This window comes from Vitiosangium sp. GDMCC 1.1324 (assembly GCF_003044305.1).
Lineage (GTDB): Bacteria > Myxococcota > Myxococcia > Myxococcales > Myxococcaceae > Archangium.
On record NZ_PZOX01000006.1, the window covers coordinates 113,362 to 228,704 of the forward strand.

The 115,343-nt window shown below is 68.5% G+C and carries 93 protein-coding genes and 1 pseudogene (2 of these 94 only partly in view); 57 read left to right on the forward strand and 37 right to left on the reverse strand.

From position 1 onward, the window contains the following. Positions 1–190 carry the 3' end of a pyridoxamine 5'-phosphate oxidase gene (pdxH, locus tag DAT35_RS19395; RefSeq protein ID WP_233261575.1) on the forward strand. It extends 395 nt beyond the left edge of the window, so the window shows 190 of its 585 coding nt (coding positions 396–585); its start codon lies off the left edge, out of view; it ends in the stop codon at positions 188–190. Positions 191–213: 23 nt separating this feature from the next. Here the strand turns inward: pdxH and DAT35_RS19400 are convergent, their stop codons facing one another. Beyond that, entirely contained in the window at positions 214–1,224 is a 1,011-nt protein-coding gene (locus DAT35_RS19400; protein WP_108068553.1) for an Rpn family recombination-promoting nuclease/putative transposase, read from the reverse strand. A 130-nt stretch (positions 1,225–1,354) separates the two neighbouring features. After that, complete coding sequence (locus DAT35_RS19405; protein WP_108068893.1) at positions 1,355–2,047, reverse strand: SDR family oxidoreductase; 693 nt, start codon at positions 2,045–2,047, stop codon at positions 1,355–1,357. 108 nt (positions 2,048–2,155) lie between these two features. Here DAT35_RS19405 and hemG point away from each other — a divergent pair, with 108 nt between their 5' ends. From hemG to DAT35_RS19415, 3 genes are all read left to right on the forward strand, one after another. Beyond that, positions 2,156–3,520, forward strand: coding sequence for a protoporphyrinogen oxidase (gene hemG, locus DAT35_RS19410; RefSeq protein ID WP_108068554.1), 1,365 nt, complete (start codon positions 2,156–2,158; stop codon positions 3,518–3,520). 89 nt (positions 3,521–3,609) lie between these two features. After that, the gene (locus DAT35_RS59015) at positions 3,610–3,750 is read left to right on the forward strand and encodes a hypothetical protein (RefSeq protein WP_158501785.1); all 141 of its coding nucleotides are present in this window, start codon (positions 3,610–3,612) and stop codon (positions 3,748–3,750) included. A 50-nt stretch (positions 3,751–3,800) separates the two neighbouring features. Next, positions 3,801–4,847 (forward strand): sensor histidine kinase, encoded by a 1,047-nt coding sequence (locus DAT35_RS19415; RefSeq protein ID WP_108068555.1) that lies wholly within the window; start codon positions 3,801–3,803, stop codon positions 4,845–4,847. A gap of 37 nt (positions 4,848–4,884) precedes the next feature. On the opposite strand, the gene DAT35_RS19420 is transcribed toward DAT35_RS19415, so the two are convergent. The 3 genes from DAT35_RS19420 to DAT35_RS19430 all read right to left on the reverse strand — a co-directional run bounded on the left by DAT35_RS19420 (position 4,885) and on the right by DAT35_RS19430 (position 6,830). Continuing rightward, the gene (locus DAT35_RS19420; protein WP_108068556.1) at positions 4,885–5,145 is read right to left on the reverse strand and encodes a hypothetical protein; all 261 of its coding nucleotides are present in this window, start codon (positions 5,143–5,145) and stop codon (positions 4,885–4,887) included. Positions 5,146–5,225: 80 nt separating this feature from the next. Next, positions 5,226–5,627: a large conductance mechanosensitive channel protein MscL gene (gene mscL / locus DAT35_RS19425; protein ID WP_108068557.1), complete on the reverse strand. Its 402-nt coding sequence runs from the start codon at positions 5,625–5,627 to the stop codon at positions 5,226–5,228. 147 nt (positions 5,628–5,774) lie between these two features. Continuing rightward, on the reverse strand, positions 5,775–6,830 hold the full coding sequence (locus DAT35_RS19430; protein WP_158501786.1) for a type II secretion system F family protein: 1,056 nt from the start codon (positions 6,828–6,830) through the stop codon (positions 5,775–5,777). 241 nt (positions 6,831–7,071) lie between these two features. Between DAT35_RS19430 and DAT35_RS19435 the strand changes: the two genes are divergently transcribed. The 5 genes from DAT35_RS19435 to DAT35_RS19455 all read left to right on the forward strand — a co-directional run bounded on the left by DAT35_RS19435 (position 7,072) and on the right by DAT35_RS19455 (position 13,235). Further along, positions 7,072–7,659, forward strand: a complete 588-nt coding sequence (locus DAT35_RS19435; protein ID WP_108068559.1) for a DUF2378 family protein — start codon at positions 7,072–7,074, stop codon at positions 7,657–7,659. A 129-nt stretch (positions 7,660–7,788) separates the two neighbouring features. Next, positions 7,789–8,562 carry an ROK family protein gene (locus tag DAT35_RS19440; protein ID WP_108068560.1) on the forward strand — a complete coding sequence of 258 codons (774 nt, stop codon included), beginning with the start codon at positions 7,789–7,791 and terminating at the stop codon, positions 8,560–8,562. 345 nt (positions 8,563–8,907) lie between these two features. Beyond that, a complete protein-coding gene (locus DAT35_RS19445) occupies positions 8,908–10,635 on the forward strand; it encodes a hypothetical protein (RefSeq protein ID WP_233261576.1) in 1,728 nt (575 codons plus the stop codon). Between the two features lies 1 nt (position 10,636). Further along, entirely contained in the window at positions 10,637–11,632 is a 996-nt protein-coding gene (locus DAT35_RS19450; RefSeq protein ID WP_108068561.1) for a hypothetical protein, read from the forward strand. A 10-nt stretch (positions 11,633–11,642) separates the two neighbouring features. Beyond that, a complete protein-coding gene (locus tag DAT35_RS19455) occupies positions 11,643–13,235 on the forward strand; it encodes a DUF1501 domain-containing protein (protein ID WP_108068562.1) in 1,593 nt (530 codons plus the stop codon). A 23-nt stretch (positions 13,236–13,258) separates the two neighbouring features. On the opposite strand, the gene DAT35_RS19460 is transcribed toward DAT35_RS19455, so the two are convergent. Next, positions 13,259–13,798 carry an AAA family ATPase gene (locus DAT35_RS19460; RefSeq protein ID WP_108068563.1) on the reverse strand — a complete coding sequence of 180 codons (540 nt, stop codon included), beginning with the start codon at positions 13,796–13,798 and terminating at the stop codon, positions 13,259–13,261. A gap of 142 nt (positions 13,799–13,940) precedes the next feature. On the opposite strand from DAT35_RS19460, the gene DAT35_RS19465 reads away from it, so the two are divergent. Further along, positions 13,941–14,447, forward strand: a complete 507-nt coding sequence (locus tag DAT35_RS19465) for a GNAT family N-acetyltransferase (protein ID WP_108068564.1) — start codon at positions 13,941–13,943, stop codon at positions 14,445–14,447. Positions 14,448–14,486: 39 nt separating this feature from the next. On the opposite strand, the gene DAT35_RS19470 is transcribed toward DAT35_RS19465, so the two are convergent. Further along, on the reverse strand, positions 14,487–16,268 hold the full coding sequence (locus DAT35_RS19470; RefSeq protein WP_146209783.1) for a hypothetical protein: 1,782 nt from the start codon (positions 16,266–16,268) through the stop codon (positions 14,487–14,489). A 353-nt stretch (positions 16,269–16,621) separates the two neighbouring features. On the opposite strand from DAT35_RS19470, the gene DAT35_RS19475 reads away from it, so the two are divergent. The 4 genes from DAT35_RS19475 to DAT35_RS19485 all read left to right on the forward strand — a co-directional run bounded on the left by DAT35_RS19475 (position 16,622) and on the right by DAT35_RS19485 (position 19,453). Continuing rightward, entirely contained in the window at positions 16,622–17,680 is a 1,059-nt protein-coding gene (locus tag DAT35_RS19475) for a hypothetical protein (protein WP_108068566.1), read from the forward strand. Between the two features lie 209 nt (positions 17,681–17,889). Then, a complete protein-coding gene (locus DAT35_RS59940) occupies positions 17,890–18,150 on the forward strand; it encodes a hypothetical protein (RefSeq protein ID WP_199242945.1) in 261 nt (86 codons plus the stop codon). A gap of 263 nt (positions 18,151–18,413) precedes the next feature. Next, positions 18,414–18,818: a hypothetical protein gene (locus DAT35_RS58215; protein ID WP_146209784.1), complete on the forward strand. Its 405-nt coding sequence runs from the start codon at positions 18,414–18,416 to the stop codon at positions 18,816–18,818. Between the two features lie 89 nt (positions 18,819–18,907). Then, positions 18,908–19,453 (forward strand): hypothetical protein, encoded by a 546-nt coding sequence (locus DAT35_RS19485; RefSeq protein WP_108068567.1) that lies wholly within the window; start codon positions 18,908–18,910, stop codon positions 19,451–19,453. 109 nt (positions 19,454–19,562) lie between these two features. Here the strand turns inward: DAT35_RS19485 and DAT35_RS19490 are convergent, their stop codons facing one another. From DAT35_RS19490 to DAT35_RS19505, 4 genes are all read right to left on the reverse strand, one after another. After that, positions 19,563–23,699, reverse strand: coding sequence for a protein kinase (locus DAT35_RS19490; protein ID WP_108068568.1), 4,137 nt, complete (start codon positions 23,697–23,699; stop codon positions 19,563–19,565). An 87-nt stretch (positions 23,700–23,786) separates the two neighbouring features. Beyond that, positions 23,787–24,383: a hypothetical protein gene (locus DAT35_RS19495; protein WP_108068569.1), complete on the reverse strand. Its 597-nt coding sequence runs from the start codon at positions 24,381–24,383 to the stop codon at positions 23,787–23,789. A gap of 217 nt (positions 24,384–24,600) precedes the next feature. After that, a complete protein-coding gene (locus tag DAT35_RS19500; protein WP_146209785.1) occupies positions 24,601–25,446 on the reverse strand; it encodes a hypothetical protein in 846 nt (281 codons plus the stop codon). A gap of 490 nt (positions 25,447–25,936) precedes the next feature. Beyond that, the gene (locus DAT35_RS19505) at positions 25,937–26,125 is read right to left on the reverse strand and encodes a hypothetical protein (protein ID WP_108068571.1); all 189 of its coding nucleotides are present in this window, start codon (positions 26,123–26,125) and stop codon (positions 25,937–25,939) included. Positions 26,126–26,152: 27 nt separating this feature from the next. On the opposite strand from DAT35_RS19505, the gene DAT35_RS19510 reads away from it, so the two are divergent. Together DAT35_RS19510 and DAT35_RS19515 are read left to right on the forward strand one after the other, a co-directional pair. Beyond that, positions 26,153–26,401 carry a hypothetical protein gene (locus DAT35_RS19510; RefSeq protein WP_108068572.1) on the forward strand — a complete coding sequence of 83 codons (249 nt, stop codon included), beginning with the start codon at positions 26,153–26,155 and terminating at the stop codon, positions 26,399–26,401. 307 nt (positions 26,402–26,708) lie between these two features. After that, complete coding sequence (locus DAT35_RS19515) at positions 26,709–27,122, forward strand: PaaI family thioesterase (protein WP_108068573.1); 414 nt, start codon at positions 26,709–26,711, stop codon at positions 27,120–27,122. 46 nt (positions 27,123–27,168) lie between these two features. Here DAT35_RS19515 and DAT35_RS19520 read toward each other — a convergent pair whose 3' ends face one another. Continuing rightward, positions 27,169–28,098: an AraC family transcriptional regulator gene (locus tag DAT35_RS19520; RefSeq protein ID WP_108068894.1), complete on the reverse strand. Its 930-nt coding sequence runs from the start codon at positions 28,096–28,098 to the stop codon at positions 27,169–27,171. 145 nt (positions 28,099–28,243) lie between these two features. Between DAT35_RS19520 and DAT35_RS19525 the strand changes: the two genes are divergently transcribed. Further along, positions 28,244–28,672, forward strand: a complete 429-nt coding sequence (locus DAT35_RS19525; RefSeq protein ID WP_108068895.1) for a DUF4267 domain-containing protein — start codon at positions 28,244–28,246, stop codon at positions 28,670–28,672. A 58-nt stretch (positions 28,673–28,730) separates the two neighbouring features. Here DAT35_RS19525 and DAT35_RS19530 read toward each other — a convergent pair whose 3' ends face one another. The 3 genes from DAT35_RS19530 to DAT35_RS19540 all read right to left on the reverse strand — a co-directional run bounded on the left by DAT35_RS19530 (position 28,731) and on the right by DAT35_RS19540 (position 33,300). Beyond that, positions 28,731–32,348 (reverse strand): Dyp-type peroxidase, encoded by a 3,618-nt coding sequence (locus DAT35_RS19530; RefSeq protein WP_158501787.1) that lies wholly within the window; start codon positions 32,346–32,348, stop codon positions 28,731–28,733. 110 nt (positions 32,349–32,458) lie between these two features. Further along, entirely contained in the window at positions 32,459–32,797 is a 339-nt protein-coding gene (locus DAT35_RS19535) for a helix-turn-helix transcriptional regulator (protein ID WP_108068575.1), read from the reverse strand. A 5-nt stretch (positions 32,798–32,802) separates the two neighbouring features. Continuing rightward, positions 32,803–33,300 (reverse strand): SRPBCC family protein, encoded by a 498-nt coding sequence (locus DAT35_RS19540; protein WP_108068576.1) that lies wholly within the window; start codon positions 33,298–33,300, stop codon positions 32,803–32,805. A gap of 79 nt (positions 33,301–33,379) precedes the next feature. On the opposite strand from DAT35_RS19540, the gene DAT35_RS59020 reads away from it, so the two are divergent. The 5 genes from DAT35_RS59020 (at position 33,380) to DAT35_RS19560 (ending at position 36,665) form a co-directional block, all read left to right on the forward strand. Continuing rightward, positions 33,380–33,547: a hypothetical protein gene (locus DAT35_RS59020; protein ID WP_158501788.1), complete on the forward strand. Its 168-nt coding sequence runs from the start codon at positions 33,380–33,382 to the stop codon at positions 33,545–33,547. A gap of 290 nt (positions 33,548–33,837) precedes the next feature. Beyond that, positions 33,838–34,338: a hypothetical protein gene (locus tag DAT35_RS19545; RefSeq protein ID WP_108068577.1), complete on the forward strand. Its 501-nt coding sequence runs from the start codon at positions 33,838–33,840 to the stop codon at positions 34,336–34,338. After that, the gene (locus tag DAT35_RS19550; RefSeq protein ID WP_108068578.1) at positions 34,335–34,982 is read left to right on the forward strand and encodes a hypothetical protein; all 648 of its coding nucleotides are present in this window, start codon (positions 34,335–34,337) and stop codon (positions 34,980–34,982) included. The genes DAT35_RS19545 and DAT35_RS19550 overlap by 4 nt, the downstream gene beginning before the upstream one ends. 91 nt (positions 34,983–35,073) lie before the next feature. Continuing rightward, on the forward strand, positions 35,074–35,349 hold the full coding sequence (locus tag DAT35_RS19555) for a hypothetical protein (protein ID WP_108068579.1): 276 nt from the start codon (positions 35,074–35,076) through the stop codon (positions 35,347–35,349). Positions 35,350–35,561: 212 nt separating this feature from the next. Next, entirely contained in the window at positions 35,562–36,665 is a 1,104-nt protein-coding gene (locus tag DAT35_RS19560) for a kelch repeat-containing protein (protein ID WP_158501789.1), read from the forward strand. A gap of 63 nt (positions 36,666–36,728) precedes the next feature. Here DAT35_RS19560 and DAT35_RS19565 read toward each other — a convergent pair whose 3' ends face one another. Together DAT35_RS19565 and DAT35_RS19570 are read right to left on the reverse strand one after the other, a co-directional pair. Then, positions 36,729–38,279, reverse strand: a complete 1,551-nt coding sequence (locus tag DAT35_RS19565) for a DUF6178 family protein (protein WP_108068581.1) — start codon at positions 38,277–38,279, stop codon at positions 36,729–36,731. Positions 38,280–38,360: 81 nt separating this feature from the next. Next, positions 38,361–38,963: a TetR/AcrR family transcriptional regulator gene (locus DAT35_RS19570; protein ID WP_108068582.1), complete on the reverse strand. Its 603-nt coding sequence runs from the start codon at positions 38,961–38,963 to the stop codon at positions 38,361–38,363. Between the two features lie 233 nt (positions 38,964–39,196). Between DAT35_RS19570 and DAT35_RS19575 the strand changes: the two genes are divergently transcribed. Then, positions 39,197–40,390: a hydroxymethylglutaryl-CoA reductase gene (locus DAT35_RS19575; protein ID WP_108068583.1), complete on the forward strand. Its 1,194-nt coding sequence runs from the start codon at positions 39,197–39,199 to the stop codon at positions 40,388–40,390. Positions 40,391–40,413: 23 nt separating this feature from the next. On the opposite strand, the gene DAT35_RS19580 is transcribed toward DAT35_RS19575, so the two are convergent. The 3 genes from DAT35_RS19580 to DAT35_RS19590 all read right to left on the reverse strand — a co-directional run bounded on the left by DAT35_RS19580 (position 40,414) and on the right by DAT35_RS19590 (position 43,944). After that, a complete protein-coding gene (locus DAT35_RS19580; protein WP_108068584.1) occupies positions 40,414–41,580 on the reverse strand; it encodes a class I SAM-dependent methyltransferase in 1,167 nt (388 codons plus the stop codon). A gap of 106 nt (positions 41,581–41,686) precedes the next feature. Continuing rightward, entirely contained in the window at positions 41,687–42,934 is a 1,248-nt protein-coding gene (locus DAT35_RS19585; protein WP_108068585.1) for a metal-dependent hydrolase, read from the reverse strand. 32 nt (positions 42,935–42,966) lie between these two features. Then, entirely contained in the window at positions 42,967–43,944 is a 978-nt protein-coding gene (locus tag DAT35_RS19590; RefSeq protein WP_108068586.1) for a DUF2804 domain-containing protein, read from the reverse strand. Positions 43,945–43,980: 36 nt separating this feature from the next. On the opposite strand from DAT35_RS19590, the pseudogene DAT35_RS19595 reads away from it, so the two are divergent. From DAT35_RS19595 to DAT35_RS19605, 3 genes and pseudogenes are all read left to right on the forward strand, one after another. After that, positions 43,981–44,181: pseudogene (locus tag DAT35_RS19595) on the forward strand (sensor histidine kinase); the annotation flags it as partial. 6 nt (positions 44,182–44,187) lie between these two features. Then, the gene (locus tag DAT35_RS19600; RefSeq protein ID WP_233261577.1) at positions 44,188–44,877 is read left to right on the forward strand and encodes a glutathione S-transferase family protein; all 690 of its coding nucleotides are present in this window, start codon (positions 44,188–44,190) and stop codon (positions 44,875–44,877) included. Between the two features lie 14 nt (positions 44,878–44,891). Next, entirely contained in the window at positions 44,892–46,814 is a 1,923-nt protein-coding gene (locus tag DAT35_RS19605; RefSeq protein ID WP_108068588.1) for a hypothetical protein, read from the forward strand. A 22-nt stretch (positions 46,815–46,836) separates the two neighbouring features. Here the strand turns inward: DAT35_RS19605 and DAT35_RS19610 are convergent, their stop codons facing one another. After that, on the reverse strand, positions 46,837–47,565 hold the full coding sequence (locus DAT35_RS19610) for a histidine phosphatase family protein (protein WP_108068589.1): 729 nt from the start codon (positions 47,563–47,565) through the stop codon (positions 46,837–46,839). A 205-nt stretch (positions 47,566–47,770) separates the two neighbouring features. Between DAT35_RS19610 and DAT35_RS19615 the strand changes: the two genes are divergently transcribed. From DAT35_RS19615 to DAT35_RS19625, 3 genes are all read left to right on the forward strand, one after another. Then, positions 47,771–48,202: a MarR family winged helix-turn-helix transcriptional regulator gene (locus DAT35_RS19615; protein ID WP_108068590.1), complete on the forward strand. Its 432-nt coding sequence runs from the start codon at positions 47,771–47,773 to the stop codon at positions 48,200–48,202. Between the two features lie 74 nt (positions 48,203–48,276). Then, a complete protein-coding gene (locus tag DAT35_RS19620) occupies positions 48,277–49,008 on the forward strand; it encodes an SDR family NAD(P)-dependent oxidoreductase (RefSeq protein WP_108068591.1) in 732 nt (243 codons plus the stop codon). A 156-nt stretch (positions 49,009–49,164) separates the two neighbouring features. Continuing rightward, entirely contained in the window at positions 49,165–50,055 is an 891-nt protein-coding gene (locus DAT35_RS19625) for an aldo/keto reductase (RefSeq protein WP_108068592.1), read from the forward strand. A gap of 130 nt (positions 50,056–50,185) precedes the next feature. On the opposite strand, the gene DAT35_RS59025 is transcribed toward DAT35_RS19625, so the two are convergent. Further along, complete coding sequence (locus DAT35_RS59025) at positions 50,186–50,860, reverse strand: lectin-like protein (RefSeq protein ID WP_158501790.1); 675 nt, start codon at positions 50,858–50,860, stop codon at positions 50,186–50,188. 428 nt (positions 50,861–51,288) lie between these two features. Between DAT35_RS59025 and DAT35_RS19635 the strand changes: the two genes are divergently transcribed. After that, on the forward strand, positions 51,289–52,314 hold the full coding sequence (locus tag DAT35_RS19635; protein ID WP_108068594.1) for a hypothetical protein: 1,026 nt from the start codon (positions 51,289–51,291) through the stop codon (positions 52,312–52,314). A 39-nt stretch (positions 52,315–52,353) separates the two neighbouring features. On the opposite strand, the gene DAT35_RS19640 is transcribed toward DAT35_RS19635, so the two are convergent. Continuing rightward, positions 52,354–52,719, reverse strand: coding sequence for a helix-turn-helix domain-containing protein (locus DAT35_RS19640; protein ID WP_108068595.1), 366 nt, complete (start codon positions 52,717–52,719; stop codon positions 52,354–52,356). Positions 52,720–52,843: 124 nt separating this feature from the next. On the opposite strand from DAT35_RS19640, the gene DAT35_RS19645 reads away from it, so the two are divergent. Next, positions 52,844–53,269, forward strand: coding sequence for a DoxX family protein (locus tag DAT35_RS19645; protein ID WP_108068596.1), 426 nt, complete (start codon positions 52,844–52,846; stop codon positions 53,267–53,269). A 25-nt stretch (positions 53,270–53,294) separates the two neighbouring features. On the opposite strand, the gene DAT35_RS19650 is transcribed toward DAT35_RS19645, so the two are convergent. Beyond that, the gene (locus tag DAT35_RS19650; RefSeq protein ID WP_233261578.1) at positions 53,295–54,362 is read right to left on the reverse strand and encodes a M35 family metallo-endopeptidase; all 1,068 of its coding nucleotides are present in this window, start codon (positions 54,360–54,362) and stop codon (positions 53,295–53,297) included. Positions 54,363–54,614: 252 nt separating this feature from the next. Here DAT35_RS19650 and DAT35_RS19655 point away from each other — a divergent pair, with 252 nt between their 5' ends. The 7 genes from DAT35_RS19655 (at position 54,615) to pdeM (ending at position 62,186) form a co-directional block, all read left to right on the forward strand. After that, positions 54,615–54,809, forward strand: coding sequence for a hypothetical protein (locus DAT35_RS19655; protein ID WP_108068598.1), 195 nt, complete (start codon positions 54,615–54,617; stop codon positions 54,807–54,809). Next, the gene (locus tag DAT35_RS19660; protein ID WP_233261579.1) at positions 54,796–55,764 is read left to right on the forward strand and encodes an Ig-like domain-containing protein; all 969 of its coding nucleotides are present in this window, start codon (positions 54,796–54,798) and stop codon (positions 55,762–55,764) included. The genes DAT35_RS19655 and DAT35_RS19660 overlap by 14 nt, the downstream gene beginning before the upstream one ends. Positions 55,765–55,835: 71 nt before the next feature. Then, complete coding sequence (locus DAT35_RS19665; RefSeq protein ID WP_108068897.1) at positions 55,836–56,387, forward strand: alpha/beta hydrolase; 552 nt, start codon at positions 55,836–55,838, stop codon at positions 56,385–56,387. Positions 56,388–56,492: 105 nt separating this feature from the next. After that, on the forward strand, positions 56,493–57,518 hold the full coding sequence (locus tag DAT35_RS19670) for a ligase-associated DNA damage response exonuclease (protein ID WP_108068599.1): 1,026 nt from the start codon (positions 56,493–56,495) through the stop codon (positions 57,516–57,518). Positions 57,519–57,521: 3 nt separating this feature from the next. Beyond that, a complete protein-coding gene (locus DAT35_RS19675) occupies positions 57,522–59,117 on the forward strand; it encodes an ATP-dependent DNA ligase (protein WP_108068600.1) in 1,596 nt (531 codons plus the stop codon). Next, positions 59,104–61,533, forward strand: coding sequence for a ligase-associated DNA damage response DEXH box helicase (locus DAT35_RS19680; protein WP_108068601.1), 2,430 nt, complete (start codon positions 59,104–59,106; stop codon positions 61,531–61,533). The genes DAT35_RS19675 and DAT35_RS19680 overlap by 14 nt, the downstream gene beginning before the upstream one ends. Further along, positions 61,503–62,186, forward strand: coding sequence for a ligase-associated DNA damage response endonuclease PdeM (pdeM, locus tag DAT35_RS19685; protein ID WP_108068602.1), 684 nt, complete (start codon positions 61,503–61,505; stop codon positions 62,184–62,186). The genes DAT35_RS19680 and pdeM overlap by 31 nt, the downstream gene beginning before the upstream one ends. Before the next feature lie 25 nt (positions 62,187–62,211). Here the strand turns inward: pdeM and DAT35_RS19690 are convergent, their stop codons facing one another. Both DAT35_RS19690 and DAT35_RS19695 read right to left on the reverse strand, forming a co-directional pair. Continuing rightward, a complete protein-coding gene (locus tag DAT35_RS19690; protein ID WP_108068603.1) occupies positions 62,212–63,594 on the reverse strand; it encodes a cytochrome P450 in 1,383 nt (460 codons plus the stop codon). 33 nt (positions 63,595–63,627) lie between these two features. Beyond that, positions 63,628–65,286 carry a methyl-accepting chemotaxis protein gene (locus tag DAT35_RS19695; protein ID WP_108068604.1) on the reverse strand — a complete coding sequence of 553 codons (1,659 nt, stop codon included), beginning with the start codon at positions 65,284–65,286 and terminating at the stop codon, positions 63,628–63,630. A gap of 111 nt (positions 65,287–65,397) precedes the next feature. Here DAT35_RS19695 and DAT35_RS19700 point away from each other — a divergent pair, with 111 nt between their 5' ends. Further along, positions 65,398–66,174 carry a LytTR family DNA-binding domain-containing protein gene (locus DAT35_RS19700; protein WP_108068605.1) on the forward strand — a complete coding sequence of 259 codons (777 nt, stop codon included), beginning with the start codon at positions 65,398–65,400 and terminating at the stop codon, positions 66,172–66,174. Positions 66,175–66,215: 41 nt separating this feature from the next. Next, entirely contained in the window at positions 66,216–66,824 is a 609-nt protein-coding gene (locus DAT35_RS19705) for an RDD family protein (RefSeq protein WP_233261581.1), read from the forward strand. 108 nt (positions 66,825–66,932) lie between these two features. Here DAT35_RS19705 and DAT35_RS19710 read toward each other — a convergent pair whose 3' ends face one another. From DAT35_RS19710 to DAT35_RS19720, 3 genes are all read right to left on the reverse strand, one after another. Then, positions 66,933–68,024, reverse strand: a complete 1,092-nt coding sequence (locus DAT35_RS19710) for a diguanylate cyclase domain-containing protein (RefSeq protein ID WP_146209787.1) — start codon at positions 68,022–68,024, stop codon at positions 66,933–66,935. Between the two features lie 96 nt (positions 68,025–68,120). Further along, positions 68,121–69,605 (reverse strand): glutamate--cysteine ligase, encoded by a 1,485-nt coding sequence (locus DAT35_RS19715; protein ID WP_108068607.1) that lies wholly within the window; start codon positions 69,603–69,605, stop codon positions 68,121–68,123. A 12-nt stretch (positions 69,606–69,617) separates the two neighbouring features. Continuing rightward, entirely contained in the window at positions 69,618–71,042 is a 1,425-nt protein-coding gene (locus tag DAT35_RS19720; RefSeq protein ID WP_108068608.1) for an FAD/NAD(P)-binding protein, read from the reverse strand. Between the two features lie 245 nt (positions 71,043–71,287). Between DAT35_RS19720 and rlmN the strand changes: the two genes are divergently transcribed. The 8 genes from rlmN to DAT35_RS19765 all read left to right on the forward strand — a co-directional run bounded on the left by rlmN (position 71,288) and on the right by DAT35_RS19765 (position 85,780). Then, positions 71,288–72,376: a 23S rRNA (adenine(2503)-C(2))-methyltransferase RlmN gene (gene rlmN, locus DAT35_RS19725; protein WP_108068899.1), complete on the forward strand. Its 1,089-nt coding sequence runs from the start codon at positions 71,288–71,290 to the stop codon at positions 72,374–72,376. A 117-nt stretch (positions 72,377–72,493) separates the two neighbouring features. Further along, the gene (locus DAT35_RS19730) at positions 72,494–73,459 is read left to right on the forward strand and encodes an ABC transporter substrate-binding protein (RefSeq protein WP_108068900.1); all 966 of its coding nucleotides are present in this window, start codon (positions 72,494–72,496) and stop codon (positions 73,457–73,459) included. Continuing rightward, positions 73,459–75,984 (forward strand): ATP-binding protein, encoded by a 2,526-nt coding sequence (locus DAT35_RS19735; RefSeq protein WP_158501792.1) that lies wholly within the window; start codon positions 73,459–73,461, stop codon positions 75,982–75,984. The genes DAT35_RS19730 and DAT35_RS19735 overlap by 1 nt, the downstream gene beginning before the upstream one ends. 94 nt (positions 75,985–76,078) lie before the next feature. Next, positions 76,079–78,133, forward strand: a complete 2,055-nt coding sequence (locus DAT35_RS19740; protein WP_108068610.1) for a serine/threonine-protein kinase — start codon at positions 76,079–76,081, stop codon at positions 78,131–78,133. Positions 78,134–78,237: 104 nt separating this feature from the next. Then, positions 78,238–79,176, forward strand: a complete 939-nt coding sequence (locus tag DAT35_RS19745; RefSeq protein ID WP_158501793.1) for a DUF2381 family protein — start codon at positions 78,238–78,240, stop codon at positions 79,174–79,176. Positions 79,177–82,648: 3,472 nt separating this feature from the next. Further along, entirely contained in the window at positions 82,649–83,800 is a 1,152-nt protein-coding gene (locus DAT35_RS19755; protein ID WP_108068613.1) for a protein kinase, read from the forward strand. 89 nt (positions 83,801–83,889) lie between these two features. Beyond that, entirely contained in the window at positions 83,890–85,122 is a 1,233-nt protein-coding gene (locus DAT35_RS19760) for an NAD(P)/FAD-dependent oxidoreductase (protein WP_108068614.1), read from the forward strand. A gap of 274 nt (positions 85,123–85,396) precedes the next feature. Continuing rightward, the gene (locus DAT35_RS19765; protein ID WP_108068615.1) at positions 85,397–85,780 is read left to right on the forward strand and encodes a hypothetical protein; all 384 of its coding nucleotides are present in this window, start codon (positions 85,397–85,399) and stop codon (positions 85,778–85,780) included. On the opposite strand, the gene DAT35_RS19770 is transcribed toward DAT35_RS19765, so the two are convergent. Then, positions 85,771–86,652, reverse strand: a complete 882-nt coding sequence (locus DAT35_RS19770) for a metallophosphoesterase (RefSeq protein ID WP_108068616.1) — start codon at positions 86,650–86,652, stop codon at positions 85,771–85,773. The genes DAT35_RS19765 and DAT35_RS19770 overlap by 10 nt on opposite strands. Positions 86,653–86,777: 125 nt before the next feature. On the opposite strand from DAT35_RS19770, the gene gluQRS reads away from it, so the two are divergent. The 4 genes from gluQRS to DAT35_RS19790 are packed head-to-tail and all read left to right on the forward strand — an operon-like array spanning position 86,778 to position 89,890. Next, positions 86,778–87,722 (forward strand): tRNA glutamyl-Q(34) synthetase GluQRS, encoded by a 945-nt coding sequence (gluQRS, locus tag DAT35_RS19775; RefSeq protein WP_108068617.1) that lies wholly within the window; start codon positions 86,778–86,780, stop codon positions 87,720–87,722. A gap of 56 nt (positions 87,723–87,778) precedes the next feature. Beyond that, complete coding sequence (locus DAT35_RS19780; protein ID WP_146209790.1) at positions 87,779–88,327, forward strand: AgmX/PglI C-terminal domain-containing protein; 549 nt, start codon at positions 87,779–87,781, stop codon at positions 88,325–88,327. Between the two features lie 57 nt (positions 88,328–88,384). Further along, positions 88,385–89,221, forward strand: a complete 837-nt coding sequence (locus DAT35_RS19785; protein WP_108068901.1) for a GNAT family N-acetyltransferase — start codon at positions 88,385–88,387, stop codon at positions 89,219–89,221. Between the two features lie 45 nt (positions 89,222–89,266). Beyond that, positions 89,267–89,890: a tRNA-(ms[2]io[6]A)-hydroxylase gene (locus tag DAT35_RS19790; RefSeq protein ID WP_108068619.1), complete on the forward strand. Its 624-nt coding sequence runs from the start codon at positions 89,267–89,269 to the stop codon at positions 89,888–89,890. Positions 89,891–89,892: 2 nt separating this feature from the next. On the opposite strand, the gene DAT35_RS19795 is transcribed toward DAT35_RS19790, so the two are convergent. Further along, positions 89,893–92,157 (reverse strand): sensor histidine kinase, encoded by a 2,265-nt coding sequence (locus DAT35_RS19795; protein ID WP_233261611.1) that lies wholly within the window; start codon positions 92,155–92,157, stop codon positions 89,893–89,895. Positions 92,158–92,175: 18 nt separating this feature from the next. Next, positions 92,176–94,968 (reverse strand): YncE family protein, encoded by a 2,793-nt coding sequence (locus DAT35_RS19800; protein ID WP_108068620.1) that lies wholly within the window; start codon positions 94,966–94,968, stop codon positions 92,176–92,178. 325 nt (positions 94,969–95,293) lie between these two features. Here DAT35_RS19800 and DAT35_RS19805 point away from each other — a divergent pair, with 325 nt between their 5' ends. Then, positions 95,294–97,306, forward strand: coding sequence for a membrane dipeptidase (locus DAT35_RS19805; RefSeq protein ID WP_108068621.1), 2,013 nt, complete (start codon positions 95,294–95,296; stop codon positions 97,304–97,306). A 176-nt stretch (positions 97,307–97,482) separates the two neighbouring features. Here DAT35_RS19805 and DAT35_RS19810 read toward each other — a convergent pair whose 3' ends face one another. From DAT35_RS19810 to DAT35_RS19820, 3 genes are all read right to left on the reverse strand, one after another. Further along, on the reverse strand, positions 97,483–98,265 hold the full coding sequence (locus DAT35_RS19810) for a hypothetical protein (protein WP_108068622.1): 783 nt from the start codon (positions 98,263–98,265) through the stop codon (positions 97,483–97,485). Continuing rightward, entirely contained in the window at positions 98,262–102,002 is a 3,741-nt protein-coding gene (locus DAT35_RS19815; protein ID WP_158501794.1) for a hypothetical protein, read from the reverse strand. Before DAT35_RS19815 ends, DAT35_RS19810 begins: the two co-directional genes overlap by 4 nt. Positions 102,003–102,523: 521 nt before the next feature. After that, positions 102,524–104,380, reverse strand: coding sequence for an SLC13 family permease (locus tag DAT35_RS19820; RefSeq protein ID WP_108068624.1), 1,857 nt, complete (start codon positions 104,378–104,380; stop codon positions 102,524–102,526). A 202-nt stretch (positions 104,381–104,582) separates the two neighbouring features. Here DAT35_RS19820 and DAT35_RS19825 point away from each other — a divergent pair, with 202 nt between their 5' ends. The 3 genes from DAT35_RS19825 to DAT35_RS19835 all read left to right on the forward strand — a co-directional run bounded on the left by DAT35_RS19825 (position 104,583) and on the right by DAT35_RS19835 (position 108,736). Next, positions 104,583–106,376, forward strand: a complete 1,794-nt coding sequence (locus DAT35_RS19825; protein ID WP_108068625.1) for a phosphoenolpyruvate carboxykinase (GTP) — start codon at positions 104,583–104,585, stop codon at positions 106,374–106,376. Between the two features lie 129 nt (positions 106,377–106,505). Further along, positions 106,506–107,324 (forward strand): hypothetical protein, encoded by an 819-nt coding sequence (locus DAT35_RS19830; RefSeq protein WP_108068626.1) that lies wholly within the window; start codon positions 106,506–106,508, stop codon positions 107,322–107,324. Continuing rightward, complete coding sequence (locus tag DAT35_RS19835; protein WP_108068627.1) at positions 107,324–108,736, forward strand: ABC transporter substrate-binding protein; 1,413 nt, start codon at positions 107,324–107,326, stop codon at positions 108,734–108,736. Before DAT35_RS19830 ends, DAT35_RS19835 begins: the two co-directional genes overlap by 1 nt. 60 nt (positions 108,737–108,796) lie before the next feature. Here the strand turns inward: DAT35_RS19835 and DAT35_RS19840 are convergent, their stop codons facing one another. Further along, complete coding sequence (locus tag DAT35_RS19840; protein ID WP_108068628.1) at positions 108,797–109,195, reverse strand: DUF5335 family protein; 399 nt, start codon at positions 109,193–109,195, stop codon at positions 108,797–108,799. 168 nt (positions 109,196–109,363) lie between these two features. After that, on the reverse strand, positions 109,364–109,795 hold the full coding sequence (gene gspG / locus DAT35_RS19845; RefSeq protein ID WP_108068629.1) for a type II secretion system major pseudopilin GspG: 432 nt from the start codon (positions 109,793–109,795) through the stop codon (positions 109,364–109,366). A gap of 391 nt (positions 109,796–110,186) precedes the next feature. Between gspG and DAT35_RS19850 the strand changes: the two genes are divergently transcribed. Next, positions 110,187–115,343 carry the 5' portion of a type I polyketide synthase gene (locus DAT35_RS19850; protein WP_108068630.1) on the forward strand. The gene runs 156 nt beyond the window's last position, so 5,157 of the gene's 5,313 nt are visible here — the first part of the coding sequence; it begins with the start codon at positions 110,187–110,189; the stop codon falls past the right edge of the window.

Below are 115,343 nucleotides of genomic sequence, written 5' to 3' on the forward strand. Positions count from 1 at the left end.
CGAGAAGCGCGTGGCGGAGCTCACGCGCGAGTACGAGGGAAAGACGATTCCCCGGCCCCCGCACTGGTCGGGCCTGCGGGTGGTGCCCGACCGCATCGAGTTCTGGCACGCGCGTCCGAGCCGGCTCCACGACCGGCTCGTCTACCTGCGCGAGGGCAACGGCTGGAAGACGCAAGCCCTCTACCCGTGAGCCGACCCGCTCCGGGGGGGCGCCTAGCGCAGGGCCTCGGTGAGGCTCGCGGCGGTGAGGGCCTGGACGAGCCAGCGCTGAAGCGTCCCCAGGTCCTCACACCCCTCCAGACGGGCCCGCTCCTGGGGGCCCGGCGTCAACCCACGCTGCCGCAGCAACTCGTCCAGCGCGGCGCGCATGGCCCTCAGGCCCTCCTGTCTCCCCTCCTGTCTCCCCTCCTGTCTCCCCTCCTGCCGTCCCTCCTGTCTCCCCTCCTGCCGTCCCCGCCGCAGTCCTTGCTGCAGTCCTCGCTGCTCGCCCTCCCTGGTCGCGAGGGACAGGGCGCCACGCTCATCCTGGATGGCCATGCCCGCGCGGATGTAGGCGTCCCACTCTTCCTCGGTGAAGCCCGCGGCACGCGCCGCCTCCAGCGCGTCCACGAACGGCCGCTCGGCCAGCACCTCCGGCACCATCTCCAGGTTGTCCGCCTCCCGGAAGAAGTAGGCCCACTTTTCCACGGGCGTGCGCGGAGGCCGGGTGGTGTCATACTTGGGCAGCTCGAGGAAGATGAACTGCAGCTGCCCCAGGCCACGCGCCCCGCTGTGCTGCTCCTGCATGCACCAGCGGCTGAGCATGGGCACGTGGGGCGACTCGGGCCGGGGCCACAGCTCGAAGTCGCAGATGGTCACGCCAATCACGTCATCCAGGTCCGGGTAGTGCTGCCCCCGCTGAAGCTGGGTGGTGTAGGCCTTGGCCACGTTGTACACCACGCGCTTCTCGAAGCCCTCGACGTTGAGCACCTGCATCTCCACGACGTAGCGGGTGCCGCGTGCGTCCACGCACTTCACGTCGACGATGGAGCTCCTGAGCTCCTGCACGACGGGCCGCTGCTCGGGCGAGAGCAGCTCCACCTCCACCACGCGATGCGCCTCGTCCAGCTCCAGCAGGCCATTGAGCAGGGCCATCAACAGGGGCTTGTGCTCCTCGGTACCGAAGAGCTTCTTGAAGACGAAGTCGGTTTTCGGGTCCGCGAACAGGGGGCGCATGGCTCTCATGTAGCGCGCCTCGTGCCGGTTGTCGCCCCGGCTGGCCGGGCAGCGGGCGGGCCGCCGTACCGCCCCCGAGGCCTGGCACTCGCTAGCGGCCCCCTACCTCTACAGTGGGACGAGGTGGGATGACCTCAGACTACCAGGGCAGCTCCTGGCCCTCGTGGCTGAAGAAGCGCCCGCCATCCTCCGCCTTGAGCCGGTCGATGACGTTGATCATCCCGCGCACGGACTCCTCGGGGCGCAGCGGCGCCTGCGGGCCGCCCATGTCCGTCTGCACCCAGCCCGGGTGCAGGGAGATGGTGACGAAGCCCTCGGCGCGCAGCTCCAGGTGCATGTTGCGCATGGCCATGTTCATGGCCGCCTTGGAGATGCGGTAGCCGTAGGAGCCTCCCATGCCGTTTTCGCCGATGGAGCCCATCTGCGAGGAGATGTGGATGATGCGCCGCGCCGAGCCGCGCCGCAGGGCTGGCAGCAGCGCGGCGGTGAGGCGCAGGGGTCCCAGCGTGTTGACGGCGAAGGTGTCGGCCATCGACGCGTAGTCGAGCCCGGTCAGCGTCCCGTCCTTCCCGTAGACACCCGCGTTGTTGATGAGCACGTCCAGGGGCTCGCCCTGCTCCACGGCGGCGGCGAAGGCGTCCACACTCTTCGGGTCGGAGACGTTCAGCCCGTGCACCCGGAGCCGGCCTCCCGCCTCCCGGACGAGACCCTGGAGCTGCTGGGCCTCGGCAGGTGAGCGGACTCCGGCATCGATGGAGTCACCCCGGTTGAGCAGCTGACGAACGAACTCGAGACCCAGACCCCGGCTGGCACCAGTGATGGCATAGCGCATGGCCTCCATTAAACGCGGCCTCCACACGGAAAGACATGACGCTCCGCGGCACTTGACCGGGAGTAACAGGCGGAGGAAACCCGGATTGCACCGGGAGTGGAACCAAGCATGAGCGTCGTAATCATTGGAGGCGGAATCAGCGGTCTGGCGCTGGCGCATGGACTGCGCTCGCGGGGAACCGGGGTGACGCTGCTGGAGGCGGGCCCGAGGTTCGGGGGCTACATCCAGACGCACAGCCGGGACGGTTTCCTCACCGAGGCGGGGCCCAACAGCTTCGTGGACCGCGAGCCCACGCTGCGCCAGCTCGCGGCGAGCCTGGGCATCGAGGGCCGCATCCGAGCGGCGGACCCCGCGGCGAAGCGGCGCTACGTCTACACGCGGGGCAGGCTGCGGCAGTTGCCCATGTCGCCCCCGGCCTTCCTGAAGTCGGACGTGGTGCCGCTGGGGGCGAAGCTGCGGATGATGGGCGAGCCCCTCACCCGGCGCGCACCCGAGCGGGACGAGTCGCTGGCGGACTTCGGGCGGCGGCACGTGGGGCGCACGGCGACGTCGGTGCTGGTGGATGCGATGCAGACGGGCATCTACGCGGGCGACGTGGAGGCGCTGAGCGTGGGCGCCGCCTTCCCCAAGGTGCTGGAGCTGGAGAAGCAGCACTGCAGCCTCGTGCTCGGCATGGCGCGCACGCAGGCGGCGGCTCGCAAGGCTCCTCCGCCTGGCGAGGGCACGCCCAGGACCTCGGGAGCGGTCTCCTCGTTCGATGGAGGCCTCCAGGTGCTGGTGGACGCCCTGGCCCAGGCGCTCGGACCGGCGGCGCGCACGGGGGCCCGGGTGGTGGGGCTGCGGCGCGAGGGGAACGGCTGGAAGCTCGCGGTGGAGGAGCGCGGGCAGCAGGCGGAGCTCGCCGCGGACCAGGTGGTGCTGGCGGTGCCGGCGTACGCGGCGGCGGAGCTGCTGCGGCCCCTGGACGAGAAGCTCGCCACGCAGGTGGAGGGCATCCCCTACGCCCCCGTCGCGGTCGTGCACCTGGGCTTCGCACCGGGCGCCCTGCCACCTCCGGACGGCTTCGGCTTCCTGGTGCCCGCGGTGGAGCGACGGCGGGTCCTGGGCGTCATCTACGCCTCGTCGACCTTCCCCTGGCGTGCCGAGGGCGGACGCATCCTCTTCACGTGCATGATAGGCGGGGCGAGGAGGCCGGACCTGGTGGAGCTGGACGACGCGGCGCTGGTGACACTCGCCCGCGAGGAGCTACGGGAGCTGGCCGGAGTCTCGGCCGAGCCCTCCTTCACCGAGGTCTTCCACTGGAAGCGGGGCATCCCCCAGTACAATGTGGGCCACCTGGAGCGGGTGTCGGCCATCGACGCGGGCGTGGCCCGCTGGCCCGGGCTGTACCTCACCGGCAACGCCTACAAGGGCGTGGGCGTCACCGACTGCATCCGCAACGCCAACGCGCTGGTGGACACGCTGGCGCGCTGAGCGAGGGGCCTCGGAGACCGCTCACCCACGGTTTGCGACCGCTCGGCCACCCGGTCTCCCATGTCAGAGGCGGACGAGACACTCTGGGGATGACCCCCACCACCCCGGAGCACACCATGGCCTCGCCCCGCCGTGCCCTGCTCGTCCCCCTGGCCGTCCTCCTCTTCCCGCTCGTCCTGTTGGGTGCACTGGCGCTCGGCGTCACGGAGACCCGAGCCGCCCGCTCGTGAGCCCCACCGCCTGGGCCCGGCCCGGGTGGTATGCTTCCTCCCCGTCCGCCATGAACGAAGGCTCCATCGTCCGCGCCACCCTCAAGGCGCTCTTCGTGCCCAGGCGGCTGCTCCCCATCGTCCTCATCAGCCTGCCGCTGGTGGCCGCCCAGGTCCGCTTCAGCTACGACCCGATGGCCGCACCGCTGGGGATTCTCCTGTGTGCCCTCTGCGTAGCCGTGGCGCCGGTGTCCTACCGCGTCATCTTCCCCGAGGGCCTCGACTTCAGCCACGGCGGCGTCCGCCTGCTGCTGTACGCCACCGTGGGCGTGGGCGTCGTCCTGTCCGTGGGCGTCGTGGTGCCCAAGCTGCTCGACATGGGGCCCACCTTCCTCACCGACCGGTACAGCCTCGCCGTCTGCGCGGCCCTCTTCCTCGTGGGCGGCTGGGGCCTGGGCCGGGACATCGGCTTCGAGGAGAGCCTCGCGCACGAGCGCGCCCGCGCCGCCCGGCTCGAGCTGGAGGCCGAGCAGGCCCAACTGCTCGCCCTGCGCAGCCACCTGGACCCGCACTTCCTCTTCAACACGCTCAACGCCATCGCCGAGTGGTGTCAGACGGATGGGGCCGTGGCCGAGGCCGCGGTGCTGCGGCTGTCCGCCATGCTGCGCAGCGTGCTCGCCGGGGTGCGCGCCGCCACCTGGCCCCTGGAGCGAGAGCTGGAGCTGGTGCGCACCCTCTTCGAGCTGCACCTGCTGCGCGACCCGGACCTCTTCCAGCTCTCCGTCGAGGTGGCTCCCGGCCTGGAGTCCTTCCCCGTGCCGCCGCTCGTCCTGCTGCCGCTGGCGGAGAACGCGGTGAAGCATGGGCCCGCAGCCGGCCACCGCGGGCTCATCTCCCTGTCCGTCCAGGCGCGGCAGGACGCGCTCGTCTTCACCCTGGAGAACCCCGGCGCCTCCAAGGGACCTCGCGAGGGCAGCAGCGGCCTGCCTACCGTGGAGCGCCGGCTCGCCCTGGCCTACGCCGGTGGCGCGAACCTCGCGCTCAGCAGCCAGGACGCGCGCACCCGCCTCACCGTCACCCTGCCCCGCGGCGGCCCCATCCCCGGCGTCGTCACCTGAACCGACACCGGGAGGGAGCATCTCACCGCGCGTGGCCCTACCAGGTGTCCTGGGGCTCCGACCCGAAGCGCGCCGAGCCACCGTAGGGGTAACAGAAGTTGTAGGCGTACGACTGGCACGCCGACACGCTGCCGATGTTGTTGTTTTCGATGGAGCGCCCGTCGTCACACCACACGTAGCAGGGCCCCTCGGACGCGGTCACCTCGCGCTCGGCCGGCTCACCCTCCACACCGCCACCACAACCCGCGAGACCCATCGACAGCGCGGACACCACGGCAATCAAGGACATCGTCTTCATCAGGACTCCTCACTCTGGTTGGAGAAGCCCTTCACTCTAAGTGAACCGCACCCCTTGATTCCACTCCTTGAAGAGAGACTTCAAACGGTGCGGCGCTGGGCCAGGGCATCGCGAATCTGACGCAGCAGCTCCACCTCGGTCTCCTGGGGCGCCTGGGCCTTCTGGGCGGCCTCCTCCTTCTTGCGGCGCAGCCCCTGCAACTGATTGATGCCCTTGACCACGACGAAGAGGGCCAGAGCGACGATCAGGAAGCTCACCACGGCGGTGAGGAAGTTGCCGTAGCGAATCTCCGCGCCGTTGAGGGTGAAGCTCAGATTGCTGAAGTCCGGCTTGCCCCCGATGGCGGCGATGAGCTGCATGAGGATGTCGTTGGTGAAGGAGGCGACGACGATTCCGAATGCCCCGCCCAGCACCACGGCCACGGCCAGACCGATGACGTTGCCCTGGGAGATGAACTCCTTGAACTCCTTCCAGATGGACATCGCTTTTCCCTCCAGACGGGCGTAGCCCCGCCACGGAAGGTAGGCAGCGCCCCACTCGCGGGGCCGGGGTCTCGAAGGATTTCTTTCTCCCGGAGCACGGCTGGCCAGCCCCAGGAGGAGGGGCGGACAGCCAGGCACCGTACCGACCTACCCGCGTTCCAGCTGCTCGCTCAGGTCGCCCAGCTGGCGCTGGTAGCCGCCCTGGAGCTGAACCACCTTGCCGATGTTGGTGGCGAAGAGGAACACCGACAGCAGGGCGATGACCACGAACATCAACGTCCGCAGCCAGCGCATCGCGCTGTCCGAGTGCTCCCGCGACAGCTGGGCGAGGGTCGGCTCCAGCTCTCCGGTGCGCTCTCCCGTGGAGAGGCGCTGGAGCGACTCCCCATCGAACACGTCGAGCCACTCCACCACATCCGTCAGGCTGGCGCCGGAGCGCAGGCGGTGGACCGCGAGGTGGGCGCGGGCTCGGAGCAGCGTGCTGCCCGTGGCCTCGAGTGCCATCTGCAGGCTCCTGCCCGCCTCCAGCCCCGCCCCGAGCGCCACGCCCAGCACGAGGCTGAAGCGGCTGGCCTGGAGCTCCCGGTGCACGCGTCCCAGCAAAGGGACGCGCATGCGAAAGCCCTCCCAAAGGGGCTCGATGGCCGGAACCGCCAGCACCAGGGGCGCCAGGAAGAGCGCCAGTCCCGCGGAGGACACCTGCAACACGTGGTGGATGAAGTGCGAGACGAACACGCCGAGGATGTCGTCCGCCTTCCCAGAGGCCATGAGGCTCGCCGCGGTGTCCAGGAGGGAGCCGCCGAAGATGAACGCAACCAGCAGGTAGCCCGGATAGGCGCAGAGCATGACGGCGCGCCAGCGCATGCGCTGAGCCTCTTCCATCTGCTCGACGATGCGCGCCAGGGCCGACTCGAGCGTCCCCGTGGCCTCCGCCGCCCCCAGCAACTCCACCGTCTGCGGCTCGAACCAGCGCGGCTGCCGCCGCATCGCCTCGGCCAGTCCGGAGCCCGCGGCCACGGCCTCGCCCACCTGGGCCACGGCGCGGCGGAAGGGGTCCCTCGCCGCTCCCCGAGACAGCTCCGAGAAGGCGATGGGCAAAGCCAACCCCGCCCGGATCATGCTGTGGAGCCCCTGGAAGAAGGTGAGGCGCGGCCGGTGCCGCACCATCGCCACGAGCGGGTGCCGGGCCCAGGCTCGCGCCAACCACTCACTCCCCTCTGGAGCCGGAGCGGGACTCCGGGCCGTACGGACTGCGTTGCGGACCGGAGCTCCGGCCTGGGACCTGGCCGCGGAGACGGGAGACTCCGTCCGAGGGGGCCTCGGCTTGTTCATCGGATTGCCATCTCGCTCGGTCACGCCTCCAGGTTAGGAGGAATCGGCACTTCGTCGCCAACTCAACAGGGGCAGATGCCCGAACCCACGCCCTGAGTAAAATGAGGGCGCCATGGACACGAGAGACGCGCTGTTACGCCGTGTCGCGCTGTCAGCCCCGGAAGCGCGCACCCACGGGCAGCACTACGAGGACGTCCTGCTCGGCGTCTCCGAGCTGTTTGGCGCCAGCGTGAGCGAGGAGGTCCGAAGCCTCGTCCCGGAAGCCGTGAGCCCGGGCTCCTTCAACTATCCCGTGGCGGACCTGCTCCACCTGTGCGACGCGGCGGCGAGCACCGCCGAGCTGCGCACCGGCAGCCCCTACGGCGAGAGTCTCGAACAACTCGGCACCTTCATCATCCGCAGGTTCTTCAACTCCCCGCTCGGCAAGGCCCTGTGGATGAGGGTGCCCCGCGAGATGCACGAGTCGCTGCGGTGGTCGGTGGTCTCCGTCCGCTCCGCGTTCATGCATGGACAGCGGAGATACGAGAAGCTGGGCCCCCTCACCGCCCGGATCTTCTTCCGGGGAGAGTTGCTGGGGCCCTCGTGGATGCGCGGCATCTTCCTGGGTGGCATCCAGATGCACTCCCAGCAACCCCTGTCCGCCTCCATCGAGCACATGAGCGCGTCGGGCATGGAGTTCACCCTGCGCTTCACCTGGTAGACACGCTCGCCGGAGCGTCCGTCCCATCGCACATGTCCGCTCGCATACGGGCGCGGCCTCCCGAGCGAACAGACCCGTTGCCGTCCGAGCGGCGCCTCATACACTGACGCTCCACCGCTGGAGGTCTGGATGCCCCGCGCAGCCGCTGCCCCACGCCCGTCCCCGCGCAAGAAGACACCTCGGGAGGCCGCCGCTCCCGGGCCCCGGACGTTGGCCATCGACATTGGCGGGACGGGCATCAAGGCGCTCGTCCTCGGTCCGGATGGGAAACCCCTCACCGAACGCCAACGCGTCGACACCCCAAAGCCCGCCACTCCCCGGGCGGTGATGCGCGCGCTGGCGAAGCTCATCAAGCCGCTCGGAGCGTTCGAGCGCGTGTCCGTGGGCTTCCCGGGCGTGGTGGAGGACGGGGTGACGAAGACGGCCCACAACCTCCACAAGAGCTGGGAGGGATTCCATCTCGCCCAGGCGCTGACCAAGCAGACGGACCGTCCGGTCCGCGTGCTCAATGATGCCGGCGTGCAGGGTTTCGGAGTCATCGACGGGCGCGGGGTGGAGATGGTCCTCACCCTGGGCACCGGCATGGGCACCGCGCTGTATGTCGATGGCAAGTACGTGCCCAACCTGGAGCTCGCCCACCACCCGTTCCGGGGCGGGAAGACCTATGAGGAGTACGTGGGCAGCGCCGCGCTGACGAGGGTTGGCAAGAAGAAGTGGAACAAGCGCGTGCAGCACGTGCTGGAGCAGATCCAACCCATCTGGAACCCGCGGAAGATCTACCTGGGCGGCGGCAACTCCAAGCTCATCGACCTTCCCCTGCCCAAGAACGCGAAGATCACCGAGAACGTCGCCGGGCTGCTGGGAGGGTTCGCGCTCTGGAAGGACGAGCCACCTCCTCGCTGAACACGGACGATCCACCAGGCAGCGCTGGCCGTTGGGGGGTGTCTCTGGGGGGCACGGACCCCACTGTGTTGGGTGGACTCCCCAGCAGACAGGGTTTCCCGTACGGCGCCTCCCCACGGCATCCCGAGGGAGCGGCGGTGCGCGAACACGTCCCGTGCACGTGGCACAGGCATTGCCTTCCCGCGGCGGATGAATTCGCGCCTCTCGACTCTTCCTCGCGCCCGCCTGGAGCCCCCCGCGCCCTGGCTGGGGCCCACGCGCCTGTTGCGCACTCTCTGCTGGGTGCTGCCCGTCATCGTCTGGATGGGCTGCCCCGGTGGAGGGGCCGGGCCTGGCGACCCACCCGTGGATCCGACGGAAACGCCGGACTCCGGCTGTCCCGACCCCGTTGCCTCGGGGGGCGAGGACGGAGGCGAAAGGCCAGACACCCTCTCCCCCAGCCGTGTGCTGCGGCGGGCGGCGCTCGCGCTGCGAGGCACCCCACCGACGGATGAGGAGTACGCCGCGCTCGAGGCCGCGGGCAACGAAGCCGCGCAGCGAGCCTTCGTCGACACCTTCGTGGACGAGACGCTGCGGCAGCCCGTCTTCTACCGGACGATGTTCGAGCAGGCCCGGGACTGGTTCAACATCCCGCTCGTGCCGAGCACCGCCGATGCTCCGGAGTACGGGGTGCAGCAGCAGCGGGCCCTCACGAGGTGCGCGGCGGGCACGGCCAAGGCCGGCGCATGGAGGTACTACCGGGGTGACACGACGGCGTGCGACGGCACGAAGGCCGATGGCTCGCCCGTCGATGTGCTCACCCTCGAGCCGTGGTGGGCGCCCGGTACGACGGCGACGCTGGTGGGCTACGCCGCCAGCACCGCGGAAACGGGCACCGCCTATGTCAACGGCAACCCCGTGACCGTCTCCTGCACGACCTCGGGGCCGGCGGGCACCTGCGGCTGCGGCCCCAACGCCACGCTCTGCTTCGCCGACTTCCAGACGTACACGGGCTTTGAGAACTACCTGCCCTACAGCGCGCAGGGACAGCGACGGCTCGTGTCCGAGGAACCCGCCCGCCTCTTCGCCCACATCGCGTGGCACGACCGGCCCGCGACGGACCTCATCCTCGGCAGCTACTCCGTCGCACCGACCAACCTCCAGGCCGCGTATGTGATGCAAGGCTTCAAGGGGGGCGTGACGAGCCTGCGCACCGATGACAGCTGGTGGCGCCCATCGCGGTTCTCCGGCGAGCCGGTGGACCCGGACCACACGCAGGGAGATCCGCTCGCCTGGCGCGAGTACCAGATGCCCGCGCGCAACCCCTTCTTCCTCGCCGAGCGCGACTACCACTACGACCCCCGCACCCAGACCGGCCCGTCCCGAGGGATTCCGGCCGCGGGCATGCTCACCAGCCTGGGCTTCCTCAACGGCTATCCGCGCGAGCGCGTGCGAGGCGCCCGTGCACTGGAGACGCTGGCCTGCGAGGTGCTCGCCCCGCCCCTGGGACAGAAGTTCAACGAGTACAGGAGGGATCCGGGGTCCGAGGGGCCGTGCCAGCACTGCCACCGGCGGCTCGACCCCGCGGCGATCCACTTCAAGCGTTACGCGAAGCGCGGCACGGGCACCGAGGGCTACGGCGCGGACTACCTGATGCCTGGCGTGGGCACCGCGTGGCACTGGCCCGCGGCGTGGCGCAGGGGCGAGTACCCCTACGGGAGCGATCCGTTCAGTCACTGGAACCGCTGGTACCAGGCCGACACGAAGCTCACGCCCATCACCCCGGCGCAGGAACAGGCGAACCCCGAGGCGGTCTTCCTGGACTTCCTCCCGCCAGATCAGACGCTGCTGGGACAGGTGAGTGATGGGACGGTGGGCCCGCTCGGCTTCGCCAAGCTCATCGTCGCGGCGGGCGCCTTCGACCGGTGTGTCGTGCGGCACCTCCATGCCCAGGTGCTCGGACGGGACATCGACCCAACGACGGAGGCGGGCTACCTGGATGCCCAGGTGGCGCGCTTCGTCGAGGGGGGACGGAAGATCCGGCCCTTCGTCAAATCACTCACCCAGTCGAGCCTGTTCCAGAGGGGGCGCTGACATGAACCGCTTTGCATTCCTCCTCGTCCTCCCCGTGGTGCTCTCCTGCGGCCAGGAGGGCACCTCGCCCGAGCCCCAGACCCAGTCCACCTGTGGCACACCGGCCTCCACCGAAACCCTGCGCATCATGCAGGGCCTCAAGCCTCACTGTGAGGGCTGCCACGCGCAGGGTGCGCGCGGCTACTTCGCCTCGGCGGATGCGTTCCAGAGCCTCCTGGTGGCCGACCCCCGGCTGGTGAAGGCGGGCAGTCCCGATGACAGCGAGCTGGTGCGGCTGCTGGAGGGCCGCGGCTCCGGCGCCTTCAAGCAGATGCCCATCGGAGAGAAGTCCTACTCCCAGCTCGTCTCGGAAGGTGCGGCGACGCTGCCCGTGGCCGATGTCCGCGCGTGGATCCAGAACCTCGGGGCACAGCAACGGGACGCCCGTCCCGCCGCGAACGCGCCGCGTATCACCCGCATGAGCGCCACCCAGATACAGCGGGCGCTGTACCAGCAACTGGGCCTCGCCCACGAGGACTTCTTCATCTCGGCGGCGGAGTACGGCATCCCCATGGCGGAGTCCCGTAATGACGACTTCTATCCCATGCAGTCACCGGATGCCCTGCCCGCCCCCAGGCAGACCCCCACCGCCGAGCGCTTCTATGGCCTGGGCGGCGGCTCGGTCATGACCCAGACGTCGCACGACCGGTCCGTGAGCCCCACGTTCGCGCTCACGCTGACGCAGGTCTCCCAGCGGTGGTGCCGCCTGGGGCTGGCCAAGAGCGGAAACGTGGCGCTCTTCCCGCCGGGCACCAAGCGCACCGCCAACCCCGAGGACGTGAAGGCCACGCTGCGCCGCTGGTCCATGCACTTCCTGGGGGAGCGCCTCTCCGACGCGCAGGTGGAGACGCTCTACACCCGCGTCTTCGTGCCGCTCGCGACCCCCACTGACACAGAGCCTGCCTACGTGGGCGTGTGCTCGTACTTCATCCGCCACCCCCACTGGATTTTCTACTGAAGAGGCAATCATGAAGCTCTCTCGTCGCAGGTTGTTCGAGCTGGCCCTTGGGGCCGCCCAGGTCGGGCTGATGGCGCGCTTCGGGCTGTCGACGTCCAGGGCCGCGGTGCCGTCGGGACGGCCCACCAAGATCCTGGGCATCTGGATGGATGGAGGCCTCCACTGGGAGACCTTCTTCACCCCGCTGTCGCGTGCAGGCATCAACAAATACATTCCCTCGCCACAGGGAGGCATCATTCCCTTCGGCTACCTGCCCGAACAGGTGGAGAACTTCGACCGCTCTCCGGCGGACCTGGATGCTCCCGGGCCGGTGCGGAAGATTCGCGGGCCGGTCTTCTGGAACTGGGCGAACCCGGCGGACACGACCGGGACGAATCCCGTCTCGCAGAACAAACAGAACTACCGTCCGTGGGGCTACGCGTGGGCGGACCCCAAATACAAGCTCTACGAGAAGGCCGCGGTGCTCGTGGGGGCGGACCAGAACACGGCCGCGCACGCGAGCGGAATCGTCGCGAGCATGTGTGGCGTTGCGGGCGCGACCTTCCGGGCCCCGGCGGTGCAGGCCGTCATTGCCAACGCGATGGCCAACCGTTTCCCCGACCGGCCCATCCCCAACGTCAGCCTCGGCGGCATGCTGCCGGCGGCGCTGGGGCTGCCCTCGTTGGCGAACCCGATGTCGGTGAGATCCGCGTCGTCGGTGGAGCCGACGCTGTCCGACAAGCGCGACAGCGCCTGGAAGGGACTCCGTGCGCGGCAGGACGTCCCGGACCTGGCCTTCGACGGCTCGGCGCTCCCGGGTACGGTGCCCGCGAGCGCGGTGGACGCGGCGCTGCTCGAGGTGCTGCGCGCGGAGCGCAACATCTCCAGCAGCGGCACCGACGCCATGCTCGAGCAACTGTATGACATGTACAAGGGCGAGAGCCGGACCATCCGCCGCGATATCCTGTCGACCCTCGCCAGCACGCCGACCTGGGAGAAGCTCAAGAACGACCCGGCCTACCCGGTGAACTGGACGGCGTGCATCGGCTACGCCGACTCGTGTGGAACAGGCGCGGCGATGGGCTCCTATGAGCTGGCGTTGCAGTTGCTGAAGTCCGACCTGGTGACGTCGGTGAACCTGAGGGCCACGAGCTTCGCCAACTTCTCCTTCGACACCCACAGCGCGAACGGCGTGCAGATGCACACCAACCACCTGCGCATCGCGCTGGAGATGGTGGGGCGGATGTGCATCGAGATGAGCCTGACGCCCAGCAAGTCCGACCCCAGCCGCTCGCTGCTGGATGAGACGCTGGTCTACATCTACAGCGACTTCGGGCGGACGTTCCCCAAGCAGGGGAGCGACCATCACCCGGCGACCTGCGCCATCCTCGTGGGCGGCGGCATCCAGGGCAACCAGATGCTGGGCGGGTACGACGAGACGATGGGCGGCTCACCCATGGGGGCGCCGGTGACGCTGGTGGAGGAGTCCGGGCAGACAGTGACGCGCGCGCCGCGCTCGCAGGACATGGCGGCGACGGTCATGCGCGCCTTCGGGCTCGAGCCGGGCAAGGACTTCTTCATCCCTGGCGGCTACGGCGTCTTCGACGGGGTGGTGAAAACCTGAACGCCTACAAAACCAAGACGGCGCTATCCTCGCCCAAGGCGCTCGAGGACCTGGGAGACCCGCGCGGTCGTAGACCCGTGAACGGGTAGAACTTCCACTCCCAACTCAAAAGGGTCGTCGAGAAGCAACCAGGCGAGCTTCTCGTCGACCTCCGCCCTCAGCTCGGGATCTTCGTGTGCGGGGAGCTGGATGCGATCTCGCTCCTCGATGGGCACGAGAACGACGAAATCCAGGGTCTGAAGGGTGGAACGAACCCGGGCGAGCCACTCCTCCGGATCGAACGAATCGGATTCCTCGTGCGTCAGGAGGTATCCAAGAAAATCGAGGGGGCAGCGATCAAATAGAACGTTTCGCGCGCCCTCCTCGTCCTCGAGCAGCTCCATCGAGCAACGGAGCTGTTCGAGGAAATCTTCCAAGCTCGGTGGAGAAGCGAACTCGTAACCTTCCTCTTCGAGCAGGTGGTACGGCTCGTCGACGACCCGGTACTCCGCGAGTCGCTCCTCGAGCGCTTCAATGAGCGTCGACTTTCCCACCCGGTGCGTGCCAGTCACTGCGATGCGCATGCGTGTTCGTACCGCAGATCTTCAGGGGGCACCAATCGAAGCGTGACTCGAGGTTTCACCTTCTGGCGCGCGAGTCGAACCTGCCGAGGATGCGAGCACGGATGGCCTGTCAGAATGTCTGTGAGATGCCAGAGTAGACCGTATGCTCATTCGACCCGCGCGCCCCGAAGATGCCGACGCCGTCGCCAGGGTTCACGTGCGCACCTGGCAGGCCGCTTATCGAGGGCTGCTGCCCGATGACTACCTGGCCAGCCTTCGACCGGAAGACCGGGCCAGGCGCTACACGTTCGGCTCGAGCGATCCCCTCCAGCCGACGACCCTGGTGGCGGTCGAGGGAACCGAGATCATCGGGTTCGCGACCACCGCACCCGCGCGCGACCCCGACTGCCTCGGTCAAGGTGAGCTCGCCGCGCTCCATGTCGATCCGGGTGCGTGGAGCCGTGGGGCCGGCCGAGCGCTGATTGCAGCCGCCCGCGCCCAGCTCGTGGACAGGGGCTACACCGCCGCGATCCTCTGGGTGCTGGCCGGCAACTCCCGCGCGGAGCAGTTCTACCTCGAGGATGGGTGGCTGCCGGATGGCGCGCGACGTACCGACCAGGTATGGGGCGCCACCGTCGACGAGGTACGCTTTCGCCGTCGACTGCCCTGATGGCGCACCCTCGACCCTTCCACGCGGCCCATCCAGGGCTCAGTAACACCAGGTGCCGATATAGGCCCAGGTGTTCGAGGTCTTGCACTCGTAGACGCGGTTGTCATTGCCGCACACGCGGTAGCCACAGTAGGTGCCATTGGGATCGATGGCAATCCTGCCCAGGTGATCTCCGTGCGCGCAGCGGCAGGGACTGTTGTAGCGGGTGCAGATGCCCGTCCCTAACTTCAGATTGTCGCACCCGATGGGATCGATGTTGCTACACCAGTCATTGACGATGTTGTCCCGGTTCCCACAGCTGGTGTTTTGATAGTTGGCCAGGATTCCCGGATTGGCGTTCAGGATGCACTGGGTGAGGGCGGAGCCGCACCAGGCTTGTCCCACCGCCACATCCAGGCTCACGGTGTCACCGAACCCTTCGACCTGCTCTTGCACCATCCGGACCTCGAACTTCGGCTGGGTCACGGGGCTCGTGGGAGCACGTACGTCAAAGGAATAGGTGTACGCCTCACCAGGGTTGACGTCACTGCACGTGTAGACACGCGCATTGGTATTATCCACGAAGTACCCGCCGCACTGAGGGTAGATACTGAGATTGAAGCTGTTGTGGGTAGTCGCCCCCAGCCGGTAGGAGCTGTTCTGTCCCTGACCAGACCACGACGTCGTGCCGGTGTTGCGAGCCTGCACGTTCATCCGGAAGATCTGGCCCGGCATCACGAAGCTCGGAACGGTGGCCACCTGGAGGGTCGCGCTGTTGACGAGCGTTGGGCGCGATTCGAACCAGGCCAGGTGGCGGTCTCCGTTGTAGCAGAGCGACGTCTGCCACCACTTGTTGACAGGGAGAGGGCTTACGGCGGGTGAGCACTGCTCCCCCCCGCGAACCCATGAATCCGGCGAGTCGGCGAAGTAGAGCAGGGCCTTGATTTGATTGCTATGGCTCCGGTTGTAGTCGACGACCGCGGTGTAGCAGCCCTCGAAATAGCTCGCATCGGGCTCGAACGGTAACGGCTCATCTGGACGCGCACCGGGATTGTACTCAGTGATGTATACCGGAGCGCCCGTGTATGTCGGATAGGTGTTGATCAGGTCGACCTGCCACCCGAACTCCGTCGCGAAATTCTGGGGATGACCGTAGGCATGAATCCCGAAACCATCGATGGAAGTGCCAGCGGTCTCGAACATGCGGGTGTAGAACTCCGCGCAGGGAACCGGATCGAGGCAGCCGCCCGGTCCCGCGACGAACAAGGGCTTGTCGGAGAAGGGACCTGACACCCAGCGTTCATTCCGATAGCAGTTGTACACGCGGCCATACGCACGTCCATCGATGTTCCACTCGTCTCCGAGATTCGGCTCATTCGCCAGGATGAACGCGCTGATGACATCCTTCGCGTAGAACGCATTGCCAACCTCCGCATCCAGGGCATCCATCAGCCTGCTGATTTGCGAGCACTGGAATTCGGAGTCCTGCGAAGCGAGAGCCGCACGCTCAGCCGCGTTTGGAGCTGGGACAGCCGGATCCTGCTCCGGATCCATGCCCTCCTCCACATACCCCATGCGAACCAGAGTGCTGATATTGAACTCTGCCTTGAGCGACGAGAGATTTTTCTCCCATTCCGACATGCCCCCGAGGTCCCTGGCGAATTCAAGGTTCCACGCGACGCGCTGATAGTCGGGCTCCAATGCGTCCTGGTAGGCATGATTGAGACGAAGCATGTTCGCGCCCTTCAAGCTCGTTTGTGCGTTCGAAGGCAGAGCGCCGAGCACCGAGAATGCAAGGAGCGCGAAACGGACGGAACTCGCGGATGTAGCGATTCGTTTCATGGGGAAGCGGTCCGATCTGGACTGGAAGACACCTGGATGGAGTTGTGCGGCGGAGCAGCGGATTGCCCGTGCTGCTCGTCCGCCAACATGCCCGACGGCATCACGGCGAATCCATTCCCAGCAGCGCCATGTGGTTACATAAAGCCGCCAGGGAGATGACCTCGGGAGCTCTTCTCTCGAAGGAGATTCCCGCCGAGGTGTATGAATCGAGCGCACCGGGATTCCACCGACGCCACTCGGGCGTGGTCGGGCGGTCTTCGCGGCAGCACCCGGCATCAGGCCCTGCCGATCCGGATGGGTTCCCGCGAGATGCTCCCGCGGAGTGAACCTCCCTCGGTGGTAGCTTCTGGCCCATGGACGAGTTGCCTCTGGATGTGGTGGCCGCGCGCAGGCGCCCTGGGATGTATCTTGGCGACACGGGGGCGTACGGGCTCTCCCGTCTCGTCGACTTCCTGTTGCATGCCGCAATGGCAGAGGAGCGCGGTGGCCATCTCCAGCGGCTGCACCTCTCCCTGGGCCAGGATGGGAGCCTGGAGCTTCTCGAGGATGGACGACCTCTCCCCCCCGAGCTCCTACCGGACATCCTGACTCGGAGGCGGATGGGCAGCATGTTCGACATGGAGCGGCCGCCCTACGCGTCCCTACGGTCGGAGCTCCTCTGGGTCTTTGCCCTCTCCGAGCAGTACGAGCTGGAGGCCTGGGAGGATGCCCGGCGATGGCATCTCAGAGGCCAGGCGGGCGTCATCCATGAGCACCCCACGCCCGAGCCGCTCCAGGGAGCTCGACTCCCCGGGCCACGAGGCACTCGAGTCAAGCTCACCCCTGACCGCACCCTCTTCCAGCCCGGCATCACGTTCGACGCCCGAAGCCTGCACCTGCGCTGCCGCGAGCTCGCGGGACTGATGCCTGGGCTGTGCGTCCACTTTCACAGCGCTCGTCTCGAGGAGCAGATCCAGTACCCGCGCGGGCTCGCGGACCTCGTGGACGAGCTGACGCTCTATACGTTGCCTCGAATGGCGACTCCGCTCGTGGTTGAAACGCGGTGGGAAGATTTTCGCGTGCGCTGCGCCTTGCAGTGGACGCAGGGGCCGGACTGTCAGGTGTGGTCCTTCGTGAATACCGTGCGCACGCGCAAGGGTGGGAGTCATGTGCAAGGTGCCCTGGATGCCCTGGGAGCAGCGATGGCCCAGGTGAGTCGGCACAAGAAGCCCTGGCCTCACGAGCGGCTGCTGCCCGGCCTCACGCTGATGGTAGCCGTGGACGGGCCACCCTCCCGCATGGGCTTGGAGGCCCCTGGCCAGGAACGGTTTCATGCGCAAGGGCTGCGCGAAGGGGTGGCCTCCATCCTCGCCCCCGTGTTGGTGCAGGCGATGCGGGACATCGATGGGCACCCAGGGCCGTCAACCCGGTGAGACGGAGGAATCAGCCCCTCGGGCCTTTCTCGGGGTGGGCGCCCAGGTGACGTTCTTATAGAGTGCAACCCCTTTCAAAGCAGGGGGGGCACATGCAAAGCACTGGCTGGCACCGGAAGTCGTCGTGAGTCGTCCTCACATCCATCCTCATGGGGATGCTGGGCTGTGAACCGCCCGAACCCGGGGAAACGTCGTCCACTCCGGTCCTCGTGCGCCAGTCCCTGCGTCAAGGGAACGTCACGTTCGTCGAGCGCTCGGACGGAGTCCGGACGCCCACGGTCGATGTCTCGTATTTCCGGCCGACCCCGGAGGCACTCGCCGGCTCGACCCCGGTGACGGAGGCGGGTTTCAGCACGCTCGCACCCACCAGCTACTCACTGCCGGCGCTGGCTCGCTATCTGGCCACACTCGCGGACGTGCCCGACGTGCGGAGGCTGGAGAAGCGGGGCTGGAGGAACGCAGGCGCTTGAGGGCAGTGTGGATTCCTCCCGGAGGAGCCCGGCAGCGTGGGGCGGGAAAGCTCGCTGGAAGGCGTGCGCTCTGCCCCCGAGTCCGAGTGGTGTGTCAGCCAGGGACTGCTCCGGATGGGCTCTGCCTCATTTGCCACACTCTCACGCAAAGACATCCAGCGCTGTCTTTGCGGGCCTTGTATAGCATATCCAGTTATTCATGACCTTCCGCTCACGGTTCGACGCTGAACCGACGGCAGGCCACTCGTATGGAGATGATACTCATGAGTCGATACACGAGAATTGCGACCGCTGTTGCCCTGACCGTAATGATGGCATTGAGCACGGCCGCGTGGGCAGGAGCCAAGGGCGGCGCGAGCGTCACCATCAGCTGGAATGGCGACAATGGCGCCGCCTCGGGAACGATGGGTACTGTCAGGAATAGCTCCGACACCCTTCAGTACATTGGGTGCACTGTAGCCGGCAACGCAACCTCTAAATGGGTGAGTTGCTCCGCACGCAATGCCAGCAACGTCACCGTCTCCTGCACTTCGTGGGAGCCTAACATCATCCAGGCGGCGTATGCCATGACTTCGGATGCGCATATCTCATTCAGTTGGGATGCTTCGGGTGCCTGCACGACCCTGAGCGTTCGCGCCGATTCGAGATACAGGCCGAAAGAGCCCTGAGCCAGGTCCCCCCCACCGGAAGCTTCAATCCCCACATGCGCCGGGCCTGCCGCCCGGTGTCATCGTTTCGCGTCCAGGAGCGCTTCCCGATGGCTTCGTCCCTCAAACTGTGGATTCCCCTCGCGCTCGTCACGGGATGGGTGTTGGGCCATGGCACCTCAGTCGCCATGAATCCCCCTTTGCGAGCTTCAGAGCCATCACCACAGGCGCTCAAGGAATTGAGGGCCCGAATCGACTCTCTTTCCGCTCAACTGACCGCAATCCAATCCCAGATGCGATGCACGGGGAGCACCACTGCGGCGGCCCCCGATACTGCGCCCCCGCACGCGGAGCTCAGGCAGGTTCTCCGTGAGGAGCTCACCACACTCGTTGGAAGGCCCGAACCCACGAATGCCGCCACGCCCGCCCCTGCCCAGAAAGAGCTCTCTCCGACAAATCTCGCCGCACTGGAGCGCGGGCAACGTCTGCTCGAGGATGCGCTCCACTCGAGGCGGTGGGGGGATGCGCAGGTCGAGGAGTTGCGCAGGTTGTTGCCCGAAATGACCGCTGCCCAGCAGCAGATGCTGATGCAGAAGCTCTCCGCCAGCATCAATCGTGGCGAGCTCGTCGTCGAGACCACCGACATGCCCTTTTGAATCAGGGGGCGGGGGTAGAGCCGAAGCAACAAGAGGCGAGCCCACCGCCTGAGGTAGCGGCGAAGGCGGAACCACGGAAGGAAGCGAGCCCGCCCACCTGCCCCCCTCGTCACGCCCGCCCCGCCCCCGAGGGAGGAGCGGCCAGCGTGGCCTCGAGCTCCTCGAGCAGGGCCCGGGCCTCCTGGAGGTCCACACAGTCTTCCTCCCCACCGAACCGCGCGAGGATGCGCGACAGCACGCGCGCCGCCACCCCGGGCTGTCCCGTGTCGCGCAGCTGACGGCCCAGGCTCACCCTCGCGCGCAGCTCGAACAGGAGGGCTCCCTGCGTGCGAGCGATGGCGATGGCACGCAGGAAACAGGACGTCGCCTCCCTCTCCCGTCCCAGACGCCGCAGGCACTCGCCGCGCAGACGGTGCAACGCCGCATCGGCGTTGCGCTCCCCAGTCTCCGCGCTCAACGCCAGCCCTTGATGGATTGCCGCCAGGGCTTCCCGGACCTGACCCAGTTTCAGGTGGACCGTCGCGAACAGGGCCAGGTTGTGGGGAAGGGTCGCGCGAAAACCCGCCAGGCGGCAGTGCGCGAGCTCCTCCCGCATCAGCACGAGCCCCTCGCGCGGCCGTCCCAGCTCGGACAGGGCCCAGCCGCGCAGAAGCGTCGCCCACATGCGCCACATCTCGAAGCCGCGCTCACGGGCAAGCGCGAGGGTCTGGTCCGTCAGCCGCAACGCCTCGGACGCATCCCGACGCAGGGAACTGGCCACGGCCAGGTAGACCTGGACGAAGGCGGTGGTGTGGGGATGCTCCACGCGTGCGGCCTCCCGCAGGGCCGCCAGGCCATACCGCCGCGACTCCTCCACCCGGCCGAGCAGCGCGTGCACCATGGCGGCATAGCCCAGCGCCGACGTCCTGGGCTCGATGAGGTACTGCGCGGCCAGCGCCCGCTGCTCCTCGAGGGAGAGGTCCGCGCAGGCCAGGGCACGCTCCACCTGGTGCAAGGCCTGCCTCGGCCGGCCCCAGGAGAAGAGGATGCTCGCCATCCCCCGGCAGCCCAGCACCCGCAGCCCCCGATGACCGTGGCGCCGCCCCACGCCCTCGAGCCATTCCGCCAGCTCGTAGCTCTGTCGGAACTCGCCCCGCACGAAGTGATAGCTCAAGAGGGACCACCAGCTCAGCTCGAGCCCCGACACCCACTCACCCACCTGGTGGCTGAGCGTCCGGATGCGGGCATACATCCGCTCCACCTCGGGTGCGAAAAAGCCCCGCGCCCGCACCATCGCCATGCCCAGGAGCATGCGAATCCGCAGTTCCTCGCGGAGGCGGGAGTCCCCCTCCGGCAGGGCGGGCAACAACTCCAGGGCCCGGGAGAGATGACCCAGCGCCTCCCGGCCAGCCAGGCGCTCGTGATCCAACTGCCCGGCCCGCGTCCAGAACTCGAGGGCCCTCGCGGGCTCTCCCGCCTCGGTGAAGTGGTGCGCGAGCACCTCGGGCCGCTCCGTGCGCACGTAGGAAATATGCTCGGACATGACCCGGGCGATGTGCCCGTGGTGCCGCCGCCGCGCGCCGCGGGACAGGGACTGGTACGCGGACTCCTGGAAGAGCGCGTGCCGGAAGAAGTACCCGGGCTGGCCATGCCACTCCATCTCCTGGAGCAGTCCCGCCTCCACCAGCCCGGCGAAGTCGCGCCGCAGGGAGGCCTCCTCGCGCTCCACCAGCGCCGCCATGAGAGTGAAACAGAAGCCCCGCCCCACCACCGCACACAGCTGCGCCAGGGCCTTCTGGCGCGAGGGCAGCAGGTCCAACCGGGCCAGTAGCAGCTCGTGCAGGGTGAGCGGGATGGACGCCGCCGCTCCGCCCTCCAGCCTCAGGTGCGTCATCTCCTCGATGAAGAGGGGGATGCCATCCGTCGTGCCCACCAGTTCCTGGACCGTCTCCTCCGGCAACTCGCTCTCCCCGGCCACCTCCCGCACCAGCTCCGCGGCGAGCGCGGCCGGCAAACGCTCCAGCGCCAACCGATGAAACCCGGCGCGCAGCGAGCCCTCCAGCGGCAACTCCTCCGGACGCGCGCTGAGCACGACAAGCAGCCTCGCGCTCCCGGCCCGCGCCTGGAGCAGCGCCAGGAACTCGAACATGTGAGAGCCGCCCCAGTGCACGTCCTCGATGATCAGGAGTACCGGCTCCAGGACGTGCGCCACCCGCAGCAGGACGTGCACCAGGGACTCGTAGGTCTTCTCCTTGATGCGCTCGGGGGTGAGCTGGAAGACGGGGGAGTCCTCGGGGATGGGCAGGGTCAGCATCGCGCCCAGCAGGTGCAGGTCCTCCCGGGACAGGGCCAACGCCCGGAGCAGCTCCTCCAGCTTCTCCAGGCGCCGGGCCGGGGAGTCCTCCGGGGCGAAGCCCGCCGCCGTCTGCAACAGCTCGACGCAGGGGTGCAGGGCTTGCGCGCAGAAGCGGGACCAGCACTGCACCCGCAGCAGGAAGGCCGAGTCCGCCACCCGCTCGCCCAGCGCCTCGATGAGCCGCGACTTGCCAAGGCCCGCCTCGCCATTCACCAGCACGCAGGAGCCCCGCCCCCGCCGCGCCTGCTCCCAGCGCTCCAACAGCCACGCCAGCTCGTGCTCGCGGCCTATCAGGGGCGAGAGCCGCCCGGCCGCGCGCGAGCGCTCGAACCGCAAGGACACCTCGCGAGCGCACAGCACGCGGTGGGCCTCCAGGTGCACGCCGCCCGAGAGCCCCTCGAAGAGGTCCTCTCCGAGAGGCTCACCCAGGAAGGAGCCCCGCACGAGCCGCCACGTGCCGTCGCTGACGGCCACGCCCCCGGGCCCGGCCCTGTGCGCGAGCCACGCGGCCACCTTGGGCGCCTCGCCCTGGAGCCGCGCCCCCACCGCCATCAACTCCGTGTGCACGCCCGCGCGCACGGCCAGGCTGGAGAGGGGCAGGTGAGGCAGCCGGCGCTGGAGTGAGTCCCGCAGCTCCCGGGTGAGCTCGAGCGCCGCGCGCACCGCTCGCTCCGCGTCGTCCTCCCGGCCCTGGCTCCACCCGAAGCACGCGAGCACCTCGCCGCCCAGGGACAGCGCCACCGAGCCCCCGTGCCGCTCGAGGCGCTCCACGCATGACTCATGGAAGGCCAGCTCCAACTCGCCCACGTCCTCGGCGTCGAGCGGCGCGCCCCCCTCGGCGAGCCCCAGGAGTTGACAGGACACGAGCGACACCTGACGGCGCTGGGGCTCGGCGGAGCTCGTGTGTCCCTCGGGCCCTGGCCCGGCGAGACGCCCACGCAGCTCCCGCACCTCCTCGCGCAGCTCCAGGGCCGAGGAGAAACGCCGGGCCGGCTCGCGCGCCAACGCGGTGGCCAGCAGCAGTTCCACCTGCCGGGGTACCTCCGGGTAGCGCACGCGGATGGAGGGCACGGGCCGCGAGGAGGTCACCCGCTCGCGCAGCTGCGTCAGCGAGGTGGCCTGGAAGGGCGTCTCCCCGGTGAGCAACTCGTACAGTACCACGCCGGCCGCCCACAGGTCGGTGCGCGCGTCCTGCGGCTCGCCGAGCCACTGCTCCGGCGCCATGTACGCCGGCGTGCCGCCCTCGGGTTGCAGCCGCGAGCGGATCGGCTCCACGGCGAGGTGCGACAGGCCGAAGTCCAGCAGCTTCACCTCGCCCCGCCGGGTGAGGAAGACATTGCCGGGCTTGAGGTCGCTGTGGACGATGCCCCGCTCGTGCGCGTGCGCGAGCCCCGAGGCGATGGCCTCGAGCATCTCCAGCGCGCGCGGGAGCCCGGGCCGCTCGCGCCGCAGCAGCCCGGCGAGCGACTCACCTTCCAGGCATTCCATCACCAGGAAGGGCACCGGGGGCTGTCCGGGCACACGGCTCCACTGGGCCACGTCGAAGATGCGGACGATGTTCTCGTGGTCGAGCCGGGCCACGGCCCGCGCCTCGGCGAGCGCCAGTGCCTCGAAGCCCGAGCGGGGCAGCAGGAACTTGAGGGCCACCTCGCGGCGCAGCGTTGCGTCGCGCGCGCGGAACACCTGCCCCATGCCGCCGCGGCCCATGGGTGCCAGCACCTCGAAGCGCCGGCCGTCCGCGCCCCCGAGCCATTCCCCGGGAACCGGCAGCCGGGAAGACGGCTCGGCGTGGAGCACTTCCTTCAGGAACGAGTCCCCATAATCCGACTCCACCTGGGAAGCCTCGGAGGCTCCGCGCACGTTCGTGGGAGCCCCCACAGGCACGTCGTCCTGGAATGCCCGGCTACTCATCGCCACCTCCCTCACGCATCCGGCGGCCACACCGCGCCTGGAGATGGAGTGACGGGGGCTGGAATGTGAGGGCTCGCCTGGCGGAACTCAGCGAGGAGGACGGCTGCGCTCCAGGCGGAGGAGCGCCACCTCTCCGTCGAACCTTCCTTCTCCCAGGCGCGAGAGATGGATCGCCCCGGGCCTCGCGTGCAAGACGAGATCGTCCGCGTCCAGGAGCCCGTTCGCGTTCGCATCCGAGTAGAAGACCCCCACGTGCTGGAACTGCTTCCCACCGGGGTACCGCACGGCAAGCAGCTCGCCCGGCCGGACGCCCTCGCCAATGGACACCGCCCGCTCCGGCGAGCCCTGGCGGAGTTGGACCGTGGCCGCGCTGGGAAGCTCTTCCACCAGCGCGGCCACGTTGAAGTCGCGCTCGAGTGGCTTGCCCATCCAGCGGGCGCGCGCGGCCATGAGCACGTCCGCGCAGTCCACACCGATGTAGTGGTAGCTCTGGTGCGGAACGGAGCCGAACAGGCCCAGGACGTTGAAGAAGGAGGTCACGTAGCCCAGGTATCCCTCGCCGTCGCGGATGGAGAGCCGGAACACCTTGGGTGAGAGACCTCGGTGCTCGCTCCGCTCGAGACCCAGAGAGCTCGAGGTGACGCCGCCTTCCTCCACCTCGGCCTGAAACCAGAAGGTGCCCACGTCTTCCTGGTAGAGGTTCGCCCTGGCCGGATGCGGCTCCAGTTCCTCACCCCGGAGGACTCTCCCGGAGGTGTCGAGTGGGCTGCTCTCCCAGCGGCCGCGGAGGCTCCGGAGCTCTTCGCGGAGGTACGGAATCTTCGCCCAACCCGCCCACGCGTACGGAATGAGACAGGACGCGGCGCAACCTGAATGCCACGGGTGGACTGGGGGCTCGCGCTCACGGGCAGGCTCCGCAATCCGTCCCACAACTGGAGTACGTGTTGCTGGTGCCGCACTTCTCGGAAGGCTGGCAGGTGCCGTCCCCGCAGGAGTAGACGTCCTGGGTGCGCATCCGCGTGGTCATGGGCAGGTAGCTCCGTCCGTTGACGGTACATGAGGTGAAGAACTTGCCCGTCGCATCATAGGTACACATCTGCTCGCAGCTCCCGGCGAACACCAGGGGCTGGCACTGTTCACGCGGCCTCGTGCTGTCATAGGACTCCGTGAAAGCACAGGGGCGTGTCGAGCTCTGCCGGGTGTCCATGCTGGTGCCAAAGCTACCGACGAAGACGCCCTCTCCGTTGAAGAGGTTGCCGAAGAAGCACCCCTCGCGCATCGGGAATTGACTGGTCTCGTCCTGGGCAATCGGAAGGGCCGTGCCGACGGCCGTCCGCCCCATCACCGAGATGGGCAGGTGGATGCCGTACTTGTTGGCGTGGGCCACGAGGCACCCGGAGATGACCTGTTGCTCGGCCAGCGTAGCGGGGGCGCCATTGGCCCAGCCTGGTGCCAGACCCAGCGAGCCCTGCCACGTATAGGAGACACCCGTGGCCGGCGCGGTATAGGTGCGTGACTGGCCCTGGGGCACGGCGCAGGTGACCACGTATTTCATCACCTGGTCAGCCAACGAGGGATTGGACTGGAACCAGGAGTCGAACGCTGGCGAGGACAGACCGTTGGAGGACAGGCCATTGAAGGACAGACCGTTGAAGGACAGCCCATTGAAGGACAGACCGTTGAAAGACAGGCCGTTAGCGGCGACCACCTCCCGGGTCTGGCTGGCCAACTCTCCGGAGTCAGGCATCACCTCACTCGCGGGGCCACATGCGGCCAGGGACACGAACAGAAAAACGAACAACAGACATGCTCTCGAGCTCTTCATGGCTTCCACCCCAAGACTCCCATCATCACAGCAGCAATGTGGTTTTCCTGGCCAGAACCGACAATCCATGAATGCGCGTAAAAATACTCATGCGTCCTCGCGCTGACATCCAGGTGTGTCGGGATGGCCCGTCCGGGCAGGGCCGCGGTTCAGTGCTGGACGCCATAGGGCCTCGTCCAGGGCGAGTTCCTGTGGCTGTTGTTCGGAAGCACCCATCCGGGAGGAGGCACGCTCACCGCGACGCGCTCGCCCACGCCAGCGCTCTCTCGACGAGCGCGGTGACGAACGCGTTCTTCCGCTGCGAGTACGTCGAGAAGAGGCGCGCTCCGAGCGCATAGGCCTCGCGCTTCTCGTCGGCGTAGGCCTTCGCCTCGTGTCGGGGTGCGCGCGCAGGTAGTCGCGGACGGCGAGCTCAGTAGGGCGCGGGCGGCGCCACTTCCACCGTCCATCCCTCGGGACACTGGATCACATTGGGATAGTAGTCGCCAGCGCTGGCACAATAATACCAGTAGGAAGCCGGTGCGTTGGGAGGATAGGCGTCGAGCGGATAGGGCGCGTATGGGTAGATGGGGGCCGCGAAGGGGAACCAGACGCCACCCACGACCCACCACCAACCTGGACGTCCTTCGTGCTCTTCCTCAATCCAGTGACCGTGCCGCCATTCGTCCCGGTCGGGCCCCCGGAACTCTCGAACGTCTCCGAACCCGTGGTGCGGTTCGACGTGCTCGCCCGGGTGCCCTTCGTGCTCTTCCCGGCCCTCATTGTGCCCACCGTAGTGCCCACCTTCCCCTCTGGAGTAGCCCCCCTGGGCTGCCCTCCCTCCGTGCGGATGTCCCTGCGCCTGGGCGGGAATGGAATGCGCTGCGGCCATGAGTAGTCCCGCAGCCCCCCAGGCGACCCAACTCTTCAATGGTCGCATGTCGGTTTCACCTCTCATCCACGGTTATAAAGCGCGTGCAAGAGTGGCAGCCGCACGATGCGCAGAGTTGCTGCCCCCTTGGCCAGGTAATGCGGCGTTCCCATGGTTGGGCTCCCCATTGGCGGGCTGAGGACGGACGGAGTCGGTGGACGGGAACAGCCCATGGCCAAGGCAACAGAGTGTTCGAAATGGCCCAGCTTTACAGGTACGCACCTGCCCGGCCTGTGCTAGGCGGAGGTGGCCTCTTCCTCGAAGGAGACCCCACATGTCGAACCCGCTCCACGCCCTCCTGATCGCCCAGTTCAACGAAGCACCGGTCAACAAGATGCTGGGTGTCACGCTCGAATACAACGACCAGAACGAAGCCATCTGCCGCTGGAAGCGCAAGCCAGAGTTCGACCACGGTATGCAGGACACGCACGGCGGCATCATCGCGACGCTGCTGGACATGGCCGGCTGGTTCACGGCGGCCGCGCACAGCGGTGCCATCGTCGTCACGTCGGACATCAACGTGCGGCTCCTCCAGCCCGCGAAGCAGCAGGACCTGGTGGCCACCGCGAAGGTCATCCGTGACGGTTCGAAGGCTGTCATCGCGGAGATGACCGTGACGTCCGCGAAGGGGCTGGTGGCCATGGCCAGCGCCTCCTTCGCGAAGATCGGCGAGCTCCCCAAGGGCTGAGTCCCTGCCGAAACCCGACACTCCCCAGACCTTGGCAGGCCCGGTTTCAGGAGTGAGCCTGCCGACGGTACTGCCCGGGAGGCACGCCCATGACGCGGCGAAACGCCCGATTGAACGCGAACTCGGAGTCATAACCCACGCGAGCCGCGATCTCCGCGAGCCCGTCATTGCTCTCGCGTAACCGGACAGCGGCCTCCTGCATCCGCAGCCGGGTGAGGTATGCGTGGGGCGCCATTCCGACCTCGGCCGCGAAGCGGCGTGCGAGCGTCGCCCTCGACGTACCCGCGCGGCGCGCAAGCTCGCTCACGTCCCAGTCCCGCCCGGGCTCGGAGTGCATCCACCCCAGCGCACTGGCGAGCGTCTTGTCCCCGAGCGCCCCCAGCCACCCCGCTCCTCCCGGCGGCTGTGCGTCGGCCCAGGCGCGAAGCACCTGCACCAGCAGGACGTCGAGCAGCCGCGAGATGACCACCGAGCCGCCTCGCTCACCGCGCTCATACTCCCGCTCCAGCAGGGACACCGTGGGCAACATGGCGCGGACGGGCTCGGAGTCGCCGCGCAGGTGCACGCACGCGGGCAGCAGGCGCAGCACCGGGTGTGCGCCGGGCTCGTCGAACGCGAAGAAGCCACAGAGCAACCGCGACTCCACACCGGTCCCCCCCAGCATGCGCGTGGGTCCGTCCCCCTGCTCCGCCAGCCACTGCTCCAGCGGAACCTTCGGGCTGCGCGGCGAGTCCGACACGCCGTGCCCGTCCCCCCGAGGCAACAGCACGACGTCCCCCGTCCCCAGGGCAATGCTCTCACGTCCCTGGACCAGGTGGCACGTGCCCGAGGTGACGAGATGCAGGGTCGCCACGGCCGTCGGCGGGAAGCGCAGGCCCCAGGGGGCGCGCGCCACGGTGCGGCAGTAGAGCTGCCCCCGCAGCCGGGTGCGTTCGAGTATCTGCCCGAGAAGGTCGGAAGCGCGAGAGACGTCCACCCCCACAAGATAGCAACAGCCTGCCCGGTCCGCCCGGAGTGTGAGCGCTTCGGACAAAACATTGAGCGGCAGGCGAATGGTCTTCCGAGGCCCTCTCGGCCACATTCCTTCTCGTGAATCGCGCCACCGCGCGCTCGGAGACACCATGGAAACGCATCGCAACGACTTGTCCTGGAAGCTCACCTCCCCCACGGCCGTGCTGACCCTGCTGCTGGGGGCCTTCATGCTCTTCCTGAGCATCCGCACCACGGTGGACCCGGTTGGCGCGGCACGGGGCTTCGGGCTGCCCCTCTCCGGGTCCGAGGCCCTCCCCTGGCTGAGCGTCAAGTCCGGGCGCGACCTCGGCGTGGGGCTGGCGTTGGTCGCCCTGGTCGCCATCCGGCAGCGGCTCGCGGCGGGAGTCTTCGTGCTCGCCTGTATCGTGATGCCCGTGGTGGACGCGCTGACCGTCCTGAAGGGCGGCGCATCGCTCGCCCTGGCCCTCTCTGTCCACGGAAGCGCCGCGGTCTACGGAGTCCTCCTCGCCGCGGCGCTGCTTCGCCCGTCCTCCCTCCGGAACGCCAGACAGGCCTAGAGCGGAGCCACCCGCTCCTCCGAGACCCCGGAAGGTGGGGTCTGGCTGAACCCTCGCTTCAGCGCTTCCCCCGGCGCGGCTGGATGCGCCCTCCTGGCGGCGGCTCTGGAATGAACCAGGGCCTGCGCAGGTGCTGGGCGTGATGGGCGGGGAACATGGCGGAGAAGAACTCGGTCCACCCGCCCGTGCGCACGCGCACCAGCTCGTAGCGCTCGGGCTGAGCCGCCGCGGACTCGTAGGTGTTGGGGTCCGCGCACGTCAAGGTGATGAGGTTCGAGCCGACATGGCCCGCGGCGTATTGCCGGATGAACTCCACCAGTTCCTCCTGTGGGAAGTCCTCGCGGATGTTCAGGTCCACCGGCGCCGCGTTCGAGAGTCCGACGTTGATGGCCTCCTGGTTCCAGCTCTTCATGGCCGTGTAGATGGGACGGTTGGTGCCAGGGACGAGGTTCTTCGCCAGCGGCTCCTGGGCGATGGGCGGCAGATCCTGCGGCACCGGAGTCGGGCTGAAGTCCGAGGGGAAGGGCTGTGCATTGCGGCGGCCGCACGGCGAGGCGCCACTGCTGAGCGCGTTCCCGACGTACGCCTCGAAGGTGCCCACGCCCACCTGGAGGTGGAGCTTCCACGGCGCGCCCCGCACCGAGTACTTCTTCACCAGGCCCTGGAGCGTACCGGCCAGTACCGGAGGCGGTGACGCCAGCGTCTCCCGCGCCATGGTGACGATGCTCTCCACGAGCCAGCCTCCAAGCGCATCCACCTCCGGGTTCCCCATGCCGAACTTCGGCAGCTTCAGCGCGCTGTCACGAATCTGCATGAAGCGCTTCGCCCGCTCTTCCGAGCGCAGCTTGCCCGCGAGCTGGCTCTGGAAGGGCTCTTCCATTCCGAAGCCCCAGTCCTCATGCAAGGCCGCCACCAGCTCCGGCAGCGTGGTGACGGCGGTCTCCGGGTCGAACACCAGCTTCTTGATGGCGTAGAGCGAGTCGATGGTCGTCGCCATCGCCAGGTACATCGGCGCGATCAGGTGATAGCGCGCTCCACCGTTGGAGAGATCCCTCCCCGTCTCCACGCAGCCGTCGATGACCGTGGAGAGCAGCGGACTCGGACAGTAGTTCCACAGCGCTCCGTAGCTGCCCAGCACGCTCGTGTAGAACTGCACCGTCAGGTAGCGCAGGTGCTGGAGATAGAGCTCCTGGAGCTGCTCGAAGCTGCCAATCTCCGAGGCGGGACGCGAGCGGAAGCTGACCTTCCAGCCGCGCAGGAACACGGGGCCGGCCTGATTGAATCGCGCGCCCTCGTTGAGCGCGAGCTCGAGCGCATCCAGGGTGATGACGTTGCTGAAGGCGAACTCGCACTGCCCGGCGATCATCGGCTCGTAGCAGCCGTCACACACGTAGTCGCGCGCGGCCGACAGCGGCAGTCCCGAATTCTGGGACAGCGCCTTCACCATGCGGTCCTCCTGGAAGAGGATGGGATGGGAGCCGCCGCTGCGCAGCGCACTCGCCGCCTCCTGGAGAATCTCCTCGTCCATTCCCGGGTACACCCGGAGCGAGAGCACCGGCGCGTTGAGCGGCAGCCGGCGCGCCGAGCGCAGGCACAGCAGCGTCAGCCGGTTGGCTCCAGGCGTGGGCTTCGCGTCATCGGTCGGCAGGTAGCCGCCCACGGTGACCTGTTGCACCCACTGGTTGATGCCGTCGCCCTGCGGGAAGTTGCCGCCGACGTACGACACCGCCGTCGTCCCGTAGGTGGCGTGGTCCGTGGCGTTCTGCCGGTTGTGCAATGCCTTCTCGCCCAGCTTGACCCAGAGCGCATCGAGCACCTCCTGGGCCTCGGCCTCCTTCTTCTTGTCGAAGAAGGGCGCCAGGAGCTGATCCAACCGGCCAATGGAGACGGGCTCGCCCACCAGGTGCAGGCAGCAATGGAGGTTGAAGATGCACTGGGCCGCCTCGACCAGCGTGTCAGGCTTGTCCGTGGCCAGCTTGCGCATGCGGCTCGCGAGCTCCCTCAGGTTCCGCTGCTCCTCGGGTGAAAAGGAGGCGTCCTCCGCCATGCGCTCGGCCAGCAGCGCGTAGTTGCGGCAGTATCCCTGCACTCCCTCCAGCGACAGGATGGCGGCCTGGTAGAAGTCTCGCTGGTCGTCCGTGGAGGCCTTCGCGCGGCGCTTGCGGAGGTCCTTGAGCAGCGCCTCCAGGCCCAGCTCCAGCAGCTTGCGGTGGTTGGGCACGACGTGCCCCATGGACGACGTCTCATCCAACATCACGAGGAAGCCCGCCAGCCGCTCCTCGTCATTCAGGTAGGGCATGACCTCCTTGCCACGCCCGAGCGACAGCTCCGGCATCACCCCGACGAGGACGTCTTGCGGATCAATGCGGAACAGGTCCGCCCGCCACGCCCACGACTCACGCGGGAGCGGGTACTCGGTGGTGGTCCACACCCGCGTCAGCATGCGCTGGATGGAGAGGCCGCGGCGCACCACCACCGAGTCCTTCAGGTAGTGCTTCTCGCCCGCATCGAGGAACTGGGAGAGCGGCGGCACTCGAGGCGTGTCCAGCCGCCGGTACCACTTGTTCTGCCAGCGCGAGAAGACCTTCCCCAGCAGGCCGAGGATGCGCTGGGACGGCGGATCCCCGGGGCCATACTGGCCCGTGCCCATGACGTTCAGGTAGTCCTCCGAGTTGTAGAACATCAGCCCGTTGGCGCTCCGCACCTTCCAGAGGGGCGCGGGCTGGAAGTCGGAGGGGGTGAGGCCCTGCCGGACTCCGAGTCCGAGCTCCGCCGCGGAGGGGACGTAGAAGTAGCCGCCCGAGACGGCGTTGATGACGCCCAGCAGCCTGTCCGAGTCTCCCGAGGGCCCACCGATCATCCGCTCCAGCATGTGCTCGAAGGTGGCCGTATCCCGGGTGAAGGCAGCGAAGTAGATGCCCTTCTCCCGGCCACCACCGCTCGGCGCATGGCCGAAGGGCAGGGCCTGACGCACCAACTCGCGGTTGGAGTGGTCCTCTTCCAGGATGCGCACGCGCTTGATGTGACTGCGGATGTCCTGATCGGGAATGAGGACGGCATGGTCATCCCGGCCGATGACGTTCTGTTGCGCATTCACGCTCAGGTCCGAGAAGGCCGCCCAGGCCACCTCGAACTTCTGCGCCAGGGCCCAGCAGCTTCCAGCGGAAGTCTGCGTGCCCGTCCCCAGGATGTGCTCCACCACGGAGGCAGGATCGCTCGGGCTGGTGATGCCATCCACGAAGTGCTGATCCAGAATCTTGTGGTCTGGAGGCATCGTGGCGCGAGTCTCTTCCTTTCGAGAAAGGAGGGGCCCCAGCCGCTGTTCGACCTCGGCCAGCAGCGCGTCAACACCCTCCTTCGAGTCTGACTTCAGATACAGCCACAGGTCTCCACCCGTATCCCGGAAGTGCGAGCTGGAGGCCAGCAGCGGTTTCGCAGGCGGAGCACCGGCCGGGAGGTGGCCTGACCACCGGCCCCACAGTGCACCGTTGACGGCCACGACCAGACCACGGCGCCCCGTCCCGGTCTCGGCATCCAAGACGAGCCGCTTGAGTGCGTTGAGGACGGGCTTGCTGGAACTGGAATCCGCCAGCCATGCAGTGACGAAGATGCCGTGCGTCGGCGTGAACATCAGCCCGGGTTGGGCGGACCTCAGGATGGACTCAACGGATGGCACGCGAGCTTCCCCCTTCGCGCGCATGCACGTGGGCTGCATGCCCCGTCATGCCGCGAGGGAGAGACCTTACGGCCGCATCCGGGTGGAGATCGAGGGCCCACCACCGGGGTTCATTTCTCGACGAAGTCCTTCAGGCGGCCGAGCGTGTCGTCCCACTCCCGGGAGATGAGGTCGAGCAGGCGCCGCGCCTCCTCGAGACGGCGGGGCTCGAGCTGCCAGACGTTCTCGCGTCCGTCACGCGCGTTCTTCACGAGCCCGGCACTGGCGAGGACCTGGAGGTGCTTCGTCACCGCCTGGCGCGAGACGTCCGCCCCCTCCGTCAGCCGTGTGATGGAGAGCGGACCCTCCTCGCAGAGGCGAGCGACGACGCGCAGGCGCGTCTCGTCTCCGAGGGCGGCGAAGAGGGGCGCCGAGTCCTTCCACGACGGTGCCGAGGGGTGACGCCGCATGGCCGCTACCCCGCCTGACGAAGGACGTACTTCGCGATGAGCTTCGTCTGGTGCTCCCAGCCGCCTTCGTTCGCCGCGAAGGCCTTGGCGCGGCGCTCGAGCGGAATGCGGTCGAATCCCGATTCGGAAATGGTGAGCAGGGTGCCGCCCTCCACCTCGGTGAGCTCGAAGACGACGAGCGTGGCCGGCTCCTTCGAGTAGTCGACGCCCGGCTCGACGGCGAAGGGGTGCCAGCGGAACGAGAAGAGGCGCTCGGGCTCGATCCGGTCGACGGTGAAGTCGAACGCCTTGCCCGTATGCGGCTCCTGGAGCTTCGCGACCTCCGGGTCCACCGTGGTCGGGGTGATCCTGCCCGTCACCCGCGCGCCCGCCACGAACGGTCCGTCGAACTTCACCCCGAACCATGCGCCGAACTCACGCGCGTCGCTGACGGCGCGCCACACACGGCTCACGGGCGCTCGAAGGGTGATCTTCTTCTCGATGCGATCGGTGACAGTGCTCATATGCAACCTCCAGGTTGCACTTGATATAGGGCACGCCTTGATGGAGTGCAACCCAAAGGTTGCGCATGGGAACGCTCTGATGCCACTTCTCGGGAACCCGTGCCTGCCAGGCACGCGGCTGTTCCCTCGAGCGAGAGAGGAGGAGGTGGGCGAAGGAGGCCTTCCCGAGCCCCTCGCGTCCAGGCAGAAGTTGCCGCCCGAGGTGAAGGCCCACGCGCGGAAGCGGCTGGTGGCGCCCGGCCGGTAGCGAGGTGCGCCCCGCTCCCCCGCGCGAAGGGGCTCGACAACTGCCGCTGGCTGGGGTTGCCTTCTCCCGCGTCCGCGGCGTTGGCCCCGCGGACCGACTGCCCCATGCGTTGGCTCGCCCTCCTCTTCCTACTCTGCTCTCCCGCAGTCGTGGCAGCTCCCGCGGGTTCCTCCCAGGGAACCTCCCGCAAGAAGCCGAAGGCGCCTCCGCCGGAGGCAAGCCCCGAGCCCCCGCCGGCAGCGCCTTCACGCACCGGGAGCCGGCAGGCCGCAACGAAGCCCGCGGAGGAGATGCGGTACACCCTCGCGCTCGCTGGCGGCGCGTTCTACGGCGGTGGCTTCAACCGAGGCCCCCAGGGCTCGGCACAGCTGACCCTGTCGCCGCCCGGCTGGGGCCGCTTCGCCATCGACGTGGAGCTCGGCTGGCGGATGGCACGCTTCCACGAGGATGTCCCCGGCTCTGGAGTGATGACCTCCACCCTGCACTCCATCCCACTCACCGCGGTCGGGCGGATGAACCTCGTGCGGATGGCACACCTCGGAGTGGACGTGCGCGTTGGCGTGGGGCCACTCCTGGCGGTGCACCACCTCTCGAGCGACTTCTCCTCGAGCTCCGTGCGCTCGGCGCTCGGCTGGGAGCTGCTCGCGGGAGCCCAGCTGCGCTTCCCTCTGGGGGCGATCGAGCCGTTCCTCGACGGGCGGGTAGGGCTCGGCGAGGCGTACATCCCCTTCGTCACCGGGCGCTCGACGGGTGTGCAGGGGCTCCTCGGTGTGAGGTATCAGCTGCCATGAAGAAGCTCGTCTCCATCGCCGCGCTGGTTCTGCTCGCGGCCTGCCAGGACTGGCCGGAGCCGGTCATCCGTTCGGTCTCGCCGTCGGAGATGCGCGCGAGCGAGGCCACGGTGCTCGACCTCGACGCCGAGCTGCCCCTGCCCACGGTGGTCGACTACAGCAAGGGAACCCTCGAGGTGGACACCCGGGTGTCGGTGAGCATCGGGACGCTCGAGGTGCCGACGCTCGCCGTCTCGCCCGAGGGCGTCATCTCCACCCGCGTCCCGTCGATACTCACGCCCGGCAGGTACGACGTGAAGGTGACGCTCGGGGATGGCCGCACCGCCGTGCGACCGGGCGGCCTCACCGTCGTCGAGGGGGAGTGGCCGGAGGGCTACAGCATCGACCCCATCGGCCCGCAGCGGCGCCTGGAGCCCTTCACGGTGACAGTGCGCGCGACGGGCGCCAACGCGGCGGCGTTCCGCGGCAACGTGCGCCTGGAGACTGGGGCTGGCGGCACCATCGGCCCGCGCGTGAGCGAGCCCTTCGTGGACGGGGTGCTCACGCAGCAGGTGGTGGTCGACTCCGTCCAGTCGAACGTGGCCATCCGCGTCACCGACCTTGCCGGCCACACGGGCACGTCGAACACGTTCACGCTGCAGTGACGGGGTGATGGTCCTTCGGCGCGAAAATATTGATTCGCGAAAAATTCTGGTTTTAACGTGTATCCCCTCAACGCCGTACTGGAGGAGACACATGAAGAACACGATGTGGGCTGCGGGTCTGTCGTTGGCGATGGGTCTGATGGTGGGCTGTGGCGGTAGCGTCGCCGACGAGACCACTCAGGAGTCATCCGATCTGGAGACCCGTCAGGATGCCATTCCGGACTGCTCGGGTGGCGACTTCTACACCATGTATTACAGCGACGCCTCGTACACCACGCTGATTGGCGGCAGGGGTTGTCATTGTGGCTCCTACGCCTCGTGGGGCAAGACGAGCACCTACCGGCAGACCTCCGTGGATTGCGAGTAGGACCCGGTCACTCCTGGAAGCCGCAGCCCGTGTCTGATTCTTGTCGTGGCTGAGGCCGACGCAGCACCCTGGGGGGAGCGTCCATGCTCCCTCCGTCCTCCCCAGCGTTGACGTTGCTCCGCGCGGCAGGGGCTTGGAATGCATACCCCTCCCAGTAGAGTGCCCCCGCGGCCATCCCCCCTGGCCGTATGTCACCTATAGGGAGTGGTACAATGAAGACGACTTATTTGTTGTTGTTGGCGGGATTCGCATCCATGGCCGGTGGATGCCAACCCGAGGAGCCCGCGCAGGCATCCATCGCCGCGCCGGGGACCCACGAGGCAGCGCTGACCGCGGTGGGCACCTGGACGCTCAATGCCTCCTCGCCAACAACATACGTGAATCACACCGCCACCTTGATGCGCGCCACGGGCGACGTGCTGGTCACGGATGGCAGCACGGCGGACGTATACAACCCCTACACGAATGCGTGGCGGCGCACGGCGTCCCTGAACACCACGCTCTACGCCCGCACCGCGACAGAGCTGTCCTCGGGCAAGATTCTGGTGGCGGGCGGCTACAGCGGGACTTTGTCGAACCCGAGCTCGAGCGCGGAGCTGTTCGACCCGGCCACGGAGACATGGAGCCTCACGGGCTCCATGGCCACGCCCCGCGCCTCGCACAGCTCCGTGCTGCTCGACTCGGGCAAGGTGCTGGCGGTGGGCGGCAACACGCCCGCGCAGTGGGAGGGACCTCAAGCAGAGGTGTATGACCCGGACACCGGCACGTGGAGCGCTGTCTCCGGCAGCTTCACGCCTCGGAGCCGCGTCTCCGCGACGGTGCTCTATTCGGGCAAGGTGCTGGTGACCGGCGGCTACGTGTGGTGGAACTCGACCACCTCTTCCGAGGCGAACATCTATGACCCGGCCACGAACAGCTGGTCGCCGGCGGGAAACCTGTCCACGCCCCGTCATGGCCACTTCGCGATCCGGCTCTACTCGGGCAACGTGATGGTCGTCGGCGGCATTGGCGGCGGCAACTCGGTGGAGATGTACGACCCGTACAACAACCAGTGGTTCGCGGGTCCCTCCTTCCCCTTCGACCTGTCGCCGCTCTTCTCCGCGACGATGCTCTACTCGGGTGAGATCCTGGTGACGGATGCCGTCGGCAACGCGGCCCTGTACGACCCCTCGACGAACACGTGGCTCCCCGCGGCGAGCATGAACCAGCGTCGCTACTACCAAACGGCCACGCTGCTCCACACGGGGCAGGTGCTGATGGTGGGCGGCAACGGTCCCAGCGGGGCGCTGCGCTCCGTGGAGCGTTTCACGCGCTGAGGCCCGGCAGAGAGCCGGCGAGGGAGAACCCTCGCCGGTTCTCGTCGCCAGGAACGCTGAAGCTCAGGAAGCGAGCAGTTCCTCCACCCGCCGCCGGGCCTCCTCCACCTGCTGCCTCGTCGCGAGGAAGGTGCCGTTGAACGCGGGGCACTCGTCCACGAGCTCCCGCATCGCGGCGAACGCCGCCTTCGAGAGGAAGGGGGCGAGGTGCACCCACCGCCTGCGGGAGGCCCAGGGCCTGCCGGCCGCGATGTCCCGCGCGAGCTCGGTGCGTGCCCGCGAGGCGTCTCCCCGTCCCGCGGGCACCCGGCGAGTGAGGGCGGCGTCGAACGCGCGTGCGCTCCACATCACCACGTCCTCATGGAGCACCCGCCACCCTCGGCCGAAGCAGGGAACGAGCCCCTCCCGGGCAATCAGTCCACCGGCACGCGAGCGGTCCGAGCCGATCTCCGGATGCACTTCCATCCCGAGGTTGCACGTGGCGATGGCCACCTGTGCCGCCTCCAGTGCGCGCAGGGCGCGGCCCGAATGGCCACAGCCGGAGACCAGGACGTTGGACAGGTAGCCCAGCTCCTGCGTGCACCGCGAGAGGGCCTCGGGGGCCTCACCCTGGAGCCAGTCCAGCGCCTCCCGGAGCGTCGTGGCCGAGGCGTGCGTCCCGGCGTCGCCGCCCGCGCCGAGCAGGGCCGTGGGGGACTGTGTCGTCAGTACCTCCGCCTCCTGGAGGAGGTGGAGGAGGGGCTGGGTGGAAACGGGCCGCCCGTGCGGCGCTCCTTCCATGCCGGAGGGCGACACTCGTGAGGCCTCCTGCTGGGCCCGGGCGTAGCCGCGGGTGATGGGGTCCTCTCCCACGCGCCCGGACCTCGCCAGGCCCAGGAAGGCCGCCGCATCCGCCGGGGCGACGAAGCCTTCGCGCTCCCGCCGCTCTTCCCGAGCCTGGGCCACGTCCGTTTCGAGCTGCTCCGCCGTGGTGAGGACGGCATACAGCCCCCCGTTGTCCTCGATGTACTCCGAGGCGTGGTGGCAGCAGCGCTCGAGCAGGCGCGTGAGGAGCTCATGATGCGACTCGTCGAGCGCGACGAGCACCGAGAGCACCGCGTCCCACGACTCCGGCTTGCGGGAGATGAGCAGGAACCGATCCAGCTCATGGCTCAGGCTGCTCTCCAGCGCCTTGTCCACGAGGGCCTCGTCCTCCTGCCCCTCGGCGGAACGCAGGCGGTCCATCGTCAGCATGTCCAGGTCCAGCACGAGGAGCTGCCCGGACAGCGCGAACGTGACGAAGTCCTCGTCCATCTCCGCGAGCCTGGCCGCCGCACGATCCGCCCCCATTTCCAGCAGCACCTCCAGCCAGAGGCCGAAGCGCTCCGCGTCGAAGCGTTCCTCCCGGCCCGGGCGGGTGCTGCGCCACAGGTCCTCGTCGAAGATGCGCGCCAATTGCTGGGTCGTGGCAAGTGCCACCAACTCCCCCGCGTCCTCCAGCCCGACGTGGTGGATGAGGCGCGCCAGGGTGGGCGGTGGCAGGTGCTGGAGGGCCGAGACCTGCTCTGGGCTCTCGAGGATGCGGTAGAGCAGCGACCGGGTGCCCGGTCCCTTGAGCAGCTGACTCGTCGTCATGGATGCCTCCCTTGATAGGTGAACGTTTGATTCATTTTTAGGGCTGCGGTGATTCCCGGGCGGGCGGGGCTCCGCGCCGGCTCAGGGCCCGAAGAGTGCCGTGAGCCCGACCAGGTGGTAGCGGGAGAGCGCCTCCACCGCTTCCCGGATGTCCCGTTCCGCATCGAGGTGACGGAGGATGCGCCCCAGCGTTGTGACGTAGTTGCGGTAGAGCTCCTCGAGCGCGAAGCGCGTGGGGCGGGCAGGCCGGGCGTGGAAGTGAGCGATCGCGGCCTTGAGCAGGAACTGGACCAGTTCCTCCGCGAAGTGCTCATGGGGGGTGCCCTCGGGGCTCGAGAGCAGCACGACGACGCGCAGTCGGTTGGCCAGACAGAAGGCCAGCACCTCCTCGGAGACGAGGCGGTAGGGCGCGGTGGGCGCTAGCCTCCGGACGTCCTCCACGCCCCGGGCCGCCTCCACACGCTGCCGCAGGAGCCGCTGCAGGGTGGTCACGAACGTGTCGGGGATGACGGCCTCGTAGAGGGCGCTCTTGTTGTCGAAGTAGCGGTAGATGTTGCCGGTGGAGATCCGGGCGGCGGAGGCAATCTCCGCCATGCTGGCGCTCCGGAAGCCCTTGCGCGCGAACACCTCGAGCGCGGCCGCCTGGATGGCCTCGTGGACCTCGTCCTTGAGGTACTGCGCCATCGCCCACCTCCGCCATAAATGAATGGCTCGTTCTCTTTTATGCCTTCACCTGGGCGATGACAAGGGGCGAAGAGGGCAGACGGGCGGGCCAGCGGCCGGAGCGCGGAAAGGGCACGCCCCGCTGTTCATCCCCCGGCTATTGCCACTCCTGTCGTGACGGACTGGCTGTCCCCTCCTGGATGGCGGAAGCTTGCTCCCTGGACAGGACACGGCCTGACAGGAGCCTTACGCCGATGAGCGATTCCAACGAGAAGAACACTCGCGTACCGGTCCCACGTGATCGCGACAATGACTACACGCGGGAAGCCGCGGAGAAGCGCCGGGCGTTCATCCAGGAGCGCACGGGTGCGGTGCTCCATCATGTCAGCAGCTACTCGTTCGATCCCGGCACCCTGCCCGGCAATATCGAGAACTTCACGGGCGTGGCGCAGGTGCCCATCGGCATCGCGGGCCCGGTGCGGATCCTCGGTGAACACGCACAAGGCGACTTCTACGTTCCACTCGCCACCACCGAGGGCACACTCGTCGCCAGCTACAACCGGGGCATGCGCCTGCTGTCCCAGTGCGGAGGCGTCAAGGTCACCGTGCTCGAGCAGGCGATGCAACGCGCGCCCGTGTTCATGTTCGAGGACGCGCGCGCGGCACGTGACTTCGGCGAGTGGGTCACCGAGAACCACGAGAAGATCAAGGAGGCCGCCGAGAGCACGACCCGCGTCGGCAAGCTGCTCCACATCGAGCAGTACGCGGTCGGCTGCAATCGCTACCTGCGCTTCAACTACTCGACGGGCGATGCCGCGGGCCAGAACATGTCGGGGAAGGCCACGTACGCGGCCTGCGAGTGGATCCTCGCCCACTACCCGAGGAAGACGCGCTACATCCTCTCGGGGTCGATCGACACCGACAAGAAGCACTCGCTCCTCAACGTGCTGCGGACGCGCGGCCGGCGCGTGGTGGCCGAGGCAGTGCTCCAGCGCGACGTGCTCCAGAGCATCGCCCGCGTCACGCCCGAGCAGCTCTTCGAGTACCGGCAGCTCTCACAGGCCGGCAACTCCATGGCGGGCAGCGCCTACAACGGAGCGCACGCGGCCAACGCCCTGGCCGCCTTGTTCATCGCCACCGGCCAGGACGTCGCCAATGTCTCCGAATCCCATGCCGGCATCACCTACGCGCAGCTGCTGCCCAACGGGGACTACTACTGGTCGGTCACACTGCCGGCGCTGATCGTGGCGACGTACGGCGGAGGCACCGCGCTCGCGACCCAGCGCGAGTGCCTCGAGATGCTCGGCTGCGTGGGCCCGGGCAAGGCCCATAAGCTGGCGGAGATCTGCGCCGCCGTGGTGCTCGCGGGCGACATCTCCCTCACCTGCGCCATCCTGGCCGGCGACTGGGTCACCAGCCACGACAAGTACGGCCGCAACCGCAAGTGAGCCGGTGAGGTCCCCGCCGGACGCTACGCGGAACGCTTGAGCGGCAGGTCCCGCTCGCCCAGATTCACGCCGCTCAGCCACCGCATGCGGTTGAAGGCGTCCAGGTTCTTGTTGGCCACCACCTGGAAACAGGTGGAGCTGCCCTGCGCCGCGATGTGCACGGACCAGCCCAGGAACACCTGCCACAGCCGGAACCACCACTCGCCGTAGGTCTTCACCACCTGCGCGCGGTGGGCCATCCAGTTGTCGTACCAGCGCGAGATGGTGAGCGAGTAGTGGATGCCCACGTTCTCCACGCTGTGGATCTCGAACCCGGCCTTCTCCATGTTCTCCACCACGAAGCTCAGAGGCATGGAGGCGTCCGCGCCAGGGAAGATGTATTTGTTCATGAACAGGCCCCACACCAGGTCCTCCATGTGAAAGCCCAGGTGGCCCTTCTTCGCGCGCAGGCCGGCGATCTGCAGATAGAAGAGCCCGTCATCCGCGAGCAGGCCGTACACCTGCTGCATGAACGCCTGGAACTTGCGCACGCCCACGTGCTCGGCCATTTCCAGACAGGAGATCTTGTCGAACGTCTGGTTCGGAATGTCCCGGTAGTCCTTGTTCAGGATGCGCGCGGTGGCGCTCTGACCCAGCCGGGCAATCTGCTCGTTGCCGTATTGCGTGCCCTTCTCCGCGATGGTGATGCCGGTGGCAGCCACGCCGTAGTCCCTGGCCGCATGGGCCACCAGGGTTCCCCAGCCACAACCGATGTCCAGGTAGCGCTCGCCACGCTTGAGCTGCAACTTCTCGCAGACCAGTTTCATCTTCTGGTCCTGCGCCTCCTCCAGCGTGTCCTCCGGGGACTGGAAGAAGCCGGAGGTGTAGATCATCCTCGGCCCGAGGAACCAGTTGAAGAAGTCGTTCCCCCGGTCGTAGTGCGCCTTGCCAATGCGCTCGTCCTGCGCGCGGGAGTGGATGAGCACCTCCGGCAGGAAGTGGGAGAACAGGAACTTGAAGTGGTCGCCCACGAAGCTGTACTCGGCGACCTGGACGCGATCCCGGATGAAGTCCCGGAAGTCACCCGGGATGTCCACCCGTTCGTGGATGTAGTCCTCGATCAGATGCGTGATGGGGGTCTTGCCGTGCTGGTAGCGCGCGGCGACAGACGGATGGCGGACGAGGATCTTGGACGCTTCGGACTGCGTCATGAACCGGCTCTCCAGAAGGATGGGGCGTCACCCGGGCCATGGGCCCGTGTGCCTTCAAAACCGGTGGCGCGTTTTTCTGTCACCGCGTCCGTTCCCGGCTGGATTCTCAGTCCCCGGACAGCAGCTCTCCCCTCGGCGGAACCCAGGGTGGTACGAATCGGGGGCAGGCAGTGCCGTCATCGAGTGCGAGCTCCGCGAAGCCGAGCGCCCCCTCCCGGTCGTACCGGAGATCGCCGATGAGGCGGGTGTCCGCATCCGCGTCTTCGCGGAGGAACGGAGCTCGGGAGAAGCGCAGGAACGCGGCGGCGTGGCAGTTCCGCGAGACGACCGAACGAAAGTGCGGAAGCGAGAGCTCGAGCCCGTCGTGCCACGCGACCGCGTCTGTCGCCGGAATCTCGATGCGCGAGAGCCGCGCGGTCGTGGGCGTGGCGAACGCGAACAGCGGGCAATGGGTCACGGGCCTCAGCCCGGGGAAGGCAGCGACCTGCGCCCTCCGGAGTGCATAGCCCTCCTCCCCGCGGGTCATCACGGCGATGACCTCCCAGCAGAGGGGGTTCGTCGGGAGGGGAGTCACCACCGCGTCTCTCAGGGTCCACTCACCGAAGGCGGCCGGCACGTGACGCTCCAGTTGCGCCCGGGCGTGCTTGCCTCCAACCCAGAACGCCGCGAGCACGAGGGCACTCGTCACCACGCTGGTCGCCGCACGCGCGGCTGGCGACAACCGGCGGCCGGCCCACAGAAGCCCCGTAGTGAGGAGCGTCAGGAACGCGGCGTGGCCCCAGGGCACCGCGCCGAGGCTCCAGCACAGCCCCAGCACGAATACCAGCACCAGTGCCCAGAGGGCCCTGGCCACGCGCGAGCGGAGCGCGAAGAGAAACAGCGGGATGCAGCAGGCCCAGAACAGCGGCTCGATGATGAAGATCCTGTCCCCGTAGTACCAGGCGTTGTCGAAGGGCCAGAACGGATGGATGCCGTAGTTGTTCGTCCAATCGAGCGCCAGATGAAGGAACGGCCCCGCCACCACGAGGGCACCGAGGGTCCACACATCCGGGCGGGACAGCGCCCAGCGCCGCCAGCCCGGGAGCATGCGCAGCGTGAGCAGCATCAGCAGTGCGAACGGGACAGCGGCCACCAGGGTATGTGTATGGCCGCGATGGTGCAGCAGATACCCGAGCTTTCCCCCGAGGGCGAAGGTGTAGAGGAAGTCGAGGTCGGGCAGGTTGTTCGCCACGGCCGACGACACCCACGCGACGCGGGGCAATTCGGGCGAGAGCGCTCCCCCCTTCCGTGCGCGCAGGGCCAGGAGCACTTCCGCTGCGACGACACCCGCGACCGTATGGCTGACATTGTCCATGTCCCGTTGTGCACTCCTGGGCCCCGCGCCCGTTACCAGCGGTTCCTTGCCTCTTCCGCCCAGCCCACGAGTCCCTCGAAGCGATGTGTCACGCCATCGTCATCCACGGCCCAGCCGCTCCAGTGTCCAAACGCCTGGTACGTGTCCGAGGCAATGACGAGCGCCTCCGTCCTGGCGTGCCGGACGTGGAACGGCGTCAGCGTGGCATGGACCCGCTCACCCTCCACGCGCCACGGGGACGCGGGAGCCGCCCGCTCATAGCTCCAGCGCAGCTCCTCCGGAAGGTGGTGGAGACGGCCGTTGACCATCAACGCGTTCTCCGTCGCACCCGTGCCGTCCGTCCACTTCCCGCCCAGCTGTAGACCCAGCTGCGCTCCCTCCACGGTGCCCATTCCAGCCCCCCAGTTCCACGTCATGGAATAGGGCCAGCGGCCCCGCCCTCGGTCCAGCACCGCCCAGCTCTCCGCCGGGTCCACCTCGAACGTGCGGCCGTCCACCGTGAGGGTGCCGCCCACCCGCCGGGCCACATCCTTGAGCGTGTACTGGAACAGCCTCTCGCTCCAAGGAACGACGACCCCGAGCGCCTCACCGCCAGGGGGAACGGTCAGCCGGGCGGCCACCCGGCGCGAGCTGACCGCGAGGACCGTGCCGCCGGCGCCCTCCGTGAAATGAAGCTCCAGACCGCCCCCTGACGCGCTCGCCGAGATGGGCGGCAGCCCGTCCGGAAGGACCACCCCGCGAGCAAGTGGAAGGATGGCGTCCTGGCTGAGCTCCTCGCCACGTTCCCGATCATGGAGGTACACCTGCAGCACGCCGGCATAGTCCAGGCTGGAAATGGTGAGCCCCAGGACATGCGTGGGAGTGATGATGCCCCAGTACTCCCAGCGCTTGGTCCGACCCCAGCCCCGGAGGTTGGTCCGGTGCAGCTGTGAGCGGGTGTAGCCGACAGCGGCCGGGTTCAGCGTGCCGTTGGCGAGGCACAGGTCCGTGGCTTCGATGATCTCCCGCATCCGGCCAGCCTAGACCAACCTCTCGATCGCGCCGTCTCCGTGGAACATTACGGCGGCCTCGGCCTCGGCCTCCACATCGTGCGGGAGATCGTCATAGCGCTCGGCGGCTCGGTCCATGCCGAGAGCAAGCCCAACGAAGGAACCACCCTCACGGTGGAGCTGCCATGCGCCGGGCCCCCCTCCTCCGAGCCGAAAAGCCACGAGGTCGAAGCCGAGGTCGCAGCCCCCACCTCGTAGCACCTCATGTTGGAAGGCCTGTTCGCGGGATATGCTCGAGAGACGATGCGCATCCTCTTCCACATCCAGGCCTCGCCCTTCGCCCGCCGTACCCGCCTCGCGCTCGCGCACAAGGGGCTCACCGTCGAGCTGCGTGACGTGCGGACCCACCCGGAGTACTTCGAGGAGTCGCGGCGCCTCTCCCCGCTCAAGACGATCCCCGTCCTGGTCGAGGAGGATGGCCGCGTCCTCGGGGACTCGACCGCCATCTCCCACTACCTGGATCGGGCCTACCCTTCGGCCCCACGGCTCTGGCCGTCGGAGTCCGATGACGCGCACGCGGTCTTCGAGGTCACCTCGCTCGTCGACGTCGCCCTGGAAAGAATCCTCGATCTCGGACTTCGGTACCACGCGCTTCACACCTCCGACGCCTGGAGTGCCGTGAAGGCCGAGACGATGGAGCGTGCCCAACGCGCGCTGGACGCACTGGGCCAGCGCGTCTCGGCACTCTCGCGCCCCACCATCGCCCGGAGTGGCTGGTCGGCGGCGGACATGTGGCTCTTCGCCGCGGAGCAGTGGCTCGCCACGGTGCCCCAGCGTGCGGCCAGGTTCCCCGTGGCCGCACAGGTGGTGTCGCTCGGCTGGCGCCTGCCTCCAGAGCTCTCTCGCTGGGCCGATCAGCACCGAGACCGACCGGACGTGCGCGCACTCGACTAGAGTCCACCGCCCCCATGACTTCCGCTTCAGTGAAGGCGCTCGGCTCGCGAGTACTCATCTTCCTGGCGTGGGCCAGCGTCCTCGCACAGGCGTTCACCCACTTCGATCCAGGCAGTCTGGCGGTGACCGGGTGGAACTCGGATTCCGCCATCACGGTCCTTCAGTCCAATGATCCGGTCTTCGATGCCTTCCGCCTCTACTACTACGGGCAGGATCGCTTCGGCGCGTGGCCGTGGCTCGCGGCACAGGGATGGCGAGCACTCACCGGGTTCGACTGGACGCCCTACCGGCTCTTTCTCTGGCACGCCACCTGGGCGTGCACCGCGTGCCTCGCGCTGCTGGGACTGCACCGGCGGGTAGGGCTGTTCCTGGCGGCGGGCTTCGCGGCGCTCGCGCTCCTGTCGCCGCTCTTCCAGTTGCAGCTGTTCGCCATCAATCAGCCCTATGGCTGGCAGCTCACGGCACTGCTCCTCGCGTGGTGGACGCTCACCCGCTTCATCGAGGCACTTGCCGCGCCCTCCCCTACCCGGGCCACATGGGGTTGGGGGGCCGCGGCCACCGTCTTCACCACGATGGCCTGCTGGATCTCGCCCACCTCGGGCCCGTTGTTGCTGGTGTGCCTGATGGTGCAGGGGTGCCGCGCCGGAGTGCTGAGTCCTCCAGGGCGAGGGCGCTGGCGTTTGCTGGGGTCCCTGGTGCCGCTGGCCGCTGGCATCGGCTTCGAGGCGTGGGTGCGCCACGTCTACCATCGCTTCGCCAAGCACGAGTTCGGGTACGACTACCGCACGAGCATGCAACTGGACAACGGCTACCTGCTCGCGAACACGCGCGCGGTGTTCGGCCGGGTCCTCGAGCATGAGCTCGCTCCGCTCGTGCTCTTCGGGTGGGCGGCGGGGTTCATCGCGCTGGCCTTCCTCCTCTTTCATCTGCGCCGGCGCACGCTGGCGGGTCAGACCGAGCAGGCCGAGCTCGCCGCCCTGACGCTGGCGTTCGCTGGGGCTGCGCTCGCCAACGCGGTGATCACCCTGCTCGTGCGTCATGCGCGCCTCAACGAGCACGACATCCGCTATCTCGTGCCCACCTTCGCGCTGGGGGTACTGGCAGCCGCCGCTGGCTTCTTCTTCCTCCTCGGACAGGTGCCGCAGTTGCGAACCCGGCTGGGCGCGCTGTCCGCGTTCCTCGCCGTGGGCGTCATCGCGGGCAGTCATCTCCTCATGAAACCCCGTGTTCCGGAGCCCCTCCTGGCACTCGCCCAGGAGACCACGGATGCGGTCGTCGCCCGCGCCGCCGGCACGGTGCTGCTCGGCGGCTACTGGGACAGCTACATCCTGGGGGCACTCGATCCCGAGCACAGGCTCCCGACCGTTGCGATAGAAATGGATCAGCAGCGGACCCCCTTCTGGGTACCGCAGCTGCGCGAGGCGCGAGAGATACTGGTTTCCTTCATCCAAAACGCCCAGGAGCCATGGGCCGGAACCCTCGAGCAGCCCAATCCGTGGCTCCTCCAGTACGGGGTCCCCTTCCAACTCGCGGACGCCCGCTGGGCCGTTCATCCGCCCTTCCTCTTCGCGCGCTACCGCAACGAGCGGGAACACACCCTGCCGGTGCGGCTCACTCCAGAGCGAGGCTTCAAGCCCTGCAAGCCGGGCGCATCGCTCACCGTGAACTTCGAGCAACCCTTCGAGCGAGGCCTGCTGTTGGTGAGCACCCGGGCGCCCGCGGGAGGCATCGACGTGGAGGCACCTGGAGCGGCCGAGGCGCGGCTGGAGGCACTCCCCAATGTGTGGTTGCTGCACCTGTCCACCGGAGCGCAGCCGCTGCGACAGGTGACGCTCCGGGTACGGCCCGACGTGGTGTCCGAACGCTGTGAATTCAGCGGAGTCGCCCTCGTGACCGGAGCGCCACTGGCATCCATCGGAGCCGCTGAGAGAGATTGAAGGACCTCGGGAGGGTCCGCGCTCATCGCTGGCCAGCGGACCCTCTTCGAATCCGGGTCTCCCGTCCGTCTCCATCTGGGGCCTCCTGCTTTCGGTCCACCTCGTCGAGCACCTGCACGTCGAGGTGGGTCACATCGCCCCATTGCACGAGGGTGAGCTGCTCGCCGTCACTGCTCAACCGGTTGATGCTGGCATTGCGCAACTCATGCTGGCGCGGCGCATCGAGCGCCATGCCGCTTGCGGCCCGATACAGACAATCCAGCACGCCGCCGTGCGCCACCAGTGCGATACGCCCGCTGGGATGACGCCGCGCGAGCGTCAGGGTGATATCCAAGATGCGCATGTGGAGTTCCGCGAGTGATTCACCCCCCGCGGGAGCCCAATCCACCATGCGCGCCTTCCAGGCGGCGAAGGCTTCCGGATGACGCGCCTCCACCTCGGCGGGCGTCAGGCCCTGGAAGATGCCGAAATGCCGCTCGCGCAGACGTGGCTCGGCCTGCACCTGCAGGACCCGTCCCGTGGCGAGAGCCTGCGCGGTCTGCATGGCCCTCGAGAGATCGCTCGAGTAGATCGCATCCAATGGTTCGGATGAGAGCGCACGTCCGAGCGCCTCGGCCTGCGCCCTGCCATGCGCATTGAGCGGCACGTCGAGATGACCCTGCAGACGGCGGTCGAGGTTCCAGGCCGTCTCTCCATGACGGATGACCACCAGGTGTGTGATGGCGGAGACAACGGGACGGCTCACCGACATGATGTTCCCTTCCTCTGCGGTTCGAACGGGGCCATGTCCGTGACTTCGCCTGGGAGTTGTCCACCGGGCCGGCCAGCTTCCGCACCCGCGTCTACATACCCTGAGCTCGAGTCTCCCGCCTTGGGCTCGGGCCGTACGAGCGCAGAACCCGCCTGCCCGGCCCGAGCGCCTTGACAAAGTGCATATGCACACTTAGATACATCCCATGAGCAGAACACCCGCCCGCCTCGACACCTGCAACGCCTTCGCCCTTCGCCAGGCGACGCGTCATGTGTCGCAGCTCTATGAGCAGCACCTGGCCAAGGCGGGCCTGACCGGCAACCAGTTCTCGATCCTCGGCCACCTCGTCACCAACGGCGACCTGACCATGGCCCAGCTTGCCGAGCTGCTGGTCATGGACCGCACCACCCTGGTACGGGCCCTGGGACCTATGAAGCGCGACGGCCTCGTGGTCCACCGCCCTCGCGAAAAGGGGACGCGCCAACTGCTGCTCGGCCTCTCCGACGCCGGAAAGGCGCGCTTCCAGCAGGCCCTGCCCCATTGGGCCGCCGCCCAGGCGGCCTTCGAGGCTCGGATCGGCGCCGACGCCGCCCTGGCCATGCGCCGCCAGCTCCTCGCCCTCACCGACTCCGTCTGACCCCCGGCCGCCCTCGTGCGGCCCGTTCTTCAACCCGAAAAGTGCATATGCACACCAAACCGAGGACATCTCCCATGAACATCAAAGGCTCCATTGCCCTGGTCACCGGCGCCAACCGTGGTATCGGCCGCACCTATGTGAAGGCCCTGCTCGACCGAGGCGCCGCCAAGGTCTACGCCGCCGCTCGCGACACGGCCTCGCTCGCCGACCTGGCCGCCGACCCGCGCGTCGTCCCCCTGGCCCTTGATGTCACCAACGCCGCCCAGATCGCCGCCGCCGCCAGGACCGCCTCCGACGTCACCCTGCTGGTCAACAACGCTGGTGTCGCCAACGGCGGCGACCTGCTGCGCGCCGACGTGGTCCAGGCCGCCCGCCAGGAGATGGAGGTCAACTACCTGGCGCCCCTCGCCCTGGCCCAGGCCTTCGCGCCAGCCCTGGCCGCGGCCGGTGGCGGCGGGGTGATCAACGTCCTGTCCTTCCTGTCCCTGGCCGCGCCGCGAGGGTCGGTGACCTATTCAGCCTCCAAGGCCGCCAGCTTGTTCATGACCCGCGGCCTGCGCGCCTTCCTGGCCGGCCAGGGCACGCGCGTGGTCGCCACCATGCCGGTGCAGGTGGAGACCGACATGGGCCGCAACCTGCCCGAGCCTCGTCTGACCCCCGAGGAGGTGGTGGCCGAGAGCCTCGACTCCCTGGAGAACGGCGTCGACGAGCACTTCCCCGGAGAGCTGTCTCGCCGCGCCCACACCGCCTTTACCGCCGACCCCAAGGGCTTCCAGGCCCGGTTCCTGGCCGGCGGCGCGCAATAGCCACTGCCTGCTCTCCTCTCGGGACACTCGTCCCTTCCCCCAGAAGCGGTCCTCTGAGCAGGCGTGGGTACGGGTCATGGGAGATTCCGCTCCTCACGCCAGCGAGGGCCAGCAGTACGTTACGGCTTGAGCTTCCACACCAGCAGGGAACGACACATGGCAGAGACGAACGCGAAGGCAAGCGGCACATTCAAGATTGGCGGTGACCTGGAGGTGAACCGGCTGGGGTTCGGCGCGATGCGCATCACCGGCAAGGGCATCTGGGGACCGCCGGAGGACCCCGCGGAGGCCCGGAGGACCGTCAAGCGAGTCCCCGAGCTGGGCATCAACCTCATCGACACGGCGGACAGCTACGGGCCCTACGTGAGCGAGGAAATCCTCGCGGAGGTGCTGGCGCCCTACCCCAAGGGAATGGTCATCGCCACGAAGGGAGGCCTCACCCGCCATGGGCCCGACAAGTGGCCCCCACTCTGTCGGCCCGAGTACCTGCGTCAGTGCGTGTTGATGAGCCTGCGCCGGCTGAAGCAGGAGCGCATCGACCTGTGGCAGCTGCACCGCATCGACGCGAAGGTGCCGCGCGATGAACAGTTCGGCGTCATGGCGGACATGCAGCGCGAGGGCCTCATCCGCCACCTGGGTCTGAGCGAGGTGAACGTCGAGGAGATCAAAGCCGCCGGCCGCTTCTTCAAGGTGACGACGGTGCAGAACCTCTACAACCTGGCGAACCGGCAGAGCGAGGCGGTGCTCGACTACTGCGCCGCGAATGGCATCGGGTTCATCCCGTGGTTCCCGCTGGCCGCGGGAGGCCTCTCGGCGCCGGGGGGACTGCTCGACACCGTCGCGAAGAAGCTCTCGGCCACGCCGTCGCAGGTGGCGCTCGCGTGGGTGCTCCAGCGCAGCCCGGTCATGCTCCCCATCCCGGGCACGGGCAAGGTGAGACACCTCGAGGAGAACACCGCGGCCGCCGGCCTCACGCTCTCGGACGAGGACTTCCGCGCGCTCGATGCCCAGGGGCGCGAGGCGTGGCAGCAGGCTCAGCGGAAGTGAAATGAGGGCGCCGGGGTCCGCGCTGAACAGGAGCTTCGGATAGCGAGAGGCCCGCAGGGCCGCATGCGCCCGCTCCAGGTGAGCGGGGCGCAACACCGACCTCGCAGACGCGGGGACCCGAGCTCCCCGCTCAGGGACCGTTGGCGCAGGCATTGTGCTGCACGTCGTAGTGCTGACCGGCGGGGCAGGTGCAGTGGTAGACCGAGTCGGTGCCCAGGGAGCACGAGGAGCCACCGGCGCACCGCAGGGGCGGGAAGGCGAACTCGCACACGTAGGGGCTGACCTGCGAGCAGGCCACGTCATCCCAGTAGCCGGTGGTGTACATGCGGGCGCAGTCCTGGAAGTCGTTCTCCACACCGTCCATGTCGTTGGGCTCGCCCGAGCTCCAGTTGAAGTAGGTGGCGGAGTTGCCCTCGGGGGTCTGCCAACCCGCAGAGGTGGACGACTGCCCGCTGGCCTGCTTGAGGCCGATGTACGTCAGGTCCGTCCCGATGATGGAGTAGATGGCGGAGTTGCTGGCGGAGTTGAAGGGCACGGCGAGCCGGCCGCCCATGGCCGTGCAGTCCGCCTTGGCGTTCGCCCAGGTCATACCGGTGGAGTAGCGGTGGTACACGATGCCACCTGCGGTGGTCTGGGCCGCGGGCACCGGAGCGCACTGGTCGGGAGCGAGGGCCGCCTGTTGCGTCTGGAGCTCGGAGGCGGAGTCCGAGGCCTCCGGAAGACCGCCACAGCCACTCCAGAGGAGCGCCGCGAGACCCATCATCATGGGGCGAGACACGACCGTGGACGTGCGGACATTGCGCATGACAGGCATTCCTTGCGATAGGGGTGGGACGGCTCCACGCGGGGAAATGAGGAACGAGAGCCGCCGTGCCCACCGCTCAGCTGAGTGAACTGAGCGGGAGCACATCGACTTGGACCCGTGAGGGGTAAATCCGGGCAACGGGCCTTTTTCTTTTTCGCCTGGATACACGTCCTCCCCCGCGCCGCCCACGCAACAGGAGAGGCGCGCATCCGCGCGGGTGATGACTCCGGACACCAGGTGGTGAATGCCGTCATCACGCCGCGTGACGCTGGGTGAAGCCGGGTGACGGGAGTGCTCGTCCCAAGTGACTGATTTCCCGAGAAAAGGCGGCGCAGTCCTTCGAGGGAAGAGGGAGCGGGGCGTTGGCATGCGTCCTGCTCCGCGCTGCTCACACTCACACTCCACTACTCGGCCTCACGGAGTCGGAAATGTCCATCTCATCCGCCAACCGCACGCCCTTCTTCGCGCCCCTCTCGAGCACCTCCAACTGCAAGCCAGTCTCCGCTCCGGCCGAGAGCGTGGAGAGAACCGCCGGGCCGCAGCCTCAGAACGGCCTGTGGCAGAAGCTCCTGTCCGACTCCTTCGAGCAGGGCCCGAGCAAGCTGGGCGGCGCCTTGGGCTCCGGCAAGATGGAGCAGCTGCCGCAGGTGCTCGGCGAGCTCACGCAGCTGATGAATGCCCTGGAGACGATGCTGCAGGGGGGCCAGGGCGGCGTCCCGGCCGAGGGGCCGCAGGACCTCGCGTCCCAGGGGGTGCTGGCGTCCAACGCCGCGCCCACGGCCCAGAGCCCGGCTCCCGCCCCGAGCAAGTCCATCAGCCCGGACAACCCGACACCATCCACACGCTCCAGTGACGCGGGCCCAGGGTTTGGCGCGCCATCCGCCGGGTCCACCGAACAGGTGAATCCGAGCGAGCCGTGGTTGGCCAAGAACAACGTCGGCTCGCCCTACAACAGCAACATGCAGCTCATCGAGCCGAGCCAGAAGAGCCAGTTCAAGTACACCAACACGTTCGTCAACAATACGAACCAGCCGCAGACCATCACGCTCTGGAACAAGACGGGAGAGAACGGCGGTCCGAACGACGGGCAGCACTTCGACAAGAGCACGCCGAAGACTTTCACGCTGCAGCCCGGCCAGTCGCAGCTCGTGGCGTTCGACAGCAATAGCAGTGTGGCGTGGTGCGCGTCGAAGGACGGCTCGGCGAAGCCGGGCGCGAACTTCGGTCAAACCTGGGGAGAAGCAACGTTCGCGAACGCCGGCACGGGCTGGAGCGGTTATGACACCAGCCAGATCAGCCCAGCGGGCCACCAGGGCAACATGTCCATCAAGAACGAGGCCACGGGCCACACCGTGACGGAGGCCAACGCCTGGCAGACGCCCTCGGACAACCCCGCCGGCCGCGATGTGGGCGTCCCCGCCGGCCCACTGAATCTGACCACGACCTTCAGTTGATGGGCGCGCGAGCCGCGCTCTCCTGCCACGTGGGCGCGTTCACTTCGACCTGGCGGCGCGTTGGAAGGCCTCGCGGGCGCGCTGGATCTCCGGCCTGTGGCGTTGCGCCCAGGTCGCGAGCTCGGTCACCGGCTCCAGCAGCGTTCGTCCGAGCCGCGTGAGCTCGTAGTCCACGCGCGGCGGAATCGTCGGGTAGACGGTCCGCGTCACCAGCCCGTCACGCTCGAGGCCGCGCAGCGTGAGGGTCAGCATGCGCTGCGAAATCCCCTCGATGGCTCGTTTGAGGTCGCTGAAGCGCATCGTGCCTTCACCGAGGTTGACGATGACCATCACACTCCACTTGTCCCCGACGAGGCTCAGGATCTCTCGCGTCGCGACGCAGTCGTCGTCGAAGCTCCTGGTCATCTTTCCGTTCCCTAGTGACTTCAATGTGCCTCCTTGTCTGGCGTCCGCACGGTATGCAAAAGAGCCAAGGTCACCATCCGTAACCAGGCACATCAAGGTAACAAACAAGACCACGAGGGATGCCATGACTCTTTCGATCGGCGTTGGTGCGAGACCGTCCAAAGCTCTTCCCGCCAGCCTGTGGGTCGTCCAGGCGCTCCTGGGCGTCGTCTTCACCGGCACGGGCCTCTGGAAGCTCTCGACTCCGATCCCGGAGCTCGCCGCGATGATCCCGTGGGCAGGACAGGTTCCGGCAGCATTCCTGTACGCGACGGCTGTGAGCGATCTGTGCGGCGGGATCGGCATCGTCCTCCCCTCGCTCACGCGCATCAAGCCGGGCTTGACCGTCCTCGCCGCGCTGGGCTGCGCGGCGCTCCAGGTCTGCGCGATCGTCTTCCACGTCTCGCGCGGAGAGGCCGCGAATACCCCCTTCAACTTCCTGCTCGTCGCGCTCGCGCTCTTCGTCTTCTGGGGGCGACGGTACCGAGCCCCCATCCAGCCTCGGGCTTGACAGACGCTGGGGCTGGCACCCGACCTCATCTCCACTCCGCGAGGTACTCGTGGCTGTCCGCGTTGTCTCGCGCGAGGGCGGGATTCGCGGTCGCCAGCTTCTTGCAGTCGCTCTGTCCAAAGGCCCAATCATTCGTGCCGCCCAGGACGGTGAAGTGGCTCATCTCGTGGATGAGGATGCCGCCCATGGAGTCCGTGCCCGTCATCGGCCGGGCCCAGAAGCCATTGCACACGAAGATGCGGTACGGCCTGTCCGGATACACGTAGGAGTACGCATCATCGTCTGTACAGGTGCAGTCGATGACGACCTGCTTGGAGTCAAAGGCTGACTTGATGGCGGTGAAGTGCGACCTGACGGCGTTCACACTGGCCGTGTTGACCGTGCCGAACCAGGTCGTGAAGCGCGGGACCGGAATCAGGTTGGGGTCCAACATGTAGACGTAGGCGTCATTGGCCATGCTCCGCGCGGTGGAGTACGCGGTGCTGAGCGTGGAAGCGGGGCGCTCGGTGCAGCCCTCCGTGGACAGCTCTTGCGCGGTGACGGTGCCGGAATCTCGCGCCCCCGGACCGACGAACGGCCTGCCCTCGATGTCGATACTCAGATTGTCCGAGCGGAGCTGGGAGGCACCGCCGGTCCCCTCGTCGGCGGGATGCCAGGCGGAGTCATAGCGGATGCTGTATCGGCCCGTGCGGGACAGGTCATAGAAGGAGTCCAGGTCCACGGTGTACGAGACGCTCTCGCCCGACCCCAACCGAAGGTAGGCGGTCTCCTGGGTCGGAGCCCACTTGTAGAGACGCCCCTTGTACTGCGCCCTCGCGCCGTCCACCGTCACCACGAACAGGTCTCCCCTGAGGCCGTCCACCGGCGTGCGCCTCTTCAGCAAGCGCACCGCGTCCGAAGACACGTTGGCCAGAGTCACCGTCACCCGCACCGCCTCGCTCGCCGCCAGCGACACGCGGGGCACCGACAGGGTCACCACCACGTCGCCCGCGACCGCGTCCCGCGCCCCCTCGACCAACGCGGGTGCCTCTCCGCCCTGCTCACCCCATCCGCCACAGGCCCCCAACAACCCCACACTGACGACCGCACTCATCCACCGGTTCAAGCGACCACAAGCGCTGAGGCTCATCGTAGGCTTTCCTTTCAGGAACATGCGTGAAGCAAGATTTCACGGATGCGAGACAGCCTTCATCCTTGTCGCGGGCGGCTGTCTCGCCATGATGCCTATATCGATTTCCGATGAGCCCCGTCCAGGACTCGCGTTTTCCGCTCACTTGAACTTTCCTTCCAAGCAGTGCCATCGCGTGGCAACGCCTGGACTGTCTCCATCCACTAGGATGAGAGCATGCTCACACCTCGTGCTTGCCTGGTCCTCCTGGGCCTCCTGGCGTCTCCCGTGCTGGCGGAAGTGCCCACGGGCTTCCAGGAGACTCGCTACCCCTCCTCTGCGCTGACCCCTGCCACGGGGCTGGCCTGGGCGCCGGATGGCTCGGGACGGCTCTTCATCCTCAACAAGGACGGCCACGTTGACGGAGGATGAGGGCGGGAGCGCCTCGTTCTCGGTGGCGCTCTCCAAGAACCCCGGTCAGCGCGTGAACGTCACGGTGGCTCGAACGGCAGGGGACACGGACGTCACGGTGTCGAGTGGCGAAACCCTGACCTTCACTGCGTCCAACTGGAGCACCCCGCAGTCCGTCACCGTGTCGGCCGCGGAGGATGCGGACTACGTCACGGACACGGCCACGATCACCGTGGCCGCGCCGGGAGCGGATGCCCGAACAGTGGCAGTCACCGTGCGGGACAATGAAGCTCGGGCTCCGACGATCTTCTCTTCTCCTGTCACCACCGCGGTGGTGGGCGTCCCGTATCGCTATGAGGTGGTGGCCAATGGGGTGCCAGCCCCCTCGTTCTCGCTGACGAACAGCGTGCCGGGCCCGACCATCGATGCGAGCAGCGGAGTGCTCGTCTGGACGCCGCAGGCGGTGGGCACGGTGGACCTGTCGGTGAGCGCGAGCAACGGGGTGAGTCCGGACGCCGTGCAATCCTTCCAGGTGGCCGTGAAGGCGGACGAGCCTCCTCGTGCGGTGCTCACGCGTCCCACGGAAGGGGAGCGGGTCTCGGGAGCGACGGCGGAGTTCTTCGGGGACTGCCAGGACGACGTGGGCTGCACGAAGGCGGAGTTCTACGTGGACGGCGTGCTGGAGAGCACGGACTCGCAGACCTCCGGGCACTACTCCTATGGCGGGGAGCCCAACCGCTGGGACACGACGTCCCTGAGGCCCGGGGCCCATCAGGTCCGCATGGTGATCTACGACACCGCGGGTCAGAGCGCGGCGGCCGAGGTCAAGGTGTGCGTAGGGGATGGAGCGTGTGTCACTCCCGAGCCGCCTGTGGAGGGTTCGGAAGGCTGCGGGTGTGGCGCGAGCCCGGGAGGAGCGCTCGCGTGGCTTGGGCTGGTGTTGGTGCTGCGGCGCCGGCGCGCGCACGGCGGCTGAGTTGGAGCGTCGCGGGCCGGCCCCGTGTTGAAGGGATGCGACAGCCTCACGGCTACGCTACAACCCACCGCATGCACAAGAAGGCCATCATCTTCCATGGCACAGACGGCCGGCCCGACGTTTGTTGGTACCCCTGGCTCGGCGAACGGTTGAAGTCCCGGGGGTATCACGTCGAGATACCCCACTATCCGAGCCTCAACCACGAGCCGATAGAGACCTTCTTGCCCAAAATCTTGTCCAACCATGTCTTTGATGAAGACACGGTGCTCGTAGGGCATTCAGGGGGCGCAGCGCTGTTACTCAGTATTCTCGAGCGTATTGAGACCCGGGTATCACAAGCCATCCTGGTGGCCGGGTATGCAACGGAGCCGAACACCCACCCGGAACCTGTCCTGCAGCCAGGCTATGATTGGGAAAAGATCAAAGCGCACGTGCAGGACCTGTATTTTGTCAATTCCATCAATGACCCCTACGGCTGCGACGACAAGCAAGGCCGCATGATGTTCAACCATCTTGGGGGCACGTTGATCATTCGCGATGAGGGCCATTTCGGGTCGGCTGATCAGGATTACCCGACGTTCGAGCTCCTGGATCAGCTCATCCACCGGAGTGGACAACCCTGACCCCAGCCCAGGGTTCGCCTGAGAAGCAGGCAGGAGGGCATGCGCCCGCGAGCGGGCCCGGTCCGTAGCCTCACCATCCCATGACCGTTATCGGAGAGGGCCCGGATGAACCTCTCCCTCTCTCTCGACAGGCCGCCGCTCGTGACGGTGACTCCCGATGGGCTCTACTGCCCGGCCGGGGGCTTCCACATCGACCCGTGGCGACCCGTGGCCCGTGCTCTCATCACCCATGCCCACGGCGACCACGCCCGGTGGGGAAGCGAGCGCTACCTCGGCGCCAGTCCCTCCGCGGATCTGTTGCGCAAGCGCCTGGGCCCGGACGCGAACATCTCCACGCTCGGCTACGGCGAGCGCCTGTCGCTCGGCGAGGTGACGGTCAGCTTCCACCCCGCGGGCCACGTGCTGGGCAGCGCTCAAATCCGCATCGAGCACCATGGCGAGGTGTGGGTGGTGTCCGGTGACTACAAGCGCGACCCGGACCCGACGTGCGCTCCCTTCGAGCCCGTCCGCTGCGACACCTTCATCACCGAGGCCACCTTCGGGCTGCCCATCTACCGCTGGGATGACACGCGGCTCGTCGCCGCCGAGGTGCTGCGCTGGTGGGACTCCAACCGAGAGGCGGGCCGGGCCTCGGTGCTCTTCTGCTACGCGCTGGGCAAGGCCCAGCGGATCCTCGCCGAGCTCGCCCGGCTCACCGACCGCGTGGTGCTCGTGCACGGTGCCACCCATGCACTCGTGGAGAGCTACCGCGAGGCCGGCGTGTCCATGCTCCCCACCCGCCCCGTGGCCGAGCTGGAGAAGGGCACTTCCTACGCCGGGGCGCTCGTGCTCGCTCCGCCCAGCGCCGCCGGCTCCACGTGGATGCGCCGCTTCGGTGAGTATGAGACGGGCTTCGCCTCGGGGTGGATGCGCGTGCGCGGCAACCGGCGCCGCCGCGGCCATGACCGGGGCTTCGTCCTCTCCGACCACGCGGACTGGCCGGGCCTCCTGCGCACCGCGAAGGAGACGGGTGCCTCGCGCATCCTCGTCACCCATGGCTCCAGCGAGACGCTCGCGCGCTACCTGCGCGAGCACCTCGGCCTCGATGCGGCGCCTCTCTCCACTCCCTTCGAGGGCGAGACGGAGGACTGACCCATGCGACGGCTCGCGGACCTCTATGACGCGCTCGACTCCACCACCTCCACCAACGCCAAGGTGGAAGCGATGGTGGCCTACTTCCGCGACACGCCACCCGAGGACGCCGCGTGGGGCCTGTTCTTCCTCACCGGCCGCCGTCTCAAGCGGCTCGTGGCTCCCAAGGCCCTCCGCCAATGGATTCGCGAACTGACCGGCACCCCCGAGTGGCTCTTCGACGAGTCCTACGCCGTGGTGGGCGACCTCGCCGAGGTCATCGCCCTGCTGCTCGACCAGAACGAGCGCCCCCGGGAGCCCGAGGAGCTGTCCCTCTCGCGCTGGTTGGAGGAGCGCCTGTTGCCGCTCGCCGGACTCTCCCTCCCCGAGCAGCGCGAGCGCGTCACCGGCTGGTGGCACGTGCTCCCCCGCCGCGAACTGTTCCTCTTCAACAAGATGCTCACCGGGGAGCTGCGCGTCGGCGTCTCCGACACGCTCGTCGTCCGCGCGCTGGCGCAGTACACCGGGCTGCCTCCGGCCGCCGTGTCCCACCGGCTCATGGGCATCTGGGCTCCCTCGCGCGCCTTCTTCGAGCAGCTCGTCACGCCGGACGTCTCCGATGGCGACCGTTCGCGTCCCTATCCGTTCTATCTGGCCAGCCCGCTGGAGCAGCCCGTGGAGCAGCTCGGCGAGCGGGAGGACTGGCTCGCCGAGTGGAAGTGGGACGGCATCCGCGGCCAGCTCATCCGCCGCCAGGGCGGCGTCTACTTGTGGAGCCGGGGCGAGGAGCTCCTCACCGAGCGCTTCCCGGAGATCGCCGAGGCCGCCGCCAGCCTCCCCGATGGCACCGTGCTCGATGGCGAGGTGCTCGCCTACGCCGAGGGGCAGCCGCTGCCCTTCAGCCGGCTCCAGCGCCGCATCGGCCGGCAGAAGCTCACGCCCAAGGTGCTCGCCGAGGCCCCCGCCGCCTTCATGGCGTACGACCTGCTCGAGCAGGACGGGCAGGACCTTCGTGCGCTCCCGCTGCGCGAGCGCCGCGCCCGGATGGAGGTGTTGCTTCGCGACCGGCCGCTGTTCCCCGTGTCACCCGCCATCGAGGCGCCCACCTGGGAGGCCCTCGCCGAGGTCCGGTGCGAGTCCCGCTCGCGCAACGTCGAGGGATTCATGCTCAAGCGGCTCGAGTCCTCCTATCAGCACGGGCGCAAGCGCGGGGACTGGTGGAAGTGGAAGATCGACCCGTTCACCGTGGATGCCATCCTGCTCTACGCGAACCCGGGGCACGGACGGCGGGCCTCGCTCTACACGGACTACACCTTCGCCGTGTGGAATGGCGAGGAGCTGCTGCCCATCGCCAAGGCGTACTCGGGGCTGACGGACGAGGAGATTGGCAGGCTCGACCGGTGGATCCGCGCGCACACCCGGGAGAAGTTCGGGCCGGTCCGCTCCGTGGACCCCGTGCAGGTGTTCGAGCTCCACTTCGAGGGCATCGCCTCGTCTCCCCGGCACAAGTCGGGCATCGCCTTGCGGTTCCCCCGGATTGCCCGGTGGCGCTCAGACAAGACGCCGCGTGACGCGGACTCGCTCGAGCGGTTGAAGGAGTTGCTCCATGCCTCCGCGTAGGCTCCATTCCTGGTTCAAAGCGCAGGGGTGGGAGCCGTTTCCCTTCCAGCTCCAGGCCTGGGAGGCGTACGCGAACGGGCGGAGTGGGCTGATTCATGTCCCCACAGGCGCCGGGAAGACCTACGCCGCCTATCTCGGGCCCCTCGCGGAGGTCGCGCAGCATCGGCGCAAGGGATTGCAGATCCTCTACATCACGCCCCTGCGCGCCGTCTCCCGCGACATCGAGCTCGCCTTGAATGCGCCGCTGTCCGCGCTCGACGCCGGCATCACCGTGGAGAGCCGCACGGGAGATACCTCCGCATCCATCCGCCGCCGCCAGCGCGAGCGGCTCCCCGAAGTCCTCATCACCACCCCCGAGTCCCTCTCTCTCCTGCTGTGCAACGAGCGCGCGCAGGAGCTCTTCTCCTCCCTGCGCTGCATCATCGTCGACGAGTGGCATGAGCTCCTCGGCTCCAAGCGAGGCACCCAGGTGGAGCTCGCCCTCGCCCGGCTGCGCCGCTTCGCTCCCAGCGCTCGCACGTGGGCCCTCTCCGCCACCCTCGCCAACCTCGACGAGGCCGCTCGCGCCGCCGTGGGTCCCCACGTCACCCCCACCTTCATCCGCGCCGGACTCGCGCGCCCCGTCCACGTCGAGACCCTCCTCCCAGACTCCGTCGACGCCTTCCCGTGGGCCGGACACCTCGGCTTCTCCATGCTGCGCAAGGTGTCCGACTGGCTCGACCCCGAGCGCTCCACCCTCTTCTTCACCAACACGCGCTCCCAGGCCGAGCGCTGGTACGAGGGCCTGCGTTTCCTCCACCCCGAGTGGGAGGATGTCCTCGCCCTCCACCACGGCTCCATCGACCGCGAGGCCCGTGAGCGCGTGGAGCGGGGCCTCAAGGACGGTGGCGTGCGACTCGTCGTCTGTACGTCCTCGCTGGACCTCGGAGTGGACTTCGGCCCCGTGGAGCGCGTGGTGCAGGTGGGCAGCCCCAAGGGCATCGCCCGGACCCTCCAGCGCGCCGGCCGCAGTGCCCACCGCCCCGGCGAGACCGCGCACCTCCTCTTCGTCCCCACCCATGCCCTCGAGCTGGTGGAGATGGCCGCCGCCCGCGAGGCGCTCGCTCACGGAGAGGTGGAGCCCCGCGCACCCTTGCGCCAGCCGCTCGACGTGCTCGCCCAGCACCTCGTCACCTGCGCACTCGGCGGCGGCTTCACCCGCGACGCCCTGCTCTCCGAGGTGCGTGACACGCTCGCCTACCGCGACCTCTCCGAGGAGGACTTCGACCGCACCCTCCTGCTCGTGACGGAGGGCGGCCCCACGCTGCGCGCCTACCCGCAGTTCCGCCGCGTCCAGCGGCTCGAGGACAGGTACGTGGTGACGGATGCGCGCGTGGCCCGGCTCCACCGCCTCAACGTGGGCACCATCGCCTCGGACGCCACCGTGGAGCTACGCTACTTGAAGGGTGGCCGGCTCGGCACGGTGGAGGAGTCCTTCGTGAGCCGCCTGCGCCCCGGCGACACCTTCCTCTTCGCGGGCAAGCGGCTCGAGTTCCGCATGCTCAAGGACCTCACCGCCTACGTGAAGGTGGCCCGGGAGCGCGCCTCGGCCACGCCTCGCTGGAGCGGCGGACGGCTGCCCCTCTCCGGCTCTCTCGCCGCCGCGATGCGCCGCGCCTTCCACTCGGTGCGCGAGGGCCACCTCGACACCCGGGAGCTCGAAGCGGCCCGTCCCGTGCTGGAAGCCCAGGCGCGGCTGTCCCGGCTGCCCTCGCGCGACGCCTGCCTCGCCGAGCTGTGCCACACCCGCGAGGGCCACCACCTCTTCCTCTACCCCTTCGAGGGCCGCCTGGTGCACGAGGGACTCGCCGCGCTGCTCGCCCTGCGCCTCACGCGTCTCCAGAAGGCCACCTTCAGCCTCGCGGTGAACGACTACGGCCTGGAGCTGCTCACCCCCTCGCCCTTCCCCTTCGAGGAGGCGCTGCGTCCCGCGCTCTTCACCCGCGAACGGCTGGTGGAGGACATCCTCGAGAGCGTCAACCTCAGCGAGCTGGCCCGGCGCCAGTTCCGCGACGTGGCTCGCGTGGCGGGGTTGGTGATGCCGGGGCTGCCCGGCGCTCGCAAGTCCACCCGCCAGGTGCAGGCCAGCGCGGGCCTCCTCTATGATGTCTTCGCCCGCTACGAGCCGGACCATCTGCTGCTGGCCCAGGCGCGGCGCGAGGTGCTGGAGCAGCACTTCGAGCAGGCGCGGCTCGTGAGCACGCTGGAGCGCCTGGAGCGCTCGCCGCTGGAATGTGTCCACGTCCCACGGCCCACGCCGCTGGGCTTCCCGCTCGTCATCGAGCGCATCGGCGCCACCCTCTCCAACGAGTCCCTGTTGGACCGGGTGGAGCGCATGAAGGAGAAATGGCTGCGCGAGGACTCCCTGTCCGCCTAGGCGGCACCGACGTGGAGCTGCGTCCCGAGCGCGCCCTCCATTGGCCTGGAGGCGGCGTGCTCGCGGTGGCGGACCTGCACTGGGGCAAGCCGGAGAGCTTCCACCAGCACGGCATCCCCCTGCCCCCCGAGGTGCTGGAGGAGGACCTCGCCCGCCTCTCCGCCGCGCTGCGCGCCACCGGGGCCCGCAGGCTGCTGCTGGTGGGAGACCTCATCCACTCACGCCGGGGCCTTACGCCCGAGGTGGTGGAGCGCGTGGCCGCGTGGCGTGAGAGCCACGACGTGGAGATGGTGTTGGTGCGAGGCAACCACGACCGGCACCTGGACGCGCTGCCCTCCGCGTGGCGGATGACCCTGGTGGAGCCCCACCTCGACGAGGGCCCCTTCCGCTTCGCCCACCACCCGGAGCCCGCCGAGGGGCGCTACGTCTGGGCCGGCCACCTTCACCCCACCGTGCGGCTCACCAGCGGAGCGGATCGGCTGCGACTGCCCTGCTTCCACCTGGGCGCCGGAGTGGGCGTGCTGCCCGCCTTCAGCGCCTTCACCGGCGGCATGGACATGCGCCCACGCTCGGGCGAGCGCCTCTTCGCCATCGCCGGGGACTCCGTGGTGGAGGTGTCCCCCCCGAGCTCGTCCCGCCGGGCCCGGGGTTGAACGTCCCGGGCCCTCGGCGCATCTCCTACCGCGCCTTCAGGTGCACCCACACACCGCCCTGCGCGCGGAGGGTCGTGCCGAGGCGCACCTGGACCTTCCGTCCCGGAACGGCCTCCACCTGGTAGCGCTGAGCGATGCGGGCGAGGATGAGCTGGCCCTCCATCATGGAGAACTCCTTGCCGATGCACTGCCTCTGGCCGACACCGAAGGGCAGCCACGCCAGCTTGTGCCGCCCCTCGGAGCGCTCCGGCGTGAAGCGGTCCGGATCGAAGCGCTCTGGCTCTTCCCAGAGGCCCGGGTGGTGGTGGAACAGATGCATGAAGACCGCCACCGTCTTCCCCCCCGGAATCCGGTAGCCATCAATCTCATCCTCCTCCACCGACTCGCGGGGAACCCAAAACGCGGGCGAGTACAACCGGAGCGCCTCCTGAAGCACGTTCCGGGTGTGGGTGAGCTGGCGCAGGTCGGCGAAGCCGGGCACCCGCTGGCCGAGCACCCCCTCCACCTCCGTCCACAGCCTCTGAGCGTGCTCCGGATGCCGGGTCAGGAGATGGAAGGCCCAGGCCAGACCCACCGCGGTGGTCTCGTGCCCGGCGACGAAGAGTGCCGCGACCTCGTCCCGAAGCTGCGCGGGGGACATCCGCTCACCCGTCTCCTCATCGACCGCATGCAGCAGCAGGGAGAGCAGGTTGTCCTCCCCGGCGCCCTGCTGTCCCCGTTTGATGACCCGGTCGGTGCTCTCATCGAGGTACCGGAGACTCTCCCGGTAGCGGGCCCTGCCCGGGAACGGCACCCATTCCGGCAGGGACTTCGTCACCATCCCCAGCAACACGTAGTTCATGATGTCGACTGCGGCCTGCCCCACGCGCTCGGCCTCGCCCGCTCCCAACTCGCCGCCGAATATCGTGCGGACCAACACGTTCAGGGCCATGTGGGAGAAGGCCTGGGCGATGTCGAACGGCTCACCCGTCCTCGCCGCTGGCGCCCACCACCGCTCCAGGCTCTCGTCGACGGCCTCCACCATCGTCCGCGTCAGCGCGACCAGCCGCTGGTGGTGGAACGCGGGTTGAATCAGGCGGCGCTGCTGCTTCCAGAGCGCCCCCTCGCTCGCCGGCAGCCCGTTGCCCATGAAGGTCCGGAATGACTCCCAGATGGCCCCTTTCTTGGCGTAGTTGCGCATGTGGTCCACCAGGACATGCTGGGCATGCCGGGGATGGCACAGGATGACGGCGTCGGAGAACCCCAGGTCCACGGTGAAGACGTCGCCGTGCCGCCGCTGGGCCGTCACCAGGAAATCGAAAGGGTCCTTCAACAGTCCGGGCAACGCACCGGCGAGAGGAAGGCCCGACACCTTCGGTGGCAATGCGCGTGTCGGCGGATTCACAGCTGTGGAACCGCTACGGCTCATGGCTGTCCCCCAATCGGATGAGGCCCGGAGCGCTCAGGTGCCCGTGCCTCGTGAACGCGCCAGCCTATCGTGGGAACCGGCTCCCATGCCCGCGACGAGCCCGGGAGCCGCCAGCGAGAGGGACCGCTGGCCACGCAACGGCACGGTGGATGACTCATCGTCCGCGCTCACCCGGAAGAACGCCACGAGTTGCCGCAGCGTCTCGGCCTGCGCGGCCACCTCCTCCGCTGTTGCCGAGAGTTCCTCGGCCACCGTCGCGCTCTTCTGGGCCACCTGGTCCACCTGCCGCATCGCCTGGTCGATCTGCATCACCGCCTGGGACTCACCGGAGCACTCGATCGCCACCTCATGGGCGAGTGTGGCGGTCTGTCGGATGGACGGCTCCAGCTCATCGAGGAGCGCCACGGACCGTTCGGCGACCTTCATGCTGGAGTCCGCCAGGCCCAGAATCTCCCGAGCGGACATCCGGCTGCGCTCGGCCAGCTTGCGCACCTCGGCGGCCACCACGGCGAAGCCCCGGCCGTTCTCTCCCGCCCGCGCCGCCTCGATGGCGGCATTGAGCGCCAGCATGTGCGTCTGGTAGGCGATCTCGTCGATGATGGAGATCTTCTCGACGATCGTCTTCATCGCGCCCACCGCCTCTCCCACGGCCCTGCCACTCTCCTCGGCGTCCTTCACGCCGCGCAGCGCCATCAGCGCCATCCGCTGGCTGTTGCTCGCGGTTCGCTCGATGGAGGCGCGCATCTGGGACAGGCTCACGGTGGACTCCTCGAACGAGGAGGCCTGTTCGCGCGTGCCCATCGACAAGCCCTGGGAGGACCCCGAGAGCTGGCTGGCGGCCGACGCGAGGCCCTGGGAGCCGGTGCGGATCTCCCCGATGATGCGCGAGAGGTAGCTCAGCATCTCGCGCGTGGCGCCCATCAACACGCCCACCTCGTCCTTCGATGTGACCTCGACGTGTTGGACCAGGTTGCCCTGGGAGATTTCGGTCAGCACCCCCGAGGCCGTCCGCAGCGAGCCAACCACGGAGCGCACGGTGGTCCGGCCCAGCACGCCGAGCACGGCGAGCGAGACGAGCAGCACCCCGAGCGTCCAGGACACCAGTTGTTCGCTGGAATGGGCCGTGGTGGACACGAGCGCCTGGACGTGGTCGCGCTGCTCGTCCTCCGCCTTCTGGAAGAGCTGGGCGGCACGGATGAACGACTGGTCCATCATCGCCATCTGCTGTCCGGCCCGGGTGGTGGCGGACTCGATGGCGGCGCGTTTCCTGGCTCGCTTCGCCACGTCCCGCTCCCGAGCGGCGGCCAGGACCGCGCGGGCATGCGCGGTCATGTCCGCGACCTCCTTCGTCACCGGTACCAGGACCTGCCCCAGCTCCGGGTCGGAGGACGCGAGCGCCAGCGTGAGCTTCTGGAAGTGGAGCGTGAACTCCCGCTCGTACTGGTCGAACTTCGCCTGCTCGCCTTCCGCGTCCCAGTTCTGGAGCACGTTGTTGCCAGGCGTGTCGAGTTGCTGGAGCAGGTGGCCGCCCTCATCGAGCAGCTCGGCCAGCACCAACTGTTCGGAGACAGCCGCGTTGCTGCGCTGGATGAGGCGGCTCATCCAGTACATCGACCCCCAGAGAGCGACGAGCAGGCCTGTCGCCAGCGACAGCAAGAGCCACAGCTTCAGCTGGATGGAAAACGTCCTCATGGTGTGTCCCCCGTTCACATGCGCTCGAGCGCGAGCATAGGAACCGGGCGCAACGGCTCGCACGCGGGCTTCCCATGGAGCGTTGACTGTCCCTCGCCTACACTTGGGGCCGTGAACCCCACCCTGCGCATCCTCATCGCCGACGATGAGCTCGTGGCCCGCAAGCGCCTCACGCGGCTGCTGGCGGCCTTCCCCGACGTCACCGTGTGCGGAGAGGCCGCCGATGGCGAGGCCGTGCTCGAGCAGGTGCGGGCCGGTGGCGTGGACGTGGTGCTGCTCGACATCCACATGCCCGGGCTCAGTGGCATGGACGCGCTCGCGCTGCTTCCCGCGGGAGGCCCCCAGGTCATCTTCGTCACCGCCCACGCCGACCATGCGGTGGAGGCCTTCGAGCACGGTGCGGTGGACTATGTCCTCAAGCCCGTGGAGGCCTCGCGCCTGCAGAAGGCACTGGAGCGGGTGCGCGCCCGGCTCGCGTCCCGGACGCCGGAGCCGGCGAAGGGCCCGGCCACCGAGCAGGCCGCGCGTCCCCTGGCCCGGCTGCCCATCCCCACCCGCCAGGGCATCGTCCTGGTGGACCCGGGCACCATCTCCCACGCCACGCTCGAGGACGAGCTCGTCACCGTCTTCACCACGCAGGGCGACTTCCTCACCGACTTCACCCTGCAGGAGCTGGTGGACCGACTGCCCACCGAGGGCTTCTACCGGGTGCACCGGCGCGCCCTGCTCAACCTCGCCCACGTCACCCGGCTGGAGCCGCTGGAGACGGGCGGCTACCTGGCGCGCACCGCCCGGGGGCACACGGTGGAGGTGAGCCGGCAGTCCGCCCGAGAGCTGCGCCGGATGCTCGGCCTGCGCCGGGGCACCGAGGAGGACCCCGGGGCATGAGCCCTTGAGGCCGCGGGGGCCGGGCTGCGAACATGGGCGGCATGTATCAGCCAGACCCCTCCGTCACCCAACGCCCGGGCGCATCCTGCGCCGAACACGCCGATCGCCCGGCCGTCACCATCTGCGCCCGCTGCGGCAGCTATGCCTGCGACCTGTGCCTCCGAGTGGGGCAGGACCGCCAGGACTACTGCGCCCGCTGCGTCCCGATGCTGCAGCAACTGGCCGAGCCAGGGGCGCGCTTCGTGGCCGTCCTCGTGGACCGTCTCGCCGTGTTCCTCCCCTTCCTGGTCACATCCATTCTCGGCGGCGTGCTGTCGCGAGGAGATGAGGCCGCCATCGTCGGCGTCTTGTCCATCCTGGGGATGCTGGGGAGCCTCGGGGTGCTCGGCTACCAGCTCCACCTGATCTCCACGACGGGCCAGAGCATCGGCAAGCGCATGATGGGCATCCTGGTGGTGCGCACCGACGGCAAGCCGATCGACCTCGGCCGGCTCGTCCTGCTGCGCAACCTGGTGCCGGAGTTCATCAACATGGCCACCTGCGGCCTCTTCGGCATCGTGGATCCGCTCCTCATCTTCACCTCGGAGCGCCGCTGCCTGCACGACCACATCGCGGACACCAAGGTCGTCAAGGTGAACACGGATCGCTGAGGCGTGTGCCCGGGCGGCTCGAGGCCTCGAGCCCGCCCTCTCAGGGAGGGGACCGCATCACTCCCGGTCCCCCCTCTGTCCGCCCGGAGGCCTCCGGGCGGGAAGACGTCACTTGATGGCCAGCATCACCCGGTTGGGGCCGCTCGCCTTGGACGTGCGCAGCGCCTTCTCCGCGGCGGAGATCAGCTCCTGCTCGTTGCGGGCCTGGTCCGGGAAGACGGCCACCGACGCCGTCACCGTCACCTCGCCCGCCACGCCCTCTTCCTCCGGGAACGCCATCTCCTCCACCGCCTTGCGCAGCTTCTCCGCGTATGTGCGGGCCCGCTCCACGTCGGCGTTGCAGAGGATGACCCCGAATACGTCCCAGTCGTACCGGGCGGCAATCTCCGAGGAGTTGTCGCTCCGGGCATGGGTGACGGGGTCCTCCATCATCTCCGTCACCACCTGGGACACCCGGCGCAGCATCTTGTCCCCCTCGGCGTAGCCGCGCGAGAGGTTGAAGCGGCGGAAGCCGTCGATGTCCACGAGCACCAGCGCCAGCTTCTGCTCCCGGCGCCGCGCGCTCAGCAGGCCCGCGCTCAGGGCCTCCTGGAAGTAGCGGTGGTTGTAGAGGCCCGTGAGGCCATCGCGGAACGCCAGCCGCTCGCTCTCGGGGATGAGCGACTGGGACGCCGCGCCCTTGGCATCGGGCTTCTGGGGCTCCACCGTCTTGACGCGGGTGCTCGCGGGCGAGCCCGGTTTACCGGCCGCCGGTTTGGCCGGCCGCAACCCGAGCTGCTCCTTGAGCTCCTGCACCATCTTGTCGCGGATGGCGACCAGGGCGGCATTGTGGACCGCCTGGCCCACGGTGTTCTTCAACTCCTGTTCGGTGAACGGCTTCGTGAGGAAGTGGTTCACCCGCGCTTCATTGATGGCTTTCTGGGCGTCCTCCAACTTCTGGGACGCCGTCACCAGAATGCGCGCGGCATGGGGTTGAAGCTCGGACACACGCTTGAGGAGGTCTACCCCCATCAGGCCGTCCCCGAGGTTTTGATCCGACACGACCGCATGCAGTTGTTCCCGCTGAAGCACTTCGAGCGCTTCTTCAGCGGACCGGGCAAGGAAGACCGTGAAGTCCTTGCTCAGGTAGTACTGCATCAAGGCCAGCATCGTCCGGTTGTCCTCGACGACGAGGACCTTCGCAGCAACAGGCTCACTCACCAGGGCAGACCAACGCAACGAGGGGCATGAAGATGGATGAAGCGTCGCAAAGGTGAGGGCCTGGGGGCAAGTCCTCGAAGCGGGTTGACGACCACTTCAGTCCACTGGCCACTCGTGGACCGGCCTGCCAGACGCGGCGTGGGCCATATAACGCTCCAGCAGGGCCCCCAGTGCGTCCGGCCGGGGCATGTGTGCTTCCAACCGAGCCAACATCTTCCGCTGCCAACGTGCCCCGGTACACTCCGCGCGTAACCGGGCCTGGATAATGGAGAGGAGCCCGTCCGCTTCCCCGGCGTCCACGCCAGCGTCCACCAGGCCCGCCCGGGCCAGGGGCAGCAGGCGCTCCACCAGGGCGGCCGCGGGCACGGGACGGGGCGAGGGCGCGTTGCGCTCGGGCCACAGCAACATCGCGTCGAGGCCCTCCCTGGCCGCGCGCAGGAAGTTGCCCCGGGCACAGGCGAAGGGCAGCCCCGGCAGCAGCGACTCCACCTCGCCACTCAGCCCCAGCGTGAGGCCCAGCAGCAGCGCGCCGTTGGCCAGCATGTCCAGCACCGTGGGGCCCGCGGGCAGCGCGCGCATCTCGATGCGCACGTGGCCGCCTTCGCTCGGGTCGTAGATGGCGCGGTTCCAGCTCCACACGGTGCCCTGGTGCAGCCGCAGCTCGTCCAGCCGCGGCAGGCCTCCCCGGGCCAGACACTCCAGCGGCGCCTCCATCCCCAGCACCGGCAGGAACGGTGGGTAGAGCGCCACCGACTCGGCGAACAACTCCAGCGCACCCTCGCGCGCCCAGCCATGCCCGAAGGTGACGCGCCCGGAGCGCGGAGCCTCCGTCTGGGCCTCGCCCCGGTCGTCCACCGCCTGCCGGAAGAGCGCCACGCGCGTCTCGTCCCACAGCCGCCGCCCCAGCAGGAAGGGCGAGTTGGCGCTCACCGCCAACACCGGCGCCGTCGCGAGCTGACACGCGTTGTACGTCCGCGCGAAGTCCGCCGGGTCCACGCGCAGGTGGTACTGCAGGGACGTGTTGGCGCCCTCCAGCGTCACGTCATCCCACTCCAGGGTGAGCGAGTCCTCTCCTCCGATGAGCACCTTGAGGGACTCGTGGCGCCGGCGGCGGATGGCGGCCGACAGCGCCCGGTAGCGCGCCAGCCCCGTCAGCGCCGCGCTGCCCAGGTCCGCCTCGCGCAGCGTGGGGAGGATGCCCATCACCGCCACCCGGGCTCCCTGCGTGGCCGCCGCGCGCCGCACCTCCGCCAGCGCGCTCTCGAACTCGGAGCGCATCGCCGAGAAGGGCCGCCCCGCGAGGGGCCCATACCGCAGGTTCACCTCGAGGTTGAACCGGTCGATCTCCACCGTCACCCGCGGGTCCATCGTCTGGCCCAGCACCTGCCGGTTCACCGGCAGCGGGTAGCCCGCGGCGTCCACCAGGAACATCTCCAGCTCGGCGCCGATGGTCCGCGGGCCCACGCCGAAGCCTGGCCGCTCCAGCAGGCTCCGGAGCACGTCCAGGCTTTCGGTGAGCCGCTGACTGAAGCGCTCGTACTCTCCGGCCTCGAACGTCTCCTTGAGAATCTGGAGTCCCATGGCGGCACTCCCCTAGGGGAAGGTCGGCGGGTGGGAGACCGCGGACCCGGGTGCATCGGAGCGCGAGGCGAGCTGCTCCAACAGCCGCCGTGCCAGACCGAGCGCCTGCGCGCGTATCTCCGGAATGGCCGTGCTCTCCCACAGGTCACCCCGGCGCAGAGGGCCCAGGGTGAAGAGCACGCCGGACGGCTGGCCCTCGGCGTCGAGCAGCGCGCCCTCGGCGTCCGTGGCCAGGCCGAGCCCCAGCGCATCCGACCGGACGAGCCCGGACTCCAGCAGCCCGCGCAGCAGCGGGTGCCCCCGGCCGATGGAGGCGTCCGGGCCGGTGCAGTTGATGACGTGCTGGACGCGGAACGTGGCCTCGCGCTCGAAGCCGCGGGCGCGGACGCGCGCTATCACCCATCCCTCCTCCGTCACCTGGAAGCTCCGCACGCGGGCCGCGTGGATGCGCAGCACACCGGCGATCCGGAGCTGCTGGAGGACGTCGTACACCCCGGGAGCCATCCGGTGGCGGTGCACATCCCAGAAGGAGCGCAGGTGGCGGAGGAAGCGGCGCCGCTCGGGCTCCGGCAGGCCGCGCCACACCGAGGCCGTCATGGGCCGCAGGGCGTCCACCACGCCGCGCCAGTCCGCGCCCTCACGCATGCTCCGGGCCTCGCGGCGCAACGCCCTCAGGACGGAGCGGACGCGGAGGGGCTCGGAGAGGCTCACGGCCGGGCCGGCGACGACTCCGGGACGATGCACGTGCGGCAGCAGCCCGTGCCGGGAGATGGCGTGGATACGGCCCTCGTGGTTGCGCTCGGCCAGCGAGAGCACCGTGTCCACCATCGTCAGCCCCGTGCCGACGAGCAGCACCGAGTGGTGCGGCTGGACGCGCTGGAGGGCTCCCTCGGCCCAGGGCGAGCGAATGTAGCGGGAGCTCCGGTACAGCCCCCCGTCCTCCACCGGCAAATCGGCCGGGAGCGCATTGCCCACCGCCAGCACCACCGTGCGCGCCTCGAGCATCGGGCCGGTGGCGAGCACCACCCGGACAGCGTCCCCCACCTGGGACAGGGACGAGGCCTCGCCCGTCAACAGCTCCAGATCGACCCCCGGCGCCGCCGCCTCCCGGGCTTCGCGCAGCACCGCCTCCAGGTACTGGCCGTAGCGCCTGCGCTGGACGAAGTCCCCCGGCTGGGTGTCCGGCTCGATGCGGCGAATCCATCGCAGGAAGTGCTCGGGCTCGTCCGGGAAGGCGCTCATCCGCCCGGCGGGGACATTGAGCAGGTGGCTCTCACTCTCGGTGGAGTAGGCCAGGCCGGGACCTACACGCCCCGTCCGCTCCAGCAGGGCCACCCGCAGGGGCCCCGGGGCATTCCGCAGGAGTTGGGCTGCCAACAGCGTCCCGCTGGCTCCTCCACCTACAATCAGTACGTCCCGCCGCTGCTCGATTCGCACCCAGAGACTTTAAACCTCCCGGGCGGGTCCCACATCCCCCCCTTGACTGTCCAGTCTCCAGGCAGCCGTGCACGAATCTGGAGCAAACCCGGGCCAGGCAGCCAGGAGCGCTCGCCCGGACGGCACCCCAGGCCCGCCGGACCGGCCTCCGCGCCAGAGAAGAGGAGGAAGGAGACACCCCCGCGCTCCCCTGGCCGCCCGAGGGCCATGAGTCGCGGGCTGGGGTGTGTTATCGCTCGATGACGATGCAGCCCACGCCCGCCACCCCCCTGGTCAACCTGTACGACTTGCCGCGAGCCGCCCTCGGCGAGCTGCTCGCCGGCTGGGGCTACAGCGCCCACTACCGCGACCTGCTCTGGGAGGCCCTCTACCGCCAGCAGGTGGAGTCCTTCGACGCCCTCACCGGGCTGCGGCCGGACCTGCTCCAGGCGCTGCGCGAGCGCACCCACCTGGAGCGGCCCGTCACCCACCACGAGGTCCACAGCTCCGACGGCTTCACCCGGAAGCTGCTGCTGCGGCTGCGAGACGGGCAGACGGTGGAGACGGTCCTCATGCGTTTCAAGGGCCGAGCCACCGTGTGTCTCAGCACCCAGGCGGGCTGCGCCATGGGGTGCGTCTTCTGCGCCACCGGGCAGATGGGCTTCGTGCGCCACCTGACGCCCGGGGAGATCATCGGCCAGGTGCTGCACGTCACGCGCATCCTCCGCGAGACGAACGAGTCGCTGCGCAACGTGGTGCTGATGGGCATGGGCGAGCCCCTGCACAACTACGACGGCACGATGGCGGCGGTGGACATCCTGGTGGACCAGCTGGGCCTGGCGCTGGCGCCGCGCTTCATCACCCTGAGCACCGTGGGCGTGGTGCCCGGCATCCGGCGGCTCGCGGACGAGGATCGGCCGGTGCAGCTCGCCGTCAGCCTGCACGGGGCCACGGACGCGGAGCGCGGCGCGCTGGTGCCCGCGGCGCGCAAGTGGTCCCTCGCCGAGCTGATGGAGGCCTGCCGCTACTACGCGGACAAGCGCAAGCGCCGCATCTTCTATGAGTGGGCGCTCATCGCCGGGCAGAACGACACGCCCGAGCAGGCGCACGCGCTGGGCCAGCTGCTCCAGGGGATGGAGGCGCACGTCAACCTCATCCCCCTCAACCCCACCGTGGGCTACGGCGAGCGCCCCAGCGGCCCGGACGCCGTGCGCGCCTTCCAGGACATCCTCGCCGGCTACGGCCTGCCCAGCACCGTGCGCCAGCGCCGCGGCATCGACATCGACGCCGGCTGCGGCCAGCTCAAGGCCGCCGTGGAGCGGCAGCGTCCTTCGCGTCAGCCCACGGCCTCCTGAGACCCTGGACGGGAGCCTCCGTCCAGGACACCGCTTCCCGAAGCGTCCGCTCCGGACGGCTTGCTGTCGTCCTGCCGCGTCCCAAGCGTTTGATGAGGCGCCACAGGAAGACGGTCCGTGCGAAAGCTCACCCGGGTGTTCGGTCTGCTCCTGCTCCTCGTCGTCTCGGCCTGCACCCACGAGGAGAAGGAGCCCCTGCGCGTTGGCACGATCCTCTGGCCAGGAAGCGAGCCCACCTTCCTCGCGCGGGACCTCGGCTATATCGACGACGGCTCGATCCGCCTGGTGGAGTACACCACCCTGGGCAGGGCCACCCGCGACTTCCGCAATGGGATGCTCGATGCGGTGTTCGTCACATTCGATATCGCCCTCCAGCTCCAGCAACAGGGCCTCGAGCCACGGGTGGTGCTCATCATCGACTATTCGCAAGGCGCGGATGCCATCGTCGCGCGTCCGGGGCTGCGGCGGCTGGAGGATCTCCGGGGCAAGCGGGTGGCGGTGGAAGACCTGGTGGTGAGCATCTACGTGCTCGGCCGAGCCCTGGAGCAGGCGGGGCTGCAACCCTCGGACATCCAGATCGTCCGGACCCCCGTCGACCAGCAACTGCGCGCCTATGAGTCGGGACAGGTGGACGCCGTGGTCACCTACGAGCCCTTCGTGGACAAGCTGTGCGCCGCGGGAGCCCACCAGCTCTTCGACAGCAGACAGCTCCCCGGAGAGATCGTGGACATGCTGGTGGTGCGCAAGGACGTCCTCGAGAAGAACCCCGAGCAGGTGCAGCACCTGCTCCAGGGATGGCTCCAGGCCCGGCGCTATCTGGAGGAGCACCCGGCCGACGCGATGGCCCGGATGAGCCCCCGCCTCGGAACGAGCCCCTCCGAGCTCGCCTCCATGCTGGAGAAGCTGCGGCTGCCCACCCTGGAGGACAATCTCGACATGCTACGGGGGCCCTCCTCGCCCCTCATCGCGTCGGCGCGGCAACTCCAGCGTTTCATGCTGAAGGAAGGGCTGCTGCGAAAGCCGGTGCAACCCGAGCAGATGCTGGATGCGCGACCCCTCGAGGCACTCCAGGAGAGCCGGTGATGAAGCGTCCCCGGAGCAGCGGCGCCGGGAACCGGCCAGGGCACCCGCCCAGGTTGCCCCCGATCCCCCCGCTGCGCATCACCATCCCACTGGTGTTGCTGTTTTTCGCGGCCACGTTGGGCCTGCTCGACCTGCGGCAGAACTCTCACCTCGCCTCCCTCCGTGTGGAGGAGGACTCCATCCAGGCGCTCACCCGGCTCGTGAGCGAGAAACAGGGCCACCTGGAGCTCCTCCTGCGGCTGCACGAGTCCGAGCGGGTCCAGGAGGAGATCGCCGGCCTCGGTACGGATACGCACGTGAAGAGGGCGCTGCTCATCGACGACACCGGCCAGGTGTTCGCCTCGCTCCGGCGCGTGGAGATCGGGAAACAGGCCCGGGAGCTCCACCCCGAGCTGTTCCCCCCTGAGGCGGAGCCCGCGTTGCGCCGGGCCCGCGAAGAGCTCGTCTCGAGCGTCCAGGTCACCCCGGACCGCCAGGCCATCGTGGCCTGGTACTCGGTGATGGGCCCCACGAGTTCCGGGCAGATCGCCCCTCCGAAGGCGTGGCTGCTCACCGTCGAGCGGGACCTCACCCCCCTCAAGGCACAGGCACGGGCGCAGGTGCGGGCGAACGTGATGCGGCGCAGTGGCCTGCTCGCGGCACTCGCGGGGCTGCTCTGGCTCTTCTTCCACTTCGTGCTCACCCGCCGGGTGGACCAGCTGGTCGCCGCCACCCAGCGCTTCGCCGCACGCGATTGGGAGGCGCGCTGCGGGCTCACCGGGAGCGACGAGCTCGCCCAGGTGTGCCAGGCCTTCAACGACATGGCCGATCGCCTGCGCACGACCCAGTCCCAGCTCGAGGAGAGCGAAACCCACGTCCGGCTGCTGCTCGACTCGACCGCGGAGGGCATCATCGGCGTGGGACTCAACGGGCTCAGCACCTTCGTCAACCGCGCCGCCGTCCGGATGCTCGGCCATGCGAACGCGAGCGAGCTGCTCGGCCGCGAGACGCACGCGACGTGGCACCACTCCCACGAGGACGGCACGCCCTTCCCCCGGAGCGAGTGCCCCATCCACCACGCGCTGATCACCAGCACCCACTACCACAGCGCGGACGACATCCTCTGGCGCAAGGACGGCACGTACTTCCCGGTGGAGCGCTGGACGTACCCCATGCTCAAGGACGGCAAGCCGGTCGGCAGCGTCTCGACGTTCATCGACATCACCGAGCGCAAGCGCGCCGAGGAGACCCAGCGCGTCCTCATCGAGGCGAGCACGCAGCTGGCGGAGCTGCTCGACGAGACGAGCACCCTGGAGCGCGTGGCACGGCTGGCCGTGCCCCAGCTCGGCCAGTGGTGCGTCATCGACAGGGTGGACGACACGGGGCGGATCCACCGCGCGGCCGAGGTGCACCAGGACCTGGCCCGGAAGGAACTGTTGCGCGAGCTGACGGAGCGCTACCCGCCGAGCTGGAACACACTCCAGCCCACCGCGCACGTGCTGCGCACCGGCAGGCCGCTCCTGGCGACCGAGGCCACCCAGGCCCTGTTCCTCACCGACAACGCCGACGAGGAGTACCCGGAGATGTTGCGGCGGCTCGGGGCGAGGACCGCCATTGCCCTCCCGATCTCCGCACGGGGGCAGACGCTGGCGGCCATGCTGCTGGTGTCGGACACACCGGGCTTCGAGTACGGCCCCCATGAGCTGTCACTCGCCGAGGAGCTCGCCCGGCGCGCCTCGGTCGCCATGGACAACGCCCGGCTCTACCAGCAGTCCCAGGAGGCGGTGCGCCTGCGCGAGGACTTCCTCAGCGTGGCCTCCCACGAGCTGCACACCCCTCTCACGCCCTTGCGCCTGCACCTGCAGACGCTCCAGCGCGCGCTGGCCGCCAGCACCGGCGGAGCGGGCTCCAGCCGCCTGCTGCAGAAGGTGGACAAGGCGCTCAAACAGGTGAAGCGCCTGTCCCAGCTCGTCGATGACCTGCTCGACGTCTCCCGCCTCACCTCCAGCCGGCTCCGCCTGCAACTGGAGGAGGTGGACCTGGTGGAGCTGACCCGGGAGCAGGTCGAGCGTTTCTCCGAGCAGGCCAGCACCGCCGGCTGCCAGCTCCTCGTCACCACCGAGGGGCCCACCGTGGGCCACTGGGACCGGATGCGCCTGGAGCAGGTCCTCACCAACCTCGTCACCAACGCGCTGAAGTACGGCGCGGGCCGGCCGGTGGAAATCCACGTCGCCTCGTCCGGCGGGAGGGCGCGCTGGAGCATCCGGGACCACGGCATCGGAATCGCATCCAAGGACCTCGAGCGCATCTTCGAGCGCTTCGAGCGGGCGGTCTCCACCCGGCAGTACGGCGGCTTGGGGCTGGGTCTCTACATCTCGCGGGCCATCGTCCGCGCGCTCGGCGGAGACATCCACGTCGCGAGCCAGCCGGGAGCCGGCTCCGTCTTCACCGTCGAACTGCCGCTCGAACCCGCGCGGGACTCGCGAGCACCCGGCGCCCCTTCACCGGAGCCCCACGGAGAGAGCCCTTCCGTGCCTGGACCCTGAGCTCCACCTGGCGTTCGCGCAGGACGGCCGGGGGATATCCCCATGCGGCTGGAGTGGGTGGTGCTACGCTACCCCACCTCGGAGGTCATCACGCATGCACGGGGGCATGGGAGCGGAGCGGTCGACGGACAGGCGGCGGCGGAAGGTGGCGCGGCTGGAGGCACTGGAAGCGGGAAGCGATGAGGCGCTCCTCGCCGCGCTTCCCACGCCGGGCACCCTCGTGGACGGGCTCGTCCTGGAGTCCGTCCTGGGACAGGGCGGCTATGGCACCGTGTACCTGGCCTGGCGGGACGGGCGGCCCTACGCCGTCAAGTTCATCTATCTCCCCCAGGCGGCCGAGTGGGCGCTGCGGGAGCTGGGCGCCATGGTGCGCATGGAGGAATCGGGCGGGGTGGGCCTGAGGGGCCATGGCCTGTGGCCACCGGAGCAGCCCCGCTTCCAGTTCATCGTCATGGACTTCGTGCCCGGCTGGGAGCTGTACACCTGGGCCCGGCACCACAACCCCAACGCCCTGGAGGTGGTGGACGTGCTGCTGGACCTGGCGCAAGAGCTGGCGGCGGCCCACTCCATGAAAGTCATCCACCGAGACGTGAAGGGCGACAACGTGCTGGTGCGCGAGACCGACGGGCGCGCGCTGCTGGTGGACTTCGGCGTGGCCACCTATCCGGGAGCGCCGCGCATCACGGGGCCCCAGGTGCCCGGGTGCCGGGAATACCTGTGCCCCGAGGTCGTGCGCTTCAACCGCGGAGAGCGCGAGCACCACGAGGCCAGCGGACTGGATGACCTGTGGTCGGTGGGAGTGGTGGCCTACAAGCTGCTGACGGCGACGTACCCCTTCCAGGGGCGCAACGCGGTGGAGACGGAGCGGGCGATTCTTCACGAGGCGCCCGAGCCACCGCACGAGCGCAACCCGCGCGTGCCAAGGGCGCTGTCGGAGCTGTGCCTGCGACTGCTGGAGAAGGAACCGGGGGCGCGCTACCCGGATGCGCCGACGCTGCACGCGGCACTCCGGGAGGTGAAGCGGGGGGCGGACGAGACATGGAAGGTAGCGCTGTGCGAGGCGTGGGGCCCGGATGCGGCCACCACGTGGCGAAAGGAGGCGCTGTCGACGGAGGAGCAAGTGGCGCGGCTGAACAGGCTCATGGAGTACGAGCGGCGCCACCCCCGGCGGGGTGAGCCCTGGCCGAAAGCGGAGAAGCATGTACCACGTCCGCCATCCGACGAAGCCGCGCCACCCGCTAGCGAGACACACCCGGAGGTGGCTGCCTCGCACGAGCCGTCCACGCATCCGGCACCGGCCCTGGAGCACGCGCGCCCCACGCCGTGGTGGCCGAAAACGATTCCCCCGCGAGCGGTGTTCGTGGCGGGCCTCGTGCTCCTCGTGGGAATGCTGACGTGGCTGATGGCACCTGACACATCACCCGTGGGGCTACCACGGGTGGCCCTACTGCCGGAGTTCTACCCCATCACCTTGGAGGTAGGTGGCCAGGAAGTGGCGCCCCCGTGGAAGCGGCCCGAAGGTGGCGGGGACGCAGCGCCCTCCGGGGCGGCAAACCCTGCGCCCGTCGCCAGCGCGACGCTTCCAAAGGACAGCAAGCGCGTGAAGACCGCACGCAACGCCCCTCCCCCGCGAGACGAGAAACAGCAGGCGCCAGCGAAGGGCTCCACGGCCGCAAAGGCGGGGGTGGCCGCTGTCTGTACCCTGCTCTCCGGTTGCCCCGGTGCCCAGGTGCGCCCCCCGCCTGAGCCCGTTGATTGCCCGGCAGAGGCGGTGAAGACCATGGAGGAACTGGGCGTCTACAGCAGGACGGGGAGCTACAAGACCGAGATCGGCGTCGCCCTCACCGCCCCCAGCCTGGGAGAAAGCATCATCACCATACGCGGGGGCCCGGTCTCCGCGACGGCCCTGGACACCACGGGGAAGCTGCCGGTCAACTCCACCCTCTCGGGACAGCTCATCGTTGGGAAGGAGCGCGTGTACGGCCGCTTCACCGAGGCCGTGACTCCCCGAGGGGACAAGTTCCCCGTCTGCTTTCAGTTCATGGACCTCCGCAAGCCAGGCGCTCTGATTGTGGAAGCCGGACCCGGGCCGGACCTCGCGCGCATCTCTTCCGGCCAGTGGGTGGCTCCGGTCACCCGCTTCGAGTAGCGCAAAACCGGGCGGCACACCCGGACAGGGCGGGCCTGAGGAATCAGGAGGGACCAACGCCAGAGGTTCCTGGTACACTGCACCACTCCGGAGGTTCCGTCCCCGTGCCCGCCCTGTTCGCCGTGCTCGCGCTCCTCGCGAGCGCTCCCACTGCCGCCCAGTCCAGCCCTGCATCCCCGGACACCGGAGGGGAGCGCCAACTCCTGCTGTCGGCGGACCCGCAGGTGCAGGAGCATGAGGTGCGCATCGGCTCCAACACGCCCATCAACCTGTTCTTCGATGGGCAGGTGCAGCTCGTCTGGCTGGAGGGGCGCGAGCACTTCCGCCGGGTGACGGTGACGGAGGACTCCATCCTCCTCATGGCCTCGCGTGCGCTGAAGCTAGGGCAGCGGCTGCGGATGCCGGTGCGCTTCCTGGATGGGGCGGCGCCGGAGCGCGTGGATTTCATCCTGGTGGTGGTGCCCCCGGCCCAGGCTGAACGTCACGTGGAAGTGTACCGCCCGCGTTCCCCCGAGAGCGGCCAGGAGCAGGCGCGAGAGGAGCGGGAGTTGGCGCGGCAGTGCCAGGCCGAGCTGGCGCGGGAGCGGGCGGAGAGAAAGAGGCTGGGGGGCCTCACGGGCCTGCTCGTCTCCAGGCAGATGGACGAGGAGGGCGTGGTCACCCGCAGGCTGTCTGGGGCTCTGCGCTGGCTTGCCGGAGAGCAACTCACAGCGTGGCAACCCTTCAGCTACCGCGCCAGCAGCCCGGGCACGGGGGGTGATGGGGAGCAGCCCAAACGGGTGCGAGTGGCGGTGGAGCTGTGGTTGAGGAATGAGAGCGCACAGTCCTGGCTGGCGGCGGGCGCGGAGTTGGTGTCCGGAAGTGGCGTGCGATGGAGCGCGACGGCATGGCAGGAGGCCCCCGTCATCCCTGGCACGAATAGGCAGCGCGTGGTGGTGGAAGCGGAGATGTCGGAGGCGGAGGCACGGGGCGCCTTCGTCCTCGAACTGTGGGAGGAAGGCAGGACGCGCCCCGTCACCTTTGGCGGCGTGTCCTTCCCTTGAACCCCATGGAGGTGGTTCATGCCCCATTCGTACAAGAGCGTACGGCGTCCAGTGCTACCCTGGCTGCGCACAGGGAGGCCCCATGCCGACAAGACCTTTGCTGCTGTTGTCGCTGCTCGCCGTGACGACGGGATGCCCCACCTTTGGCCCGAATGGCTCCATCCCGATGGCCCTCCACCGGGACATGGTGAATCTTCACCGACAATGCAAGCTGAGCGATGAAGAATGGAACGAGAAATGCGGTGGGAATTACTCCAGAAGATCGCTCGATCAAAAGGCACTCTGCCCGCTCGAGTGCCGACAAGACGAGGAGGAGGAGGAGTAGCACATGAAGATGAAATGGCGCAGGGTACTGTCCGCAGTGCTGGCCCTCCTCGTGCCCGTGCCACTGGTCTGGCTGGCTTTCCTCGCCATGCCCAGACCCGGTACGCATGTACCACTGCCCCGGGGCAAGACCCTCGTCTCTATGCTTTCGCAGGAGGAGCGTCTGCGCCTGCCTACCTACGAGCATGACTGCCACACGGACGCGGACTGCGAACCCCAACTCCGCTGCGTCTACGACGCGCCGACAACCCGCTATCGCTGCACGGACAGCCAATGCACCGAGGATGAACATTGCCCGGAGGGTTTTGCCTGCACTCCCTGGGCAGCAGCCAACAACAAGGACCTGGTTCGCGTCTGCTCACTGCTCGGTGTGCGCAAGGAGGGGGAACTTTGCGACGGCCTACCTTTTCGCCGGAAGGATGCCTGCGCAAGAGGGCTTGTTTGTCAGGGGTTTTGTGGCCGTCCGTGCCGGGTGGACGAGCCTGCCAGTTGCCCTGAAGGGTACTTCTGTCAGGAGGGAAGCGCGGCCTCTTCATGCATGCCCACATGTGAAGGCCATTCCTGTCCGGAAGGCCAGCGCTGTGTCCAACTGATGGAAAAGGCATCGGTGTGCATGACCATCCATGGACAGGACTGTGAACAAACCCCTTGCCCACAGGGACTGGACTGCACTCCCAACGCCTATCCGAACGCTCCGGGTGAAATCTGGATGGAATGCCTGCGCAGATGTGGCGAAAGCCATCCCCCATGTCCCGACGGGTCGGTGTGCTATCTCTTCCAATGCCGCAAATCGTGCGATCCCCTGGGCTCCTCGGTGTGTGGACCGGATTTCCGCTGTGGCCGCAACCATCCCAGCATGCCCTGGGCATGCCTTCCGAGCAGCAAGAGCAGAAAGAAGGATTGAGCGGTACCTCACGCGCCTCTCGCCTTCCTTGAACCATGAACTGGCGCACGCTCCTGGCCGGCCTGCTCGGCATTCTCCTTCCCTTGCCACTGGTGTGGCTGCTCTCCGCCATCTCTGGCCCCGACCTGGGACAACCGCGCTCTCAGCATCTGAACGTCGTTCCGATGCTCACCGACGTCGAGCGGCAGAACGTGCTCACCTACGGCCGGGAGTGCCACACGGATGCCGACTGCGATCCGCAGCTGCGCTGCTTCTTCAGCATGGTCACCCAGGACAGCTACTGCGTGGACAGCAGGTGCATGACGGACTTGCAGTGCCCGGATGGATTCACCTGCCAGACCTATGAAGCCAAGAATGGCAAGGACCTGCTCAATGCCTGCTCGTTGGTGGGCAAGCGAAAGGAGGGAGAGGTGTGCACAAGGTTCACCCACAAGCTCCCATATGCCTGCGAGCGAGGCCTGCTCTGTCATTTCCGGTGCGGCCGTCCGTGCCGGGTGGATGACCCCATGAGTTGCCCGGAAGGCTATTTCTGCGAGGATGATCCCACGGGCGCAGCCTGCCAGCCCACGTGCGAGGGGCACACCTGCCCCGAGGGCCAGCAATGCGTCTCCGTGGGCGGGCATGTCTCCGTCTGCGCCACAGTGCACGGACAGAACTGCCAGCGGACACCTTGCGTCCAGGAACAACACTGTAGCGTCACTGATTATCCCCAACCGGTGGACGAAGTATGGATGAGATGCTCGCAAATCTGCGGTCTCATGGATACTCCGCCCTGCCCAGAGGGAACAGTCTGCGAGTCGTTCCGATGCCGCGAGACCTGTACTCCCGGCGTCTCCACGGGATGTGAACCAGGATACATCTGTAAACACCGTTCTGATGATGTCTGGCTGTGTGCGCCCGACCACCGGACCGACGGTGAGGATTGATGCCGCACGGGGCTGAGTAAAGTGGCCCGTCCGCGCCTCGCGGGACGCGGACATCTGACGTGGGTGCGAGCTCTCTCGCATGACCCCTGGTGTCACTCCTGACGGGTGGATTCGAAAGGTAGTGCCCCTGCCTTTCTTCTGCTAGGCTCACCGTTCATGCTGGGCCGCAATGTGCCGTGCACTCCGGGGCAGGAGCGTTTCCGCCATGAATGAGGCTCGTCCCCTTCGACGCGAGGTCGCCACACTCCATGAAATGGCGTACTCGATTGGCCGCCCTTGTCGGCCCCCTCCTACCGCTACCCCTGGTCTGGCTGATTTTTATCGCCATGCCCAGGCCCGATACGCAAGTGCCGCTGCCCCGGGGCAAGATCCTCTTCCCCATGCTTTCGCACGAGGAGCGCTTGAGCCTGCTCACCTATGAGCATGACTGCCGCACAGACGCGGACTGCGACCCGCAGCTCCGCTGCGTCTATGACGTGCCGACAACCCGCCATCGCTGCACGGACAGCAAATGCACCGAGGACGAACAGTGCCCGGAGGGTTTTGCCTGCATCCCCTGGGCGGCTGAAAACGACAAGGACCTGATTCGCGTCTGCTCACTGCTCGGTGTGCGCAAGGAGGGGGAACTTTGCAAAGACCTACCTTTTCGCCGGAAGGACGCCTGCGCAAGCGGGCTTGTCTGTCAGGGATTCTGTGGCCGGCCGTGCCAGGTGGACGAGCCTGCCAGTTGCCCTGAAGGGTACTTCTGTCAGGAGGGAAGCGAGGCCTCTTCATGCCTGCCCACGTGTGAAGGCCGTTCCTGCCCGGAGGGCCAGCGCTGTGTCCAACTGATGAGCAGCCCGTCTACCTGCATGACCATCCATGGACAGGACTGTGAACAAACCCCCTGCCCACAGGGACTGGACTGCACTCCCAACGCCTATCCGGACGCTCCGGGTGAAATCTGGATGGAATGCCTGCGGCTTTGCGTCGAAAGCGAACCTCCGTGTCCCGAGGGAACGGTCTGCTACCTCTTCCAATGCCGCAAGTCGTGCGACCCCCAGGACCCCTCGGTGTGCGGGCCGGATTTCCACTGTGGCCGCAACCATCCCAGCATGCCCTGGGCATGCCTTCCGGGCGGCAAGACCCCAAGGAAATGATGTAAATGCTTTTGCAGAGCACGCTCGTTTTACAGCTCGAAAGTCCCCGTGGGTGACCCTTTACGTCCTTATCCTGCGCCGGACTTCAGGAGTACAGTCCCTCTCGCCTCCAGCTTGAGGGGCCATCCCGGCTGTCGGGAAGGAGCCGCCCTCCACGAGAGGCAGGAGCGTTGCCGCGCATGGATTCGGATTCCCGGAAGCAGACCGCTCATGGGAAGGAGCCCACGAAGCGTGTCCTCTTCTCCCACGAGGGGACGGATTATCTGGTGGTCTGGCGGATGGACACCACCCCGAGCGGGCTCGAGCGGTATCTGGTCCGTCCGCGCACTCGCGGGCACGTGGGCCCACCGATGGAAGTGGAGGTGGTGCCCTCCCGTGCCCCCGAGTGGGCACGCCTCCGGCTGAAGGAGGAGGCGGAGCTCGCTTCAAGGCTCATGCACCCGGCCATCGAGCGCGTTCTCGGCCTGCATCAACGGGGGGAGAAGCACTTCCTCCTCAAGGAGCATGTGGATGGCTGCTCGCTGGCGTCGGCCATCAGCTTCGGTGTGTTGCGGGGGGACAGGTGGCTGTCCGAGGCGTTCTGTCTCTACATGGCCAGCGCGGTGGCCGAGGCGCTGCACGCCGCTCACACGGCGGCGGATGAAGGGGGCCAGCCGCTGGGCATCATCCACCGCGCGGTCAACCCCTGTGGCGTCCGTATCGGGTGGGATGGCTCCGTGAAGCTGGGGGACTTCGCGTCGGCGTACTCACTGCTGCCCCAGCGCCTGCGGACACCGAAGGGGCTGTTCCGAGGGGAAATCGAGTACGCCGCGCCGGAGCGTCTGGTGGAGCCCCGGACGGCGGTACCGGATACCCGGATGGACCTCTTCTCCCTGGGCGTCGTGCTGCTGGAGGCGCTGACCGGAAACTGCCTCTACGGTCTGGCTTCCTTGGAAGCAGCGGCCGGCCTGGTGCGGTGGAGGCCCGTCCCACGGCGAATGGTCCGGGCGGAGAGGCCGAGCTGGGCGACGCTCGGGGAGATGGCGGCGCTCGCCGCTGCCTTGCGTCCCGAGCATGTGGAGGAGGCCCTCCACGGAGTGTCCGAGCCCGTGAAGAACATCGTTCACGAGGTCCTGCGCCGCGACCCTGGCGAGCGGTACGCGACGGCGGCGGACTTCCGCTCCGACCTCCAGGCATGCCTTCGAGCCATGAGGGAGCAGCCCTATGGCTCGCGGGCCGCCTCGCTGGAGCTCCTCCAGGCCAGGACAGAGGCGGAGGGCTCGCCTCTACGGGAGGAGGTCTCGCTGACGGAGCGGGGCGTCTTTCCGGAGGACATCCCCAGATATTCATGAGACTCGCTTCTGGACGTCCAGACGTGATGGCGGATTCCGGCATCAATCCCACTGGAGGGAACGAGCTCGAATCAGCGTAGAACAGGCACATGGTGAGCACCCCACTCCGCCCCAGTTCCCCTCTCTCCTCCTCCCTCCACGTCGCCATCGTCGGTGCGGGGCCCGCCGGCTCGTCCGCGGCCACGTTCCTCGCACAGCAGGGAGCCCGGGTGACGTTGCTCGAGCGCGGCCGCTTCCCCCGGGACAAGATCTGCGGGGACGGCTGCACGCCCCGGGCGCTGTGGATGCTGGAGCGGTTGGGGCTCGGGACGCTGCCCGGCGGCACCGAGGCCGCACCGGTGGACTCCATCCACGCCATCTCGCCGGGCGGCGTGGTGTTGGACGTGACCATCCCGCCGCGACTCTTCGGCGGCAAGGCCTGCGTCATCCCCCGCCAGGTGCTCGACGAGCGGCTCGTCCAGCGCGCGGTCCAGGCCGGCGCCGAGCTGCGCGAGGGCGTGCGGGTGGAGGGGCTCGAGCGGGACGCGAACGGGGTCGTCCTTCACTGCCGTGACGGTGAGTCCCTGCGCGCCGACCTCGTGCTGGGGTGCGATGGCTCGCCCTCGGTGGTCCGGCGCGCGCTCGGAGCCCCGGACTTCCCGGAGCACGAGGGGGCCTTCGCGGTGCGCGCCTATTACGAGGGCGTGCGCCTCTCGCGCCCCCGGAGCATGGCCTTCTACTGGGAGAAGGAGCTGCTGCCCGCCTATGGGTGGATCTTCCCGTTGCCGGGTGGCCGGGCCAACGTGGGACTGGGCCTGCGCGCGGATCAGCTCGCCGCATCCGGAGCGAAGTTGCCCGAGTTGATGGAGCGCTTCTGCGCGAGCTCCCACGTGGCGGCGGAGCTGGCCGGAGCCCGGCGCGTGGGCAAGGTGAAGGGGCACCACCTGCCGTTTGGTTCCTTCGCCCAGCACACCACCTTTGATCGCGCGCTGCTGCTGGGAGACGCGGCCGGCTTCGTCAACCCGCTCACGGGCGAGGGCATCGAGTTCGCCCTGGAGTCGGGTGCCTTCGCCGCCGAGGCGGTGGCCGAGGCGGTGGCCGCGGGAGACCTGTCGGCGCGAGGGCTCCAGGGCTACGCGCGGCGCTGGCAGACGCGCTTCCGCACCGCGTTCCTGCTCAACCGCAAGCTGATGTTCGCCTTCGAGCGGCCCCGGTTGCTGGACCGCACCTTCCGCGCGGCGGACCGCAACGCGCGTGTCCGCGACGAGCTCGCCGACATCATCAGTGGCGAGGCCTCGCGCATCACCTGGCGCTTCCTCGCGGCGGTAGCGCTCGGACGCTGAGCCGGTCCTGCACGGCGAGCAGGTGACGAAGCTCCGCCGCGTTGATTCGGTGCACGGGGATGTGCGCAGTGGACAACCATGCACCGCCCTGAACGCACCGGTGAGTGTTCACCAGCAGAGCAGGCGCCAGGCCCGCGCACCGCGTTACCACACGGCTCTGACGCGTGGATGACGTCTCGGGATGGAGCCCCCTGAAGGCCTCCCCGCCCCCTTGCGTGCCCTTGGCGCGTGGGCACATTCTTCCTCGGCGGGACGGTCACCCTGGGAGGTGGGCATGCTTTCCATCCACGAGCACGCAACTCTGGAAGAGGCGAGCGTCGATCTGCTCGAGTTCGCCCTCGAGCCGACCAACTGGACGACAGCACTGCCGACCAATCAGGCGCCGTCCTCGGTGCCCGGGCAGGACGTGCAGTACCAGAGGCGCGTGGGTCCGCTGCGCATCTACGCCGTCATCGAGGTGGCGGGCTCGCTCGACGTCTTCCTGCGCGTCGCCTTCCGGGCGCCGGGCCTCACGCCGGTGAAGGCCGCGGACCATCTGGAGGCCTTCCTCAAGCAGCGCCTGCCGCTGACGCCCAACAGCGAGTGGCAGGTGGAAGTGGACGAGCGCCGGTGGATTCACTTCGTGCGGCGCTACGCAGCCGCGCGCCTTCAGGCGTGAGCCCGGGCGGGCTCGAGCACCCCACCGGGGACGTGCTTCTGCCCGCCCACCACCTGACCGTCCTTCACCTCGATGAGCCAGTAGCCCTCACGCCCCGCCTGGGTGGAGGAGCCCGCGCTGAAGATGTGCGGGCGCTCGGCGGTGGCCGGGTGGTGGTAGCGCTTGTGGATGTGGCCATGCAGCACCGCGTAGCGCGGCCCTGGCAGCAGCCGGAAGAGCGCCTGCGCGTCCCTCAACCCGTGGAGGTAGTGATCCGCCCGGCCCTCGTGGGTGAGCGGTGCGTGGTGCACCACCACCAGCAGGGCCCGGCCGAAGAGCCTCGGGTCCTTCACCACCGCCGCCAGTCCGTCCAGCTGCGCCGGGCCGATGTGGCCATGCGCGATGCCGGGCACCAGGGGCACCCGCGCGGAGAGCAGGCCCACCACCGCGGCTCCCGTGCCCACCCGCCGCACGAAGGGGAAAGCCCCCTCGCGGCGGTGCTCGGGCAGGTCGCTCTCCAGCAGGTGGCCGAAGTGCTGCGCGAAGCGGCCCGCGCGGTGGCTGCCCGGGGTGAAGACGTCATGGTTGCCGGGGATGACGGTGCAACGGGCCGGGTCCTCGGCCAGCGCGCCGAGCGACTCGCGGGCGAGCCGGAACTCCGACTCCAGCGCGTACGCGGTGACGTCCCCGGAGAGGATGAAGTGGTCCACCCCGTGCTGCTCCGCCTCGCGCGCGATGGTGGCGAGCGTCTCGGGAGCCCGCGCATAGGCCTTGCTGCGCCCGCCCACGGACAGCTCGGCCATGGCGAGCCACCGCCGCCAGCCGAGCTTCAGGAGGGGCAGCGAGAAGTAGTCCGCGGTGATGTGGACATCCGAGCAGTGGAGGAAGCGCATCGAGTTCATCCAGAGAACACCGGGCAGCGCTTGTACGCCCCCTTGCCCGGTCCAGGACCGGGACTAACCCACCGCGAGGCCCGTGGCCATGGAAAGCTGCGCATGGTTAGTCTGCCGCACACCCCATGAGCTTCCGCGGACGCTTCGCTCCCAGCCCCACCGGACGCATCCACCTCGGCAACGCCCGCAGCGCGCTGCTCGGCTGGCTCCAGGCCCGCGCGGCCGGAGGCCAGTTCCTGCTGCGCATCGAGGACCTCGACCGCGCACGCTGCAAGCCGCAATTCCTCGACGACCTGTACAGGGACCTCGAGTGGCTGGGGTTGGACTGGGACGAGCCGCCCCTCGTGCAGAGCCAGCGCGACGGCGTCTACCGGGAGGCCCTGGAGCGGCTGGAACGGTCGGGCCGCGTCTACTCCTGCTTCTGCACGCGGGCGGAGATCGCCCGGGCGGCGAGCGCCCCCCATGGGCTGAGTGAGGAGGGCCCGCGCTACCCCGGGACGTGCACGGCCCTCCAGACGGAGGTGCTCGCCGAGCGGGCTCGCTCACGAGTCCCGGCCCTGCGCTTCCGGGCGGCACCCGGCGAGTGGTGCTTCGAGGACGGGCTATACGGGCGCTACTGCCAGGACGTGGCCACGGTGGTGGGGGACTTCGTGGTGCGCCGCAACGACGGGGTGGCCAGCTACCAGCTCGCCGTGGTGGTGGACGACGCGGCCAGCGGCATCACCGATGTGCTCCGGGGAGACGACCTCCTGTCCTCCACCCCGAGACAGCTTCAAATCTACGAGGCGCTCGGCCACCCGCCGCCGCGCTTCTGGCACGTGCCCCTGGTCCACGGAGAGGATGGCAAGCGGCTGGCCAAGCGGGAGGGCGCCTTCGCGGTGGCCGAGCTGCGCGAGCGGGGCATCCCGGTGGAGCGGGTGCTCGGATTGCTGGCGGCGTGGAGCGGGCTAGGGGATGGTGCGCCCGTGGCCCTGGACGAGTTGGTGCGGCGGTTCCGTCCCGAGCTGCTCCCCCGCTCGCCCGTCGTCGCCCGGGAGGAACTGTTGAAGGAGGCACTGGGCCTCGACTGAAGCGAGAAGAGGCCCCGTGGGAACGCGAGCCACCGGGGCCGGGGTTGAAGGTGGACATGTCGGGCAGAGCCGTCTTCCTCTGGGTGGTCCTCCCCTTCGTGGCGCTGAGCGCGCTGGCGCTCTGGCTCACGAGGGACACGCCGGCACACGCCGTCGCCGTGGACGTCCCCGCCCCGCCCGAGCCCTCCCGGCCCCCACCCCTCGAGCCCCCGCCGAAGCCCGCGGGAACCCCCTCCCGGACAGCCACCCCAGCCCCTACCCCTCCTCCACCGCCGGAGGACGAGCTGCTGGCGGATCCACCCCCGGGCACCTGGAGCAGGGAGGAGGTCCGCGTGGCCCTGGCCTCCGTCCAACCCTGGGTGCGCGGGTGCCTCGCCGACGCGTCGGTGCGCAACCCGGGTCCACAGACAGTGAAGCTGCGCTTCACTCTCGAAGCGAAGGGAGACCGGGGCAGCTTCCAGCGGGGCGAGGTGGTGGAGAGCACCCTGAGGGATCCCTTCGTGCTCGCCTGCCTCCTCGATGCTCTCGCCGACGCACAATTTTCCGCTCCCCCTGGGAAAGCACCCCTCACCCTGACCCAACCGTTCCACTTCCGGCCCCGGTAAGGACGGAGGCCCTTGAAAGCCCCGGCGGGGCTTATGGTGTACTCCCGATCGCGCGACATGCCCGTCACAGTCCAACAACTCGCCGCCCGGGACAGCGATGCGCTGCGGGCACTGCTCGCGAAGGATCCGGTCCACAACCTCTACCTTCTGGGGCTGCTGCAGGAGTTCGGCATCGCCTCGGGCGACCACCGCAGCAGCATCACCTATTGGGGGCGCTTCGATGGGAAGACGCTCACCGCGGCGGTCTTCGTGGGAGGCGGGGGCGGACTGGTGGTGCCCTCGGCGAGTGACGGCGCGCACACCGGAGTCATCGCGGACGCGCTGGCCGAGCGCGTGAGGCTCAAGGCGACCGTGGGCGAGAAGCCGGCGGTGGACGCGCTGGTGCGAAGCCTGTGCGCGGGCAAGCCGCGGCTGTCGAAGACGTACCGCCTCTTCTCCGTGTCGGCGGATGACCTGGGACCCTTTACGAACCCACTGCTGAGGCTGGCACGCGAGGATGAGGTCCCGCGGCTGATGCCGCTGGCGATCGGGGCGGTGAAGGAGATCTACGAACGGGACGCGCTGGCGGAGGATCCACACTTCGAGGCGCGGGTGGCGCAGCGAGTGAGGGCGAGGCGCACCTACGTGCTGGAGGAGAACGGCGAGCTGGTGTTCAAGGTGGACATCGGGAGCCGCTCGCAGTTCGGAGCGGAGCTGGAGTCGCTCTACACGGTGCCGTCGCAGCGGGGGAAGGGCCACGCCACACTGTGCCTGGGACAGATCTCCCGCTTCCTGCTGTCGTCGCTGCCGAGACTCACCCTGCGCATCGAGGAGAAGAACGAGTCCCTGGCAAGAATCGCCCGCAAGGTCGGCTACCTGGCCGGCCGGACCCAGCGCCTGGTGCTGGCGGAGTAGCTTCGGCGAGCGGGGCGGTTACACTCCGCGCCCCCGGAGTGCACCATGTCCCGTCCCACGCCTGAACGCCGTCCCCTCTCGGGAGAAGGCCCCGTCATCCTCCGCGTCCCCAGCGACCCCCGCTGGCTGCCCCTCGCGCTCGAGCGCTTCAACGAGGTGCTCGTGGACCATGCCCATTGTGAGAAGAAGGCGGCGGCCAACGCCCTCTCGCTGCTTCAGGTGTACCCGGATCTGCCCGGCCTGCCCGCACAAATGGCGCGGCTGGCGCGCGAGGAGAGCGCGCACCTGGCCCGCGTGCTGGACCTGATGGAGGCCCGGGGCCTGACGCTCGGCCGCGACGCGGGAGACCCGTACGCACAGGGCTTGCAGAAGAAGGTCCGGACCTCCGCGGAGGGACGCAGGGTGGACCGGTTGCTGGTGGCCGCGGTCATCGAGGCCCGTTCGTGCGAACGCCTCTCGCTGCTGTCCGAGGGACTCGAGGACCCCATGCTGCGCCGCTTCTATGGAGAGCTGGCCCAATCCGAGGATGGCCACCAGTCGCTCTTCTACCGGCTGGCCGTCACCGCGGCGAACGGAGACGAGGCCTCGGTGCGCACCCGGCTGGACGAGCTGCTCATCCACGAGGCCGACGTGCTGAGCCACATCGGCCTGCGAGCCGCCATCCACTGAGCCTACGCGCTCAACCGCTCACGCTGCTCTTCGGGGTGGGGAGGCAGCTCCAGGATGAAGGCGGCCCCCTGCCCCGGCCCCTGGCTGTGAGCACTGAGTGAGCCGCCCAGCTCCTGGGCCGCCAGCGCGCTGGAGTGCAGGCCAAAGCCGTGCCCCTCCTCGCGGGTGGTGAAACCGTATTGGAAGATGCGGGTGAGCATCTCCGGCGCGATGCCCACGCCATTGTCCCGCACCTCGAGGCGGATGCGGCCGGTGGCGGTGCGCCCCAGCTTCACGCTCAAGCACCGCTCCTCTTCGGGCACCGCATCCAGCGCGTACTTGGCGTTGCTGATGAGGTTGACGAGGATCATCAGCACCTTGTGCTTCTCGGTGACGACGGGGGGCAGGTCCTCCAGGTTCCGCTCCACCCGGACACCGTGGCGGCCGAGCGCGGCCTGGTTGATGCGCAGGGCGTCCTCCACCAGATCTCCCAGACTGACCGGCTCGAACAGGTGCTGAGGCAGCCGGGCGTAGCGCTGCTGCAACTTGACGATGGCGCCGATGTGCTCGGTGTGCCGGCCCACGTCGCCGAGCAGCGTCTGGATCTCCTGACGCTCCACCAGCATGTGCTGCCCGAGCTGACTGAGGAAGGGCAGCACATTGCGCCCGCGCTCGTCCTGGGTGAGGAAGGTCGCGAGTTCCTCGCGGTGCTCCTGAAGCAGGCTCGCCACCCGCTCCACGTTCTCGATCTTCAGCCCCGCCAGCCGCTCCCTGGCCAGCAGCGCCGAGGTGAGGACACTGTTGAGCACGTTGCCCACGTTGTGCAGCACGTTGGTGGCGATCTCCGCCCTGCCCACCTGCCGCGCCGTCTCCACGAGCTGCCGGTGCACATCCTTGAGCTCCCGGGTGCGCTCCTCCACCCGCTGCTCCAACCCTTCGTTGGCCTGCCGCAGGGCCTCCTCGCGCCGCTGGACCTCGCGGGCCATCCGTTGGAAGGCATGCGCGAGCTGCCCCAGCTCATCCCCGCGTGAGGTGTCCAGCCCGACCTGGAAGTCACCCGAGGCCAACCTCGCGGTCGCCTGGGTGAAGGTCAGCAGCGGCTCGGTGATCTGCTGCTTCAACACCCAGTACATGATGCCCAGCTCCATCAGCAGCGACACCACGCCGAACAGCAGCACATAGCGCGCGGACCGGAAGGCGGCCGAGGACACCACGCTCTCGGGAACCACCGTGACGAGGTCCCAGCCAGGACCCTCCAGACGGGCCACGGCGATGAACTCATTGAACTCCGGCAGCTCCAGCACCGTCTCGCCGGGCGAACGCTTCTTCACCCGCTCGAAGATGGCCTGAAGGTGGGCTCGCTGCTCGGCGGTGCTCGAGCGCTCGAAGACCTGCTCGGGCTGCCGGGCGTCATGCTGGATGTTGTAGGGCTCCACCCCGCTCTTCACCCTCAACTCGGGGTGGGCGATGAGCAGACCATCGTCCCGGAAGAGCATGTTGTAGCCCCCGGGCAGGTGGTCATTGATGGTCCGGGTCATCAGCTCATTGAGGAGCACGTCATGGGAGATCGTCGCGACATGGCGGCCCTCCATGTCCAGCGGGGTCGAGACCGTGACCATCCAGGTCTTGCTGGGCGCGTCCTCGAAGATGCCGGTCCAGGCCGACGCCCGGCTCGGATTGTTCCGGGGCTGGGCCTGGGTGAAATACTCGAGGTCCACGATCGAGAAGGCGGGATCGAGGTCCAAAAAGTAGGTGGCCCCCTCCGGCCAGTACCCCACCACCACGCCCTCCGGCAGCATGACGCCGGTGTCCGTGAACCGGGTATGGAAGGCGGGCCCGTACTGAGAGACCACGTCATACGAGGCCAGGACCCGGCGGCGGAAGTCGTCGTCGACCTTCACGCCCCTGGGAATGTAGACCCCCGGCAACCTCGTGCCGTCGAAGGTCTGGCGGTTGTTGCGGATCGTCCCATCCGGCAAGGACACGAACAGGCTGTCGAAGCGGGGCCGGGGGTCCTGCTGGCGCATGGCCAGGATCCGCGATTCCAGTTCCTTCTTGAGGAGCGCGTGGTTGTCCTGCGCCAGCACGAAGATGGCCTGCTCCCGCTGACTGCGCTCCGAGACACTCCGCTCCATCTGCGAGAGGACCTCGGTGCGGAAGGAGTTGAGGATGTGGAGGTAGCTGAAGAGGGTCGTCAGGGCGATGAGTACCGCGATGCGTACGCCCATCTTGATGAGCGTCGAGCGGGCCAGCGATGACCGGGCATTCGGGGGAGAAGCGTGCTGCATGACCATGGGTGCGCGTGCTCAGGGGGTGCTGCCAGGGTCCGCCGGATCGCTCCGAGCGGCCCGCTCGTCGCCGTCGAGGAACCCGTCCAGATCGCGATCAATTCCGATGCGCTGGCCGGATCCGGGAGGCGTACAGGTATAGGTCAACGCGCCGCCCGCGGAGACAAGCAGGCGGAGGGCCGCGTCGGGAATGAAAGGCAGGGCCCGCCGATCGCTCTTGAAGCGTCCGCCGCCCTGGTAGAGGAAGCCCACCTCGTCCAGGGCGATCCGGCCCTTCACCACCAGGTCACACTCGCCGGCGTTCGCACGCGCCATCAACAGGTTGATGCGGGGACCCACCACGGAGGAATTACTGGCCGTGAGCGTCACCTGCTGACCGACGATCGGCGCCAGGTTGCTGTCGAAGGCGAGCAGGAACTGCTCCATGTCGCGCTTGATCTGCACGCCCTCGGGCGTATTCGGGATGCCCACCGAGTTGAAGATGGGATGGAAGTCGAAGCCGCTGTTGAAGCGGAACAGCGTGTCGATGGAGCCGTCGCTGTTGAAGCCGAAGCCGCGGACCTGATCACCGAGGAAGGGGTCGGGGCTGGTGAAGCCGAAGTCGTAGTCCACGCCGAACATTCCGACCTTCTGGTACACGTTCCGCAGGTGCGGGGTCTTGGGGAAGATGGCCGTGCCGACGAAGGCCGAGCCACCCTCCGTTCCGAAGAAGCCCTTGAAGGGGCCCGCGCTGGGGTTGGCGTTGGGATCCAACCGGTGGCAGGAGTTGCAGGGACCGTGGAAGAAGCTCACGGTGTTCATGAAGAAGTCCCTGCCCGCCTGCTGCGCCGGTGTGAGCGAGTTGTCGAGGCTGCGCACCGGGTTGGGCGGGTACATCACCTGGAGGATGAAGTCGCTGAACTGCTGCATCTCCGAGGGCGTGAGCTGCGCGTGCCGCCCGAGCAGGTTCATGAACGCCGGGTTGAACTGCTTGAACGCGGCGACCTCGTCGAATGCCCCGCTGTCGGGCTGGACGTTCGGCGCGGCGTTCCCGCCGGTGCGATCTCCGCGCCAGTGCATCGGACCGTGGTTCGCCATCCCGCGCAGGCTCTGGGTGGACAGCGGTCCCTTCACGGGGTGGAAGTTGGCGTCCTGCCCGAAGGTGGGATCGTCACCGAACTCGATCGGCACCTGGACGATGGGGTTCTTGTTCTCCTTGTAGGACTCGTCCGGATTGCCGAGGTTCCAGTCCAGGCTGTCGAAGTCGCCGAAGATGTGGCAGCTCGCGCACGACGAGTCGCCGTGGCTCGAGCTCTTCCGTGCGTCGTAGAGGAACGGACGCCCCGCCACCACGCTCGCCGGCTCGGGGTTGTACATGGGCAGATGGGCGATCTCCTGGCGCGTGGCGGTGTTGACGATGGAGATGGCGTTGTCGAAGCGCGTCAGCACGTACATGCGCCCGCGGGCCTCATCCAGCACCATCCCCGTGGGGCCACCGCCGCTCAGGAGGATCTGGTTCGCCGTGCTCGGCACGAACGTGTCGGCCTCGAGCGCCGCGGTGGCGTAGACGCCAATCTTCGAGGAGCCGAACGCGGCCACGTACAGGGTGGCGCCGTCGGAGGTCACCGTCATGCCGAGCGGCTGCGCGAGGCTCTTCTCATTCTCGGGATTGGGGATGGGAGCGCAGCAGACGTCGTAGTTGATGTGCTTGTTGAGGTGCCGCGGCGCGACGCCCGAGGAACTCAGCACGGTGATGCGGCTCTCGTGCAGGTGCCCGCGGAGGCTGGTTCCGGCGAAGATGCCCGGCCCCTCGAAGCGCAGATCATTCCGGGCCTCGGTGTTGCTGACGTACACCTTCCCGTTCACCGGGTTGACGGCCATGTTGAACAGGATGGTGCCCACGCCGGAGTAGAACCCGGCCGGACCCGAGAGCTGCTCCGGCGGGTTGGCGGTGGCGTCGATGACGAAGACGTCCTTGTCCGGCAGGGAGAACTTCACATGCTCCGTCCACGGACGGCCCAGTGAGTCGACCCAGTCCTGGCCGTTGAACTTGACGAGGACGCCGGTCTCGGGAGCGTCCTTCCCCTCGAAGTTGATGTTCGGGCCCGGTACGCCTCCGTCCGCCTCGCCACCGTTGGGCACGAGGAGTTCGTGGATGATGGTGGTGCGGTTGCCGGAGTGGAACGCGGCGGCGTAGACGCGCGAGCCATCGGGCGTGGCCGCGAGCGCGCGAGGGGTATCGCTGAAGAGGGTGACGATGTTCAGCGGGTTGCCACCGAGCGAGGTGCCCGGGTTGTTGGCGTCGAAGACCCAGACGTCGGCCCGGCCGATGCCCGGCGTGGTGAACTGGGGATCAAAGGGCACGTTCTGACCGCGGTGCGCGGCGGTGATGAAGGCCCGGTTCTTCCCGGGCCCGGCGAAGACGATGTCGCGCGGCTCGTCACCCACGAGCAGGGTCCGCACCACGGTGCCGCCGAGTCCGTTCAGCGCAAGCTGCACCACGCTCACGCTGTCGGACAGGTGGTTGACGACCCAGACCTCCTCGTCGCTACGCGCCGCGACCGCGACGGGCTCGAGCCCCACGGACACCGAGGACAGATGGGTGAGGCCCCCGGGTCTGATCCGGAAGACCTCGAGGCGGCTGTCCGGCGTATTGACGGCGAAGAGGAGCCTGCCACTCGGCGAGAGCGCGAGCGGCCGGACCTGTCCGCTCTCGAAGAGGGTGTACGGCGCGGCGGAAGCCCTGGGGCTCGCGGCCAGTCCCACGAGCAGCAGCGCGGCCAGGACCGCTCTCGAAACGCCAAGGGGAGATGCGATGCGCCTGGCTCTCATGGGGATGGGGATACCTCGCGAGGGTCGAACCGCGTCCTCACGGCCGCAGCGATGCAATGGGGACCTCTGGGATCGTGCGCCCGCGCGGCATGCGCTGTAAAGCTCAGGACCCGGTCAGCGGAAGAGCCGCTTTTCGATGAAGAAGCCGCTCCGCGTCAGGCCTCCATGGACAGCGCAGCCGCGACCCCACCCGCGCCCGTTCCGCACGAGCGCGAGGCGGGTGCGCTTGTCATCCTCGCCGCGCCAAGTCAACCGGTTTTACTTGATTTTCGTGACCCGCACGGGTTGTATGTGTAATTTTCCTCCAGGAATAGGAGATCCGCATATGTCCAGACGTCCATTGGCCCTGCTGTCCGCACTCATGTTGTCCCAGGCGTGCAATCCGGTCCCCGACGAGCCGCCCGCCGCGCTTGCCGAGCCGGTTGCCGCCGTCGAGCAGAAGGTGGCGGTTCCGGGTTTCGCCGAGCTGCACCACCACATGTTCGCCGAGGAGGCATTCGGCGGAGGCTGGTTCCACGGCAGTCACACCGGCACGCTGGCGAGCTGTGACGGTGGAATGCCGGAGAGCGACCATGCCCGCGTGCGCATGGACCTGAGCAACCTGCTCAACCTGTGCCCCAACTCGGGCGCGGTGGACCTGTCCTCGGTGCCGGTGCTGTCGCAGTTTTTCGGGATCGGCGGGGCGGTGGCCTCGGAGTTCATCGGGAAGATCGAGGGCACGGAGGGAGACACGGGCCTGCACCTCGGGCGCAAGGAGGTGAACACCCAGTGGCCGCGCTGGGACACCATCGCCCACCAGCAGGCCTGGGAAGGCTGGCTGAAGCAGGCGCACGACGGAGGCCTGTCGCTGGTGACGGTGTCGCTGGTGAGCAACGGCTTCCTGTGCAGCGCGCTGCCCTACCAGAACCTCAAGCGCCCCTGCGACGAGATGGCGGACATCGACGTGCAGATCCAGATGGCGCGTGACTTCGACGCGCGCACGGACTGGGCGGAGATCGCCCTGTCGCCCGCGCATGCCCGGCAGATCATCGGGGCGGGCAAGCTGGCCATCGTGCTCTCCATCGAGACGAGCAAGCTGTTCGGCACCAAGGACTGGCGCACGGAGCTCAACCGCGTCTACGCGCTGGGCGTGCGCTCCATCCAGCCGGTGCACCAACTGGACAACCGCTTCGGCGGAGCGGCGCTGCACAACGTCATCTTCCAGGCCGCGCAGTTCCTGGAGAACTGCCACATCGACACCGACTGCGGCGTCACGGGCAACGGCTTCACGCTGGGCTTCGATGTGGACGCCAACTGCCGCAACACCAAGGGACTCACGGCCGAGGGCAAGGCGCTGGTGCAGGAGCTGATGGCCAAGGGGATGCTCATCGACGTGGCCCACATGTCCGAGCGAAGCGTGCAGGACACCTTCACGCTGGCCCAGGCCAACACCTACTACCCCATCTACATCTCCCACGGTCACTTCCGCGAGGTGATGAACCCGGGGCTGGCCGCCAACGAGAAGACGACACCCTCCTGGGTGGTGCGAGAGCTGCGGCAGACGGGCGGCATGTTCGGCCTGCGCACGGCGCACGACGAGACGAGGGCCTACACGCGCACGAGCATCGCCAACAGCTGCCAGGGCTCGTCGCGCTCCTTCGCCCAGGCCTACGAGTTCGGCCGCCAGGGGCTCAAGGTGCCCATGGCCTTCGGCGCGGACCTCAACGGCTTCATCCAGCAGACGCGGCCGCGCTTCGGCTCGTACGGGGCGTGCTCGGCGGGCTTCAAGGCCGAGGCGGACGATCAGGCCAACCAGCAGCGGCTCTCCGGGCCGGCGCGCCTGGGCACGGACTTCGACGTGTACGGCCTGGCGCATGTGGGCCTGCTGCCGGACCTGCTGCGCGACCTCAAGCAGCTGGGCGCCAACACCACGGGACTCGAGGGCTCGTCGGAGACCTTCCTGCGCATGTGGGAGCGCGCGCAGTCGACCCGCACGGGCATGGCGGACGCGGCGGCGGACATCGACACCAGCGGCGTGGCCCCCTACGTGGACAAGTCCACCCGCGAGGCGCAGTACCCCCAGGTGTGCGGCAAGGCCTACGCGCCCGCCTCCAAGGTGCTCAACGAGACGTGCCGCTTCAACGAGGAGTGCGTCAGCAACAAGTGCACCTCCTCGGACTGCGGCAACGTCACCGGCAGCTGCATCTGCGATGATGACGCGGACTGCGGCTCCACCCAGTACTGCGGCTGGGGCCTCAACACCGGCCAGTGCCAGAACAAGAAGGCCCGCGGCGCCCTCTGCGCGAGCGGCCGTGAGTGCCTCTCGGGCACGTGCCGCTGGACCCTGACCTGCGGCTGAGCCAGCGCCGCGCCAAGACCCGTCAGCAACGTTGCAGGTGCTGACGGGAGACCCAAGAAGTAGCGGCAACTGGGGAGAAGGAGCGGGCCTGCTGTGCCGCCCCTTCTGCCCGACTCGGCGAAGGGCACCGTTTTGCCGGAAAGCAGGGGCCCTGAGCGACGCAGCCCGGGCACCCGTCATTCATTCCGGAACCACTCCGCTGGGATGCCCAGCGCCGCGAGAATCCGCTCAGGTGAGCGCTCGCCCTTGATTTCGCTGACAACTGGCAGACGCGGAAACTCATCAGGCGGCTGTGCGAACTCTTCGACGCCCTCACCCCCTCGCCTCACGGTAACAAAAAACTCGTCCAGGTCCGGCGAGGCAATAACTGCGTATACGGTCGCATGGGGAATCCGTTCCGACACAGTGATGTCGGCGTACCCTATGTCGCCTGTGCCACCGGCGATCAGGAGGCCTCTCGGCGTGTCCTCAAGTAGGTAGTGTCCTGGAGGAAATGGGTCGCCGACCTCCTCCAGCACGCGGTGCGCCTCCTCGGCTCTGACTCCTTCCACCAAGGCGGCTTTGCGCAGAGGTTTCTTTGCAGGCGAGTCCGAAGACTTCTCACGGCCTGGCAGCGGACAGCCGAGAGACTCGGCCAGTGATTCTGGGTCCACCTCCAAGACCTCTAGCGCACCATTCCGCCACGACATGACGCTCCAGGGATCGTTGGCGCGCTCAATCGAGTACACGGGCTCATCACATTCGAGTGACAGTTCCTCGGCGAGTTGCATCTCGGCGCCCACGTCGCTGGGGTCCGTACCCACGATGGCGTGGTAGCGACCACTGCCCGGAATGACCTCGAAGGGAAGCTCTTCTCCGTCCTCTTCGTCCCAATCCGGCATCACGATGGCCTGGGCGCGGCTTTCCAACCGTGCAGGCTCGCCAGGAGCCAGGACCGCCCAGAGAGGCCACCGGCTCATGGCGCACCTCCGGACAAGTTCTCCGGCAGATTCAGTGCCGCACGCAACTGCTTCGTCTTCTCCAATATCCGAACTTCCTCCACCTCGATGACCTGGGTTCCTCGCGCGTTTGTTCGTAGGAAGTCTGTTAGTTTTTCCCTGGTCGGCCCACTCAGCTTGTCGGTAACGACGAGGAACGGTTTCCCGCGAGGTGCGTTGGCCGCGTCCGCGAGTTGGTCGAGCAGGTGCTGGAGTTGCTTTACGAGCGCATCCTGCTGTTCGTTGAGCGTGGCGCCGCCCTGCCTGGCCAGCCAGGTGTCAAGCGCCTTGCGCCAACGGTTATCGTTCCAGCCTTTTACTTCCACCCCGTGTTGAAGCTTTGGCCCCATCGTCGCCGTAAGCACGTTGTCGATGATGTGCCCCTCCTTCATCTTCACCTGCCGTCCGGTCAACCGGAAGCCCGGGAAGAGCTTCCGCGCATTGCGCTCTGTCAGCATTTCCGCCGCGATGCCTCGGAGTCGCTCACGTGCCTGCAGTTGCATCTCTAAACTCCCCGGTTCCGCCGCTGCTCGTCGGAACAGTCTCCAAGCCGTCTTCTCGTTCCTGGCCATGAAGTTGAGCTCCTCCATGGTCAGCCCTGTGGAGCGTATCCAGCTCAGGTCCACGCGACCCCTGCGCGCTTTCCTCGCCAACTCAGCCACTGCCTCTGCTTCCAGCTCCGAGTGACTGACGAGCCACTCGGCCTCCTTCAGGAATGCAAGCGGGTCCTTCAGGCTCGGTGCTCCCGAGCGCCTCAGCAACTCCGCGAGCGCCGGTTTCGCCGCACTGCGGGTGGCGGCATGCATGTTTTGCACCGCGGCGAGGTAGGCCTGCGCCTTGTCGGCAGGCAGGGCCGCCGCGCGCCGCGCCACGGCGTTGTAGGCGCGCCCCATCTCCTGGCTCTCCGCCGCGAGTAGCTTCAACGCCTCCAGCGTCTTCTCGGCCTCCTCGGCCGCGAGCCCCGCGCCGCGAATGCCACCGAGCGCCCGTGCGGCGGCCATCTCCCCCCGGACGGCAAAGAAGGCCTGCTTGAAGGCCTCGGCGCCGCCAGGAAGGGAAAACCGCAGTCCGTCTGGCGTCGCAACGGCCTTGCCCTCGGCGAGCATCCGCTCCAGCGTCTTCACCAGGGCCTGGATGGACTCCACCGACTCGCGCAGTCCGGACGAGGCCCGGGCGCCAGCCGCGCTCAACGCCAGCCCTCCCCGGTGTACCAGCTCGCGTCCTATACCCGAGGTGGCCAGCTTGGAGATGTCCCTACCGGCCAGCGCCACCATGGCCAGGTCATGCACCGCGAGGAAGGCCCGCCCCTCTGGCGTCCGCGACAGCTCGTCGCGGTACGTGTCCACCACAGCCAGGGTCGTCACCAACGACATGCGGCCCACGAACAGGCGTACCGCCGCTCCGCGCGCCCCCGCCAGCGTGCTGCCTTGCGCGGCGGTGGCGGGCACCCCTGTCAGCAGCGGCACCCGCCCCAGGGCCGACACGGCGCCGTACACCATGTGCATCTCACTGATGCGGCCCACAGCCGACCAGAGAAGCAACGTGTCCGGAGTGGAAGCAAGCAGGGCCAGCTCCATGGCCGTCATCAGGTGCGTGCGCGGTTGTGGCCCATGGACTTCCACCTGCACCCACTCCAGCGGGTGGAGGGCTCGGCTACGTGGGGCCGGTTCCGTCGAGGAGAGGTAGCATGCCTCGAATTTCTGCTGCACCGGCTGGAAGTACAGGGCCATGCGCTGGGAAGGCCCTATCGCCTCTCCGGGCAGCGCGGGTTCGGCTCCCAGGTGCACGCCCTGCTGCGCCGCCCATGCCTCCGGCGCCACCAATACCGTGGGCACCAGCCCAGAGGGGACGTTGAGCAGGTATGTCGTCTCACCCTCGCGCCCCAGGTGGAAGGTGGGCAGGGACTCCAGGAGCTCCAGCCTGAGGGGAAACGAGGCGAGCGCCTTCCGGGTGAAGGCCTGTCCCAGCAACATCTTGTACTCCGGCGCGTTGCTGCCGAGCAGCTTCTCCAGCGCCCCACTCGAAGTGAGCCTGCGCTCCAAGGGGGGAAACTCCCGGTCGGGCGTGGACAGCAGCACACGCGCCAGCAGGTGCACCGCATCCTCCCTGATGTCGGAGGTGAGCGCAGGGCCCGTGAGGAAGGTATTGAAGACGCCCAGGCGCTCGTCCGGGGTGAGCAGGGAGAGCACGTCATGGTCGAGGGCGACAAGGGGCTGGGGCGCCTCCGGTGTCGCCGTGGCGAGGGCTGTCTGGAGAAGCTCCCGTCGCAGGGCCGCCAACTCGCCCGTACCGGCCCCCAGCCCTGGCCGCCAGTCTCCCGGTCGAATGAGGAGCGTGCCCGGGTAGTACCAGTAGGCATTACCCTCGGGGTGCTCGAGTGGCTCAGGGGCCCCGGCGACGGTGTTGAATTCGGCGCTGTAGCCCCGCCACCGCCCGTCCTCCCCGGGGATGATGACGCGCGGAGTGCTGCGAGGAAGGTTGCGCACCCGCAGCTCCGCACGCTCCAGGGACGTCTCCTCCGTGAGCAGCAGCAGGGTGCGCACCTGGACGCTGGAGCCGTCGGCGAAATAGAAGCGGCCCACCACGCTGCCCGGGGCGAGGACGGACGGGCCATCCGCGACGCTGTCGCTCGCCCTGAAGCGTTTGGAGCGCAGAGCGATGGCCTTCCGCAGAGGCTCGGAGGCTTCTCCCAGGATGTGCCCGCGCTGCGACTCGTTCCTCAGGGGTTCGAGCGCCTGGAGGTATCGGTCGAAGTAGCTCTGCCCAGCCCCGTCCAGAATCTCCGAGCGTTGAGCCCAACGCAGGCCGCGTTCCACCAGCGCGGCGGCCCCGGCCCTGTCCAAGGAGGCCGAGGAAAGCTGGGAGCGGCTCCAAACAACATCCGCCTCCAGCTGCGCATCCAGGGCACGGCACATGGTGGCGAGCAACTCCGGCACGAGCGCTGGCGGGTGGCGTACGCGCACGCAGACCTGGAGGCCCTCCACAGCGCTGGAGGGAGGCGCTCGGGGCTCGATATCGAAAGTGCCCGCCGCCGCAGAATCTCCGAAGAGCCGCGAGGCTATCTCCTCGCGTGAGGCGTACCCGGCAACCCAGAGTAGCTCGGGCCGAGCCGGGTCCACCTGAACGGGGAGCGGAGCCAGCTCGGGCGAGAGGAAAGCCTGCGCGCTGGCCTCGTCCTCCGGCGTGACCTCCCACTCGGGCTCGGACGGCTCGTCCTCCAGCCACTCTGGCGGGATGTCCTCCATCGGGGGGAGGCGCCAGGTGCGCTCCAGGGCGGGTTTCCCCGCGTGCTTCCAGTCCCACTCATACGTGAGGGTGAGCTGCTCTCCAGCGCCCACTCCCTCCGGGACGTCTACCTCCACCTCCTCCCGCCCGCGCTCGCGGTTGATGATCCGGGGCAGGGCCTCGGGCGGGTAGGCCTCGAGCGCGTCTACTCGCAGCCGCTGGTCCTCGCCCCAGCCGAGCGCCGCTGCGGCGATGACTTCAGCACCTGCCTTCACCACCAGGCGGCCGGGATCCACCACCCGAAGGGACAGCACGCCCTCCTTCCAGTCTTCCAGGCGGGGGCTGAGGGCTTCGGCTCGCGAATGCGCTTCGGCCGAGAGCGTCACCCTCACGCGTCTCAACTCCTCGCCGGCCGCGCTCATGCTGGCCACGAGGCAGCTCGCGAGCAGGAGGGCCTGGAAACCTCTGGCCCACCGGCTGAGCACCGAAACCATTGACCCCATGCTGGTGCTCGACGGCCTCGGCGCCGGTGCCCCGACTCCGGGGCTCGATTCGACGAGGAGCTCGCACGCGCGCGCAGGAGGGAAGTGCGCTGCCACTGTTGGGGCCAGCCGTGCGCACGAGGTGGACGCATCACCACGACGAGTGGACATGCTGCACCTCCTCACCTGGACGAGTCAGAGAGGTGCGCCGCGACGAGGCCCTCGCCCGCGCGGCGTAGCATCCGCCCCAGGGCGCCAGCGCCACCAGGAATGTGCCAGGACGGTCCCCGTCAGGGCGCATCAGGACGACGAGTGCGTAGTCCTTCGCCATGCGGGGTGCCCCTTGAAACGACAACCGCCCGAGAAAATAGACCCTGGCGCCGACTCCCCAGAGAAGGAGGTTGGCCCCTTTTATGGCGGAGTGCCGCCCTGTCAACGCTGACTGAGCGGGCGCTACCCCTATGGCGCGGGGGTGAGGGCGAGGGCCTCAAACTGGGCTTGGACGACACACAAATCGATCCGTCAGACACGGCCTACGGCGGCACCACGCGCTCGCTCACCGGCTCGCGAGAGCGGGCCGGATCGGCGCCGGGCCTCTGGAAGGGCCACACCAGGGGCACCACCGCCACGAGGAAGGCGAGCAACAGGGCCGTCAGGGGCGTGCCGAGCCGGAAGAAGTCCGTGAAGCGGTAGTGCCCCGGGCCATACACCAGCACGCAGCTCGGCTCGAGGGGGGTGATGAAGGAGCAGCTCGCCGCCAGCGTCACCCCCATGGCGAAGGGCCGCGGCTCCACCCCCAGCTTCGTGGCGGCGCCGATGGCCACCGGGAGCATCACCAGGGCCGCGGCCTGGTTGCTCATGGGCGCCGACAACAGGATGGTGAGCGTCATCATCGCCATCAGCACCATGCGCGGGCCTCCATACTCGCCGAGCCCCGCCGCGAGGCCGCCCAGGAACCTGCCCGCCCCGCTCTCTTCCATGGCCACGCCGAGCGCCAGCATGGAGCCGATGAGCAGCACCACTCGCCAGTCCACGCGAAAGGCGCGCCGCGCGTCCACGCAGCCGGTGGCGATCATCGCCAGCATCCCCGCCAGCCCCGCCACGGACAGCGGCAGCACCTGAAAGCTGCCCAGCGCGAGCGCGCCCAGGAAGAGCACCACCGCCAGCAGCGACTTGCCGTAGCGTGGCGGCTGGTACTCCACGTCCCCGAGCACCAGCAGGTTGATGCCGTCCGCCAGTTGCTGCACCCGCTCCCGTGGGCCGCGCAGCAGCAGCACGTCACCCACGGACAGGGGCAGGGAGGACAGCGACTGCCCGCCGAAGAGCCGCCCCAGCAGTTGCAGCTTCGTCAGCCGCTGGATGGCGGGCTTGCGGTGCAGGGCCAGCGCCACCAGGCCGTAGCGCTCCAGGAAGAGCGTCTCCTTCAGGCTGCGGCCAATGAGCGAGCTGCCGATGGGCACCGTCGCCTCCACCAGCAGCATGTCCTGGGGCCTCAGGTCCGTGTCCGACAGCCGCACGTCCGGCCGGAGCTCGAGCCCCTTCAGGTCCTTCACCCGGAGGATGTCCTCGCGATTGCCCTCGATGATGAGCCGCTCGTCGCCCACCAGCCGGTACGCCGGCACCGCCGGCAGCGACTGCCCATCCCGGATGAGCCCGATGACGCGCAGCCCCAGGCCCTGGGTGATCTCCGCCAGCTCCTTGCCCACGTAGCGCGAGTCGGGTGGAAGCACCGCCTCGGTGAGGTAATCGCGCAGGACCCAGTCGCCCACCGCGCCCTTGCCCTCCCGCGTCGGCAGCAGCAGCGGCCCCAGGAACACCACCACCAGGATGCCCAGCACCGCCACCGGCAACCCCACCGGCGACAGCTCCGTCACCCCGATGGGCGCCAGCCCGAAGCGCCCGAAGGCCGCGGACGCCACCAGGTTGGTGGAGGTGCCGTACAGCAGCACCATACCCCCCAGCATGGACGCATAGGCCAGGGGCAACAGCACCTTGCTCTTGGGCACCTTGGCGCGCTGCGCCGCGCCAATCGCCACCGGCAGGAAGGCCGCCGTCGTCACCGTATTGGAGACGACCGTGGAGAACACCGCCACCACCACCATCATCGCCAGCACGAACGTCTGGTGCCCGAAGCGCGCGAAGAAGGCGAGCCGCTGCCCGATGAGCTGCACCACTCCCGTGCTGGCGAGCCCCTCTGTCATCGCCAGCAGGGTGAAGATGAAGATGACCGTGTCGTTGCTGAATCCCTCGAAGGCCTGCCCGGGCGTCAACACTCCGGAGAGCGCCAGCAGGCACACCACCACCAGGGAGCTCACCTCGATGGGTACCAGATCGATGGAGAAGAGCACCAGGGCGACCAGCACGATGCCCAGCACGATTGCGATGGCCATGGAAGCACCGAACCTGTGACCCGGTGCGGCAGAACGTGAGGCTTCACGCTCCGCGAACGTTTCCTTCTGGATAGAGGAAGCACGATTAGTGAAATTGAAGGGAGATGGGAGACCCGGGACGGGGTTCACGTGGGGGCGCTGTTGCTTTTACAGGGGGCAGTCAGGAAGGTTGCCGCCCACCTTTTTTTGAGGAGAGTCGCGAATGGCCCCGACCCAAAACGCAGCGCTCCCGGGCAACGCTCCCACGAAGAACGCGGAGTTGCTGGCCTGGGTGTCGAAGATGGCGCAGATGACCCAGCCGGACAGCATCGTCTGGTGTGACGGCTCGGAGGAGGAGAAGAAGCGCTTCACCGACCTGGCGGTGAAGGAGGGCATCCTCATCCCCCTCAACCAGCAGAAGCGCCCCGGCTGCTATCTGCACCGTTCCAACCCCAATGACGTGGCGCGCGTGGAGCACCTCACGTTCATCTGCACCACGAACAAGGAGGACGCCGGCCCCACCAACAACTGGATGGAGCCCGAGGCCGCCTACACCAAGCTGACCCACCTGTTCACCGGCAGCATGAAGGGCCGCACCATGTACGTGGTGCCCTACGTCATGGGCCCCCTGGGCAGCCCCTTCGCCAAGATTGGCGTGGAGCTGACCGACAGCGTCTATGTCGCCCTCAACATGCGGATCATGACTCGCATGGGGAAGGCGGCGCTGGACATGCTGGGCGACTCCAACGACTTCAACCGCGGCGTGCACAGCACCGGCGACCTCAACCCGGACCGCCGCTACATCTGCCACTTCCCCCAGGACAACACCATCTGGAGCTTCGGCAGCGGATATGGCGGCAACGTGCTGCTCGGCAAGAAATGCCTCGCCCTGCGCATTGGCAGCTTCCTCGGCGAGCACGAGGGGTGGCTCGCCGAGCACATGCTCATCCTCGGCGTCACCAGCCCCCAGGGTGAGACGACCTACGTGGCGGCTGCATTCCCGTCCGCGTGCGGCAAGACGAACTTCGCGATGATGGTCCCGCCCAAGGAGTACGCGGGCTGGAAGATCGAGACCGTGGGCGATGACATCGCCTGGATGCGCGTGGGTCCGGACGGCCGCCTGTGGGCCATCAACCCCGAGGCCGGCTACTTCGGCGTGGCCCCCGGCACCAACTACAAGAGCAACCCCAACGCGATGGCCTCCGTCGCCCGGGACACCATCTTCACCAACGTGGCCATGACGGCCGATGGCGACGTGTGGTGGGAGGGCATGGACGGCGAGGTCCCCGACGAGCTCACCGACTGGCAGGGCCGCCCCTGGAAGAAGGGCAGCACGGAGAAGGCCGCGCACCCCAACAGCCGCTTCACCGCGCCCGCCTCCAACAACCCCGTGCTCAGCCCCAAGGCCAATGACCCCATGGGCGTGCCCATCTCCGCCATCATCTTTGGCGGCCGTCGCTCCAACACCGTCCCGCTGGTCATCCAGGCCTTCAACTGGACCCACGGCGTGTTCCTCGGCGCCACCATGGGCAGCGAGACCACCGCCGCCGCCACCGGCAAGGTCGGCGTGGTGCGCCGCGACCCCATGGCCATGCTGCCCTTCTGCGGCTACCACATGGGCGACTACCTGCAGCACTGGCTCAACATGCAGAAGAAGATCGCCCACCCGCCGAAGATCTTCCAGGTCAACTGGTTCCGGCAGGACAAGAACGGCAAGTTCATCTGGCCGGGCTTCGGCGAGAACATGCGCGTGCTCGAGTGGATCGTGAACCGCGTCCACGGCCGCGTCCCCACCGAGGAGACCCTGCTGGGCTGGGTGCCGCGTCAGGACCAGGGCCTCAACCTCAAGGGCCTTGACATCTCCTCGGAGGCCGTCGCCGACGTCACCTCCATCAAGGAGGACGAGTGGAAGGCCGAGCTCAAGAGCCAGGAGCCCTTCTTCGAGTCCCTGGGCCTCAAGGCCCCCGAGGCCCTCACCCTCCAGCGCAAGCTGCTCATCTCCCGTCTGGGAACCTGAGCCCCCGGGCCCTCTCTCTTACTAGGGGGGCCCGCCGTCTTCCGGGGCCGTCCTGCCACGAGGTAGGACGGCCCCGCCGTTTTTCCGGACTCTTCGCGGATGAGAAGTTCAGGAGTAGGCTTCCCAACCATGCGATTGGTTTTGGTTTTGTTGGCGGCCCTCCTGTTCGTCCCCGCCCTGGCGCATGCCCAGCGCGGAGGTCCCCGCAACGCGAAGGAGCTCATCAAGCAGGCCGAGCGGCTGTACGACCAGAAGAAGTACCTGGAGGCAGCCGAGGCGCTGGAGCAGGCGAACGAGCTCAAGCCCGACTCGCGGCTCGTCTACAACATCGCCCGCGCGTACGACCAGGCCGGCAAGGCCCGGGAGGCCATCTCCCATTACGAGAAGTACCTGACGGACGGAGAGGACGCGCAGCTGCGCAAGCGCTCGCGCTCGGCCATCGACCGGCTCCGGCTGCAACAGGAGAAGGAGGCGGCGACGGAGGCGGCGACGGAGGCAGAGCGCAAGCGGCTGCAGCAGGAGACCGAGGCGGCCCAGCGGCGCGTGGAAGCGGAGCGTGAGTCGGCCCGGCGCGCCGACGAGGCCAGCCAGCTGCAGCTGAAGGCGGCCAACGATGACGCACTGGCCTCGCGCAAGCGCATGCAGGTGACGTCCATCACCCTGGGCGGGGTGGCGCTGGTGGGCGTGGGCGTGGGCACCGTGTTCGGGCTGAAGGCCAACGGCGCACGCTCGGACTTCAACGCCGCCACGGACCTGGACACCAAGCTGGCGGCGAGGGACTCCACCCGGAGCAACGCGCTGCTGGCGGACATCGGCTTCGGAGTGGGACTGGTCAGCGCGGTGGCGGCCGTCCTGCTGTATCCCAAGGAGCCCGTTCCCCAACCCGGCAAGGCCCGGCTGACGACGGCGCCCCGGGGCGCCGGTGCTGGTCTGGAGGTGAGCTTCTGATGCGCGCGCAGATCCTGACAGGAGTGTTGGCGGTGCTGGCCACCGGGTGCAGCTTCACCACCGCGGGTGGGCTGGACCAGTGCGAGACGAGCGCGGACTGTGGCAGCGACCAGGTGTGCACGCAGAACCTCTGCCTGCCGCTGCCCACCGGCTGCGGGAAGACCTATGGGCTCGCCGATGGCGGTACCGACCCCAATGCCATCCAGATGGGGGCCCTGTTCCCCCTCCACACCAGCACGGACCCGGACGCGGGCATCGACGAGTCCGACGAGCAGGCGCTCAACGCCGCGCTGCTCGCGCTGGACGAGGTCAACCAACGAGGCGTCGGTGGCAAGCAGATCTCCCTGCACGTCTGCGACACCTCCAGCGACGTGGAGCGCGCGAAGAAGCAGGCCGAGTGGCTGGTGAACGACAAGAAGGTGGCGGCGGTGCTGACGGCCGGCAGCAGCCAGTCGCTCGCGGCGGCGTCGGTGACCGTGTCCAAGGGTGTGCTCACCATGAGCTACAGCGCCTCCTCGCCGGAGCTCACGTCACTGCCGGACACCAACGGCGGCACGGTGGGACTGGTGTGGCGCACCTCGCCCTCGGACGCCATCCAGGGCAGTGTCATCGCGGACCTGCTGCGCAGCGACACCGCGCGCTTCGGCACCCCGTCGCGCGTGGGCATCCTCTACGTGGACGACCCGTACGGGCAGGGCCTCTTCAACATCATCTCCGAGCGGCTCACCAGCGGCTCGACGCGGGTGGCCAACCGGGGCTTCTCCTATCCGAAGAGCGGCGATGTGAAGACGGCCATGGAGCAGCTCGACATGTACGACCCGGACATCACCGTGCTGGTGGGCTTCGCCGGCGACGTGACGGCCATCCTCAAGGACGCGTCCACCCGCATCAACCTCAAGCGGGGCAGTGGCCACCGCTGGTTCTTCTCCGACAGCGTGAAGGACGCGGCCGTGCTGGCGGATTCGACGGCAGCCGCCGAGGCACAGGGCTTCTATGGCTCGGCCCCGGCACAGGGCACGGGACAGGCCTTCGCCACCTTCAGCTCGCGCTTCAACGACAAGTACAAGAAGAACCCGGGCGAGTACGCCTATACCTCCAACGCCTATGACGCCATGTACCTGCTGGCACTGGGCGCGGCCTATTCCCAGGGAACGTCCAACAGCGTGACGGGCGTGAAGATGGCCGAGGGACTGACGAAGGTGTCGGCCAGCGGCACCACCCCCACGCAGCTCACCAACTCCAACTTCACCTCCCTGTCGGCGGCGCTGGCCGCGGGGAACAACGTCAACGTGGACGGCGCCAGCGGCCCCCTGGACTTCAATGCCGCCGGCGAGGCGCCCGCTCCCGTGGAGCTGTGGCAGGTGCAGGACACGAAGTTCACGACCGTCGGCACCTACAACGCGACGCCGTGAGCCGCTGACCGGCCCACCTGCTGGCGCTCGAGGCCGGGCTCCAGCAGGTGGACGAGCTCCTCACGGCCCGGGCGCGGGCTCCTCGATGCCCAGCGAGACCTGGGCCGGCACCCGGACGCTCCCATCGAAGAAGACGAGGGTCTTCCCTCCGTCCTGGTCCTCGATGTCCATGCTGTTGATGTTGTCGTTGTCGTCCACGAGCAGGAACACCCGCGTCGGCTGGTCGATGTGGTGCGTGAGCTCCTCCTGATCGTCTTCCACCGTCACCTCGATGTCCCCGGCCTCGGAGCCCTTCGTCTCCAGCTCGATTCCCACCAGGGGAAGCGTGCGAGTCATCTCCTGATCGCCTATCTCCCGGTTCTCCACCTCGACATGGATGGGCTGCCCCATCGCCCTCTTGCTGAAGCGCTCGAAGTAGAGGAACCAGTCCTGCTTCGGAATTTCGATCGTGCGTCCCATGACCCACCTCCGCCCTGGAAGTTAGGTCCGCTGGCGTAGGTGAAACGCCCCCGCCCGCCGCCGAGGGCGAGCGGCCCTCCCCTCCGGCCGGAACCCAGCCGGGGCACCAGCCGGTTCCCACCTCTGTTTGAATCGCACCGGAGGGCGAGACGGCCGTCTCCCAGCGGACTATCGGCGCGCCATGGAGTCCTTCTCCTGGTCGCGCGAGGAGATGTCCGCGTCGACGCCCTCGCCTCCGGACACGCCGTCACCCCCATAGGAGGTGATGATGGGTCTGCCTCCCTCGTTCATGTACACGTACTCGTGGTCCCATGGGTCCTTGGGCAGCTGCTCCAGGGCCTGCGTCTCCACCAGTGCGCGCAGGCCGGTGGCCGTGTCTGGGAAGCGCCCCTTCTTCGCGTAGTAGAGCTTGAGCGCGTTGTGGATGGCGCCGATGTCCAGGCGCGCCCTGTCCTGCCTCGCCTCGTCGAGTTTCGGAATGACGGCCACTCCCACCGCGGCCATGATCAGGCCGAGGATGGTGATGACCACCATGATCTCGATGAGGGTCATGCCGTGCTGGCGGCGGCGCTGCTGCTTCCGCGTCTTCTTCTGGCTCATGTCGTGACGTCTCCCGTGGCCTTCCGTCAGGCCACCAGGCCGCCTGTGCAACCCCCGCGCCCAGGGCCGGGATGCGAGTGGCTCCCAGGAGAAACTCGCTCTTCCTCGGAGCCCGGCGACGCCACCTCGCCAGCGTGTCCCGCCGGCGGCGAGCGGGTGTGACACACCGTCACGGAGTGCGACCACCCGCTCCACGTTGATACAGCCTGGATGATCGCTCCCCAGGCGGCCAGCCGGCTCGCTCCCTGGCCACGCTCGCACCCAGGCGGGATGCGCCCACCCCAGCAGACGGATCCACCCTACGAGCCCCGTGGTAGGATCGGGCTCCCCTCCCGAGGTCCTTGCCTCCATCCCCCTTGGGTCCCGACCCGGCCCTTCAGAGAGAACCAGAATGGATGCCATCGCAGTGGTAGGATTGGGTTGCGTCCTGCCGAATGCCCTCCGCGTTTCCGACTTCTGGGCCAGCATCTCCACTGGCAAGGTGTCGCTGTCGAAGGTGCCCGCCAGAGCGTGGGACCACTCGCTCTACTACCACCCGGACCGCACCATGCCGGACCGGGCCCATGCGGAGCTCGGCGGCTTCATCCACGACTTCGTCTTCGACTGGCGCAAGTACAAGGTGACGCCGGCCGACGCCCAGCAGGTCAACCCCTTCCAGTGGATGGTCCTCGAGGCGGGCACCCAGGCGCTCTCCGCGGTGAAGGTGCTGCCCAAGGACACCACGGGCATCCTGCTCGGAGCCACCAGCCTCGGCTGGCAGCGCGACAGCGGCATGCACATCCGGCTGGAGGACATGCTGGACGCGGTGCGCGCCACGGACGAGTTCCGCGCGCTGCCCACCACCCGGCAGCAGGAGGTGCTCGAGGTCACCGCCCAGCGGCTGCGCGCCCGTCTCAAGGAGTGCAGTGACGACAACGTGGTGGGCTCCTCGGCCAGCGTGGCCGTCGGGCGCATCAACATGCAGTTCGACCTCAAGGGCCTGCACTACTCGGTGGACGCGGGGTACTCGTCCTCGCTGGCGGCCCTGGACCTCGCCGTGCGCGGACTGCGCGACGGAGAGTTCGACCTGGCGGTGGCCGGTGGCGTGAGCGAGATGCTGACGCCGCTGGAGTTCATCGCCTTCTCCAAGCTGGGCGGGCTCTCCGTGAAGGGCCACGTCCGCCCCTTCTCGGACGAGTGTGACGGCACCCTGCTGGGCGAAGGTGTGTCGCTGTTCGCCCTCAAGCGGCTGGAGGACGCGGAGCGGGACGGAGAGACCATCTACGCGGTGCTGCGCGGGATAGGCGGCTCGTCGGACGGCCGGGGCAAGTCCCTGGTGGCGCCGAGGCGCGAGGGCCAGGCGCTCGCCATGCGCCGCGCCATCGAGGACGCGGGCGTGGAGCCGGACTCCATCCAGTATGTGGAGTGCCATGCCACGGGCACTCCGGTGGGCGATGTCAGCGAGGTGCAGGCGCTGGCCAGCGTGTACAGCGGCGCGCACGGCTCCATCGCGCTCGGCTCGGTGAAGGCCAACATCGGCCACCTGCGCGCGGGCGCCGGAGCGGCCGGCCTCCTCAAGGCGGTGCTCTCGCTGCACCACGGACAGATTCCGCCGCAGCCGGGCGTGGAGCGCGTCAACCCGAAGCTGGAGCTGGACCGCACGCCCTTCCACGTCCCGCGCATGGCGCAGCCGTTCCGCCCCGGCACCACGCCGCGCGCGGCCGTCAGCTCCTTCAGCTTCGGCGGCAACAACTTCCACGCGGTGCTGGAGGCCTACCGTCCGGGAGGCGAGCGCAGGTCCGCCCCCCGCCGCCGCCAGGACGAGCCCCTGGCCATCATCGGCATGGGCGGCATGTTCCCCGGGGCCGCCAACGTCGAGACGCTCTGGAAGAAGCTGCTCGAGGGCCACGACGCCACCCGCGAGGTGCCCAAGGATCGCTGGAAGGTCGAGCGCTACTTCCACCCGGATCGCAAGGACCGGACGTACACGAAGATCGGCTGCTGGCTGGACGCGCTCCCCTCTCCGACCATGGAGATGCGGATTCCTCCCGCGGCCTGGGCCTCGTTGGACCCCTCGCACGTGGTGACGCTGCTCAGCGCCGAGCAGGCCCTCAAGGACGCCGGGTACTCACCGGACAAGTGGAACCGGGACCGGGTGGCCCTGGCGCTCGGCTTCCTGCCGTACCAGGGCATCAAGTTCCTCGCGGACTCGCGCGTGCGCTGGGCCGAGTTCTCCAAGGAGCTGCGCGACACGCTGGAGAAGTCCGGGCTGCCGGAGGAGCTGCGCGGCGCCATCCTGCGCAACGCCGAGGAGCGCTACAAGGCGGGCCTGCCCCCCATCAGCGAGGACAGCCTCACCGGCTACCTGGGCAGCCTCAACGCCGGCCGCATCTCCTCGCTCTACGACTTCCACGGGCCGCACATGGTGATGGACTCGGCATGCGCCAGCTCGCTCGCCGCGCTCCACGCCGCCTGGAAGATGTTGCAGCATCGCGAGGCCGACATCGTGCTCACGGGTGGTGTGTGGGCCGACATGTCGCCTGAGTTCTTCATCGCGGGCTGCCGGTTCAACGCGCTGTCCGCCAAGGGCAGCACGCCCTTCTCCGCCAAGGCGGAGGGCTTCGTCCCCGGCGAGGGCGCGGGCATCCTGGTGCTCAAACGGCTCTCGGAGGCCGAAAAGGACAAGGATCGCATCCACGCCGTCATTCGCTCCATTGCCGGCTCGAGTGATGGTAAGGGCCGCTCCGTGCTCCCCCCCAGCGAGATGGGTGAAACGCTGGCCATGCGCCGCGCCCTCACCGCCGCCAACGTGCCCCCCACGAGCGTGGACTACGTGGAGTGTCACGGCACCGGCACCGCGCTGGGTGACGTGGTGGAGACCAAGTCCACCCACAACGCCTACAGCGAGGGCCGCACCCGGCCCATCCTCATCGGCTCGGTGAAGTCGAACATCGGCCACCTCAATGCCGGGGCCGGCGTGGCCGGGATGATCAAGGTCACCCGCGCGATGCAGGAGGGGCTCATCCCGCGCTCGCTCAAGAGCGAGCCGCGCAACCCGAAGATTCCCCAGGGCGTCGAGGTGGTGACGGACAACCGCGAGTGGCCCGCCCCCGCTGGAGGAGCCCCGCGCCGCGCCGGAGTGAGCTCCTTCGGCGTCGGCGGCTCCAACTTCCACACCATCCTGGAGGAGTACAAGGCGCCGCCCTCGCGTCCGGAGAAGAAGGAGTCCGAGCCCGCCGACGGAGAGCCGAAGCTCGTCGCCGTGGCCGGCGCGGACGCCCGTGCATGCCTGACTCAGCTAGACGCGCTCTGCGAGCAGCAGGGGCCGCTGGAGGACACGCGCCGCACGCCCGAGGGCCCCTGGCGAGTGGCCATCACGGCGCGCACCCGCGAGGAGCTGCGCAAGAAGCGCGACTTCCTGCGCAAGGCGGTGGAGTCGGGCGGAGACCTGGAGCCCCTGGGCCAGTCCGGCATCTTCGCGGCGGGCCCGGATGCGCCCCTGCGCGGTGCGAAGGTGGCCGTCACCTTCCCCGGCCAGGGCGGCCAGTACGCCAACATGCTCCGGCCGCTCGCCCGCGCCTACCCCGTGGTGGCCCGGACGCTGGAGGAAGCCGACCGCGTCTACCTGCGCCTCACCGGGCGCACGCTCACCGGCAGCTTCTACACGGAGGACCCGAAGAACTACCGGCAGAACGACGAGGACATCCACGCGGCTGTCTTCCTCGTCAACGTGGCGCTCTACCGCCTGCTGGCGGCCCACGGCATCCACGCGGACCTGCTCATCGGCCAGAGCGCGGGCGAGCTGGCGGCGCTGGTCGCCGCGGGCAGCCTCTCCCTGGAAGATGGCCTGCACGCCATCCACTCGCGCACGGTGGCCGTGCTGGAGATGCCCACCGAGGACCCCGGCCAGATGGCGGCGCTCGCCTGCGCCTCCGAGCAAGTGCCGGAGCTGCTCGCGGGACTGCCTGGCTACGCCACGCTGGCGGCGGACAACGGGCCTCGCGCCTGCATCGTGTCCGCGGACCGCCACGCCCTGCCCGGACTGGTGGAACGCTGCACCGCCCGGGGCATCGAGTGCAACGTGCTCGCGGTCTCCCACGGCTACCACTCGGAGCTCATCGGCAAGGCGCGCCCGGCCTACCAGCGAGTGCTGGACGGGCTGACGTTCCACAAGCCCGCGGTGCGCCTCATCTCCACCATCGACGCGGCGGACTACGGCAACCGGCCGCTGCGCGAGTACCCGTCGTTCCTGACCAGTCAGTTCGTGGAGCCCGTGCGGCTCCGGCAAGCCCTCGGAGAGGCGCACCGTCAGGGCGCCCGCATCTTCATCGAGGCCGGTCCCAAGTGGTCCCTCACGCAGTTCACGCGGGAGATCCTCAAGGGACAGCAGCATGGCGCCATCGCATCGATTCATCCCAAGGTAGGTGACATGGAACAGTTCAAGCGCGTGGTGGGATACTCATTCGTGAACGGCGTCGGCCAGCTCTCGGCGGATGGCGCTGGAGCCGAGGTGGAGCAGGTCCTGCTCCAGCTCCCACTGGATGGGGTGCTCGAGCCCGCCACCGCCCTGAAGGTGGCCATCGCCCTGGGACGCGAGTTCGGCGTGGACGCCTCCGTGGCCCAGCCGGAGAACCTGCGCACCTTCGAGGCGATCATCGCCCTGGTGGAGCAGCTGCGCACGGGACAGGCCGCGACCGGCACCGCCGCCGCCGCAGCGAAGGCACCTCCGCCGCCCCCCGCTCCCGCTCCCTCCGCCTCGCAGCCCGAGACCACGGTGCTGAAGTCCATCGCGCTGGAGCAGGAGGTCCGCCGCGTGCTGCTGGACACCGTGGTGGCCAAGACGGGCTACCCCGAGGACATGCTGGAGATGGACCTCGACCTCGAGGCCGACCTCGGCATCGACACCGTCAAGCAGGTGGACATCTTCGCGCGCACCCGCGAGCACTTCGGCGTATCGCGCGACCCCAACCGCGCCTTGCGCGACTTCAACACCCTGCGCAAGGTCATCGACCACATCGTCGAGCGCATCATCGCCGCCGGTGGAGCCTCCGCCCCGGCTTCTGCTCCGGCCCCCGCGGCCCGGCCCGCTCCGGCGGCTCCCCCGCCCGCCGCCGTGCAGGCTCCCGTTGTCCCCGCCACCCCGGTGGTCTCCGCCGCGTCGAATCCCGCGGTGCCCACCGCCATCGCCGCCTCACTGAACCTCGCCGCGAGCGTGCGCGAGGTCCTCCTGCGCAACGTGGTGGAGAAGACGGGCTACCCGGAGGACATGCTGGAGATGGACCTCGACCTCGAGGCCGACCTCGGCATCGACACCGTCAAGCAGGTGGACATCTTCGCGCGTACCCGCGAGGCCTTCGGCGTGTCGCGCGACCCCAACCGCGCCCTGCGTGAGTTCAACACCCTGCGCAAGGTCATCGACCACATCGTCGAGCGCGCGCAGAGCACGGGTGCCGTGCCCCCGGCCACCTCCGCGCTGGCCTCCGCCGCCGCGGCCGCACCTCCCGCCGCCGCAGCAGAGGAGCCCTCGAAGCGCTCCGGAGGTGGTGGCCCGCGCTCGGTGCGCGACGCG

Bases quoted from the DNA above. Each gene is read 5' to 3' on its own strand.
- DAT35_RS19400 (WP_108068553.1), bottom strand. From the start codon at position 1,224: ATGAGAGCCATGCGCCCCCTGTTCGCGGACCCGAAAACCGACTTCGTC.
- DAT35_RS19405 (WP_108068893.1), bottom strand. From the start codon at position 2,047: ATGCGCTATGCCATCACTGGTGCCAGCCGGGGTCTGGGTCTCGAGTTC.
- hemG (WP_108068554.1), top strand. From the start codon at position 2,156: ATGAGCGTCGTAATCATTGGAGGCGGAATCAGCGGTCTGGCGCTGGCG.
- DAT35_RS59015 (WP_158501785.1), top strand. From the start codon at position 3,610: ATGACCCCCACCACCCCGGAGCACACCATGGCCTCGCCCCGCCGTGCC.
- DAT35_RS19415 (WP_108068555.1), top strand. From the start codon at position 3,801: ATGAACGAAGGCTCCATCGTCCGCGCCACCCTCAAGGCGCTCTTCGTG.
- DAT35_RS19420 (WP_108068556.1), bottom strand. From the start codon at position 5,145: ATGAAGACGATGTCCTTGATTGCCGTGGTGTCCGCGCTGTCGATGGGT.
- mscL (WP_108068557.1), bottom strand. From the start codon at position 5,627: ATGTCCATCTGGAAGGAGTTCAAGGAGTTCATCTCCCAGGGCAACGTC.
- DAT35_RS19435 (WP_108068559.1), top strand. From the start codon at position 7,072: ATGGACACGAGAGACGCGCTGTTACGCCGTGTCGCGCTGTCAGCCCCG.
- DAT35_RS19440 (WP_108068560.1), top strand. From the start codon at position 7,789: ATGCCCCGCGCAGCCGCTGCCCCACGCCCGTCCCCGCGCAAGAAGACA.
- DAT35_RS19450 (WP_108068561.1), top strand. From the start codon at position 10,637: ATGAACCGCTTTGCATTCCTCCTCGTCCTCCCCGTGGTGCTCTCCTGC.
- DAT35_RS19455 (WP_108068562.1), top strand. From the start codon at position 11,643: ATGAAGCTCTCTCGTCGCAGGTTGTTCGAGCTGGCCCTTGGGGCCGCC.
- DAT35_RS19460 (WP_108068563.1), bottom strand. From the start codon at position 13,798: ATGCGCATCGCAGTGACTGGCACGCACCGGGTGGGAAAGTCGACGCTC.
- DAT35_RS19465 (WP_108068564.1), top strand. From the start codon at position 13,941: ATGCTCATTCGACCCGCGCGCCCCGAAGATGCCGACGCCGTCGCCAGG.
- DAT35_RS19470 (WP_146209783.1), bottom strand. From the start codon at position 16,268: ATGAAACGAATCGCTACATCCGCGAGTTCCGTCCGTTTCGCGCTCCTT.
- DAT35_RS19475 (WP_108068566.1), top strand. From the start codon at position 16,622: ATGGACGAGTTGCCTCTGGATGTGGTGGCCGCGCGCAGGCGCCCTGGG.
- DAT35_RS58215 (WP_146209784.1), top strand. From the start codon at position 18,414: ATGAGTCGATACACGAGAATTGCGACCGCTGTTGCCCTGACCGTAATG.
- DAT35_RS19485 (WP_108068567.1), top strand. From the start codon at position 18,908: ATGGCTTCGTCCCTCAAACTGTGGATTCCCCTCGCGCTCGTCACGGGA.
- DAT35_RS19490 (WP_108068568.1), bottom strand. From the start codon at position 23,699: ATGAGTAGCCGGGCATTCCAGGACGACGTGCCTGTGGGGGCTCCCACG.
- DAT35_RS19500 (WP_146209785.1), bottom strand. From the start codon at position 25,446: ATGCCTGACTCCGGAGAGTTGGCCAGCCAGACCCGGGAGGTGGTCGCC.
- DAT35_RS19515 (WP_108068573.1), top strand. From the start codon at position 26,709: ATGTCGAACCCGCTCCACGCCCTCCTGATCGCCCAGTTCAACGAAGCA.
- DAT35_RS19525 (WP_108068895.1), top strand. From the start codon at position 28,244: ATGGAAACGCATCGCAACGACTTGTCCTGGAAGCTCACCTCCCCCACG.
- DAT35_RS19535 (WP_108068575.1), bottom strand. From the start codon at position 32,797: ATGCGGCGTCACCCCTCGGCACCGTCGTGGAAGGACTCGGCGCCCCTC.
- DAT35_RS19540 (WP_108068576.1), bottom strand. From the start codon at position 33,300: ATGAGCACTGTCACCGATCGCATCGAGAAGAAGATCACCCTTCGAGCG.
- DAT35_RS59020 (WP_158501788.1), top strand. From the start codon at position 33,380: ATGCCACTTCTCGGGAACCCGTGCCTGCCAGGCACGCGGCTGTTCCCT.
- DAT35_RS19545 (WP_108068577.1), top strand. From the start codon at position 33,838: ATGCGGTACACCCTCGCGCTCGCTGGCGGCGCGTTCTACGGCGGTGGC.
- DAT35_RS19550 (WP_108068578.1), top strand. From the start codon at position 34,335: ATGAAGAAGCTCGTCTCCATCGCCGCGCTGGTTCTGCTCGCGGCCTGC.
- DAT35_RS19555 (WP_108068579.1), top strand. From the start codon at position 35,074: ATGAAGAACACGATGTGGGCTGCGGGTCTGTCGTTGGCGATGGGTCTG.
- DAT35_RS19560 (WP_158501789.1), top strand. From the start codon at position 35,562: ATGAAGACGACTTATTTGTTGTTGTTGGCGGGATTCGCATCCATGGCC.
- DAT35_RS19565 (WP_108068581.1), bottom strand. From the start codon at position 38,279: ATGACGACGAGTCAGCTGCTCAAGGGACCGGGCACCCGGTCGCTGCTC.
- DAT35_RS19570 (WP_108068582.1), bottom strand. From the start codon at position 38,963: ATGGCGCAGTACCTCAAGGACGAGGTCCACGAGGCCATCCAGGCGGCC.
- DAT35_RS19575 (WP_108068583.1), top strand. From the start codon at position 39,197: ATGAGCGATTCCAACGAGAAGAACACTCGCGTACCGGTCCCACGTGAT.
- DAT35_RS19580 (WP_108068584.1), bottom strand. From the start codon at position 41,580: ATGACGCAGTCCGAAGCGTCCAAGATCCTCGTCCGCCATCCGTCTGTC.
- DAT35_RS19585 (WP_108068585.1), bottom strand. From the start codon at position 42,934: ATGGACAATGTCAGCCATACGGTCGCGGGTGTCGTCGCAGCGGAAGTG.
- DAT35_RS19590 (WP_108068586.1), bottom strand. From the start codon at position 43,944: ATGCGGGAGATCATCGAAGCCACGGACCTGTGCCTCGCCAACGGCACG.
- DAT35_RS19600 (WP_233261577.1), top strand. From the start codon at position 44,188: ATGTTGGAAGGCCTGTTCGCGGGATATGCTCGAGAGACGATGCGCATC.
- DAT35_RS19605 (WP_108068588.1), top strand. From the start codon at position 44,892: ATGACTTCCGCTTCAGTGAAGGCGCTCGGCTCGCGAGTACTCATCTTC.
- DAT35_RS19610 (WP_108068589.1), bottom strand. From the start codon at position 47,565: ATGTCGGTGAGCCGTCCCGTTGTCTCCGCCATCACACACCTGGTGGTC.
- DAT35_RS19615 (WP_108068590.1), top strand. From the start codon at position 47,771: ATGAGCAGAACACCCGCCCGCCTCGACACCTGCAACGCCTTCGCCCTT.
- DAT35_RS19620 (WP_108068591.1), top strand. From the start codon at position 48,277: ATGAACATCAAAGGCTCCATTGCCCTGGTCACCGGCGCCAACCGTGGT.
- DAT35_RS19625 (WP_108068592.1), top strand. From the start codon at position 49,165: ATGGCAGAGACGAACGCGAAGGCAAGCGGCACATTCAAGATTGGCGGT.
- DAT35_RS59025 (WP_158501790.1), bottom strand. From the start codon at position 50,860: ATGCGCAATGTCCGCACGTCCACGGTCGTGTCTCGCCCCATGATGATG.
- DAT35_RS19635 (WP_108068594.1), top strand. From the start codon at position 51,289: ATGTCCATCTCATCCGCCAACCGCACGCCCTTCTTCGCGCCCCTCTCG.
- DAT35_RS19640 (WP_108068595.1), bottom strand. From the start codon at position 52,719: ATGACCAGGAGCTTCGACGACGACTGCGTCGCGACGCGAGAGATCCTG.
- DAT35_RS19645 (WP_108068596.1), top strand. From the start codon at position 52,844: ATGACTCTTTCGATCGGCGTTGGTGCGAGACCGTCCAAAGCTCTTCCC.
- DAT35_RS19650 (WP_233261578.1), bottom strand. From the start codon at position 54,362: ATGAGTGCGGTCGTCAGTGTGGGGTTGTTGGGGGCCTGTGGCGGATGG.
- DAT35_RS19655 (WP_108068598.1), top strand. From the start codon at position 54,615: ATGCTCACACCTCGTGCTTGCCTGGTCCTCCTGGGCCTCCTGGCGTCT.
- DAT35_RS19665 (WP_108068897.1), top strand. From the start codon at position 55,836: ATGCACAAGAAGGCCATCATCTTCCATGGCACAGACGGCCGGCCCGAC.
- DAT35_RS19670 (WP_108068599.1), top strand. From the start codon at position 56,493: ATGAACCTCTCCCTCTCTCTCGACAGGCCGCCGCTCGTGACGGTGACT.
- DAT35_RS19675 (WP_108068600.1), top strand. From the start codon at position 57,522: ATGCGACGGCTCGCGGACCTCTATGACGCGCTCGACTCCACCACCTCC.
- DAT35_RS19680 (WP_108068601.1), top strand. From the start codon at position 59,104: ATGCCTCCGCGTAGGCTCCATTCCTGGTTCAAAGCGCAGGGGTGGGAG.
- pdeM (WP_108068602.1), top strand. From the start codon at position 61,503: ATGGCTGCGCGAGGACTCCCTGTCCGCCTAGGCGGCACCGACGTGGAG.
- DAT35_RS19690 (WP_108068603.1), bottom strand. From the start codon at position 63,594: ATGAGCCGTAGCGGTTCCACAGCTGTGAATCCGCCGACACGCGCATTG.
- DAT35_RS19695 (WP_108068604.1), bottom strand. From the start codon at position 65,286: ATGAGGACGTTTTCCATCCAGCTGAAGCTGTGGCTCTTGCTGTCGCTG.
- DAT35_RS19705 (WP_233261581.1), top strand. From the start codon at position 66,216: ATGTATCAGCCAGACCCCTCCGTCACCCAACGCCCGGGCGCATCCTGC.
- DAT35_RS19715 (WP_108068607.1), bottom strand. From the start codon at position 69,605: ATGGGACTCCAGATTCTCAAGGAGACGTTCGAGGCCGGAGAGTACGAG.
- rlmN (WP_108068899.1), top strand. From the start codon at position 71,288: ATGCAGCCCACGCCCGCCACCCCCCTGGTCAACCTGTACGACTTGCCG.
- DAT35_RS19735 (WP_158501792.1), top strand. From the start codon at position 73,459: ATGAAGCGTCCCCGGAGCAGCGGCGCCGGGAACCGGCCAGGGCACCCG.
- DAT35_RS19740 (WP_108068610.1), top strand. From the start codon at position 76,079: ATGCACGGGGGCATGGGAGCGGAGCGGTCGACGGACAGGCGGCGGCGG.
- DAT35_RS19755 (WP_108068613.1), top strand. From the start codon at position 82,649: ATGGATTCGGATTCCCGGAAGCAGACCGCTCATGGGAAGGAGCCCACG.
- DAT35_RS19760 (WP_108068614.1), top strand. From the start codon at position 83,890: ATGGTGAGCACCCCACTCCGCCCCAGTTCCCCTCTCTCCTCCTCCCTC.
- DAT35_RS19765 (WP_108068615.1), top strand. From the start codon at position 85,397: ATGCTTTCCATCCACGAGCACGCAACTCTGGAAGAGGCGAGCGTCGAT.
- DAT35_RS19770 (WP_108068616.1), bottom strand. From the start codon at position 86,652: ATGCGCTTCCTCCACTGCTCGGATGTCCACATCACCGCGGACTACTTC.
- gluQRS (WP_108068617.1), top strand. From the start codon at position 86,778: ATGAGCTTCCGCGGACGCTTCGCTCCCAGCCCCACCGGACGCATCCAC.
- DAT35_RS19780 (WP_146209790.1), top strand. From the start codon at position 87,779: ATGTCGGGCAGAGCCGTCTTCCTCTGGGTGGTCCTCCCCTTCGTGGCG.
- DAT35_RS19785 (WP_108068901.1), top strand. From the start codon at position 88,385: ATGCCCGTCACAGTCCAACAACTCGCCGCCCGGGACAGCGATGCGCTG.
- DAT35_RS19790 (WP_108068619.1), top strand. From the start codon at position 89,267: ATGTCCCGTCCCACGCCTGAACGCCGTCCCCTCTCGGGAGAAGGCCCC.
- DAT35_RS19795 (WP_233261611.1), bottom strand. From the start codon at position 92,157: ATGCAGCACGCTTCTCCCCCGAATGCCCGGTCATCGCTGGCCCGCTCG.
- DAT35_RS19800 (WP_108068620.1), bottom strand. From the start codon at position 94,968: ATGAGAGCCAGGCGCATCGCATCTCCCCTTGGCGTTTCGAGAGCGGTC.
- DAT35_RS19805 (WP_108068621.1), top strand. From the start codon at position 95,294: ATGTCCAGACGTCCATTGGCCCTGCTGTCCGCACTCATGTTGTCCCAG.
- DAT35_RS19810 (WP_108068622.1), bottom strand. From the start codon at position 98,265: ATGAGCCGGTGGCCTCTCTGGGCGGTCCTGGCTCCTGGCGAGCCTGCA.
- DAT35_RS19815 (WP_158501794.1), bottom strand. From the start codon at position 102,002: ATGGTTTCGGTGCTCAGCCGGTGGGCCAGAGGTTTCCAGGCCCTCCTG.
- DAT35_RS19820 (WP_108068624.1), bottom strand. From the start codon at position 104,380: ATGGCCATCGCAATCGTGCTGGGCATCGTGCTGGTCGCCCTGGTGCTC.
- DAT35_RS19825 (WP_108068625.1), top strand. From the start codon at position 104,583: ATGGCCCCGACCCAAAACGCAGCGCTCCCGGGCAACGCTCCCACGAAG.
- DAT35_RS19830 (WP_108068626.1), top strand. From the start codon at position 106,506: ATGCGATTGGTTTTGGTTTTGTTGGCGGCCCTCCTGTTCGTCCCCGCC.
- DAT35_RS19835 (WP_108068627.1), top strand. From the start codon at position 107,324: ATGCGCGCGCAGATCCTGACAGGAGTGTTGGCGGTGCTGGCCACCGGG.
- DAT35_RS19840 (WP_108068628.1), bottom strand. From the start codon at position 109,195: ATGGGACGCACGATCGAAATTCCGAAGCAGGACTGGTTCCTCTACTTC.
- gspG (WP_108068629.1), bottom strand. From the start codon at position 109,795: ATGAGCCAGAAGAAGACGCGGAAGCAGCAGCGCCGCCGCCAGCACGGC.